The organism is Terriglobia bacterium (genome assembly GCA_020073085.1).
Lineage (GTDB): Bacteria > Acidobacteriota > Terriglobia > JAIQFV01 > JAIQFV01 > JAIQFV01.
Genome location: JAIQFV010000011.1, coordinates 1 through 115,343, shown reverse-complemented (window position 1 = coordinate 115,343; position 115,343 = coordinate 1). Strand labels below are relative to the sequence as shown.

100 protein-coding genes (1 of these 100 running past the window's edge) are annotated in these 115,343 nt (G+C 56.0%); 82 read left to right on the top strand and 18 right to left on the bottom strand.

The window, feature by feature from the left end:
• The 3 genes from LAO21_13320 to LAO21_13310 form a co-directional block, all read left to right on the top strand.
• A protein-coding gene (locus tag LAO21_13320; GenBank protein ID MBZ5553698.1) for a GMC family oxidoreductase crosses the window boundary here: on the top strand, positions 1-482 show its end. The gene continues 1,090 nt to the left of window position 1, outside the view; only the last 482 of its 1,572 coding nucleotides appear in the window; the start codon falls outside the window, past its left edge; the stop codon is at positions 480-482.
• 30 nt (positions 483-512) lie between these two features.
• Complete coding sequence (locus LAO21_13315; GenBank protein MBZ5553697.1) at positions 513-1,655, top strand: VOC family protein; 1,143 nt, start codon at positions 513-515, stop codon at positions 1,653-1,655.
• 182 nt (positions 1,656-1,837) lie between these two features.
• The gene (locus LAO21_13310) at positions 1,838-4,477 is read left to right on the top strand and encodes a glucosidase (GenBank protein MBZ5553696.1); all 2,640 of its coding nucleotides are present in this window, start codon (positions 1,838-1,840) and stop codon (positions 4,475-4,477) included.
• A 79-nt stretch (positions 4,478-4,556) separates the two neighbouring features.
• Here LAO21_13310 and LAO21_13305 read toward each other — a convergent pair whose 3' ends face one another.
• Positions 4,557-4,922: a four helix bundle protein gene (locus LAO21_13305; protein ID MBZ5553695.1), complete on the bottom strand. Its 366-nt coding sequence runs from the start codon at positions 4,920-4,922 to the stop codon at positions 4,557-4,559.
• Between the two features lie 239 nt (positions 4,923-5,161).
• Between LAO21_13305 and LAO21_13300 the strand changes: the two genes are divergently transcribed.
• From LAO21_13300 to LAO21_13260, 9 genes are all read left to right on the top strand, one after another.
• A complete protein-coding gene (locus LAO21_13300) occupies positions 5,162-6,265 on the top strand; it encodes a glucose 1-dehydrogenase (protein MBZ5553694.1) in 1,104 nt (367 codons plus the stop codon).
• Between the two features lie 104 nt (positions 6,266-6,369).
• Positions 6,370-7,710: an NAD(P)/FAD-dependent oxidoreductase gene (locus LAO21_13295; GenBank protein MBZ5553693.1), complete on the top strand. Its 1,341-nt coding sequence runs from the start codon at positions 6,370-6,372 to the stop codon at positions 7,708-7,710.
• Positions 7,711-7,966: 256 nt separating this feature from the next.
• Positions 7,967-9,337 (top strand): mercuric reductase, encoded by a 1,371-nt coding sequence (locus LAO21_13290; GenBank protein ID MBZ5553692.1) that lies wholly within the window; start codon positions 7,967-7,969, stop codon positions 9,335-9,337.
• Between the two features lie 17 nt (positions 9,338-9,354).
• Entirely contained in the window at positions 9,355-9,876 is a 522-nt protein-coding gene (locus LAO21_13285) for a VOC family protein (GenBank protein MBZ5553691.1), read from the top strand.
• A gap of 850 nt (positions 9,877-10,726) precedes the next feature.
• Positions 10,727-13,366, top strand: a complete 2,640-nt coding sequence (locus LAO21_13280; GenBank protein ID MBZ5553690.1) for a glucosidase — start codon at positions 10,727-10,729, stop codon at positions 13,364-13,366.
• 519 nt (positions 13,367-13,885) lie between these two features.
• Positions 13,886-14,485: a redoxin domain-containing protein gene (locus tag LAO21_13275; GenBank protein MBZ5553689.1), complete on the top strand. Its 600-nt coding sequence runs from the start codon at positions 13,886-13,888 to the stop codon at positions 14,483-14,485.
• A 59-nt stretch (positions 14,486-14,544) separates the two neighbouring features.
• On the top strand, positions 14,545-15,216 hold the full coding sequence (locus LAO21_13270) for a cytochrome b/b6 domain-containing protein (protein ID MBZ5553688.1): 672 nt from the start codon (positions 14,545-14,547) through the stop codon (positions 15,214-15,216).
• A complete protein-coding gene (locus LAO21_13265) occupies positions 15,209-16,228 on the top strand; it encodes a molybdopterin-dependent oxidoreductase (protein ID MBZ5553687.1) in 1,020 nt (339 codons plus the stop codon). Before LAO21_13270 ends, LAO21_13265 begins: the two co-directional genes overlap by 8 nt.
• 195 nt (positions 16,229-16,423) lie before the next feature.
• Complete coding sequence (locus tag LAO21_13260; GenBank protein ID MBZ5553686.1) at positions 16,424-17,287, top strand: zf-HC2 domain-containing protein; 864 nt, start codon at positions 16,424-16,426, stop codon at positions 17,285-17,287.
• 13 nt (positions 17,288-17,300) lie between these two features.
• Here LAO21_13260 and LAO21_13255 read toward each other — a convergent pair whose 3' ends face one another.
• Positions 17,301-18,569, bottom strand: a complete 1,269-nt coding sequence (locus LAO21_13255) for an Nramp family divalent metal transporter (protein ID MBZ5553685.1) — start codon at positions 18,567-18,569, stop codon at positions 17,301-17,303.
• Positions 18,570-18,590: 21 nt separating this feature from the next.
• A complete protein-coding gene (locus LAO21_13250) occupies positions 18,591-19,832 on the bottom strand; it encodes a CBS domain-containing protein (protein ID MBZ5553684.1) in 1,242 nt (413 codons plus the stop codon).
• A gap of 462 nt (positions 19,833-20,294) precedes the next feature.
• On the opposite strand from LAO21_13250, the gene LAO21_13245 reads away from it, so the two are divergent.
• The 12 genes from LAO21_13245 (at position 20,295) to LAO21_13190 (ending at position 30,552) form a co-directional block, all read left to right on the top strand.
• The gene (locus tag LAO21_13245; GenBank protein ID MBZ5553683.1) at positions 20,295-20,504 is read left to right on the top strand and encodes a dodecin family protein; all 210 of its coding nucleotides are present in this window, start codon (positions 20,295-20,297) and stop codon (positions 20,502-20,504) included.
• Positions 20,505-21,310: 806 nt separating this feature from the next.
• Positions 21,311-22,597 (top strand): hypothetical protein, encoded by a 1,287-nt coding sequence (locus LAO21_13240; GenBank protein MBZ5553682.1) that lies wholly within the window; start codon positions 21,311-21,313, stop codon positions 22,595-22,597.
• Positions 22,598-22,613: 16 nt separating this feature from the next.
• Positions 22,614-23,954, top strand: a complete 1,341-nt coding sequence (locus LAO21_13235) for a sigma-54 dependent transcriptional regulator (protein MBZ5553681.1) — start codon at positions 22,614-22,616, stop codon at positions 23,952-23,954.
• A gap of 378 nt (positions 23,955-24,332) precedes the next feature.
• Complete coding sequence (locus LAO21_13230; GenBank protein ID MBZ5553680.1) at positions 24,333-24,713, top strand: hypothetical protein; 381 nt, start codon at positions 24,333-24,335, stop codon at positions 24,711-24,713.
• 106 nt (positions 24,714-24,819) lie between these two features.
• Positions 24,820-25,587, top strand: coding sequence for a hypothetical protein (locus LAO21_13225; GenBank protein MBZ5553679.1), 768 nt, complete (start codon positions 24,820-24,822; stop codon positions 25,585-25,587).
• Positions 25,588-25,668: 81 nt separating this feature from the next.
• A complete protein-coding gene (locus tag LAO21_13220) occupies positions 25,669-26,118 on the top strand; it encodes a hypothetical protein (protein MBZ5553678.1) in 450 nt (149 codons plus the stop codon).
• A 274-nt stretch (positions 26,119-26,392) separates the two neighbouring features.
• Entirely contained in the window at positions 26,393-26,947 is a 555-nt protein-coding gene (locus LAO21_13215; protein ID MBZ5553677.1) for a sigma-70 family RNA polymerase sigma factor, read from the top strand.
• Complete coding sequence (locus tag LAO21_13210) at positions 26,940-27,962, top strand: FecR domain-containing protein (GenBank protein ID MBZ5553676.1); 1,023 nt, start codon at positions 26,940-26,942, stop codon at positions 27,960-27,962. Before LAO21_13215 ends, LAO21_13210 begins: the two co-directional genes overlap by 8 nt.
• A 379-nt stretch (positions 27,963-28,341) precedes the next feature.
• Positions 28,342-29,025 carry a hypothetical protein gene (locus LAO21_13205; GenBank protein ID MBZ5553675.1) on the top strand — a complete coding sequence of 228 codons (684 nt, stop codon included), beginning with the start codon at positions 28,342-28,344 and terminating at the stop codon, positions 29,023-29,025.
• A gap of 145 nt (positions 29,026-29,170) precedes the next feature.
• Complete coding sequence (locus tag LAO21_13200) at positions 29,171-29,398, top strand: hypothetical protein (GenBank protein MBZ5553674.1); 228 nt, start codon at positions 29,171-29,173, stop codon at positions 29,396-29,398.
• Positions 29,399-29,670: 272 nt separating this feature from the next.
• On the top strand, positions 29,671-30,180 hold the full coding sequence (locus LAO21_13195; protein ID MBZ5553673.1) for a heme-binding domain-containing protein: 510 nt from the start codon (positions 29,671-29,673) through the stop codon (positions 30,178-30,180).
• A gap of 30 nt (positions 30,181-30,210) precedes the next feature.
• Positions 30,211-30,552, top strand: a complete 342-nt coding sequence (locus LAO21_13190; protein ID MBZ5553672.1) for a hypothetical protein — start codon at positions 30,211-30,213, stop codon at positions 30,550-30,552.
• Here LAO21_13190 and LAO21_13185 read toward each other — a convergent pair.
• Both LAO21_13185 and LAO21_13180 read right to left on the bottom strand, forming a co-directional pair.
• Positions 30,532-30,906, bottom strand: coding sequence for a hypothetical protein (locus tag LAO21_13185; protein MBZ5553671.1), 375 nt, complete (start codon positions 30,904-30,906; stop codon positions 30,532-30,534). The two genes, LAO21_13190 and LAO21_13185, sit on opposite strands and share 21 nt — an antisense overlap.
• A gap of 43 nt (positions 30,907-30,949) precedes the next feature.
• Positions 30,950-31,405, bottom strand: coding sequence for a nucleoside deaminase (locus LAO21_13180; GenBank protein MBZ5553670.1), 456 nt, complete (start codon positions 31,403-31,405; stop codon positions 30,950-30,952).
• A gap of 214 nt (positions 31,406-31,619) precedes the next feature.
• On the opposite strand from LAO21_13180, the gene LAO21_13175 reads away from it, so the two are divergent.
• Together LAO21_13175 and LAO21_13170 are read left to right on the top strand one after the other, a co-directional pair.
• Positions 31,620-36,719, top strand: a complete 5,100-nt coding sequence (locus LAO21_13175; protein MBZ5553669.1) for a hypothetical protein — start codon at positions 31,620-31,622, stop codon at positions 36,717-36,719.
• Positions 36,720-36,930: 211 nt separating this feature from the next.
• Positions 36,931-39,207 carry an NADP-dependent malic enzyme gene (locus LAO21_13170; protein ID MBZ5553668.1) on the top strand — a complete coding sequence of 759 codons (2,277 nt, stop codon included), beginning with the start codon at positions 36,931-36,933 and terminating at the stop codon, positions 39,205-39,207.
• 161 nt (positions 39,208-39,368) lie between these two features.
• On the opposite strand, the gene LAO21_13165 is transcribed toward LAO21_13170, so the two are convergent.
• The 3 genes from LAO21_13165 to LAO21_13155 form a co-directional block, all read right to left on the bottom strand.
• Positions 39,369-39,773, bottom strand: coding sequence for a type II toxin-antitoxin system VapC family toxin (locus tag LAO21_13165; GenBank protein ID MBZ5553667.1), 405 nt, complete (start codon positions 39,771-39,773; stop codon positions 39,369-39,371).
• A 1-nt stretch (position 39,774) separates the two neighbouring features.
• Entirely contained in the window at positions 39,775-39,999 is a 225-nt protein-coding gene (locus LAO21_13160; GenBank protein MBZ5553666.1) for an AbrB/MazE/SpoVT family DNA-binding domain-containing protein, read from the bottom strand.
• A 1,181-nt stretch (positions 40,000-41,180) separates the two neighbouring features.
• A complete protein-coding gene (locus tag LAO21_13155; GenBank protein MBZ5553665.1) occupies positions 41,181-41,393 on the bottom strand; it encodes a hypothetical protein in 213 nt (70 codons plus the stop codon).
• A 203-nt stretch (positions 41,394-41,596) separates the two neighbouring features.
• Here LAO21_13155 and LAO21_13150 point away from each other — a divergent pair, with 203 nt between their 5' ends.
• Positions 41,597-41,905: a hypothetical protein gene (locus tag LAO21_13150; protein MBZ5553664.1), complete on the top strand. Its 309-nt coding sequence runs from the start codon at positions 41,597-41,599 to the stop codon at positions 41,903-41,905.
• 147 nt (positions 41,906-42,052) lie between these two features.
• Here the strand turns inward: LAO21_13150 and LAO21_13145 are convergent, their stop codons facing one another.
• Positions 42,053-43,006: a carbohydrate kinase family protein gene (locus LAO21_13145; GenBank protein ID MBZ5553663.1), complete on the bottom strand. Its 954-nt coding sequence runs from the start codon at positions 43,004-43,006 to the stop codon at positions 42,053-42,055.
• A 51-nt stretch (positions 43,007-43,057) separates the two neighbouring features.
• Positions 43,058-43,255, bottom strand: coding sequence for a hypothetical protein (locus LAO21_13140; GenBank protein MBZ5553662.1), 198 nt, complete (start codon positions 43,253-43,255; stop codon positions 43,058-43,060).
• 33 nt (positions 43,256-43,288) lie between these two features.
• Between LAO21_13140 and LAO21_13135 the strand changes: the two genes are divergently transcribed.
• The 38 genes from LAO21_13135 (at position 43,289) to thiD (ending at position 85,093) form a co-directional block, all read left to right on the top strand.
• Complete coding sequence (locus LAO21_13135) at positions 43,289-44,458, top strand: 4Fe-4S dicluster domain-containing protein (protein ID MBZ5553661.1); 1,170 nt, start codon at positions 43,289-43,291, stop codon at positions 44,456-44,458.
• A complete protein-coding gene (locus tag LAO21_13130) occupies positions 44,458-44,922 on the top strand; it encodes a cyclic nucleotide-binding domain-containing protein (protein ID MBZ5553660.1) in 465 nt (154 codons plus the stop codon). Before LAO21_13135 ends, LAO21_13130 begins: the two co-directional genes overlap by 1 nt.
• Before the next feature lie 13 nt (positions 44,923-44,935).
• On the top strand, positions 44,936-45,775 hold the full coding sequence (locus LAO21_13125) for an FAD/NAD(P)-binding protein (protein MBZ5553659.1): 840 nt from the start codon (positions 44,936-44,938) through the stop codon (positions 45,773-45,775).
• Between the two features lies 1 nt (position 45,776).
• Positions 45,777-46,556, top strand: a complete 780-nt coding sequence (locus LAO21_13120; protein ID MBZ5553658.1) for an oxidoreductase — start codon at positions 45,777-45,779, stop codon at positions 46,554-46,556.
• A 136-nt stretch (positions 46,557-46,692) separates the two neighbouring features.
• A complete protein-coding gene (locus tag LAO21_13115; protein ID MBZ5553657.1) occupies positions 46,693-48,006 on the top strand; it encodes a Ni/Fe hydrogenase subunit alpha in 1,314 nt (437 codons plus the stop codon).
• Between the two features lie 450 nt (positions 48,007-48,456).
• The gene (locus LAO21_13110) at positions 48,457-48,966 is read left to right on the top strand and encodes a hydrogenase iron-sulfur subunit (protein ID MBZ5553656.1); all 510 of its coding nucleotides are present in this window, start codon (positions 48,457-48,459) and stop codon (positions 48,964-48,966) included.
• Positions 48,956-49,948 (top strand): oxidoreductase, encoded by a 993-nt coding sequence (locus LAO21_13105; protein MBZ5553655.1) that lies wholly within the window; start codon positions 48,956-48,958, stop codon positions 49,946-49,948. Before LAO21_13110 ends, LAO21_13105 begins: the two co-directional genes overlap by 11 nt.
• 2 nt (positions 49,949-49,950) lie before the next feature.
• Positions 49,951-51,477, top strand: coding sequence for a Ni/Fe hydrogenase subunit alpha (locus LAO21_13100; GenBank protein MBZ5553654.1), 1,527 nt, complete (start codon positions 49,951-49,953; stop codon positions 51,475-51,477).
• Positions 51,474-51,980, top strand: a complete 507-nt coding sequence (locus LAO21_13095) for a hydrogenase maturation protease (protein MBZ5553653.1) — start codon at positions 51,474-51,476, stop codon at positions 51,978-51,980. The genes LAO21_13100 and LAO21_13095 overlap by 4 nt, the downstream gene beginning before the upstream one ends.
• A 6-nt stretch (positions 51,981-51,986) precedes the next feature.
• The gene (locus LAO21_13090; GenBank protein MBZ5553652.1) at positions 51,987-52,769 is read left to right on the top strand and encodes an electron transfer flavoprotein subunit beta/FixA family protein; all 783 of its coding nucleotides are present in this window, start codon (positions 51,987-51,989) and stop codon (positions 52,767-52,769) included.
• Positions 52,770-52,782: 13 nt separating this feature from the next.
• Positions 52,783-53,760, top strand: a complete 978-nt coding sequence (locus LAO21_13085) for an electron transfer flavoprotein subunit alpha/FixB family protein (GenBank protein ID MBZ5553651.1) — start codon at positions 52,783-52,785, stop codon at positions 53,758-53,760.
• Between the two features lie 5 nt (positions 53,761-53,765).
• Positions 53,766-55,805 (top strand): (Fe-S)-binding protein, encoded by a 2,040-nt coding sequence (locus tag LAO21_13080; protein ID MBZ5553650.1) that lies wholly within the window; start codon positions 53,766-53,768, stop codon positions 55,803-55,805.
• 14 nt (positions 55,806-55,819) lie between these two features.
• Complete coding sequence (locus tag LAO21_13075) at positions 55,820-57,028, top strand: (Fe-S)-binding protein (protein ID MBZ5553649.1); 1,209 nt, start codon at positions 55,820-55,822, stop codon at positions 57,026-57,028.
• A 1-nt stretch (position 57,029) separates the two neighbouring features.
• A complete protein-coding gene (locus LAO21_13070; GenBank protein MBZ5553648.1) occupies positions 57,030-59,078 on the top strand; it encodes a CoB--CoM heterodisulfide reductase iron-sulfur subunit A family protein in 2,049 nt (682 codons plus the stop codon).
• Between the two features lie 393 nt (positions 59,079-59,471).
• Positions 59,472-59,951: a hydrogenase maturation protease gene (locus tag LAO21_13065; protein MBZ5553647.1), complete on the top strand. Its 480-nt coding sequence runs from the start codon at positions 59,472-59,474 to the stop codon at positions 59,949-59,951.
• A 93-nt stretch (positions 59,952-60,044) separates the two neighbouring features.
• The gene (locus LAO21_13060; GenBank protein ID MBZ5553646.1) at positions 60,045-60,518 is read left to right on the top strand and encodes a hydrogenase maturation protease; all 474 of its coding nucleotides are present in this window, start codon (positions 60,045-60,047) and stop codon (positions 60,516-60,518) included.
• A 131-nt stretch (positions 60,519-60,649) separates the two neighbouring features.
• Entirely contained in the window at positions 60,650-61,552 is a 903-nt protein-coding gene (locus LAO21_13055) for a radical SAM protein (GenBank protein ID MBZ5553645.1), read from the top strand.
• A gap of 53 nt (positions 61,553-61,605) precedes the next feature.
• A complete protein-coding gene (locus tag LAO21_13050) occupies positions 61,606-62,619 on the top strand; it encodes a sigma-54 dependent transcriptional regulator (protein ID MBZ5553644.1) in 1,014 nt (337 codons plus the stop codon).
• Positions 62,620-63,242: 623 nt separating this feature from the next.
• Positions 63,243-63,683, top strand: a complete 441-nt coding sequence (locus LAO21_13045; GenBank protein ID MBZ5553643.1) for a hypothetical protein — start codon at positions 63,243-63,245, stop codon at positions 63,681-63,683.
• A gap of 131 nt (positions 63,684-63,814) precedes the next feature.
• Positions 63,815-64,423 (top strand): NAD(P)H-binding protein, encoded by a 609-nt coding sequence (locus LAO21_13040; GenBank protein ID MBZ5553642.1) that lies wholly within the window; start codon positions 63,815-63,817, stop codon positions 64,421-64,423.
• Between the two features lie 299 nt (positions 64,424-64,722).
• Positions 64,723-64,956, top strand: coding sequence for a hypothetical protein (locus LAO21_13035; GenBank protein ID MBZ5553641.1), 234 nt, complete (start codon positions 64,723-64,725; stop codon positions 64,954-64,956).
• 66 nt (positions 64,957-65,022) lie between these two features.
• Positions 65,023-66,144: a hydrogenase small subunit gene (locus tag LAO21_13030; GenBank protein MBZ5553640.1), complete on the top strand. Its 1,122-nt coding sequence runs from the start codon at positions 65,023-65,025 to the stop codon at positions 66,142-66,144.
• The gene (locus LAO21_13025; protein MBZ5553639.1) at positions 66,144-67,862 is read left to right on the top strand and encodes a nickel-dependent hydrogenase large subunit; all 1,719 of its coding nucleotides are present in this window, start codon (positions 66,144-66,146) and stop codon (positions 67,860-67,862) included. The genes LAO21_13030 and LAO21_13025 overlap by 1 nt, the downstream gene beginning before the upstream one ends.
• Positions 67,863-67,871: 9 nt before the next feature.
• Positions 67,872-68,558 (top strand): Ni/Fe-hydrogenase, b-type cytochrome subunit, encoded by a 687-nt coding sequence (cybH, locus tag LAO21_13020; GenBank protein ID MBZ5553638.1) that lies wholly within the window; start codon positions 67,872-67,874, stop codon positions 68,556-68,558.
• 431 nt (positions 68,559-68,989) lie between these two features.
• Complete coding sequence (locus LAO21_13015) at positions 68,990-69,460, top strand: HyaD/HybD family hydrogenase maturation endopeptidase (protein ID MBZ5553637.1); 471 nt, start codon at positions 68,990-68,992, stop codon at positions 69,458-69,460.
• A 247-nt stretch (positions 69,461-69,707) separates the two neighbouring features.
• A complete protein-coding gene (locus LAO21_13010) occupies positions 69,708-71,126 on the top strand; it encodes a DUF3459 domain-containing protein (protein MBZ5553636.1) in 1,419 nt (472 codons plus the stop codon).
• Between the two features lie 385 nt (positions 71,127-71,511).
• Positions 71,512-71,874 (top strand): hydrogenase maturation nickel metallochaperone HypA, encoded by a 363-nt coding sequence (locus LAO21_13005; protein MBZ5553635.1) that lies wholly within the window; start codon positions 71,512-71,514, stop codon positions 71,872-71,874.
• The gene (hypB, locus tag LAO21_13000; protein ID MBZ5553634.1) at positions 71,871-72,527 is read left to right on the top strand and encodes a hydrogenase nickel incorporation protein HypB; all 657 of its coding nucleotides are present in this window, start codon (positions 71,871-71,873) and stop codon (positions 72,525-72,527) included. Before LAO21_13005 ends, hypB begins: the two co-directional genes overlap by 4 nt.
• Positions 72,524-74,872 carry a carbamoyltransferase HypF gene (gene hypF / locus LAO21_12995; protein MBZ5553633.1) on the top strand — a complete coding sequence of 783 codons (2,349 nt, stop codon included), beginning with the start codon at positions 72,524-72,526 and terminating at the stop codon, positions 74,870-74,872. The genes hypB and hypF overlap by 4 nt, the downstream gene beginning before the upstream one ends.
• Before the next feature lie 2 nt (positions 74,873-74,874).
• A complete protein-coding gene (locus LAO21_12990; protein ID MBZ5553632.1) occupies positions 74,875-75,123 on the top strand; it encodes a HypC/HybG/HupF family hydrogenase formation chaperone in 249 nt (82 codons plus the stop codon).
• Positions 75,124-75,165: 42 nt separating this feature from the next.
• Positions 75,166-78,780, top strand: a complete 3,615-nt coding sequence (gene nifJ / locus LAO21_12985) for a pyruvate:ferredoxin (flavodoxin) oxidoreductase (protein MBZ5553631.1) — start codon at positions 75,166-75,168, stop codon at positions 78,778-78,780.
• A gap of 117 nt (positions 78,781-78,897) precedes the next feature.
• On the top strand, positions 78,898-79,287 hold the full coding sequence (locus LAO21_12980) for a four helix bundle protein (protein MBZ5553630.1): 390 nt from the start codon (positions 78,898-78,900) through the stop codon (positions 79,285-79,287).
• 85 nt (positions 79,288-79,372) lie between these two features.
• Positions 79,373-80,368, top strand: coding sequence for a dihydroorotate dehydrogenase-like protein (locus tag LAO21_12975; protein ID MBZ5553629.1), 996 nt, complete (start codon positions 79,373-79,375; stop codon positions 80,366-80,368).
• 262 nt (positions 80,369-80,630) lie between these two features.
• Complete coding sequence (gene hypD / locus LAO21_12970; protein ID MBZ5553628.1) at positions 80,631-81,749, top strand: hydrogenase formation protein HypD; 1,119 nt, start codon at positions 80,631-80,633, stop codon at positions 81,747-81,749.
• A 250-nt stretch (positions 81,750-81,999) separates the two neighbouring features.
• Positions 82,000-82,326, top strand: a complete 327-nt coding sequence (locus LAO21_12965) for a four helix bundle protein (protein MBZ5553627.1) — start codon at positions 82,000-82,002, stop codon at positions 82,324-82,326.
• A 119-nt stretch (positions 82,327-82,445) separates the two neighbouring features.
• On the top strand, positions 82,446-83,534 hold the full coding sequence (gene hypE / locus LAO21_12960) for a hydrogenase expression/formation protein HypE (protein ID MBZ5553626.1): 1,089 nt from the start codon (positions 82,446-82,448) through the stop codon (positions 83,532-83,534).
• 77 nt (positions 83,535-83,611) lie between these two features.
• Positions 83,612-83,824, top strand: a complete 213-nt coding sequence (locus LAO21_12955) for a hypothetical protein (GenBank protein MBZ5553625.1) — start codon at positions 83,612-83,614, stop codon at positions 83,822-83,824.
• A gap of 504 nt (positions 83,825-84,328) precedes the next feature.
• Positions 84,329-85,093, top strand: coding sequence for a bifunctional hydroxymethylpyrimidine kinase/phosphomethylpyrimidine kinase (gene thiD, locus LAO21_12950; protein ID MBZ5553624.1), 765 nt, complete (start codon positions 84,329-84,331; stop codon positions 85,091-85,093).
• A 332-nt stretch (positions 85,094-85,425) separates the two neighbouring features.
• On the opposite strand, the gene LAO21_12945 is transcribed toward thiD, so the two are convergent.
• Positions 85,426-85,578, bottom strand: a complete 153-nt coding sequence (locus LAO21_12945) for a hypothetical protein (protein MBZ5553623.1) — start codon at positions 85,576-85,578, stop codon at positions 85,426-85,428.
• A 257-nt stretch (positions 85,579-85,835) separates the two neighbouring features.
• On the opposite strand from LAO21_12945, the gene LAO21_12940 reads away from it, so the two are divergent.
• From LAO21_12940 to LAO21_12895, 10 genes are all read left to right on the top strand, one after another.
• Positions 85,836-86,267 carry a hypothetical protein gene (locus LAO21_12940; protein ID MBZ5553622.1) on the top strand — a complete coding sequence of 144 codons (432 nt, stop codon included), beginning with the start codon at positions 85,836-85,838 and terminating at the stop codon, positions 86,265-86,267.
• 130 nt (positions 86,268-86,397) lie between these two features.
• Positions 86,398-87,819, top strand: coding sequence for a TolC family protein (locus tag LAO21_12935; GenBank protein ID MBZ5553621.1), 1,422 nt, complete (start codon positions 86,398-86,400; stop codon positions 87,817-87,819).
• A gap of 18 nt (positions 87,820-87,837) precedes the next feature.
• Positions 87,838-89,310, top strand: a complete 1,473-nt coding sequence (locus tag LAO21_12930; protein ID MBZ5553620.1) for an efflux RND transporter periplasmic adaptor subunit — start codon at positions 87,838-87,840, stop codon at positions 89,308-89,310.
• A gap of 53 nt (positions 89,311-89,363) precedes the next feature.
• Positions 89,364-89,756 (top strand): four helix bundle protein, encoded by a 393-nt coding sequence (locus tag LAO21_12925; protein MBZ5553619.1) that lies wholly within the window; start codon positions 89,364-89,366, stop codon positions 89,754-89,756.
• Between the two features lie 143 nt (positions 89,757-89,899).
• Positions 89,900-93,202 carry a CusA/CzcA family heavy metal efflux RND transporter gene (locus LAO21_12920; GenBank protein MBZ5553618.1) on the top strand — a complete coding sequence of 1,101 codons (3,303 nt, stop codon included), beginning with the start codon at positions 89,900-89,902 and terminating at the stop codon, positions 93,200-93,202.
• A 15-nt stretch (positions 93,203-93,217) separates the two neighbouring features.
• Positions 93,218-94,426, top strand: coding sequence for a cation:proton antiporter (locus LAO21_12915; protein MBZ5553617.1), 1,209 nt, complete (start codon positions 93,218-93,220; stop codon positions 94,424-94,426).
• A 441-nt stretch (positions 94,427-94,867) separates the two neighbouring features.
• Positions 94,868-97,279, top strand: coding sequence for a heavy metal translocating P-type ATPase (locus LAO21_12910; GenBank protein MBZ5553616.1), 2,412 nt, complete (start codon positions 94,868-94,870; stop codon positions 97,277-97,279).
• An 81-nt stretch (positions 97,280-97,360) separates the two neighbouring features.
• On the top strand, positions 97,361-97,840 hold the full coding sequence (locus LAO21_12905) for a nitrous oxide reductase accessory protein NosL (protein MBZ5553615.1): 480 nt from the start codon (positions 97,361-97,363) through the stop codon (positions 97,838-97,840).
• Between the two features lie 17 nt (positions 97,841-97,857).
• A complete protein-coding gene (locus LAO21_12900) occupies positions 97,858-98,622 on the top strand; it encodes a hypothetical protein (protein ID MBZ5553614.1) in 765 nt (254 codons plus the stop codon).
• A gap of 227 nt (positions 98,623-98,849) precedes the next feature.
• Positions 98,850-99,842 carry a lytic transglycosylase domain-containing protein gene (locus LAO21_12895; protein MBZ5553613.1) on the top strand — a complete coding sequence of 331 codons (993 nt, stop codon included), beginning with the start codon at positions 98,850-98,852 and terminating at the stop codon, positions 99,840-99,842.
• 713 nt (positions 99,843-100,555) lie between these two features.
• Here LAO21_12895 and LAO21_12890 read toward each other — a convergent pair.
• Positions 100,556-101,449, bottom strand: a complete 894-nt coding sequence (locus LAO21_12890; GenBank protein ID MBZ5553612.1) for a nucleotidyl transferase AbiEii/AbiGii toxin family protein — start codon at positions 101,447-101,449, stop codon at positions 100,556-100,558.
• A gap of 2 nt (positions 101,450-101,451) precedes the next feature.
• Positions 101,452-102,315 carry a transcriptional regulator gene (locus LAO21_12885; protein MBZ5553611.1) on the bottom strand — a complete coding sequence of 288 codons (864 nt, stop codon included), beginning with the start codon at positions 102,313-102,315 and terminating at the stop codon, positions 101,452-101,454.
• A 614-nt stretch (positions 102,316-102,929) separates the two neighbouring features.
• Here LAO21_12885 and LAO21_12880 point away from each other — a divergent pair.
• Both LAO21_12880 and LAO21_12875 read left to right on the top strand, forming a co-directional pair.
• Positions 102,930-103,850 (top strand): AraC family transcriptional regulator, encoded by a 921-nt coding sequence (locus LAO21_12880; protein MBZ5553610.1) that lies wholly within the window; start codon positions 102,930-102,932, stop codon positions 103,848-103,850.
• Between the two features lies 1 nt (position 103,851).
• Complete coding sequence (locus LAO21_12875) at positions 103,852-104,310, top strand: hypothetical protein (GenBank protein MBZ5553609.1); 459 nt, start codon at positions 103,852-103,854, stop codon at positions 104,308-104,310.
• A 305-nt stretch (positions 104,311-104,615) separates the two neighbouring features.
• Here the strand turns inward: LAO21_12875 and LAO21_12870 are convergent, their stop codons facing one another.
• From LAO21_12870 to LAO21_12860, 3 genes are all read right to left on the bottom strand, one after another.
• Positions 104,616-106,457 (bottom strand): M61 family peptidase, encoded by a 1,842-nt coding sequence (locus LAO21_12870; protein ID MBZ5553608.1) that lies wholly within the window; start codon positions 106,455-106,457, stop codon positions 104,616-104,618.
• Positions 106,458-107,117: 660 nt separating this feature from the next.
• Complete coding sequence (locus LAO21_12865; protein ID MBZ5553607.1) at positions 107,118-107,420, bottom strand: HigA family addiction module antidote protein; 303 nt, start codon at positions 107,418-107,420, stop codon at positions 107,118-107,120.
• 12 nt (positions 107,421-107,432) lie between these two features.
• A complete protein-coding gene (locus LAO21_12860; protein MBZ5553606.1) occupies positions 107,433-107,711 on the bottom strand; it encodes a type II toxin-antitoxin system RelE/ParE family toxin in 279 nt (92 codons plus the stop codon).
• A 755-nt stretch (positions 107,712-108,466) separates the two neighbouring features.
• Between LAO21_12860 and LAO21_12855 the strand changes: the two genes are divergently transcribed.
• The 3 genes from LAO21_12855 to LAO21_12845 all read left to right on the top strand — a co-directional run bounded on the left by LAO21_12855 (position 108,467) and on the right by LAO21_12845 (position 111,122).
• Entirely contained in the window at positions 108,467-109,057 is a 591-nt protein-coding gene (locus LAO21_12855) for a hypothetical protein (protein ID MBZ5553605.1), read from the top strand.
• Positions 109,047-109,997 carry a nucleotidyl transferase AbiEii/AbiGii toxin family protein gene (locus tag LAO21_12850; protein ID MBZ5553604.1) on the top strand — a complete coding sequence of 317 codons (951 nt, stop codon included), beginning with the start codon at positions 109,047-109,049 and terminating at the stop codon, positions 109,995-109,997. Before LAO21_12855 ends, LAO21_12850 begins: the two co-directional genes overlap by 11 nt.
• A 573-nt stretch (positions 109,998-110,570) precedes the next feature.
• Positions 110,571-111,122 carry an ORF6N domain-containing protein gene (locus tag LAO21_12845; GenBank protein MBZ5553603.1) on the top strand — a complete coding sequence of 184 codons (552 nt, stop codon included), beginning with the start codon at positions 110,571-110,573 and terminating at the stop codon, positions 111,120-111,122.
• 932 nt (positions 111,123-112,054) lie between these two features.
• Here the strand turns inward: LAO21_12845 and LAO21_12840 are convergent.
• The gene (locus LAO21_12840) at positions 112,055-113,197 is read right to left on the bottom strand and encodes an alpha/beta hydrolase (protein MBZ5553602.1); all 1,143 of its coding nucleotides are present in this window, start codon (positions 113,195-113,197) and stop codon (positions 112,055-112,057) included.
• 537 nt (positions 113,198-113,734) lie between these two features.
• On the opposite strand from LAO21_12840, the gene LAO21_12835 reads away from it, so the two are divergent.
• On the top strand, positions 113,735-114,145 hold the full coding sequence (locus LAO21_12835) for a hypothetical protein (GenBank protein MBZ5553601.1): 411 nt from the start codon (positions 113,735-113,737) through the stop codon (positions 114,143-114,145).
• The gene (locus tag LAO21_12830) at positions 114,145-114,414 is read left to right on the top strand and encodes a type II toxin-antitoxin system RelE/ParE family toxin (GenBank protein MBZ5553600.1); all 270 of its coding nucleotides are present in this window, start codon (positions 114,145-114,147) and stop codon (positions 114,412-114,414) included. The genes LAO21_12835 and LAO21_12830 overlap by 1 nt, the downstream gene beginning before the upstream one ends.
• 392 nt (positions 114,415-114,806) lie before the next feature.
• On the opposite strand, the gene LAO21_12825 is transcribed toward LAO21_12830, so the two are convergent.
• Positions 114,807-115,130, bottom strand: a complete 324-nt coding sequence (locus LAO21_12825; protein ID MBZ5553599.1) for a helix-turn-helix domain-containing protein — start codon at positions 115,128-115,130, stop codon at positions 114,807-114,809.
• Positions 115,131-115,343: the final 213 nt, after the last annotated feature.

Sequence of the window (115,343 nt, the reverse complement as noted above, 5' to 3'; positions counted from 1 at the left end):
CGCCGGGTTTTACCCTTGAGATTATGGCCAACCACTCGCTCGATTTCTGGCTCACGTCCGAGGATTTGCCGGACCCGGAGAACCGCGTGACCGTGGATCGCGACGGGAAAATCGTTCTTTCCTACAAAGTGAACAATGAAGAAGGACACAAGCGGCTCATCGCCAAGCTTCAGGGCGTCATGAAGCAGCAGACCAAGTGCTCTGTCCATGGCCATGAGTGCTATCAGGGACTGTTCTCCCACAACCTCTATGTGGGTCAGCGCATTCCTCTGGCCGGTGTCGCCCACCAGAACGGGACGATCCGGTTTGGTCGGGATCCGCGGACCTCCGCGCTGGACGCCAATTGCAAGGCGCACGAACTCGACAACCTGTATGTCGTGGACGCGAGCTTCTTTCCATCGAGCGGGGCGGTCAACCCCGGGTTGACCATCATGGCCAATGCTCTGCGCGTTGGTGACCATCTGATCGGGAGATTAGGTTAAAGGACACTAGCGATGACACCGGAGAATCAAATGACCCAGCCTGACAAACTCGCGCTTGGAAGAACGTCGTGGGGTCGTTCTGCGGGCTTGGTCCTTTTTCCTGTTTGGATCCTTCTCGGACTCTTGTGGCCATTTTCATACAGGGCCTCTCAGTCTCACCTTAAGGCGGGGAGCGACGGACGCCAAGGAGGAGGAATTGCGGCTCCCGCGAGCCCGTCTCCCCGCCCCCTCCCCCTCTCGATCATCGGCGTCGATGCCGTGGGAATGACCGTCGCCGACATGGACCGCTCGGTCGAGTTTTACTCCAAGGTTCTCCGGTTCGAAAAGGTTTCCGACGTGGAGGTCGCCGGAAGCGACTACGAACATCTCGTAGGACTGTTCGGAGTGAGGATGCGAGTCGTCCGGATGAAGTTGGGTGAAGAGTTCATCGAGTTGACTGAATATCTCGCGCCCCGGGGGCGAGCCATTCCCGAGGATTCCCGCAGCAACGACCGATGGTTCCAGCATATCGCGATCATCACGAATGACATGGACCGCGCCTATCAATGGCTGCGACAGAACAAAGTTGAACATGCCTCCTCCGGGCCCCAGCGCCTGCCTGATTGGAACAAGGAGGCCGGCGGAATTCGCGCTTTCTACTTCAAGGATCCCGACCGGCACGTGCTCGAGATTCTCCAATTCCCTCCCGACAAAGGCGATTCAAAGTGGCATCGGGCCAGTGAGGCTTTATTCCTGGGCATTGACCACACCGCCATCGTCGTTATCGACACCGAAGCAAGCCTGAAGTTCTACCAGGGATTCCTCGGGTTTCGGGTCGCCGGCGAAAGTGAGAATTATGGAGATGAGCAGGAACACCTGAACAATGTATTCGGGGCGCATCTGAGGATCACCAGCCTCCGCGCCCCCTCGGGACCGGGAATTGAGTTTCTGGAATACCTTGCACCGCGAGGCGGAAGAGCGAAACCCGCCGACGAGCGATCCAACGACCTGATTCATTGGCAGACCAAGCTGATCACCCCCGATACGGAGTCAGCCTTCCGCAGTTTGGTTCCCGGGAAATTCAAGCTAGTCTCTTCCGGGTTGATCGCCCTGCCGGACACGAAACTGGGATTCCGCCGAGGTTTCCTGGTGAGGGATCCGGACGGGCACGTGATGGAGTTGGTGGAGAAGTGAGGGAGCTAATTGACCGGCTGATCTGATGTTTAGAGGGCAGCTTCGTAGTCTTGGAGCGGAAGCCAGAAGCAGGATGCCTGAAGCCAGAAAAATCCACGGTAACTGAGTTGATCGGGCTTCCGGCTTCTGGCCTCTGGCTTCGATTCAAGAGAACCAGGTCATTCAATCAATGAGGAGTGAATGTGACCCAAGAAGACATCCGACTTCAAGAATCCCACGACCGCAAGGCTCACTGGAAGCGATGGGGGCCCTACCTCAGTGAGCGCCAATGGGGTACGGTGCGCGAAGACTATAGCCCTGGTGGCACGGCATGGGACTACCTTCCGCATGACCAGGCGCGATCTCGTACTTATCGCTGGGGCGAAGATGGCATCGGTGGAATCTCGGACCGTCACCAGGTAATCTGTTTTGCGCTGGCCCTGTGGAACGGACGCGATCCGATCCTTAAAGAACGAATCTTCGGTCTGACCGGCAGCGAGGGCAACCATGGAGAGGACGTCAAGGAGTACTATTTCTATCTCGATTCGACACCCACTCACTCCTACATGAATTTTCTCTACAAGTACCCGCAGGCGGAATTTCCATACGCCCGACTGGTCGAGGAAAACCGTCGCCGGGGGAGAGACGCCTTGGAGTTCGAGTTGATTGATACTGGCATCTTTAATGAGAACCGCTACTTTGATGTGTTCGTCGAATACGCCAAGGCCACACCCGAAGATATTTGCATCCGCATCATGGCCCATAACCGGGGCCCTGATCCCGCCGAACTACACCTCCTGCCGACTCTTTGGTTTCGCAATACCTGGTCTTGGAATGGCGCCAGTCGGAGGCCGAGCTTGACCCGGGCTGATGGTGTCCAGAGGGCCTCGGTCATCGCGGTGGACCATCATGAATACGGCAAGCGCTGGCTCGTTTGCGACGGCTCTCCGGAGCTGCTCTTCACCGAGAACGAATCCAATGCCAGGCGGCTGTGGGGTGGTGAAAATAGCACCCCCTATGTCAAAGATGGAATCCACGAATACATCGTGCATGGCAACCGGGCCGCCGTGAACCCGGCCCAAACAGGCACCAAGGCCTCGGCCCATTTCAGCCTTCGAATCCCGCCGGGTGAGAGTTCCACCCTGCGTCTTCGGTTCGTCGACTGCCCTCCCCATGCCACAGTTCTGGGAAAGGAATTTGATGCGGTCTTCTCAAAAAGAAAGGTTGAAGCGGACGAGTTCTACAAAGAGCGTGCCGGCAAATGCACCTCTGAAGATGCGTGCCGGGTACAACGCCAGGCCTTTGCGGGGATGCTCTGGTCGAAACAGTTTTATCACTATGATCTTCGGACCTGGCTCAAGGGGGACCCCGACAACCCGCCGCCTGAGGGTCATCAACGAGGTCGGAACCGGGAATGGGGACACCTGTACAACGCCGACGTGATTTCCATGCCCGACAAGTGGGAGTATCCCTGGTACGCGGCCTGGGACCTCGCCTTCCATTGCATTCCTCTGGCGCTGGTCGATCCCGACTTTGCCAAGGAGCAACTCGTCCTGTTGACGCGGGAGTGGTATATGCACCCGAACGGCCAGTTGCCTGCCTACGAATGGGCCTTCGGTGACGTGAATCCCCCCGTACACGCATGGGCCGCCTGGCGTGTGTATAAGATTGAAAAAAGAATCCGCGGCAAAGGTGACCTCCACTTCCTCGAGTCCGTATTTCACAAACTGATGTTGAATTTCACGTGGTGGGTGAACCGGAAAGATGCCGAGGGGATGAACGTCTTCCAGGGAGGTTTCCTGGGCCTGGACAATATCGGCGTTTTTGACCGTTCGGCTCCATTGCCTACAGGGGGCTATATCGAGCAGTCCGACGGGACCAGTTGGATGGGCATGTACTGTCTCAACCTCCTGGCCATCGCGCTGGAGCTGGCCCGTGAGAATCCGGCTTACGAAAATGTGGCCAGCAAGTTCTGGGAGCATTTTCTCCACATCGCTCATGCCATGAACCATCTCGGGAGCAAGAACCTCGGATTGTGGGATGAAGAGGATGGTTTTTATTACGATGCGTTGCACCTGCCCGGAGGGGAATCTTTTCCTATGAAGGTCCGCTCTATGGTGGGTTTGATTCCTCTGTTCGCGGTGGAGACCCTGGAGCCTGACATGCTTGACCGGCTTCCGGGGTTTAAGCGGCGTCTCGAGTGGTTTATCGACAATCGGCCCGACTTGGTTGGCAATGTCGCTTGTATGAGGACAGCGGGTCAGCGCGAACGCCGCCTGCTTTCCATTGTGGATCGTGACAAGTTGCGCCGGGTGCTGGCTCTGATGCTGAACGAGCAGGAATTCTTGTCACCCTATGGAATCCGAGCCCTCTCCCGGTACCACCAGGACCGCCCGTACATGCTCGGGGCGAACGGGAACAGCTATCGCGTTGCTTATGAACCTGCAGAGTCCAGCACCGGTTTGTTTGGAGGCAATTCGAATTGGCGAGGTCCCATCTGGTTTCCAGTGAATTATCTCCTCATTGAATCCCTGCAAAAGTTTCATCACTACCTGGGGGACGATTTCAAGGTGGAATTCCCTACTGGTTCCGGAAAAATGCTCACCCTCTGGGAGGTCGCGGGCGAGCTTTCGCGACGCCTGACCCGCATCTTTCTCCGGGGACAGGACGGGCGACGGCCCTTCTTTGGCGGAATTCAAAAGTTTCAGACTGATCCCCACTGGAAGGATCTCATCCTGTTTAACGAGTACTTTCATGGCGACAACGGGGCCGGGATCGGGGCCAATCATCAGACCGGCTGGACCGGGCTGGTTGCCAAACTAATCGAGCAGAGTGGGGAATGAGAAGAAGTTATCAGTTCTCAGTTGTCAGAATAGTTCTCAGTTGTCAGTTCTCAGTTCTCAGTTTTTAGATCGATGAAACTCACTGGCATCGATTCCTTATTGCATTGATCAGGCCGTTTAGAATCCTTGCCAGTTCAGAGGTCTTGGTCTGAAGCTGCCCGAGTTGGCTGGGTTGAAGGAATTGCAACTCTCCGGCAATTTGAGTTAGGGTTTCCACCTCCACGATAGATCCCCGTGCGTAGCCAAGGAACTGTTGAAACTCCCCTCTGGTAAGGCGACCTTGACCTTCAGCAATGTTGCATGGAATAGAAACGGCCGCACGTCTGAGTTGCCCGGTTAAACCATAGAGTTCGCTCTGGGGAAAGGCTGATGTCATCTTGTAAACCTCGGTGACAAGATCCATGGCCTTCCTCCAGGCGACAAGATCTCTATACGAGTGTTTCATCTGTGCTCTCCGTGGGGGTGGGTGAGGATTCCAGTATACAAGGAGATGTCTCGTTCGCCCACTGACAACTGAGAACTGAGAACTGATAACTTTACCGGCAACTGGCAACTGAGAACTGACAACTATTAAGAAGCCGGGAATAGTTTCCCTCCCCGCGGGCATTACTAGGCAGCAACCATTGAGCGAGGGACACGGCAGCTCCGCGTGGCAAGGTCTCAACAAAAAAAGGAGAATCCGCAATGAAAGCGATTGCAGTTTTACCGGGAAAACCCAACACGGTCCACCTGAGAGATGTCCCAAAGCCCATCTTGAACGGAAAGGATCATGGACGCAGCGTCCTCGTGAAGGTACTTCGCGTCGGCGTTGACGGCACCGACAAGGAAATTAATGCTGCGGAATACGGGGAAGCGCCAGCAGGGGACAAATTTCTTATCATCGGCCACGAAAGTTTTGGCCGCGTGGAAGCCGTGGGCCCCAACGTCACTGAGTTAAAACCCGGTGATTACGTCGTCGCCACCGTTCGACGTCCGGGATCAAGTATTTACGATCAGATCGGCACGAATGATATGACGACCGACGATACCTACTTCGAGCGCGGGATCAACTTGCGGCACGGATTTCTTGCGGAATATTATGTGGACGACGCCGAGTTTATCGTCAAGGTTCCGCAGGGCCTCAAACATGTTGGAGTTCTGTTGGAACCCACCACCGTTGTCGAAAAAGGTATCGCCCAGGCCTATGAGATCCAAAGGCGTTTGCGTGTCTGGCGCCCGCGCCGTGCAGCCGTGATGGGGGCGGGAACCATCGGGCTGCTTGCCACCCTTGTCCTTCGGTTGCGTGGATTGGAAGTCACCACCTTTGGCCTCACGCCAAAACCCTACCTCAATTCCGATTTGGTCGAAGCCATTGGCGCCCGTTATCAGTCGACCCGCGAGTTGCCAATTCTTGAGGCCGCCAAAAAGTATGGCCCTTTCGATCTGATTTTTGAGGCCACGGGCGCTTCGTCCGTTGTTTTCGACAGCATGCAGGCACTCGCGAAGAACGGGGTGCTGGTGCTCTCAAGCGTGACGGGCGGCGATCGGAAGATCGAGGTGCCTGCCGATATGATCAACCTGCAGTTTGTGCTGGGCAACAAGGTCATGGTGGGAACCGTGAACGCCAACCGTGAATATTTTGAAATGGGCGTTCGTGACATGGCGCAAGCTGAGGCTGAATATCCGGGATGGCTCAACCGGTTGCTCACCCACCCGGTGAAGGGCCTCGAGAACTACTCTGAGTTGCTGGATAAACTGACGACGGCCAAAGGGGCCATTAAAGTCTTCTGCGAAGTGGCAGATTTGTAAGCGCCGTCTTGGAATTAGGGACAGACACCTTGTCTCAAAAGACTTTCCAGGTATGGTGTCCAATTAGGTGTCTGTCCCTCTCTGTCATCTGCGAGGAAACAATCATGAGCGCTGCTGAACCAACCCGCATTCTAATTCTCGGAGGCGGCTTCGCGGGGATGTATGCCGCCATGGAATTTGAAAAAACTTTGGCGCGGGACCCGGACGTTGAAGTGACGATGGTGAACCGGGAGAATTTCTTTCTCTTCACGCCGATGCTTCATGAGGTGGCGGCGAGCGATCTCGACCTGACGACGATCGTTAACCCGGCCCGCAAAATGCTTAAGCGAGTCAATTTCTTCGCCGGTGAAGTCGAAGGAATTGACCTTCCCTCCAAACAGGTGCGTGTGTCCCACGGGTTCGATGGCCACGAGCACACTCTCCGCTACGACCACCTTGTGGTAGGCCTCGGATCCATTACGAATTTCTACAATCTCCCGGGTCTCGAGGAACGGGCCCTCACCATGAAATCACTTGGTGATGCAATTACGCTGCGAAACCACCTCATCGCCCAGTTGGAGGAGGCCGACAGCGAATGTTGCCGGTTCAAGCATCCCCTTTTGACGTTCGTCGTCGCCGGTGGCGGATTCGCGGGCGTAGAAACGGTCGCCGGGGTCAACGACTTCGTTCGCGAAAGCTTGCATGCTTATCCGCACTTGAGAGAAAGCATGTTAAGGGTCGTTCTGGTGCACCCGGGACCGGTCATCCTGCCCGAACTGGGCGAGAAACTCGGCACCTATGCGCAGAGGAAATTGACCGAACGGAAAGTGGAAATCCTGGTGAATACGAAGGTCGAAGGAGTTTCAGACGACGGCATCGAACTCAGCGATGGCACGACCATTGAGGCAAACACACTCGTCTGGACCGCGGGAACCTCCCCGAATCCCCTCCTGCAATCGATCGCCTGTGAGAAGGAGCGAGGTCGCCTGAAGGTCAACCGTTACATGGAGGTGCCCGATTGGCCGGGGGTGTGGGCGCTTGGGGATTGCGCTGTGGTCCCCGATCCCAAAACGGGAAAGCCCTGTCCGCCCACGGCCCAACACGCCCTGCGCCAAGGCAAGGTCCTCGCCGAGAACATCCAGGCGGAGATCCGTGGAGCCCGCAAACGCCCTTTTCAATTCTCAACCCTGGGACAATTGGCCGCCATCGGGAAGCGAACCGGGGTCGCCAATATTCTTGGGGTGAATTTCTCCGGCTTTTTCGCCTGGTGGTTATGGAGAACCATTTATTTGAGCAAACTTCCACGATTCGAAAAAAAGGTGCGGGTCGCCCTCGATTGGACTTTGGACATCCTCTTCTCCAAGGATCTCGTTCAGTTTTTGACCGTCCGCGCCCCCAGCGTCTCTCGCTTGGAAGAGGAAGCTCCGGCGCGCGTCGTCTCCGAGGTTGTCGCTCGACGGGGTTAATTCTCCTCTCAGATCACCCCACCGATGAATCCTGCATCTGGACAGAAGGCGAAAGAGAGATTACATTGGGCGTTCAATTCAGACCAATCAGCACGCGGGCCTTGGGGTGAGGTTGTTCGTTCTCGTTCGATTGTGAGATCCCGTTGGCTGGGCCTTCCGCGATAACGTGCGGCAGAGTAGCTGACCGTCGCCGGGGTCTTTGCCAACATCACTACATTTGATCAATGAAACGTCCTGGTAACCGGGAGGTCGCTTCGTGAAATACGACGCCATCGTGATTGGATCCGGGCAGGGAGGAAATCCTCTTTCACAAAACCTGGCCGATCGAGGGCTCAAGGTTGCCCTCATCGAGAAGTCACACCTCGGCGGGACCTGCATCAATACCGGGTGCACACCGACTAAAACCATGGTTCATAGCGCCCAGGTGGCGCATTACGCCCGGAACGCCGACCGCTGGGGGGTTCGAGCTGCGGATGTCAGGGTTGATATGGCCGCCGTTGTGGCGCGAAAAAACAAGATCGTCCAATCCTTCCGCGACGGCCAACAACGTCGCGTGGATGCCCGCAAAACGCTGCGACTGTACCGGGGGGAGGCGCGCTTTACGGCTCCGCATCAGCTTCAAGTAAAAGACGAAACACTCGAAGCCGAAAAAATCTTCATCAACACAGGGACTCGGACCAGCCTCCCTGTGTTGCCAGGCCTGGATACCATCGATTACCTGACCAATGCGAGCATCATGGAATTGAAGGAATTGCCCGAACATCTGCTGGTACTCGGGGGCGGGTACATCGGTCTGGAGTTTGGACAGATGTTTCGCCGATTCGGCTGCCGCGTGACCGTTATCCATCGCGGAGGCCAGATCCTCCCCCGCGAGGATGCCGACGTCACCGTAGAACTGCAAAAAGCTCTCGAGGCCGAGGGCAGCGCGTTTCTGCTGAACGCCAACTCGACTCGGGTGGAGAAAAAGGGAACGACAATTCATTTAACCGTTGAATCCGGAAACTCCACGAACGTGTTGACGGGATCGCATCTTCTCGTCGCCGTGGGCCGAAGGCCCAACAGCGACCGGCTCAGCCTCGAGAAGGCGGGTATCGAGACCGACAAGGATGGGTTCATCAAGGTCAACCAACGCCTCGAGACGAACGTCCCCGGCGTCTGGGCTTTGGGCGATGTCAAGGGCGGTCCCGCATTCACGCACGTCTCATACAACGATTTTCAGATCATCTATGGAAATCTGGTGGAAGGGAAAAACCTGACCATCGCCGACCGCCTGGTGCCGTATTCCGTCTTTACCGACCCGCAGCTCGGAGGGGTCGGGATGACTGAGAAAGAGGCAAGGAAGAAAGGATACCGGCTGAAGATCGGAAAGATTCCCATGAGTTACGTGGCCCGTGCCATTGAACGTGACGAAACCGCCGGCCTTATGAAACTTGTCGTGGACGCTTCGAACGACCGTATCCTGGGGGCGTCCATGCTGGCGGTGGAAGGAGGGGAACTCATCCAGATCATCGGCACCGTCATGCGCGCTGGTCTGCCTTTCACGTTCCTGAAAGGAGCCGTCTATATTCATCCGACCCTTGCCGAGGGCTTCTTTGCCTTGATGGAGGATGTGAAGCCGGTGGACTGATACGAACACCATTGAAAATGTTACAAAATCGTGCATGTTTCAGCGTAGGGGCGCCCGCCACGGCGGGCGCCCCTACAGCGAACAATCCACCATTGCCCGATATAACTCTGTTTCCAGCGTTTGTATTTGCTTTGGAGCCCATGGACAGGAGAGGGCAGTTCCGATTTTCCTTCTTTACGCGAGATTACGAGGCCACGGTCGCATTCTACCGCGACGGGCTGGAGCTTCCTGTGCTCGAGTCATGGGACCGCAGTCCCGATGACCGCGGAATTCTCTTCGGGGCCGCCTCAGGGATCATCGAAATACTCACTTTCCCTCGGAGCGGTCACGCCTCCCACCTCTTCGATGATCGGCCTCCCCAAGGCGCGTTCATGGTCATCGAAGTTGACGACCTCGAGGACCGATACCGGCGGGCTCTCGAGAGGGACCTGCCCATCAAACAGAAGCTGACCGACCAGGAGTGGGGACATAAGAGCTTCTGCCTTTCCGATCCCAATGGCCTCACCCTCTACTTTTTCAGGGTGATTCGGAAGGACTAGCCAGCGACATTCGACCCTGATGTACTCTCTTGTTCAGTCGAACTACGCTGTTCTGGATATTGAGGCCGGAAGCCAGAGGCTGGAATCCGGAAGCCAGAAGCCAGAGGCCAGAGGCCAGAGGCCAGAAGCCAGAGGCCAGAGGCCAGAGGCCAGAAGCCGGAAGCCAGAAGCCAGAGGCCAGAGGCCGGAGGCCGGAGGCCAGAGGCCGGAGGCCAGAGGCCGGAAGCCAGAGGCCAGAAGCCAGAGGCCAGAAGCCAGAGGCCAGAAGCCGGAAGCCAGAGGCCAGAGGCCAGAGGCCGGAGGCCAGAGGCCGGAAGCCAGAAGCCGGAGATCAGAAGTGGGAAGTCAGATGTCGGAAGTCGGACATCTGAACTCGGATAGAAACCCCCAATTTCAAATGTCAATTCCTAATTGCCTGTCGCCATTCTGACTCCAGACCTCAGCCGCATCGGCGGACAATCCTGCCGCGAGGACTACACCTTCGCCCCATGTAACTCCAATTCCATTGTTCGTATTAATTGCTCTCCGAGGTCAGTCTTATATAGAATGTAGTCTCTTGTCATAGACGCATTGCAAGGGCTTCGAAATCAGAGGTCAGGAATCAGACGCCAAAGGGGCGATTAAACCCGTGCTCCTTATTTCATCTTGATTCATCCTGCTTCCGGCTTCCGGCTTCTGGCTTCCTGCTTCTGGCTTCTGGCTTCCGGCTTCCGGCTTCTGGCTTCTGGCTTCTGGCTTCTGGCTTCCGGCTTCTGGCTTCCGGCTTCTGGCTTCTGGCTTCTGGCTTCCGGCCTCTGGCTTCCGGCTTCGTTCGAAATCAGGCTATGCACTTTATCGAGAGGTTCAGCTAATGACTCAAGAAGACCTCCGGCTCGAAGCATCCCGCGAGCACAAGGCCCATTGGAAACGCTGGGGACCCTATCTGAGCGAACGGGCGTGGGGAACCGTGCGCGAAGACTACAGTTCTCATGGAACAGCCTGGGAGAATTTTCCTCATGACCACGCCCGAATCCGCGCTTATCGCTGGAACGAAGATGGGCTTGCGGGAATCTGCGATCGACATCAATACATTTGCTTTGCCTTGGCGCTGTGGAACGGCCGGGACCCCATCCTCAAGGAACGTCTCTTTGGATTGACGGGCAACGAGGGCAACCATGGCGAAGATGTAAAGGAGTATTACTTTTATCTCGACTCGACACCCACGCATTCCTACATGCACTACCTCTATAAGTACCCGCAGGCCGAATTTCCATATGCCCGTTTGCTTGAGGAGAACCGGCGGCGAGGGCGGAACGATTTGGAGTTTGAATTGATTGATACGGGGGTCTTCGACGAGGACCGTTACTTCGACGTCTTTGTCGAATATGCCAAGGCCACAGCCGAGGACATCCTGATCCGGATTGAGGTGATCAATCGCGGCCCTGAACCCGCTTCTTTGTATCTGCTGCCCACGCTATGGTTTCGAAACACCTGGTCGTGGGGATTTGGCGAAAGGCGCCCTCGAATGCAGCAGGGAGAGAGAATGGAAGGTTCTCCCGTGATTGAGATGGACCATTCCTACTATGGGCACCGTAAACTGATCTGTGAAGGGACGCCGCAACTTCTATTCACTGAAAACGAGACCAACTTTCACCGTCTCTGTAATTTGGAAAACAGCTCTCCATTCGTGAAGGATGGTTTCAACGACTTCGTCGTGGAGGGTGTCAAATCAGCGGTTAACCCCGAGGGGATCGGATCAAAGGCGGCCGCCTGTTATCCCTTGCGGATCGATCCCGGTGCGACTGCCACCGTTCGTCTTCGCTTTACTCCGGATCCGGCTCACTCGCCATCCTTTGGCGCGGAGTTTGAAGGCATGATGGATCAGAGAAAAAAAGAGGCCGATGAGTTTTTCGCTCAATTGGCCCCGCGCGCCCTTTCGGAAGATGCCCGGCGGGTGCAGAGGCAAGCGTTTGCGGGGATGTTGTGGGGCAAGCAATTCTATCATTATGAAGTGAGCCGATGGCTGAAGGGTGACCCCGCAGGTCCGGAGCCTCCACCTGAGCGGTTGTATGGGAGAAACCATGATTGGACGCATCTGTACAACGGCGATGTGATTTCCATGCCCGACAAATGGGAATACCCCTGGTATGCCGCCTGGGACCTGGCGTTTCACTGCATTCCTCTCGCCCTCATGGACTGCGACTTCGCGAAAGAACAATTGGTCCTCCTGCTTCGTGAGTGGTACATGCATCCCAACGGACAGATTCCTGCTTATGAGTGGGCCTTGGGAGATGTCAACCCACCCGTGCACGCATGGGCCGCCTGGCGCGTCTACAAGATTGAGAAGAAACGGCGCGGCACCGCGGACTTCCGCTTCCTGGAGCGCGTTTTTCATAAGCTGCTGCTCAACTTCACCTGGTGGGTCAACCGCAAGGATGCTCAAGGGAGAAACGTTTTCCAGGGAGGGTTCCTTGGTCTCGACAACATCGGGGTCTTCGACCGGAGTGCCCCGCTCCCTACCGGAGGACACATCGAGCAATCCGACGCCACCAGTTGGATGGGGATGTATTGCCTGAACATGCTGGCCATTGCACTGGAGCTGGCGCGAAGGGATTCTGCCTACGAGGACGTCGCCAGCAAGTTTTTTGAGCACTTTGTTTATATCTGCAATGCGATGAACAACCTGGGAGGCAAGGACATTGAACTCTGGGACGAACAGGACGGCTTTTACTATGATGTCCTGCACCTCGACAACGGCAAGCATTTCCCGATCCGGCTTCGTTCCATGGTCGGATTGATTCCCCTGTTCGCCGTCGAGACCCTGGATTCTGAGATCGTCGATAAACTGCCCGGCTTCAAGCGGCGCATGCAGTGGTTCATTGAAAATCGGGCCGATCTCAGCGATAACATTGAAACCCAGTCCTCCCCGCACGGCTTTCGGCGGTTTCTCTCGCTCGTCAACCGTCATCGCCTGCGGCGTGTTCTAAAGTACATGCTCGATGAGGAGGAGTTCCTCTCCCCCCACGGGATTCGAGCCCTGTCTCGCTATCACCAAAATCATCCGTATTCACTACACATTAACCATACAGAATATCGCGTGGACTATGAGCCCGCTGAATCATCGACAGGCCTCTTTGGGGGTAATTCAAACTGGCGTGGACCCATCTGGTTCCCTCTGAATTTCCTCCTGATTGAGTCGCTGCAAAAATTCCATCATTTTTTGGGAGACGAGTATAAAGTCGAATTCCCCACCGGCTCGGGCCGGATGATGAATCTGTGGCAGGTCGCCACCCAGATTTCTCGCCGCCTCACTCACATTTTTCTACGCGGTCGCAGCGGCCGTAGACCTACCTTTGGCGGCACGGAGAAATTTCAAACGGATCCGCATTGGAGAGATTTAATTCCCTTCAATGAATATTTTCACGGAGATAACGGCGCCGGAATCGGCGCCAGCCATCAAACCGGATGGACCGGGCTGGTGGCCAAATTGATCCAGCAAAGCGGGGAATGAGAAGAAGTTGCCAGTGGTCGGTGATCAGTGGTCAGTGGTCAGTTGCCAGTGGTCAGTGATCAGTTGCCAGCAATCAGCCGTCAGCTATTAGCCATCAGCAGTCAGCAAGATCGAGAGGATCGAAGTCTTGAAGCCCATCGATGTCCGACGATATATGATTTTCCTCTAATCAAGAGTGAGTTCGATTGTCTGATCAAATAGATCGGAATGAACCCTACTGGCGATCGAGAGCTGCTCACTGGCAACTGACCACTGACCACTGATCACCGACCACTGATCACTGACCACTGACCACTGATCACTGACCCCTGCCCACTGACCACTGCCCACTGACAACCGATCACTGGCAACTTCTTCCCCCCAACCCAAAAAAAATTTGTTCTTTGGGAATAAATTACCCGACTGGAGAGATTAACAGAGTGTGGCGATAGTCCCCGCAAGCTATGGAACTGATTTATCTCGTGTAAGTGCCACAAATCAAAAAACGCGAGAGCCAGATGGGGCCGGACGAATTCGAAAATGAAAAAACCAAGAATATTCTCGACTCTTTCCTTTGCTTTAGCATTAAGTTCAACCACGGTCCTGATCCTGTTAAGCCTGGGCCTTCTGGTTAGAGCCGCTTTTTCCAAGACGGAGGAACAGCCTGTTGCTCTGGATATGGCAGCACCTGAACTAGTGGGCGGTACCTGGTTGAATACACCCGGTGGAGTCCCCATCCCCCTTTCATCGCGACTTGGGAAGGTGACTGTCATCGAGTTCTGGACGTTCGCCTGCATCAACTGCCGCCATAATCTGCCGGCCTATGATCGGCTTTACAAGAAGTTTGCGCCCAAAGAGGTCACCGTCATCGGGATTCATACCCCCGAGACGGAAATTGAGCGCAATCCCAACAATGTGGCTCGCCGCGTCAAGGAGTTGGGCATTGAATATCCCATTCTCCTGGACCCGCAAGCCGCCAATTGGACCCGGTGGCAACAGCAGTTTTGGCCCACGATTCACCTGATCGACAAACGCGGTCGTATCCGGTTTCGCTGGGAGGGAGAACTGAATTACCGAAACGCTGCCGGCGAGGAGAAGCTTGCCCGGAAAATTGAAGAGCTGTTGCAGGATTCGAATTAAAGTTCATTTGGAGCGCGGGTGTCCGCAGCCCATTTGTTTGATTATTGAGTCATCCAGCTATGAAAAAGATTGAAGAGAAACATCCGTTGGCCATCCGCTGGTTTCACTGGATCAATTTCCCAGTGTTGACCCTGATGATATGGAGTGGTTTGCTCATCTATTGGGCGAACGACGTCTACCGCATCGGATTCGGATCCTGGACGTTGTTCCGCTTTTTCCCGGATTCCTTCTATACCGCCCTCAATCTGAATCATCGCCTGGCTGAGGGGATGGCATGGCACTTTTTCCTAATGTGGTTCTTTGCCATCAATGGTTTTCTCTACGTCATTTACACGGTCTTTTCTGGTGAATGGCGGTACCTGGTTCCCAACCGCCACTCTTTCCGGGAAGCAATTCAAGTAGTGCTTCACGATCTCCATTTAAGTAAATTTCATCCTCCCCAAAGGAAATTCAACGGGGCTCAACAGATCGCCTACACGACCATAATTCTGATGGGAGGGGGTTCGCTGATCACCGGACTGGCCATTTATAAACCGATCCAGTTCGCGTGGCTCACGTCCCTGCTCGGCGGATATCCCGCAGCACGGATGGAACATTTCCTATTGACCCTGGGCTACCTCGCATTCTTCCTTGTTCACATCGCCCAAGTCATGAAAGCCGGATGGAACAATTTCCGCGCCATGATTGCAGGGTTTGAATTGATCACCCTGGAGGATTCCCCCGATGAATGACAAAGTCGAGCATCCGAACGACAACGTTCGGAGCGAGGTGACCGGAGCGGGCGCGAACTTGGAAGGCAAGGGAGGGGCGGCCGTACCGGCCGGGCTAGTGGCATCGGCTCAGGCGGGGCAGTCTACAGGACCGGTGGAAGGAGACGCCACGCCAGTCCCCGCACCACTCCATCAACCCAGCAACAGAACGGATCAAGAAGTCCTTCGTCAAGCAAGAATCCGATCCCGGCGCAGTTTCCTCGTAGCGGGCGCCTCTGCCCTGGCAGGATATGCCGGATGGCGCTGGCTCAATTCGCGTCGCTTGGACGACGACATTCTCTGGCCTCTGCGTAGTACCCTGCAAGTCAACGAACAGTTGGCACGGGATTACTTCAGGGGGACGCGGCTTGCCCCAACGTTCTCCCTTTCCTTTGCACAGGAGCCTCGAATTAACGGAACTGAGGGAATGGACGTCGAGTTTGATCCCTCCTCATGGAGATTGCGTGTCCTGGGACTCTCTGAATATGGGGGAAGCGGAACTCAGAACATGTTCGAGGATACCACCACGGGCGAAAGAGGAATCACGTTGGGTTTGGAAGAGGTCAAGCAGTTACCCCGCGTGGAAATGGTTACAGAACTGAAATGTATCGAGGGGTGGAGTCAGGTCGTTCAATGGGCAGGAGCGCGGCTGGCGGATTTTGCCGCCAGGTACGGACCAGCCACCATGAGCGGCGCGCCGCCCGACGTCCAGAAAGCACCCGAGGATCTGGTGCGGTACGTCAGTCTTGAGACTCCCGACAATGGATATTATGTCGGCCTGGACATGCCCAGCGCCCTGCATCCCCAGACACTGCTCTGCTATGAAATGAATGGACGTCCCCTCTCGCCCGCTCATGGAGCCCCGTTGCGGCTGGTGATCCCGGTAAAGTACGGAATCAAGAACCTCAAACGAATCGGGACCATTCGATTTACCGATCAGCGTCCGGCCGACTATTGGGCCGAGCGGGGTTATGACTGGTATGCCGGGCATTAGAGTCAAAGTAGTGCAGGCGTCCTCGCCTGCACACGAAATTAGGGGGACTCGTCCCCATGGAATCGGCGGCTCAGTTCCAGTTGGAGAATCACTCTCAAACAGCTTCCAGTCTGGTCAAGTATCGAATCGTTGCGGAGGACGATATTCAAATTGCCTCCCTGGCATACCCGTTCGAGGGAAGGAAAACCCAAGCTCATGAACGCATCTGACTTCTCACAAGAGACATGCGAAAGGACACGACGTCGTCTGGATGCTTATTTGAATGAAGAATTGCCCGCCGATCTCCGTCTGGAGGCCTCAAAACATCTTGAAGGTTGCAAGGACTGCTCCACCGCCCTCGAGAGTCGAACCCAGGTGAGAACCGCACTGCGAAATGCTGTCCAACAAGAGGTCGTGCCGGCGGGACTCCGGGCGAAGATTCAAAATCGTTTGCGTGAAAGCGAAGGGCAAAAAGACACGGTCCCTTTTTGGAGCCGTTTAATCCTGGTGGCCGCCTCGGCTGCGGCACTCTCAATCGCGGGCGTGGGCGCCTATCGGGTGTGGTCCCTCCGCCACCCTGCCGGCCTATCGCAGTTGACCGCCACGATTCTCAAGATCGGAGTGGGAGATCATATTCATTGCGCCATCGATTCCCAATTTGCGAAGCAGCACGCTACGCTTGAGGAGATGTCGCAGAGACTGGGCCCCGAGTATGTTGGCCTGGTTTCTCTGGCAAAAGAAAGAATCCCCGCGGAGTTTGAAATCGTTGTCGCCCATCGATGCTCTTTTAACGGACGCAAGTTTGTCCATCTCATTCTAAAAAACCAGGAGACCGTTCTTTCGCTGGCCATTACCCGGAAACAAGGGGAGGTATTCCCTCGGCGCGGACTGAGGGCCGCCCTGAATGTCTCTGGCCTCCCGCTTTACACATCCAGGATCCGGAATATGGAAGTGGCCGGTTTCGAAACCCGAACTTATCTGGCCTTTGTCGTTTCCGACCTGCAGGAGAAAGAGAACAGCCAGATCGCCTCCAGCCTGGCCCCCGCCGTTCGAGACTTTCTTGTGAAGCTGGAAGGATAGATGTCCACGGGAACTACTTCGGGATGTACTTCGGGAAGAAAGCGCTGATGGCCAATAACGCCGTCAATGCGATCATCACCACGCAAGTGACCCAGGCAATAATATTGAAGCCGCGCGTGTTGCGGTAGTCCCCCATCAAGTCTTTGCGGTTGCTCAACCGCAACATGAAGATCAAAACAAACGGCAGGATGATTCCGTTGGCGACCTGCGAGAGCAGGATGATCGGGACTTGCTTTTGTTCGCTCAACACCAGGACGGCCAGGCCGCCCAAGACGATCAACCCTGTGAACAGGGAGTAAAAGGTCGGGGCTTCGTGAAGGCGCTTGTTGATTCCGGATTCAAATCCCAATCCTTCGCACACATAATAGGCAGTCGCCAGGGGGAGAATGCAGGCCGAAAACAGTGAGGCATTACACAGGCCGAACGCGAACAGCGCGGCCGCAGCCCGGCCCGCCAGGGGGCGCAATGCCAGGGCCGCGTCCCCCGCATTCGAAATCTCGCCATGCCCGTTGACATAGATTGTGGCGGCGCACGCCACAATGATGAAGAAAGCCACAACGTCAGTAATAATGCAACCAATGATGACATCCCATCGCGATTGCATGTAGTTCTTGAGTTTAGTTCCCTTCTCCACCACCGCAGACTGCAGATAGAACTGCATCCAGGGTGCAATGGTCGTTCCCACCAAGCCGATGACCATGTAAAGTGAACCGGAATCAAAATGCAGGGAGGGCTTGACGGTACTGATCATGGCGACCTTCCAGTTGGGATGCGCCAGGAAGCCTGAGATGACGTAGGCCACATAAAACACGCAGGCGGCCAGGAAGACCTTTTCAACGATCCGGTACGTCCCCTTCACAACCAGCACCCACACCAGCAGGGCTCCCAACGGAACGGCGATGTAGCGACTCACATGAAAGATGGACATCCCCGAAGCCAAACCGGCAAACTCAGAAATCGTATTGCCCAAATCGGCCACCAACAACAACGCCATCAGGAAGAAGGTGGTGCGGAACCCGTATTCTTCCCGGATGAGGTCGGCCAATCCCTTGCCCGTGACGATTCCCATCCGGGCCACCATTTCCTGAATCACCACCAAAGCCACCGTGATGGGGATGAGCGTCCACAACAGCGTATAGCCAAAGTGAGCTCCGGCCACGGAATAGGTGTAGATTCCCCCGGCGTCGTTATCGACATTGGCCGTAATGATCCCGGGGCCCAGCACGGCCAGGAAGATCAAAATAGAGCGTCGATAGCGTCGAAAACTCCGCGTGATCATCATCCTACACCGGCCAGTCCATGATTAATGGTTGGTGATGAGAATCTCCAGCACATCGTCGGCTGTGACCACTCCCAGCATGCGGCCGTTGTCATCGACCACGGGAAGGGTCAGAAGATTGTACTTATTGAACAAGGTCACGACCGCTTTGTCATCCGCGTGAAACGGGACCGAGATGACCGGATCCATCGAAAGCCCCCGCAGAGGGGTGCTGGCCTCCGCCAGTAAGATTCGCGCCAAAGGCACGACTCCAGTCAAGGTGGCGTTGGGGTCGATCAGGTAGATGGCATGCACCGACTCCATCGAGCCATCAAATGCCTTCAATGCTGCGACGGCGGCTTCCACGGTGGCCAGGTCCCCGACCACGATGAATTCGGTCGTCATCAATCCACCCGCGGTGTTTTCCTCGAACCCCAAAAGATTCCGGACTTCCTTGGCTTCCTCCTTCTCCATATTGGCCAGGACTTGGGCCGAAGTCTCCGGCGGAAGCTCCTGGAGGACGTCGGCCGCTTCATCGGGCGGCATCTCCTCCACGATGTCAGCCGCGCGGCTGGCGGGGATGCTTTCCAGCAGGGCCACCTGCATCCTCGTCGGAATTTCTGAGACGGCTTGGGCAGCGGTTTCGTCATCCAACGATTCGATTACTGACTTCTGCTCGTCACGGCTCAACTCCTCAAGAATGTCAGCCAGGTCCGCCGGATGGAGGTCCGCCAGCCGGCTGTAAGAAATACGAAGCCGAACCCGACGCGATGGGTCCGGCTCAATCAGGTTTACAAACTCCCAGGGAATCGTCTTCTGAGAGAACAGTCCTGCAATCCGGCGGATGGTGTGCTTCGCAAAAACCCCTTGAAGCAACCGGCGCACCGCCGCTTCCCACCCCACGTTGACGGCGACGATATGAAGGTCGGTATATCCGTCGCTGGGCCGAATATCAAAATCCACATCATTGACACGTACAACTTTCTGGTCGTTGACATCGATGATTTGCTGGTCCAGGACATCCTTCTTGATGCGGATCAGGTCCTCCTCCGGGGTATAAGAACCGAGGTCCTCCGCCGGGACCCGGGTCTGAGCCGCGCGCACCGAGATGGAAGGCAGCTGTGCCTGGGTGATGCTCAGCAATTCCTTCTTTGGACTCCTGACATAATACGTCGCCACCTGAAGGGGGTTTTGACTCGGGTTAATGCCGAGATCCACCAGCCGTCCGAGGTATTCGCCCCGGGCGTCGAAGATCGGCAGGTTCTCCAGCTCGGTAAAGTAAATCATCGAGCACCTCTCCATTTCGTGGTCATAGTCAGCACGAAGGCACGACGGTAACTCACGCGTCCACACCCATTGCGATGACCATGGAAAAACAATCGGCGCCCCAGGAAGTCCTGCGGTAGGCTCCCGGACTGAATACACTTCATCCATGTCTTAATAGGGATGTCCCCATCCTTTGTCAAGAGGAAACCTCACTCCATGACCGGAAAAATGGGAAACGGGATTGATTGAAAAAGCAGACCGAGCCTTGCGGCGATTCCTGCGTTCATATATGCTCTGATGCCGTTTTGAGTGAATTCGAATAAATGAGCGAATCGGGATCCTGTTGCCCTCTTTCGTTCCCTGGATCGCAGGACAAGGGGGACAATCCGAGAGCTCACCGCTTCACCTCGGGTATGACCCATGCTCCATGGCCGGGGATGCATCCGGACCCTGCTTTCATTCAAATCTTTTGGAGGAGTTGAGATGGCTGATTTCGTGTACAAACAGGTTGAACTAACCGGCACTTCAAAGACGAGCGTTGAGGATGCAGTCCAAAACGCAATCGCCAAAGCCTCTAAAACTGTTCATCACATCCAGTGGTTCCAAGTCCTGGAAATTCGCGGCAGCGTCGAGGCGAATAAGGTCGGCTATTGGCAGGTCATTCTAAAGGTCGGGTTCAAGCTCGAAGATTAGCAGCCGCTGGTTGACTGCTTCTGATGAACCGGAGGGCGGCATCTTTGGAGAATCCGGGTCGTTTCCAGATTGACTCTCCTCCCTGAGACCTCGCAAGCAGATCCGGATTGGACTTGCTTTTCTTCCCTGTCAGCCAGGCAGGGGTGTCGAAGGGGATCCCTCTCATGGCGCTGTGTCTCCCGAACCGAAGTTCCTCTATCCTGAGTGCGCCGGCGCCCTTCGCAATCAGGATGCCCGCTGTTCATTCAGCAAGGTCGATGAACCCCCGATAAAGAATGGCCGGCCGCTTCCGTGGCGGATCACACAGCCCTGATACCGGGACTGTCGTTTGTTGGCTCCACATGGCCTCCGTGGAAGGGCAAAATAACCGGAGTCAAAAAACATTGAATTCCGGGGGAAGCGGCCCTCCGCTCCATTCCCGACATGGTCTCACTCCTCAACCTCCTCGGGTCGACAGTTCTTTGTAAAGGTGAGCTACCTGTTTCGTTCTTGATGCCAATTCAGATAAGAGGTAAATCTCCAAACCGCTCCTGCGGCTGGGGATGACACGCGGCCCCAAACGTACATTCATCCGGTCCGTCTCGCTGCAATTCAGGAACATTATTCCATTACCACGCAATATACATCTTCACAGTCGAACCCGGCGGCATTACAATGGCTCCGACCGGTCGTTTGCAATGCCGCTGGAGGCGGGCTGATTTGCTAATTTACAACGATCAGGATGAGTAGGCTGCCCCGTTGGTCGCGGTGATGGAGAAGTTCAATCCAACATCAGACAAAACCACTCTCTCAGACCCCGTTGCCCTATGGATACGAGAAGCCTCAATAGAACCGGGTTGTTTTCGACCCGAATCTTTGTTGCCGCCGTCTTCGCGATTTGTGTAGGCCTCGGGTCGAGTGCCCTGTACGGATTTCTTACCCTCGTCAGGCTGCGCGATCAATATCTGGAGAAGATCGGACACGATATTGCAGCCTCGGTCGATGCCCAGACCCGAGGTCCGGGCCGACGAAATAACCTCTCCGTATGGGAGTCCGCCCTGGAAGAGGCCGCCCTGGCCAATCCGGAGAAAGTGACCTCCCTGGCACTCCTCGATCATACCGGGCGGACGCTGGTGAGTTTCGAAAACAAGCCCGACAGGCAATCGGCTCCAACGTCCGGGCAAGAGAAAGACGTGAAATCATCCATCTACTGGTTCGAGGATTCCTTTTCGGCTTCTCCGCGATCCGCGCAGGGTCGGGGCGCAGAGGTCACCGGGTGGCGGATTCGCATGGGACTCCAGAAGTCGCAGGCGGCTTTTATCACGAGACAGGCTTACTCTCACTTGATCACATCGGCCTTGGCCATTGTTGCCCTGCTCACATTGTCGTTTTATTTTCTGAGAACCCTGGATCAGTTTTTGAAACTGAGGACCCGGGAGAATCTCGACAAGCATCTGGCCACGCTGGGGCAGATGGCGGCCACTTTAGCGCACGAGATCCGCAACCCGCTGGGGGCGATGAAAGGGCTGGCCCAAGTGACCCAGGAGAGTCTTCCGCCGGATCATGAGGCCCAAGCCCTGATGATAACCGTGGTGAATGAAGCCAAGCGCCTTGAGCAGCTGGTCAATGATCTCCTGAGTTTTGCACGGCCTGGGAAACCGGAACTCAGTCAATTTGATCTCAAAAGGCTGTCGGCGGAAGTGATCGCAATGCTCGAAGCCAAACCGGGCTTGAATGGAGGCGGGATTCGTCTGAGCTGTCCGGATGAAACCCTTTTCGTTCACTCCGACCCGAACGGGATCCGCCAGGTCCTTCTCAACATCTTCCTGAACGCCATCCAGGTCACGCCTGCGGGACAGGCGATCTCTGTCGCTCTGCGCAAAGATGAAACGACCCGGGAGGCGGTCATTGAAGTAGATGACTGCGGACCGGGACTGGGTGATCAATCTCCAGAGGATCTCTTCGAGCCGTTTACGACCGGTAGAATTAAAGGCACCGGGCTCGGACTGGCCGTGTCTAAACAGATCATCGAACGATTGGGCGGAAGTATCACCCTGGCCAACCGGGCCGAGGGTGGCGCCCGCTGCTCCCTTCGGGTGCCGATCGGTTTCTAAAGGACCTGTACCTCCCGTGAAGAACTCAGTTCTCATAGTTGACGACGAACCGGCCCAACGACAATTGTTAGGCGCGATTCTGGGTGACAAGTATGGGGTGGAGACAGCAGCCGATGGTTTCGAGGCAACCCGGCTGCTGGAGCAACGCAGCTTTGATGTGGTCATCACAGACGAGCGGATGCCCGGGATGGGCGGCATCGAGTTGATCAAGTGGATTCGGGAGAGGTCTCCGGAGATCCCTATCATCGTCCTCACCGCTTACGGCTCGATCCAAACCGCAGTGGAAGCTATCAAATTGGGTGCCCAGGAGTACCTCATCAAGCCGCTGGACAACCCCGATGAATTGAGGCTCGCCGTCCAGAAAGTCCTGGGACAACGGTTGCTGAAGGATCAGAGCCTGATTCACCAAGCGGAAACCGAAGCGCAGTTTCCGGCCGACATCATCGCACAAAGCCAGGCCATGTCCCAGGCACTCACCCTGGCGTCCCAGGTCGCCCCTCAACTGGCCACAGTCCTGCTGACCGGGGAATCGGGAACCGGGAAGGAGGTCCTGGCCCGTTTCATTCACCGCCGCAGTCCTCGCGCCGACAGCCCGTTTGTTGCCGTCAATTGCGCCGCCTTGGCCGAGTCGCTGCTTGAATCGGAACTCTTCGGTCATGAAAAGGGAGCTTTTACCGGCGCCACTCAAGCCAAGCGGGGCCGATTTGAATGGGCACATGGCGGCACTTTGTTCCTGGACGAAATCGCGGAAATGAGCGGAAACCTTCAGGCCAAGTTGCTGCGGGTCCTCCAGGAACAACAGTTCGAACGCGTCGGTGGAACCCGCACCATCTCGGTTGATGTCCGGGTTATCGCGGCCACTAACCGGGATCTGGCTGAGGCTATCCGGCAGAGGATCTTTCGTGAGGACCTGTATTACCGCCTCAATGTTTTCCCCATCCACCTGGCCCCACTTAGAGATCGTCGCGAAGACATCCTCCCTCTCGCGAAATACTTCCTGAAGAAGATCGCTGCCCAGATGGGACAGCCAATAAAATCACTGCGCTCGGACACCCAGGAGCAGTTTCTGAAATATACCTGGCCCGGCAATGTGCGCGAGCTTCAAAACACCGTGGAACGCGCCCTGATCATCTGTACCTCAGATGTCATCCGCCCCGGAGACATCCCGTTCGCATCCGTCGGCGGCGACTCAAAGACAAGCCAACCCTTGACTATGGCTGAGATAGAGAGACGGGCGATTACACATGCCCTGGAGGAAAACAACGGGGATCGCCGAAAAGCAGCCGCACAACTCGGAATCAGCCTCCGAACTCTACAGTACCGCCTTAGGGATTACGGCGTCATCGAAAAAGACTGACTTCCCCCCTCCGCAGTTGTTCCACCGTCATGAGTCCTTCGACTATCAAGGGTGACTGCAAATCCTGCAGAGAACCGCCCAATTATGTGCAAAGATTGCATCTGATCCCTGCGCCACAGCCCCGGGAGTCGACAAGCCCTCAAAACCACCTTCCGTTGTAAGTCCCAGATAGCGAACATCGGATCCGGCATTCGCCGGTTTCTTAAAGTGATTGGCCGTCTTTGGAATCAGCCTTGCAACATCAAGGGTGTCGGTTGTTATGAAGATTATCAGAGTGGGAGTGAAAACTTATGAGATCAATATCCAAATCGTCTGCAGTTCTTGTGGTCATCGGACTCTTGGTTTCAAGCTCGGTCCTGGTGGCCCGAGCACAGGACAATGCAACTGTTCAAACACAAAACCGAGCCCGGCAATCGAGCGACCCTCAACTTCACGCCATCCATGACCAAGATGGCGACGGCATTTGCGACATTTGCGGCCGGGCGGTCGGAAGCGGCCGGCAGGATGCTCAAGGGCAAAACGCCAAGGCTGGCCATCATTGGGGACCGGGAGATGGAACGGGAAATCTGGGAATTGGCCCAAGGGACGGCACTGGGTATGGCGCGTCATCCGGCCGGCGTCTCGGCCCGCAAGATGGTGCAGGCAAGGCAAACTCCCCGGCAACGGGCCGGGGACGCGGAAGATGCCGACGATGACCGGAGTGATATGAGGTGGGAGGTGAGACCTCCCCCTCGATTGACCTTCCGGAATTGTACCTGATTGTGGGAGTTCGAATGCCTTGAGGCATTCTTTCCTCAATCGAACTTCTATGGGCAAGCACGCTTCAACCTTACTTCACCCTATTTTATCCAAGGAGTGATTCATCATGATCCGAAGATTTTATTCTCTCAGCATTCTCTTGCTCTTGCTGGCAACCTTGAACTTTGAGTCTCTGGGTCAAACCCGGGGCATGGACCGGCCCGCCGCCGCTACCCTGACGACGTTGGAAGGGGTGGTCCAGAGCGTGAGTCTCGGGATCGGCCAGGGATTCCCCTCCTTCGTATTGGGCCAGAACACGGGAGGCAATGTCGTCATCACCACTGGGCCATACTACCTACTGATGAACAGTAACTTCGAAATCAGGATTGGCGACCAGATGAACGTCCGGGCATTTCCGTCCGTGCGCCACGAGAATACCTATACTGCCGTTGAATTGAAGAACCTCACCACGGCAACTGTGCTGGTGTTGCGGGACGACAGTGGAATGCCTCTCTGGAGGGCGTCCGGGCAACCCGGCATAAGCCCAGGCCGGCGCGGCGAGGGTGCGCGCAATCGCTCTTCCGTGCAGAAGGAGATTCTCTCTTTCGCGGGAGTGGTGGAGACCATCCATCTGGGGATCGCTCAGGGCTTCCCGACATTTGCTTTAAAGAAAGACGACGGGGCGGTTGCCACCATCCTGACCGGGCCCTACTCCCTCCTGCTTGAGAACAACTTTCCAATCAATGTGGGAGACCGAATGGAAGTAAGGGCATTCTTGTCGATACTTTACGATACCGATTATGTGGCGGTAGAGCTTCTGAACCGGACCACAGGCGACATCCTGGTTCTGCGAGATGACGAGGGTTGGCCGCTATGGACCTCCGGGCGGCGATAGGCCTGAAGAACCAAAACCATTGAAGGGTTCCTTTGGAAGGATAGGAATTGCAATCTCAACCACCGGGAGAGGAGATCAGTCATGAAGCGAGCGATTACTTGCGGGGCCATGATCCTGATTTTTCTGGCGACTAGCGTATCGGCTTCCCTGTTGTCGGCACAAGGCCGGAATGGATGCCGTTCGAGGGGACGAGCAGAAGGTCAGCGCATGTACAACCCCTCCACCGAAGCGGTCGTGAGGGGGACAGTCCAGGAAGTCCAAGTATTGAATGGCCGGCGGGGATGGGGTGGAACTCACGTGGTATTGAAAACCGATCAAGAAAATTTGACGGTGCACCTCGGCCCATCCGGCTTTCTGGCGAACAACAACTTTGCGATTGCCAAGGGAGAGGTCATCGAAATCACGGGATCGCGAATCAGTGACAATGGGGTTGAGACCTTAATCGCACGGGAGGTAAGGAAGGGGGACCGCATGTTGACCCTGCGGAATGCCCAGGGTATCCCGTTGTGGTCCAGGGGCAATTGGCGGTAATTCATGAAGGTCTGGGCCAGCCGGGGGTGTTGCATATTAAGGACACCCCCGGTTTCCTCAAATGTTTCCTCCACCGGAGCCTGTTCAGTGAAGCTTTTCCCCGCATTGGAAGAGAGGGGGTGACGAGGGATTTCCCGCCTCTCCGCTTTATCCTTCCAACAATGTCCTCCCGTCCTGACCTGTTAACACATGACGGCCCAGTTTCGTCTTAGTAGAGTGGAAACTGTCAGTTTATAGGCGTGCTGTGGAAACAATTCTTGAACTTCGAAACGGGATCAGGCAACATCGGCTCGTGTCCACCCCATCCGTGATTGAGATTTCCGACGATGCGACCTTGGCCAACGCTGCTCGCGAAGGGAATCGTGTCGCGTTCGGCCGCCTCTATGAACGGTATTCGCGGATGGTCCACGGGATACTTCTGGCGAGGATCCCGCGTCCGGAGGTGGATGATCTTGTACATGACGTGTTTTTGATCGCGTTGAGGCAGATCCACACCTTGCGGGATTCGGCGGCTTTCGGCGGCTGGCTCGCCATGATTGCGCGCCATCGGGCCACTGATTATCACCGCAGCAGTCAAGAGTTGACAGAGCTCACCGAAGATTTCCCCGGAGAGGATCCACCGGAGGCGGAGGCCATCCTGATCCTCGAAAAAATCCGGTCCTTGCCGGAAGCCTATCGTGAAACGCTAATCCTTCGCCTGGTCGAAGGGATGACCGGCCCGGAAATCGCGGAACGAACGGGTCTGACCGCGGCCTCGGTGCGGGTCAATCTGCACCGCGGCATGAAGCAGCTTCGCGAGAAGCTTGAAAGGAGGAACGTTCATGAGTGACGATTATCTTTGGGATCGTACAGGCGAACCGGATCCCGAGGTGCAGCGCCTGGAACGCCTCCTGAGCCAGTTCCGGTCCGACCAGCCGATGCCGGAGATGCCAACGAATCCTTCGGCCTCCCATCGGACCCGATTCTGGTCACTGTGGCGGCCGTTGGTCGCGATTGCCGCCATGGTGGTGCTTGTGGCGGGTCTCTGGGGATTATTTCAACATTTCAAGCCGGGCTGGGACGTGGCGAGCCTGCAAGGGTCACCGAAAATTGGATCGAGTCGCATGGGGGAAGAGGGCCGTCTTGCTGTCGGCCAGTGGCTGGAAACAGATGGCGCCTCCCGGGCCATCTTGAGCATCGGCAAGATCGGTCAGGTGGAGATTGAGCCCAATACCCGCGTGCGCCTGGTGAAGGCACGGGCGAGTGAACACCGTATCGCCCTGGCCCGCGGCACGATGCACGCGACGATTTGGGCGCCGCCGCGCCTTTTCTTTGTCGACACGCCATCGGCAACCGCCGTGGATTTGGGCTGCGCTTATACGCTGACGGTTGATGATTCAGGTTCCGGACTCTTGTATGTGACGCATGGTTGGGTCGCATTTGATTTCCATGGCCACGAGTCCTTTGCACCCGAAGGCGCGCTTTGCGCGACGCGGCCCGGCGTGGGCCCCGGGACCCCCTATTTTGAAGACAGCTCCCCTGCCTTCCAACACGCTCTGACCCGATTCGACTTTGGCGCCTTGGGTTCCCCTGACCGTGTGTCAGCTCTGGCCACTGTTCTCACCGAGGCCCGGCCCCGCGATGGCCTGACGCTTTGGCATTTGATCTCCCGTGTCGATGCGAGGGAGCGTGGTTCTGTTTACGACCGGATGGCGGAACTCCTGCCTCCGCCGCCCGGGGTGACTCGTGACGGAATCCTGCGGCTCGACCAACACATGCTCGATCTATGGTGGGATCGGCTCGGATTCGGCGATACCCAGTGGTGGCGCCTGTGGGAAGGCAAGTGGCCGGGAGAGGGCAAATAGGTGCGGACGCGCAGGATCGGGGTTCGCCCCTTCCTCGTGAAATATGGAAAGCATAGACAAGCACAGAGATCCAGCACGGTGGGATGAGTTCCTGCGTTGAGAATAGCTGCTTATAAAGCATGAGGGCCGTTCGGCTCTTCATAGCACGAGATCCGCATTTCTCGGCTCCTTCCTTGACAAAAGATTGACCCGCTGCGCTAACACCCATCCCCACCTCACCGTCTTTCCTACAGACAGACAATCTCGGAAAACAAAGAAGAAGCGACGGACACCGCCTTCAAAAAACTGTCGACATTCATGAGAGTGAAGTGTCTGTCCCTGATTTCAGTTTTCATCGAGTTCAAAAACTCAAACCAAATGGGAGGTCACCACCATGACCATGAATAGGTTTCGTTCTTTATTGCTTGGTTTCATCCTTGTCACCACTTTGATCGCATGGGCACAAATCGCCTGGGCTGGTCCGCCCCTGGTCTGCTGGCCATTTGACATCGGAACCGCAAAATCCCTTCCCTGGGGAGGGAGTGGATGGCGCGCCACCAATCCCGACTATGATATCCATCGGCTCGTTGATGATACCTTGGCACTCCTCTCGGCGGATGCCCCTGTCCTCGTTCGAATGGAGACTCTGCGCCGGGCCACGGTCTACGCGATGAATAACCCCGAGATTGGCAACCAACTTTACACCCGTCTCTCAGCCCGCGCGAAGGAGGCGCATTCGAAAGGAGCGTCGGAGGCTCTCGCGCTCTTTGATCTCGGCTATTTGGTCGAAACTTACAAGCAGACCGCTCCCGTGACCCCGAACCTGAACTTCGCCCAGAGTATTGACGGCTACTCCATGGTCTTGAAATCCATCACCCTGCGAGGAAATGATCCCGATTTGGAATTTGCCGCAGCCCTCATCAGTTCTATGCCCCGGCGCAGTGATCACCCGGAGCACCTCCAGAAAGCTGTGGCCGGGGCCCCGGAAAATTCCCTCCTGGCCCGTAATCTGGTCGGGCATTTTGGAAGCCAGGGAAAGACCTTTGCTGACCTGCGCTCGAATGTTCTTTCAGCGAAGAAATAGTCCGACCCGGTCCTGTCTATTGATAATCAAAGGGCTTTTACCGCCGAGACGCCGAGAAAATCAAGACAGCAATTTTGAAACCGGACGCCGTTATAGTAAAGTGGTGGCAGAGTGCGGGACAGAATTCTGCCTTCAGGAATGAGCGATGGACTTTATTAAAAGCGGCGAGATTAAGACAGGCGATGGCCGGAACCCCAGCCAGATCGTGTTACGCGAAGTGAAGAAAGGGACCTACGCAACCCACATCCATGTTCTGCCCCCGGATGGAGAACCGTTCTTCATCCTGGGGCGGTACTTCTTCAAAATGGAAGAGGCCGTGGCTGACTTTGTGCAGCGTGATTTGGAGTTGAATGGGCCGAGTGAAGCCCGGTGAATGCTCACCCCTGCCGCGCAGAATTACATCCTGGCCGCCGCCCGGCGGGCTGATTCCCTTGGCCTCGTGCACCACCGCCATACAAGACCCCTGCGATTGAATCTGACTGTGGGCTTATTGGGTCCTGCGACCCTTTCTTCGCCCCACCCATCGCCTCTCTGCCTTTTCTTCTGCGAGCCGCCCTCCACATAACGCAAGCATCCTGATAACAGTTGACGTCGAGTCTGCGTCTACTCCTGCGACCAGAGTTCTCACCAAAGGAGTGAGCGGTCATGAGGAAATTATTAAAGTGGGCGGGCATCGCACTCATGGGGTTACTTGCGGGTTCGCAGTTCATCCGGCCTGCAAGAACCAACCCCCCCACCCACTCGGAAGAAAGCATGGAAGCCTATGTTCAAGTCCCCGGGGACGTTGCCTCAGTTCTTGATCGGGCCTGCCGCGATTGCCATTCGCACGAGACCCAGTGGCCCTGGTACAGTAATACCGCCCCGGTTTCTTGGTTCGTCATCGATCATGTCAACCACGGCCGAAAGCATCTGAATTTTTCAGATTGGAACCACACCGACCGCCATGGACCGCCTCTCGGGACAGATCAGCAACTCGAAAAGATTTGCAGAGAGGTTTCCAGCGGGGAGATGCCCCTGGGTTCCTACCTGCTGCTCCACCCCGAGGCAAAGATCTCCACCAAAGATGCGCAAGTGATTTGTGAGTGGTCCCGGGCGGAGCAGGCACGCATTGCGACTTCTCAGAAAGAGGGCCGGGCGCTCTCCGCGAAGCCGTGAGCGGGATGTGACCCAGTCCATCGATGAGAATTGGATATTGAAACAGGCGGCATTTCTCTCCATCACGCCAAATATTCGGTTGATGACCAGTGGAAATTCAAGGGGGCCGCCGACCACATACCGGACGATGTTCAGAACAATAACCAGTGCGATGAATCGGATGAAAATCTTCATGTCACAATCCTCGACACCGACATGGGTGTCCCCCAGGTTGCGCAACCAGGAACCTGCGTACGGCGAACCTGCTCACTGACCGGGATTCCCGCCAACGCTCGGTATGCCTGGTACCAGGTGATCCTGCTCCCTTCTCGAGAACAGGCCGCCCCCACCCCGCCCTGGGTTCGAGAAGGGTCATTTGGAGGAGCGCGTTGATTCCACTCCGATCCGGATGTCGTTCGCCAGGATTCTCTCAATTAACTTGTTTGTAGTTTCCTCAAATTCTTCGAAGTCTTCCGGCAAGTAGAGCCATTTCCTCAGGACGGAATGGACCCGCAGGCCGCTGAATTCCTGAAGCAGGGAGCGGTGATGAACCTTGGCGGTGGGAACCAGGATGCCGCACCAGGGCTTATCCGCTCCCGAGGTCAGGGCCAGCACCAGGCGGCCGTGAAGGTAACACGCTTCGCTGCCAAACATCCGCTTCTGGAAGAAGGAGGGTTGCTCACTTAAGGCATCAATGACCCACTGATAGCGGTGTCTCTTGCGTACTTGTGGCCATCCGGGTTTCATCAGTTATGGGCCTCATCAAACGAATCAGGACATCGGTTCGAACCTACTCTTCACCAATGTCCTCGTTCCAGATTTCGGGATGACCGGCGATGTAGTCCGCCAGCAACCGGATGCACTCCTTGGAATGGAGATCAATCACCTCAACGCCGTTTTGTCGCAGCCAGCCGGCCCCTCCGGAGAAATTCACTGACTCACCCACCACTACGGCGCCGATCTTGAACTGGTACACCAAACCGCTGCAATACCAGCACGGCGCAAGGGTCGTCACCATGATTTTGTCACGGTAACTGCGCTGCCGTCCGGATTTGCGGAAGGCATCCGTCTCTGCATGGACGGAGGGATCGCCGTCCTGCACGCGCCGATTGTGGCCCCGACCGAGAAGATTTCCACCACGGTCAAATAAAGCGGCGCCAATGGGGATGCCCCCTTCACTCAATCCTTGCCGCGCTTCTTCAATGGCATGCCTCAGCATTGAAAAGTAATCAAGACTCTCACTCATGAATAGTCCTTTCAACCGACCACATTCATTCAACAAATTCTCTGTTGTCAGAGCCTACGCCATTCCAAGGCTTGAAATAGTATCGCTTGCTTGAGTCGATCCCGCAAGGAAGGTGTTAATTCAACGCATGATTCCGTAGACTTTCGCCACGAAAAGCTCTATTCTGGAGCCGCTTGCCGCAGGATATTCCCTGCTTCTCCCTTTGGGGCGCTTTATGGACACAGTCAAAGGCCCCGCCCAGGAACTTTCTCAATCCACCGCGACCGCCCACAAGTCACCGCCGCGCAATGAGGGTGAATTGATCTGTGCTCTCATTGATTCGCTCGCTTCCCAGTTTGAGTTCGCTATGGATCGGGTAGAGCAGGTGGAAACCGACTGCCGGCAACTCCGGCAGGCGCTGGGCGCTTGTCCCCTCATATCCGGAAATCAGTATCTTGAACGGCTCCTCCCCCTGTTACGCAAGAAGACCGGTGCAATGCCCTCTGCTGTGTTTTCTCTCCTTGAAGAATCAACGGCCAGCTGTGCCGACTCCTGGCCTCTGCTCGAGGGGATGCTTCTGGCTCGGGACAGAATTCTCGTTCTTCGGGCCCTGAACCTTGCGGCGCAACACGCCCGGACCGGACTGCTTGCAGTCGATCGGCGGATGATGAAATTCCTGGCAGAGCAGATCGAATGCGATGATTCTCCCCTGGCGGATTCCCAAGCGCTCCGACAGATCGCAACCATGCTGCGGGATTGTCTCCCTCCGGCGCCTGAAGGTCTCGATCCGGTGTTGGCTTTGTATGAGACCGAGGAGAACCCCGGTGTTCGCCTTCTGGCCGCTCGGCTGTTAGACCTGGAGGGCCGTCCGGCCAGCCCGCAGCTGGCCCAACGACTTCTCGGTCCGGAACCTTATGCTTTCCTCGGCTCCTATCTGGACTACACCCGAGCCAGTCACCAGGATCTCCTCCACCTAGTGTTGCCACGTGGCGCCCCGCTTAAAGTGTTGGCATCCCTTCGCCGGGCAGAACAAATTTGCGGCGAGCCGTTGCTTCGAAAAATAATCGCGGAATTGGGATGGCCTCATCTCAATCTCGGAATCGAAGTGACGCAGTGTATCGGGATAACCGTTGGCGGCAGTTTCCCTCTGGTGGTCTCTCCTTTGGAAGCGCCCCTCTTCGAGACGAGCGAAGAGGCTCGCCGGATGTTCGAGCGTTTCCTGATCGTCGCCCACGGCGGGTTGCCGGCGGAAGACCGCAAGTCCAGCGGAGATGATCTTGTAGCGCGTTTCCGATCCTATAACCTCCTCCACGCTGAGGCGCTTGTCGACATCCTCGATGTTGCGCCTCTTACGCGAGAGAAGATCCGCCGCGTAGTTGGCCGGATGGATCAGATCGTGGAGGATTTCATCGTGTTGTTCAGATCGTACACATCGGAGATCACGATCCTTCCCGGAATCTACCAGGAGCTCAAGGACCGAGTTGTGTCAGAATTGGAGAAAGAAACCTCTAAGCTCCAGATTTCGGCCGAGCTCACCCGTCTGGTGCAGATGTTTCAGGATCCACGGTCCCTGGGTGCAGTCAAGACGCTCCACGGCTTGAAGCGATACCTGCATCAGAGGGGGCTGCAACTGGGGATCCGATTAGTTGAGACCGGAGGTGCGACGAACCGAACGGTGGATTTGGCGGTCACTTCCCGCCGGCGCGTCCTGCGAACGATGATAAAAATCCGCTACGTGGACTTTGAGTCAGAAACCGGCGGAACAGTTGAAGCCAGCCGCATTCCGTATGCGGTGGGGTTGCTCGCCCATGCCTACGCCCGGCAACTTCTCCACGGCCAGAACAAGTTTCCAGGCGCCCGAATCTTTTGTTATGCCAACGAGGTTCACTACTACCTGTCCTTTGCCAATCACCCGGCCTTCTTGCGCATCGACTACTCTCCTCCCTTGCAGGGGGGAATGATTGACCTCGAGTACTACGGGGTGAGCAAGTACGAATTGTCCGCCCATCCCAATCCCAACCTGGATGCAATTCGCGTCTTCTTTCGAAACCTGGAATTTGACTTCCAAGTCGAGAATACCCGCATTCACGCTCGCTACGATAAGGAGCGTGCCCTGGACTTGGGAACTCTGTGCGAAAAAGCCGAAGCCCTGCTCGCTTTGACCCCGTACTTGATGGAATTGGACTGGGTAATTGGCAACCTGAACCTCAGCGTTGAGGCGCGCCAGAAGGTGGCCGAGGCCTGGGCCGCGAAGTTTGCATCATGGGGGGTGCTCCCCTTGACCCAACTCCTCACCGCGGACCGGCTGGGTATCCTGATGGCTGAAGAAACCGGCCCTACCGGAGAGCACGAGAGCTCATGGTCCGGGCTAGGCCCTTACCGCGACCGGTTCACCGTCCCAGCTCCAACGGAGTTCTTCGCCCGGCTCCGCACACGCCTGGACGAACTCAACCTTGACCTCATTCGCTTCGATGCCGAAGTAAGACACCGGTCCTTTGACCAGGTGGACATCGAACAGGGCCTCCTTCGCCCCGTGCGTGAGGCATTGACCCGGGGAGAAATCGTCGCGACGCCCGAAGGTCTACGGCGTCGCCCACCTGAACTCTTCCGCAAGGAACACGAGGCAGAGAAATTTGCTGAACTCCTCGACTCGGGAAACGAGCTCATCCACAACTCCTCGGTTCTTGCAGCCATGGTGGCCCCGCTCGAACGGTCCCTGCGCCTGGAAACTACAGGATCGATCAATGGCTATGAGGTCCAGCGGGGGCGACTTGCGCTTCGAGGGGACGACTTGACCCTCTATTTTCTCCGCGATGGAATTGGGAGCGCACACCTGGCCCTGTTCGTCCACGGCGAGGCGTTATTCAGCTCCCGGGAGTCGCCTCGAGATCCCTGGCGCTCCAATGCCAGCACCAGCGCCGCGGAGCTGGCAACCCTGCTCCGTCGCAACAACTATGTGACGCCCGGTACAGTGGATTCATTTGCGTTCCCCCGCCCCGGCCCCGAGAAGATCCGTGAGTCCTTTCAGAAGGGGAACGGAACAAGGCGGCCGCCACCACAACCCGGAGAACAGATTGCCATCGGGCTTAAGGCGTCACCCGGACGCACTGTTGGAACCACGCTTTTTGGGACTGCTGCCCGCTCCCCGAAGGATTTCATTGGCGCCGTGATGGTTGCGCCCTTTGTGCGGCCGGAGGACAGCACCTTCCTCTATCATTCGGCGGGGATCGTCTCCACAGGCGGCGGAGTCCTGAGCCATGCCGGCCTGATCGCTACCCAGTTCCACAAACCGGCCCTCATCATTTCCGGACATTGGCAACTCGAGGCCAACGGAACCACAACTTTGGTTTTCCCGGTCCTGGAATACCGTGAGGAAATCCGGGAGACGCAGGGGTGGCAGGTGGCGGTGCGACGCGACATGAAGGAGCGCGAGCATTGCCTCCGCGAGGGGGATCTTGTCGTTCTGGATGCGGATGAAGGAACCCTGCGGGTGCTGGGGCAGAGCCGTGAAGCCCTGGCCCTCCACGAGGGATTTCACTTGTTTGCCGAGGCCAGCCATCGTCTGAACCACACCACCCACCCGAAGGAAATTCTGATTCTGCGCGGGTGGCGACTGCGTGCGATCCATCAGATCGAGAAGCTGCTCGTCCGGCTCAGCGACCCGGTTCTCGCACAGCACGCCGTCCACGAATTGCTCCTTGGCAGGACGTTTGGAGGCGATCCATCGGGCCACGGCGCAAAGACACAGCTTCTGTCATTGCTCCTCAACAATCGCGACCTGGGGCAGATTGTCCGTGAACATCTCCTTCATCTCGCACAGGAACTCGAGCGCCGCCATCGGATCTTGTGGGAACGGGCGAAGCGGCGTATCCCCACCTCAACCTCCACTTACGAGTTGCTGGCGATGCGACTCGAATTGCTCCACCTGCGCGAATCCCTTGAAGATGTGGCCGGATCAATGCAGACGTGCCGACTGGAGACACTCGAGTGGAGCCCTTACGAAGTCCCGAAAATTGATGAGGCCGTGGGTCGACGCCTCGAGGAGCGGCGCTGGGAGTTTGCCAATGCCATTCGGCACCGCCGTCAGATCCCAGCCGAAGATCCTCGAATACGACACCTCCTCCGACAGCTCGAGCGGATCGACATGGTCCTCGGTCCCCCATCAAAGGAGGAGCAGGTAGCGCGCGGCAGCGACCGGATATGGATTGAACAACAGGATGCGAAGGTCCTGCGTCGATTCGAACACCGCCACATTCTTGAATCCGAAGAGGGCGGCTTGGGCTTATTTCCTTTGATTGGGTGGAAGGCTGCCAATCTAGCGGAGGCCCAGCGGTTGGGCGGCCACGGCCTCGTTCCCCCCTGGTTTGTGATTACCCATCATGCGTTTGAAGAGATGCTCGAACTTCCATTGGCCAGTCCCCTGACAGGGCTCGACGGTGTCCCGGCAGGGGCGTCGACTCTTCGCGAGGCGATTCACGCGATCGTCGCCCGCACGGACATGGAGCCCGGACAGAAGTCCGCTTGCATTCGCGGCCTCTGGAAGAGAGTGGCAATTCCACAGAAAATGGCGGAGGAGGTTGCCGGCGCTTATCAAAAACTTGATAGAGAAACCGCCGGCGACGCGGGCTCGGAACAAGAGTCGTCCCCTCCCTTTGTGGCCATCCGCTCTTCCGCCCGTGAGGAGGATGCCGAGATTGCAGCGCGGGCAGGGGAATTTGAGACTTTTCTTTTTGTCCGCGGGGAGAACTCACTGCTTGAACATCTCAAACAAGCCTGGAGCGGGCTGTGGACCGAGCGCGCGATCCATAACCGTGCCGTGCTGGGCACAGGGGCCGAACAAATAGGGGGAGGCGTGATCGTCCAGTGCATGGTCAGGTCGCGGGTATCAGGGGTCCTGCAGACGATCAACGTTGCGGAAGGAGAGCTCCGTGAAATCGTGGTCAATGCAGGGCTCGGCCTGGGTGAAGGAGTGGTTTCGGGTGTGGTCGCTGCGGACCAAATTGTGATTGATAAAGAAAGTGACCTAGAGAAAGGGCCACTGAGGTTCCGCTATATCACTGCGGACAAGCGGGAACAGGTGGTTTTCAGCAAACGAGCCGGCCAGGGCACAACGCGCACCGAAAGCCTCTACCACCAGAGGCTCCGGCCCGCGTTAGAGTATGTGGAACTCTCAGAATTGGTTCGCACCGCTGCTGTGCTGGAATCTGCCTACGGGTATCCCCTGGACATCGAGTTCGGGATTGAAGGGACCCGCCTGTGGATTCTCCAGGTCCGCCCCGTCGCCACCTTCCTGTCCGCCCTGCAGGAGACGGTGGAACACTACCCGCTGGTCTGAACGAAGAGTAGTGATAAGAACATCTAATTAGGAAACCAGGAAGCCAAAGAAGGCTAGAAACGAATTCTAAGATTCCAGGTCAAAGATCACGGGCGTTGACTCTTTGAATGATTGGCTCTGGGTCTTTAGTTTTGAGTCAAGGGTCATCGGTTTTAGCCCTGATTTCTCCTGTCTTCCTGGTTTCCTAATAAAGCTCTCAGGAGGCTTCGTCATGATTCGGCGAGAGGATTCCCTTGAATATCACGCATCCGGGCGGCCAGGCAAAATCGAGGTGCGAGCCACCACGCCCTGTTTAACGCCGCGCGAAATGCGGCTCGCTTACCTGCCCGGCGCTTCCTTTCCGTCCCAGGAGATCGCTCTGGAACCATCGGAGGTGTTCCGCTACACCTCACGCGGAAACCTGGTGGGTGTGATCACCAACGGGACGGCGGTACCCGGCTTGGGCGACATCGGACCCTCAGCCGCCAAGCCGATGCAGGAAGGCATGGCTGTCCTGTTCAAGCGCCTTGCGGACATCGATGTATTCGACCTGGAATTGAACACCACCGAACCAGACCGACTGGTCGAGACCGTCAAGCTGCTGGAGCCGACCTTTGGCGGAATTAATCTCAAGGACATCCGTGCACCCGAAGGCCTTTACATTTACGATCGATTGATCGAAAGCCTCAGTATCCCTGTGTTCCACGAAAACCTTTATAGCAATGCGGTTGTTGCCGCTGCCGCCCTGCTTAATGGCCTGGACCTGGTTGAAAAACGAATCGATCAGATCCGCGTAGTTATCTGCGGGGCCCGCACCGTCGGGACCGGATGCGCACGGCTATTCCTTTGCCTTGGCGTCCGCCCTGAAAATCTTCTGATGTACGACTCCGCAGGACTGCTTCATCCTGACCGCAAGGATCTGCATGAGTACCAGCGCGTCTTCGCACGGGATCATCAGGCCCGGGATTTAGCCAGCGGAGTGCGTGGCGCCGACGTCCTGCTCGGCGCCTCCACAGCGAGAGTATTCACCCAGGAGATGATCCGTTCCATGAACCGGTTCCCTCTCGTGTTCTGTCTCGCGACGCCGGAACCTGAGATCAGCTACGAAGCGGCGCGGGGGAGTCGGCAGGATGTGATTGTCGCCACGAGTCTCGACCAGTCTCCAAATGCGCTGGTCGACCTCTTGAGTTTTCCTTACATCTTTCGCGGGGCCTTGGATGTTCAGGCAACACGGATTACGGAAGGGATGATGCTGGCGGCGGCACGTGCTCTGGCCGAGCTTGCCCGGGAAGACGTTGTCGAGGAGGTGGAGCGCGCTTACGGCGGTGAACTCTTCAGCTTTGGCCCGGAGTACCTGCTGCCCAAACCCATCGACCCTCGCATCCTGGTACGCGAATCCGCGGCGGTGGCTCAAAAGGCGATCGAGGAAGGGGTCGCGCGCCGTCCGGTTTCGACCGAAAGCTATCAGGAAAGCCTCACCGTGCGGCTGGGCACCGGCCGTGAAATCATGCGGGGGATGATCCTGACAGCGCGCCAGGAGAATTTCCGGGTCGTTTTCTCCGAGGGGACCAACGAAGCGATCCTGCGGGCCTGCAATATCCTGGTGGATGAAGGAATCGCCCGACCCATTCTAGTGGGCCGGGAGAGTGAAGTGCGGGAGGCCATCGAACGGCTTCGCTTCGACCTCGGCGGCGTGCCGGTGGTGGATCCGGCCCGCAGCCCGCGGGTCGAGGCCTATGCCGACGCGTACTTTCAAATGAGGCGCCGACGCGGAGTGATGCGCGGCGCGGCAGCCCAGCGCCTGCGCCAGCAGGATTACTTTGCCGCCATGATGGTTCACAGCGGGGATGCCGACATGATGATCGCCGGTGTCTCCCACCACTACGTGGAATCGCTCCGGATCATCCTGGAGCTGATTGGCCCTGCGATTGGCGTCGGCCGGGTCTCGAGTCACTACCTCGTGCTGCGTCCGCAGGGAGCGGTCTTGCTGGCCGATTGCGCGGTCAACATTGATCCCAACGCCCAGGAGCTGGCCGAGATCGCCCTGCTCGCCGCCCGCATGGCCCATTCCCTCGGCATCGAGCCGCGGGTAGCCATGCTCTCGTTCTCCAACTTCGGAAGTGTCGACCATCCGCTCGCTCGCAAGGTCCGTGAGGCCACCGCCATTGCCAAGCAGCACGCCCCCGACCTGGTCATCGACGGTGAAATGCAGCTCGCCGCAGCCCTCAACAGCTCTATTCGATTGCAGCACTTCCCTTTTTCGGACCTTGAGAAGGACGCGAACGTTCTCATCTTTCCCGGTCTGCACTCGGGAAATCTGGCGGTGCAGTTGCTCGAAAACGTTGGAGGCGCCGTTCCCATCGGACCCATCCTCATGGGCACGCGCTTGCCCGTTCACCTGCTTCAGTATGGAGCGACCGCGGAAGAGGTGGTCAACCTCACGACCATCGGCATTGTCGAGGCGGCCGCATTACGGGGGGGCGGGACAGCGAGTAAGTCAGTCGGTTAGAAGAAATGGTTCACCAGAATCAGGATTCTACCATCGGCAACTTCGATCCTGAGATCCCGTCGCCAAGTCTGCGGACTTAGCATATTGACGATTCTCAGCGCGCCGACGCGAGTTCTTTCCCGGGGGAGGAATGTCAACCCCTGCTTCCTGACAATCTCATGTCACCGCACCCATTGGATCCTGACATCCCCAGCAATTGATTCAAATTCCTTGTCCCCTGTCACCAGATCGCATCGATGCAGCTTTGCCAGGGCGGCGGCATAGCAATCGGCGTAGGCCATGGCATGCTTGGCCTTGAATTTCGCGGCAAGCAGGGTGAGTTCGCGGCCGGCATCGACGATCTCAATCGCCATTTTGCCGATGTCGTCCATGAACCGGTCCGCCACCTGCTCTCCCTGGCGACGCGCGATGTTGTACCAGACCTCACCCCAGTTCACGACGCACAGGAGCAGCGGTTTCCCGCTTTCCTCCGCCTTCAGGAGCAGGTCCTCCACTTTTTCAGCGCCGGCCTCATCTTCGAAAAAGGCCACCAGCGCTCGACTGTCCAGCACCTTGGTGGCCGCCATGTCATCGCTCCTTTTCGCGGGCCCGGTCCTCTGCCAGGGCCTTCAATACCCCTTTGCCTTTCAGAGAACCTCGGAGCTTGTCATAAAAGGTTCTTGTGATCGGCTTCAGGATGATCTCATCCTCCCCTTCAGTCACATGAATTCTGGTTCCCGCCTTGATGTTGAATTTCTTTCTGAGCCTTGCCGGAATGACCACCTGGCCCTTGATGGTGGCATAGGTTTCCATAAACCCTCCTTGGGATACAATGACAATACATGATATCAATTCTTATTAAGTATATTAAAACATTAATGTAATAAGTATGAACTGAAGTAACACATTATGGTAGTGAATGGGGGATGTAACTATTGGCGCCTAACGCCAAAACCATTCGATCATTCGCAACTAATCTCGATCAGGAGGCCCCTGCAAGCGGCAATTTCCAGCCCAGGATTTGGCCGCCAAAGCATCGCATCTGGCTAAAGGCCTAAATATGGAGCGTCGCATCTCGCATTTTACTTTTCTAAGAGAGGAGTCTTCTGGAGCGCCATTAACCCGAATTCCGAAGTTGAAGGCTATGATTAATGTCGAAGGAAGTTTCGATTCCCATTAGTGGATGCTTTTCGAGCAAGGCCTTTGTCCCTTTAGGCCCGGAGGGCCGCCAGATAGTACCCCCGCCTGTCGAAGATCCGCCGTGGCGAGAAGCTCCATCCCGCGTTCTTTGCGGGGCGGAGCGAGGGTGGGGTAACGGTCTCCCCAATGACATCCGAGGCCCGCTGGCGGGGCGAAAGAATCTGCCGAATGGATCTTCGGACATCCCTACAATAATTCCCTGGCATGTTCCTCTCCGCAATGCTTTGTCTCCGTCCCCCGTTACCCTTCTCGTTTCACGAATTAGGAGAGCCCAACCGCACCGGTTGAATTCACGAAGCCACACCAGGACACTGGAAGTTTTCCTGGCAGCGGGAGCGCCCTCGGAAGATCTCTTTTACGCAAGAGGGGGCGAACTCTTTCCGAGTGCGTGGCATCGAAGAGGATGTTCTGCATACTTGGATCTGGCACCTCGTTTCGCCCCGCCAGCGGGGCTCTCGCATCCTCTCCCTTTGCTACCCCGCCCTCGCCCCGCAAAAAGAAAAAGCGCGGGACTCAGACGGGGCTACAATCTGAGCGCCCTCCGGGCCTAAAGCGACAGCCCCGCCTCGCTCGAAAAGCATGAATCGACAGAACAGAGTCAGATCTCTCCCGCTTTCTTCGGTCCCTCCAAAGACCGAACACTGCCATTCTTTCTTCATTCCATCCCAATCGATTTGAATCGAAGAACCTAACGCTTAGTTGACGCCCTTAACTTCGGAACTCAGGAGTATGGTTCAAAATGGAGGAGGAAAATTAGCGGGTTGAGATGGGTGGATTGCGAATTGGCCGTTCAATCACGTCCGTTGGTCATCTCGATGAAGGTGGATTTCTTTGATCTCAGTTCCACTCAATCCCTCCGGCAATTCCAATTCTTCAGCATTGAGAACCAAGACATTGGTGCGCACCCGATTGTCCTTCAGTCGGATGTCCACTTTTTGATAGCCCAACCCCGTCTCCGGTTGACGGGAAAGATACTGAACCCATTTCTTATCAAGTTTTATCGTCATCGGTCAATCTCTCCGAATCACACCAGGCCCGGTCACTGTCTGACGAGTAGTTCCGTCCGGGAATAGCACCTCAATCCCACCCCCCCCGGCTGACCAAAATCTGGTTGGACGATCCCCCTTTGGATCCGAGTGTCTTCAATCGGTTTGACATCGAAATAACCCACAGATTGACACCACTAAATCATACGAGTAGCATGAAGCCCATGGATGAGAAGAGAGCGGCCAGTTTTGTGGTTCCATGCCCCTGTTGCGGGGCCCGGCTTGATGTCGATCCGCAACTCGGCAAGGTCATCGGTCACGTGACGCCCCCCAAAAAGGCTGCAACCGTCGACCTGGACCGGGCGGCAGAGTTGCTGAAAGCGGAGGAGGCACGCCGCGACGCCCTCTTCAACCAGAGCGCCGAAGAGATGAAAACCCACGCTCAACTGCTCGAACGCAAGTTTGCAGCGGCCCTTGAGAAAACCAAGGATGAACCCAACGTAAAACCTATTCGCGACATCGATCTCGATTGATTTCGCTTCCTAAAGGACTGGGGCTCACCGCAGAGTCGCCGATTTCGCGGGAAAACCTTTTCGAAGACTCAATACCGGGTGCCGCAGGCATCGCGTTCTTCTTGATGCCTGCGCCTGCCTGCAGAGCTCACGAAAGGAAAAGAAGATTCATTGGTGTTGATTGGCGATGATGAGTTCCTCTACCTCCTGCCGGTTGGACATCGATCGAGCCCCAACCTGGGTGCAGCACAGGGCGGCACACGCATTGGCAAAGGCGGCGACGCGATCGAGCGGCCAGTCTTGAAGCAGTGCATAAGAAAGCCCCCCCATGAAGGCGTCCCCGGCACCCGTGGTGTCGACGACCTTAACTTCAAATGAGGAACGATGCACCCTGGATCCCTTCGTGGCCAGCAGGCAACCGTCACCGCCCATGGTAATCGCCACCATCTCCGGACCCAGTGCAAGCAGACTTTCGGCCATTCGTTCATAGTCGTTCTGCCGGGTAAGTTCCCGGGCCGCCGTCTTGCAGGGTTTTAAAACGTCGGTCAACCGCAACGCCTCTTCGAGTTCGCCTTCTGATCCCAAGCCTGACTCGACAAAGTAAGTCGGATCCACATCGAGGTCAAACAGGACTTTGACCCCCGAGGATTTCGCTATACGGATGGCCTCCAGCACGGGGGCCAAAGGGAGTTGTGAAGCCTCAGTATGAAGATGTTTGGCCTGGCGGATGTAGGGGCCAAACCGGGTGCGGATTTGTTCGGGGGTCACTTTGGCCGTGACATTGGGAAACATGTAGATACACCGCTCGCCGCGGGTATCCACCGGGATCCAGGTCATCGAGGAGAGTTCTCCCTGAACAATTTCGACCGCGCTTGTGTCCATGTGGTCGGAGGCAAAGGCGTCCATGATGACCCGGCCATTGGCGTCGTCGCCGATCAACCCGAACCACCCGGCGCGCGCACCTAGGCGAGCGACCTGGGTCAGATTGTTCGCCGTAACACCACCGGCGTGGACCTCCAACCGATCGACATTGATTTTTTCCTCCGCCCCAATCAACCGTGGAACCAAGGCAAAAAAATCAACCGTACAGCTTCCCAATCCCACCACGTCCACCGGGTTCATGTGTCCTCCCAGGAATGTGATCCGCTCCGATCAGACTTAAGTCGGACGATATTATAACTCCGATAGTCGGGCCACCACTTCCATACCAACTTGACGAGCCACAATCAAATGAAAGAAGGTCTGCATTCTCCCGGCATTCTCGCCATTTTCGATCTTGATTTCCCCGGCGGCCGCCCAAATTAAACGATACGAAGGATTTATTTCGAGGAATTGTTCAATCAAGAAAAACACTTGTGAAAGTTTTCTCAAGTTAATATAATTCCCCCATGGAGGCTTTGTGATATGAGCGTACCTCCGCATCAAACTCACGATCGAGTCCGGATCCAGGGCCAGCAGCTTCAGACGCTGATTGAGGCCTTGCGCCTCCACGGCTACCAGGTGATGGGGCCCAAGGTGGCTGAAGGCGCCATCATTTATGACGAACTGACTTCTGCTGCCGAACTTCCGGTGGGATGGACCGATGAACAGAAGGGCGGCTCCTATCGGCTGGTGAAGCGCAACGACGGAGCCGCCTTTGGTTATGCCCTCGGACCGCACTCGTGGAAGAAATTTCTTCATCCGGCGGTCCTCCGCATGTGGAAGGCAAATCGTGAAGGAAACGGGTTTGAGATCCCTCCAGAGACCCAGGAAGTCCCCAAACTCGCTTTCCTGGGGGTACGGGCGTGTGAACTCCAGGCGATCGCCATCCAGGACAAGGTATTAACCCAGGGGGCCTTTCGAGATCCCACTTATTCTTCCCGCCGCGAAAACGTCTTCATCGTTGCCGTGAATTGCACACAGCCCGGCGGGACCTGCTTCTGCGAGTCCATGGGCACGGGCCCTGAAGTCACTTTTGGGTTTGACCTGGCCTTGACCGAGATCAGTGTCGATGGTCGGCATGATTTCCTTGTGGAAGCGGGAACGGCCCGGGGTACCGAACTCCTCCGGGAGGTTCCCCATGAGGAGGCATCAGCAAAAGAGATAAAGACAGCTTCAGATATCGTTTCCCAGGCCGCACAGCACATGGGACGCCAGCTGAATACCCACGAGATCAAGGAATTGCTATATCGCAATCTTGAGCACCCTCGATGGGATGAGGTGGCGGAACGGTGCTTGAACTGTGCGAACTGCACCATGGTGTGTCCCACGTGTTTCTGCACCACCGTAGAAGACGTCACCGACCTGGCCGGCACCGAGGCCGAACGCTGGCGGAAGTGGGATTCCTGTTTCACGACTGATTTTTCATACATCCATGGGGGAAGTGTCCGGGCTTCCCGCAAGTCCCGTTATCGGCAATGGCTCACCCACAAACTGGCCACCTGGATCGATCAATTTGGCAGTTCGGGATGCGTGGGTTGTGGGCGATGTATCACCTGGTGTCCCGTGGCCATCGATCTGACAGAAGAAGTTCTCGCCATCCGGCAGGCTGGATCCACTGACAGTGCAGCCCTCTCATCGAAGGAGGAGCAATAATGTTAGACACACTTCAACCGATCCTGGCAGAGCATCCGTTTCTAAGCGATCTTTCCCCGCGACATCTGGACCTGGTGGTCGGATGCGCCTCGAACGTTCGTTTCGAAGCCGGCAGATACCTCTTTCGCGAGGAAGAGGAAGCCAATCAGTTCTACATCATTCGTGAAGGCAAGGTGGCGGTGGAAATCCGGACCCCCAACCGGGGATCGCTCACCGTTCAAACCGTGAGCGCCGGCGAGATTCTGGGATGGTCCTGGCTGCTTCCCCCCTACCAATGGCATTTCGACGCGCGCGCCGTGGAGCCGACACGCGCCATCGCTCTGGATGGCAAGTGCCTGCGCGTCAAATGTGAAAGTGACCATGATTTGGGATACGAACTGTTGAAGCGTTTTGCCCACATCATGGAACAGCGGTTGGAGGCCACGAGACTGCAACTCCTGGACATTTATGGCAACCCTTCTTGAAAGGCACGAATTAATGAGCCTCAGCACTTCTGACCCGATGGTGCCCTCTCCCTTTCGCGTCCAGAGGGTCCGGCAGGAAACGCACGACACCTTTACCCTGGAGCTCGAGCCCGCCCGGGGCGGAGATGGATTCTCGTTCCAGGCCGGACAATTCAACATGCTCTATGTGTTCGGCGTCGGCGAGGTCCCCATTTCCATCAGTGGCGATCCCACCAAGACAAAGATGCTGGTGCACACGACGCGCGCGGTAGGGACGGTGACCAAAGCCATGCGACGCCTCAAACGAGGCGATATCCTCGGGGTGCGGGGACCGTTCGGCAGCCATTGGCCGGTGGATGTCGCCGCGGGGAGCGATATCGTCATCGTGGCCGGGGGAATAGGCCTGGCCCCGCTGCGTCCCGCCATGTACCAGTTGCTCTCGCAACGCGACCACTACGACAAGGTGGTGCTGCTCTATGGAGCCCGCACGCCGGAAGAGATTCTCTTTCCCCGGGAGCTGGAGCGCTGGCGCGCGCATTTTGACCTGGAGGTCCACGTGACGGTGGACCGGGCGATGGGAGGCTGGCGAGGCAATGTGGGGGTGGTCACGACGTTGATCCAAAAGGCCCCATTCAATGCCCGCAACACGACCGCCATGGTGTGTGGACCCGAAGTCATGATGCGATTTACAGTCATGGAGCTTTTGAAACGCGGGGTCAAGACCGACAACATCCATATTTCCATGGAGCGCAACATGAAATGCGCCATCGGTTTTTGTGGTCACTGTCAGTTCGGTCCGGTCTTTGTTTGTAAAGACGGGCCGGTTTTCGTCTACGGCCGCATCAAGGATTTGTTAACGAAATGGGAGATATGACATGGCCCAAAAGCGCAAGCCGAAACTCGCAGTCTGGAAGTTCGCATCCTGCGATGGGTGTCAATTAAGCCTGCTGGACTGTGAAGACGAATTGCTCGCCGTGGTCGGGGCCATTGAGATCGCCAACTTCCCTGAAGCCTCCCGTGCGGTGATCAATGGGCCGTACGATATCTCCCTGGTTGAAGGGTCCATTACGACCCCTCACGACGCCGAGCGCATCCATAAAGTACGCCGTGCCTCAAAATTCCTGGTCACCATCGGTGCGTGCGCCACAGCCGGGGGAATCCAGGCGCTCCGGAACTTCACTGACGTCCAGCGCTATGTTCCCATCGTCTACGCCTCGCCCCAATATATCAAAACACTCAACAAGTCGACCCCCATTGCAGATCACGTTTTTGTCGATTTCCAACTTCGCGGCTGCCCGATCAACAAACATCAATTGGTCGAGGTCCTCAGTGCTTTCCTGAATGGCCGGAAGCCAAACACCCCGACCTACGGCGTGTGCATGGAGTGCAAGCGGCGAGGCACGGTCTGTATCATGGCCGCGCAGGGAACGATTTGTCTCGGACCGGTCACCCAGGCGGGATGCGGCGCGATTTGCCCTTCTTTCTCCCGCGGCTGTTACGGCTGCTTTGGTCCGAAGGAGACTCCTAACTCGGATGCCTTGAGCCGATGGTGGAGGGACCACGGGGTGAAGGACCGGGAGATTATGCGGACGTACCGGGGATTCAATGCCTATGCGGAGGCGTTTCGCCGGGAGAGCGAGGCCCATGAGAAGTGACACTTGAATGTCAGCTTTCCTGTAGGGGCGTCCGCCGGGGCGGACGCCCCTACGCTGAACCGTCTAGGGGCTTTGACAACTTCAATGACGTCCGTTTTTGCGGACAAGTCCGTCAACAACCAATGAGGCATACTTTATGAAAGTTGCAAAGGCCCGGGGCAAGAAACTTGAAGTGGATTTCCTGGCCCGAGTGGAGGGCGAAGGCGGATTATTCATCAAGCTGCAAGGCGGCGCGGTGGCCGAGGTGCGGTTCAATATTTTCGAGCCGCCCCGCTTCTTCGAGGCCTTTCTTCGAGGACGACACCACACTGAGGTTCCCGACATTGTGGCTCGAATCTGCGGGATCTGCCCGATCGCCTACCAGATGAGCTCCGTGCACGCCATTGAGGCGGCCTTTGACGTCAAGGTGGGCGGTCAACTCCGGGCCTTGCGCCGGCTGTTCTATTGCGGGGAGTGGATTGAAAGCCATGCCCTGCACATCTACATGTTGCATGCGCCGGATTTCCTCGGTTACCAGGATGTCATCCAGATGGCAAAAGACCACGCCGCGGTGGTCGAGCGCGCCTTGAAGCTGAAAAAGATCGGGAATGACCTGGTGATCCTCCTGGGAGGACGCGAGATCCATCCCGTCAGCGTCCGGGTGGGAGGATTTTATAAGGTCCCCACCAAGCGGGAACTGGCACCCCTCGCTGAAAAACTCAAATGGGCCCGGGACGCGGCGCTTGACACGGTACAGTGGACGGCCGACCTTCCGTTCCCCGAGTTTGAACAGGACTACGAGTTCGTCGCTCTGCACCACCCTGAGGAGTATCCATTCAATGAGGGAAGATTGATCTCCAATAAGGGCCTGAACATCTCCATCCGTGAGTACGATCATCACTTTGTCGAAGAACACGTCGAGCACTCCAATGCCCTGCATTCCCAGCTCAAGGTGCGGGGAGCGTACTTTGTGGGGCCCCTGGCAAGGTACAATCTGAACTTTGAACAGCTCTCACCCCTGGCTCAGGATGCTGCCCGGGCCGCGGGGCTTCCCGCGGTGTGCCGCAACCCTTTTCAAAGCATTGTGGTTCGGGCCATCGAGACGCTTTATGCCTGCGACGAGGCCTTGAGGATTATCGACGAGTATGAGGCGCCCGAGCGCCCGTTCGTCGAATACGAACCGCACGCCGCCACGGGATTCGGATGCACCGAGGCCCCGCGCGGAATTCTGTATCATCGCTACGACATCGACGACGCGGGCCTCATCTCGGACGCCAAAATCGTTCCGCCCACCTCCCAAAACCAGAAGACCATTGAGGCGGATTTGCGGCAGTTTGTGACAAAGAATATTCATCTACCTAAGGACAAGCTGACTTGGCAGTGTGAGCAAGTGGTACGCAACTATGACCCGTGCATCTCTTGCGCCACACATTCTCTTAAGCTGACTATCGTGCAGGAGATGCTTAAATAGACTGTGGACAGATCATACGGAATCATATTCTTACTCCCCGGATCTGCGTAACCTGAGTCCTGGCATCTGTGGAGAGAAGATCGCGGATGCCGGGATGCCAAGGGAGAACCGTGTCAGGTTTATTGACAAAGGACATCCGAATCATCCTCGGGGCGTTTTGCTCGAGAATGCGGAGACGACTCGAAGCCGATCTGAGGTCGACCAACCCCTTTCCGAATCCCCTTCCAACTTCTGCAACAAACCTCTCTCTCTGACCGAAAGGCGAAGAGCCTCTCTCAACGCATCCCTGTGTCAAGGCCGTCTCCCCTGCCTTCCGGGCAGCTTCTCCGGCCGGATACCGCAGATCGAGGCCGAAGTCATTCAGCCGGGCACTGGAATGTGTGACCTCCTCCTTGGTCGGGACCGGGAACCTTCACTGTTTTGGAGGTGAACATGTCTCACGAGCCGAACATGAACGAAACGACGGATTCACCGGGCCGGTGGGAGCCGCGCATTGTTGCCTTTTTCTGCAACTGGTGCACGTATACGGCGGCGGATCTTGCCGGTGTTTCGAGATTGAAACATGCCCCCAACGCCAGGATCATTCGCGTGATGTGCTCCGGACGCGTTGACCCCCAGTTCATCCTCGATGCTTTTGCGCGAGGGGCCGACGGCGTTCTGGTGGGCGGGTGCCATCCGGGGGATTGTCATTACCAGGAAGGCAACTACAAAGCCCTGCGCCGATTTCAGCTTTTCAAGCGAATCCTCCGTGAGATGGGAATCGAGGAGGACCGCTTTCGCCTGGAATGGATTTCCGCGTCCGAAGGAGAAAAGGTCAAACTCGTGGTGAATGACATGGTAGAGAGGGTGAGGGCCCTCGGACCTCTTGAGCTCCCCTCCCGATTCCGAGAATGGGACTCGGAACTCAAAATGTCCGCCGAAAAAATGGAAGAAGAGGAGGTGGCCGCCCATGCCGGATAAGCCCAAGATTGCTTTTTATTGGTGTGCGTCTTGCGGTGGCTGCGAAGAGTCAGTCGTTGATCTGGCCGAAGACATTCTCATGGTGCTGGATGCCGTGGACATCGTCTTTTGGCCGGTGGCCCTCGATTTCAAAAAGAAAGATGTCGAGGCCATGCCCGATGGTTCCATCCTGGTGAGCCTGGTCAATGGCGCCCTGCGAACCTCAGAACAGGAGGAAATGGTCCAGTTGATGCGCCGCAAGAGCCGGCTCCTGGTGGCCTACGGCTCGTGCGCACATCTGGGAGGAATTCCCAGTCTGGCCAACCAGTTCGACCGCGAGCAGATCCTGAAGTATGTTTACGAGGAGGCGCCGACGGTTCAAAACCCGCAAGGAACAAGACCCCTACTGGAAGTTAAGGAAGACGGCCGGACAGCCACCCTTCCGGAATTCAGGAAGATGGTCCGCTCGTTGAACCAGGTGGTGGAAGTGGATTACTACCTTCCCGGGTGCCCGCCTACTCCCAAAATCCTGAAAGAGGCCATTTTGACGCTTCTCTCGGGAAAGCTGCCGGCGAAAGGGTCCGTTCTTGCCCCGGACGTTGCACTCTGTGAAGACTGCCCGCGGAAGGATTCCAAGCCGACGGACCTGAAAATCACCGAATTCAAGCGCCCTCTTTGGACTGACATCGATCCCGAAAGGTGCTTGCTCGCACAAGGGATTGTTTGCATGGGGCCGGCGACCCGGGGGGGATGCGAAGCCCTCTGCGTGCAGGGCAACATGCCGTGCACCGGCTGTTTTGGACCGACCTCACGCGTCAAGGACCAGGGCGCCAAGATTCTTTCTTCCCTATGCTCCTCGGTCGATGCCAATACCGAGCCAGAGATCGATCGGATACTTTCGGGGATCCCGGATCCCGTTGGGACTTTCTATCGGTACGGCCTCGCCGCTTCCCTGCTACGCAGAAAGTTAGCAGTCCGCGATGACGCCGTGGAGGTGAAATGACTATGGACGAGCCCATCCAGAAGGTTTGGAACCTAGCACAAACCCAGGCGAACGCCACCTATGCGGAAGACAGACGGCGGATCACGATCGACCCCGTCACTCGTCTGGAAGGCCACGGCAAGATCGACATTTTTTTGGACGACCGCGGCGAGGTTGACCGCGCTTATTTCCAGGTTCCGGAATTGAGAGGATTTGAAGTTTTCTGCAAGGGACGTCCCGCCGAAGACATGCCCCAGATTACCAGCCGCATTTGCGGAGTCTGTCCTACAGCCCACCACATGGCGGCGACCAAGGCACTCGATGATCTGTACAAGGTCGAACCGCCGCCGGCCGCCAGGAAAATCCGCGAACTCATCTACAACACCTTCATGCTCGAAGATCACGCCCTTCATGTGTACATCCTCGGCGGCCCGGATTTCATCGTCGGTCCCGATGCCCCCAAAGAGCTCAGGAATGTGGTCGGGGTGATTCAGAAGGTCGGGGTCGAGGTAGGAAAGAAAGTCATCTCGATGCGTCGTCGCCTCCGCGAGCTGATCACCTACGTGGGCGGAAAAGTGATTCATCCGGTTTTTGGATTGCCGGGCGGAGTCGCGAAAGGCATCGCGGCAGAAGAACTTCCCAAGTTCAAAGAGCTGGCCGGGGACGGATTGGAGTTCGCTCTCTTCACTCTGCAGGTCTTCAAAGACCTCATCCTCAAGAATGAAGGCTATGTCAAGCTGATCACCTCGGACACCTTTACCCACAAGACCTATTACATGGGAATGGTGGATGCGGAGAACCGCGTTAATTTCTATGACGGGAAGATTCGGGTTGTCGATCCCACCGGCAAGGAGTTTGTGAAGTTTCCGCCCGGGGAATATCTGGACCAGATCGCCGAGCATGTGGAACCTTGGAGCTACGTGAAGTTCTCCTATCTCAAGCGCAAAGGATGGAATGGCTTTGTCGATGGTCCGGAGAGCGGCGTCTATTGTGTGGCGCCTCTGGCGCGCTTGAACGCTTCCGAAGGCATGGCAACGCCCCAGGCCCAGAAGGCACGCGAAGAGCTATTTGCCGTGCTGGGAGACAAGCCGGTCCACCACACCCTGGCCAACCACTGGGCGCGGGTTGTGGAGATGGTCTATGCCGCGGAGCGGATGATCGAACTCATCCATGATCCTGATATCACCAGCAGGGATCTTCGGGTCATTCCGAAATCGACGCCGGCGGTGGGGATCGGAGTGGTGGAAGCACCCCGCGGGACCCTCGTGCACCATTACGAGACCGATGAGAACGGCATCATTCGGAACGTCAACCTCATCGTCGCCACTCAAAACAACGCGGCTCGCATGGCGATGAGTGTCGAAAAAAGCGCCAAAGGTTTGATTCATGCGGGACAGGTTTCCGAAGGCTTGCTGAACCAGATAGAAATGGCGTTCCGAGCCTATGATCCGTGTCATGGTTGTGCAACCCATTCCTTTCCCGGTCAAATGCCCTTGATCGCACGAATCCGCGACCGCGATGGCCGCGTTTTGAAGGAGGTAGCAAGATGAGCGCGACACAGTCTTCGAACCTTGTGGTCGCCCTCGGCAATGAACTCCTGGGCGACGATGCCATCGGTCTCCTTGCCGCGCGAGAGCTTCGGAAAGGAGCCTACGGTGATTTGGAGATCGTTGAATCGGCCGGGTCCGGAGTGGACTTGCTGGAGTTCCTGGAGAATCGAGCCCATGTTCTATTTCTGGATGCCGCATTCACCGGCCGTTATGCCCCGGGTACGATCCTGGAGTTTACCGGCCAAGACTTCGAGAAGGCTGTGGCACCGTCTCCTCACTACTCCGGCTTGGCTGATGCGGTCAGGGTCGCCCGATGCCTGGGCATCCCCATTGCTTCAGAGATTCGAGTGCTGGCCCTTGAAGTCGAAAATCCTTACCGCCTGGGAGAGGGACTGACCCTGGCCGCAACCGAGGCCCTCCCCCTCTTTGTTGAGCGGGCGAAACAGGTTCTGGAGAGTTGGACGCAGGAGGAGTACAGCCTGATAAAAAAGAACGGGAGGTAAACATCAATGAACATTATTACCTGTCTGAAGATGGTTCCTGATGTTGTGGAGGAATTGGAAGTAGGGTCAGACGGAAAGTCTCTGGACACCGGATGGCTGCGGCTGAAACTGAGCGAGCCCGATGAGCACGCGTTGGAACAGAGTCTGCTCTTGAAGGAAAGACACGGGGGCAAAGTCACCGCGGTGGCCTTCGAAGCCCCCGAGCTGGAGGAAGCGCTGTTCACGGCCCTGGCTAAAGGGGCTGATCGCGCCATCAAAATCATCGGCGATTTTTCAGGTCTCAGCGGCCCCGTCGCGGCTCAGATTCTTTCCACCTTCCTGCGGAGCGATCCGCAACTGCTGACCTCCGACACCTTGATTTTGACCGGCTCCCAGGCGATTGATGATCTCGAAGGTGAACTCAGCCCGTGCCTGGCTGAAGGACTGGGCTTCCCCTATATCGGAGTGGTCACGGGGATCGAACTCGAGCCTGAGGGAAAGAAAGCTCTCGTCATGAAGGAATTTGCAGGCGGGTTGCGGGGTGAATTCGAAGTGCCTATTCCCGCTGTGCTGGGGATTCAGGCGGCGGAAAAACCTCCCCGCTACGTTCCTGTTGCTAAAGTCCGCTCTGTCATGAAAACCATGAAGATCGAACCTCGAGAAGTCCCCTGCCCCGACTCCCTTGGCCGATTGCCGGTGGAACAGCTCTACAAGCCCGAGGTGGCAGGCATGGCGGAGATGATCGAAGGCTCACCCAATGAAATCGCCGAGAGACTCGTTGAAATTTTGTCCAAGCGAGCGCTCGCTTAGGAGGTAATCAAAAATGAAAAATGGAATATTTGTCATCGCCGAGCAATTGAGAGGTGAACTCACCGACACCACGTTCGAAATGTTGGGGCTTGGCAGAGAAATCGCCGCGACTCTGGAGATCCCGCTTCATGCAGTCTTGCTGGGAAAGGGCTCCGCTTCCCTCTCTTCGAAGTTGGGCACGGCCGACTCTGTGATTGTTCTCGACGGCGCCTTCCTCGAAATGCCGACCCCGGATGTGGTTGCCGCTGCGATATCGAACCTGATGAGTAAAAAGCCGGCGGCGCTTGTGCTTATCCCCGGGACCAATATTTTCATTGGAGTCGGACCTGTTCTTTCCGCCCGGACGGAAATCCCTTTTGTCAATTTCTGCAAAGATTTGCAGATCAAAGATCAAGCCGTCATTCTGACCTGTCAACTCTTCGGGGGAAAGATCTTCGCGGACATCCGCCTGCCGGAGAACCGCGGCATCGTCAGCATTTATCCGGGCTCTTTCACGCCCGAGGCCGGCAGGAGTGACCGCGTCCCTCCGGTAGAGATCATCGAGGTCGGAAGAGAGGAGACGAAGGTCACCTTTAAGCGATTTATCGAGCCGGATGCCGGGGATGTGGACATCACACAGCAGGACGTTCTGGTGGCGGTGGGACGCGGCATTCAAAGCCAGGACAACCTCCAGTTGGCTGAGGAACTGGCAGCGGCCCTGGGAGGGGCCGTGTGCGCCTCTCGGCCGGTGATTGACCAGGGATGGTTACCGCTGAGCCGGCAGGTCGGCAAGTCGGGAATGATCGTGAAACCCAAGCTCTATCTTGCACTGGGAATCAGCGGGGCTCCGGAGCACACCGAGGGGATGAAGGGCGCCCAGCTCATCATCTCGATTAATACGGATCCCAAAGCGCCTATCTTTAACGTTTCCCATTACGGGGTCTGCCAGGATGTTCTCGAACTCCTGCCGCTGCTGACGGAGGAACTGAAAACTCAAAAAGTAAGGGGGTGATCATCATGGATCCCGCGACGATGAAGGTTCTTGGCATACCCGCCTACATTCTCTTCTGGGTCGCGGCGGTGGTTTGCTTTGGGATCTTTGGCCGGCGGGTGATCGGCCTGGTTCGACTCCTGCGTCGAGCTCGTCCGGACTACCGATTTGATCATGTTCCAACCCGCATTCGAAATGTAATTGTCCACGTGCTGGGACAGAAGCGTCTCCTCGAAGAGCCTCTGATCGGACTCGCTCACCTTGTCATTTTCTGGACCTTTCTCCTCTACGCCGGCGCATTTGCGTGGAGCCTGGCTCGAGGTTTGCTTCCCTTCCTGCCGATTCCATATCCTGATGAAGTGACGGTTGTCAGAATGCTGATGGAGACGCTTGGCATTCTGACGCTGGTGGCTATCACTGTCGCAGCCGTCCGCCGCTTCTTTTTCGCTCCCCCTCACCTTCAAAGAACAGGGGACGCCAATCTGATCCTGAGCCTGATCACAATTTTGATGGGCACCCTCCTTCTCGGGGCGGAGATCCGGACCGCGATTGGTGGATACGACTCGGCCTCCTTGACTTTCATCGACCGGTGGCTCGGGACCAATGGCGCCCGGTTGACAACTTCCCCCGCATTGGGTTGGCCACTCTTTTTTGCGATGTTTTGGGTACACCAGGCTGTTGTCCTTTTCTTCGTTGCCTACCTGCCTTACTCGAAACACCTCCATCTACTGGCTTCGCCTTTCAATGTGTTCTTCAGCGCGCTGAATCCGAAGGGTGATTTGAGTTCGAGGGAATCGAGTGAAAAGACGATGGAAGGAGCTTCCCGATGGGACGAGTTCACCTGGAAACAGCTGCTCAACGGCATGGCGTGCGCTGAGTGTGGCCGATGCGATCGGGCCTGCCCTGCTGTGGCCTCGGGCTCAACCCTCTCCCCCAGGATGCTCGTGCATCACCTGAAGGAGCACGTCCTGGAAGCAGGGCTGGGAGTGCGAACCAACGGCGCGTCTCCCGGCACTGCAGGTCGGGCCCTCGTGGGAGACCTCATTTCCGAAGAGGAGCTGTGGGCGTGCACCAGTTGCCATTCCTGCATGGAGCGATGTCCGGTCATGAACGAGCATTTTCCATTGATCCTCGAAATGCGCCGGCATCTTGTCACTCAGGGCTCAGTGGGCCGGTCCTTGCAGGAGGCGTTGACCAGTCTCAGCCGCTATGGAAACTCATTTGGAAAGTCGGACCGAATGCGAGCCAAATGGACTCAAGGCCTCGATTTCAAGATCAAAGACGCCCGCAAGGAGCCGGTCGATTACCTTTGGTTCGTGGGAGACTACGCTTCCTTCGATCCCCGGGTACAGGAGATCACTCGAACGACCGCTCGGATCTTTCATGAGTCCGGCCTCGACTTCGGGATTCTCTATGAAGGCGAGCGCAATGCAGGAAACGATGTGCGCCGCATCGGGGAGGAGGGCCTGTTTGATTCCCTCAAGGATAAGAACCTGCAGGCACTCTCCAAGGCCAAGTTTCGAAGAATGGTGACCACCGATCCCCACACTTACAACACCCTGAAGAACGAGTACTTCGGCAATGGCGCGTCGGGGAAGCACAAGGGCAATCACTCGAACGGCGTGCCTGAAGTACGTCATTACACGGAGGTCATTGCAGAGTTGATTCAAACGGGTCAACTTCCCCTCAAGAGACGACTGCATTATGGTGTCACCTACCAGGATCCCTGTTATCTGGGGAGATACAACGACATCTATGACGCGCCCCGCAGCGTCATTCGCTCCCTGGGCAACCGGCTGGTCGAGATGCCCCGCAATGGCTCCCACAGTTTTTGCTGTGGCGCCGGAGGTGGGCGGATTTGGATGGAGGACACCCCGGGCATTCAGGAAAGGCCGGCCGAGAACCGCATCCGGGAAGCTGCTGCTCTTCCCGGGGTTCAAGCCCTGGTCATCACCTGCCCCAAGGACATCGCCATGTTTCGTGATGCCGCCAAGACCACCGGGACGGAGGCGGAAATCGAGGTGAGAGACCTGTCGGAACTCGTGTGGCAAGCCGCACAACCGTAGGAATGGAGGAACCGATGCTTACAACCCAAGAGGCAGCGAAGGCTCTGTCTGATCTCACCTTGGATTCCCTCTACGAGATCCCTGAAGGACGGCAGGTTCTGTCCTGTATTCAATGCGGAATGTGCGCCGGGACTTGCCCTTATGGGGAATTCATGGAGTATCCCCCCCGGCGGATTATCGCCATGCTCCGTGACGGCCTGATTGAGGAGGTCTTTCATTCTGAAAGTCTTCTGAACTGTGTCGCCTGTTATGCCTGTATGTCAAAATGCCCGAGGGGGATCCATTTGACTGAGGTCCTTCTTCCTCTGATCAAACAGGAGATGTTCGCCAACCTCCCCGAGGTTCCCACGGAGCTGCAGGCTGCCTTGCAGAATACTCTGCGCTACGGAAATCCGCAGGGCCTCTCACCGCGAAAAAGAGCGGACTGGGTCAAGACCCTTGATTTCCCTATCCGCATTCTCACGGATGATCCTCGACCCACCGATGTTCTGTGGTTCGTGGAGTGCTATACCTCCTATCATCCCCGGGGTCAGGACAACAGCCGCGCCGTGGCGAAGCTGCTGCACGCCCTGGGGGTGGAGTTCGCCATCCTCGGGAATGAGGAGCGATGCGCGGGAGAGTGTGCCCGGCTTGTGGGGGAAGCCGGCTTGTTTGACACCCTCCGGGAGCGGAACGTAGGGGTGTTTCGGAAGTACCAGTTCAAGACGTTCTTGACGGGCGGGGCCCACGCCTATGACGCCTTTAAGTATCTCTATCCTGCTTACGGCTTCAATTACCCGCTCGAACACACCGCCACTTTTTTTGCCGGCCGCCTCGAAGCATTGAAACCACGATTGACCCGAAAGATGAATCACCTTGTCGCCTTCCACGATCCCTGCTGCCTGGGACGGCACAACGGCTTTTACGAGGAACCCCGGAACCTCTTAAGAGCCATCCCCGGAATCAAGCTCGTGGAAATGGACCACCATCATATTAACTCCCTCTGCTGCGGGGGCGGCGGGGGCGGGATGTGGCTGGATACTTACTTCAAGAGCAAAGGCATGGAGCGATTGTCGGAGCGGAGGGTCAAAGAAGCGATCAAGACGGGAGCCGATGTCCTCGCGGTGGCTTGTCCCCTTGAGGTTTCTCGGTTTGAGGACGCGGTCAAGGTCATGGGCTATGAGAATAAGATGGTTGTAAGAGATGTGGTCGAGCTGCTAGCCGAAGCGTTGGGAGGTGACTGATATGCAGGGCGGCAACGGACACAAAGAGGATCAAATCCGAATCGGGTTTTACATCTGTCATTGCGGACACAATATCGCCAGTGTCGTCGATGTGAAGGCGGTTGCCATTTTCGCCACTTCGCTGCCGGGCGTTGTCGTGTCTCGAGACTATAAGTACATGTGCTCGGACCCGGGGCAGGCGCTGATTCAACAGGATATCCGTGACCATCGTTTGAACCGCATCGTGGTGGCCTCCTGCTCTCCCCTCCTGCACGAACACACCTTCAGGACCGCCACCGCCAAGGGAGGCCTCAATCCCTTCTTTTTCCAAATGGTAAATATCCGGGAGGATGTCTCTTGGGTTCACGAGGACCGGGTCGCTGCGACGCAGAAGTCCATGGACCTTGTCCGCGCGGCGGTTCGGAGGGTAGCGCTGCATAAGGCCCTGGAACCGAAAAAGGTCGCCATCCGCCCCGAGGTGCTGGTGGTCGGGGGCGGCATCGCCGGAATTCATGCTGCCCTGACCTTGGCGGATTCGGGCAAGAGGGTTTACCTGATCGAGCGAGAACCCACCATCGGCGGGCACATGGCCATGTTCGACAAAACCTTTCCGACGCTGGATTGTGCCGCCTGCATCCTCACCCCGAAGATGTCGGCAGTGAAAAACCATCCGAATATCACCTTGTGGACTTATTCCGAGGTCACCCGCGTCAGCGGATTTGTGGGCAACTACACGGTGCAGGTCAAGCGCAAACCCCGCTACGTGAGAGAAGACCTCTGCGTGGGATGCCTGGAATGTATTGAGGCCTGTGTGTACAAGGACGGGCGCTTTGCGGACGAGTTCAATCAGGGGCTGAGCAAACGTAAGCCAGTGTATTTGCCCTTTCCCCAAGCGACGCCGCAGGTGGTCCTTATTGATCCGGAGACTTGTATCCAGTTTAAATCGGGCAAATGCAAGAAGACGTGCATCGAGAGTTGTGACCGCAACGCGATCGATCTGGAGCAGAAGGAGGAGATTCGGGAGATTGAAGTCGGGACCATTGTGTTGGCCACCGGGTTCCAGCCGTTTGATGCACGCCGGGTGCCCTACTATGGCTATGGCACTTATCCGAATGTTTACACCGCCCTCGAGATTGAGCGCCTGGTAAATGCCGCAGGGCCTACCGGGGGGGAGTTGATCCTCAAGGACGGCCGCAAGCCCAAATCGGTGGGAATCATTCACTGCGTCGGTTCGCGGGACGCCGCCACCAACCGGTGGTGCTCGCGGGTGTGCTGCATGTACTCCCTCAAGTTGGCTCACCTGATCAAGGAGCGGACGCAGGCGGAAATCTATGAGTTCTATATCGACATTCGATCCGCGGGAAAGAGCATGGAGGAATTTTATAACCGCGTGGCCGAAGAAGGCGTGCATCTGATTCGCGGAAAGGTCGGCGACGTATATCCGGACCCCACCGAAGAAGGCAAGGGACGGTTGGTCCTTCAGGCCGAAGACACGCTTCTCTCGAGGGTCCTGAAGATTCCGGTGGACCTTTTGGTCCTGTCGATCGGACTCGAGCCGCGGTCCGATGCCGCGGAGGTCCGCCGTCTTTTCAACATCAGTTGTTCGACCGAAGGGTTTTTCATGGAGCGCCATCCGAAATTGGCCCCGGTGGATACCTTCACGGAGGGGATTTTTATTGCCGGCGCCTGCCAGGGACCCAAAGACATCCCCGATACGGTGGCCCAGGCTGGTGCGGCGGCCGCTCAGGCCATGCGCCTGGTGGATGCCCAGTCCTACGAGCTGGAGCCGAACACGGCTTACATCGTGGAGGAACTCTGTTCCGGATGCAAGTCGTGCATCCCGCTCTGCCCTTACAGCGCCCTTTCTTTTGTCGAGGAGACGAAGAAGGCCTTCCTCAACGAAGCCTTGTGCAAGGGATGTGGTACCTGTGTTGCGGCGTGCCCGTCCGGCTCGATCCGGCAAAACCTCTTTGAGGATGAGCAAATCTACAGCGAGATTGATGGATTGCTCGGGACAGAATTCGGGACAATCCTGGACGAGTCGCCCACCCATGCGTCCGTTGGAAAGTGATAGCGCTTCATGGATGTGGGCAAGACCAAGCAGGCGGCACAGGGGGCCCTTACGAATCCAAGGAGCTGCGATTTCCCGCTCTCCTGCGCCAGCCCCCGCGGCGTATTTTCCAGATGTTTTTTCCCATTTGATCGACTTTGTGAAATTTTTCGCTTTCTACCTGGAAATGTTGTATACTGAGTAAGTATTCCCAGGATTGCTTCTGGAAACAGTGAATGGCTGATCCCCGAAACGGGTGACGGAGCAATCCATCGCAAAATCCAACGCCGCTTTGACCTTCCGCAGGTCCACGATGAGACTCCCCCGAGATATTTTTCCCTATTTCAAGCCGATTTCGACCTTATCCGCGAGGGCGTGGATCTGTCGTTGCAGGAGACCAGGGAGACGGATGCTATGACGTCAAAAGATGCACCGGCCAGTGGTGATATCGTAATCATCGGCTACGGCGATGCCATGCGCGGGGACGACGCGGTCGGGCATAAGATCGCCCAAAAGGTATCTCAGTGGAATCTGCCGGAAGTCCGGGTCATTGCAACCCCTCGTTTGACCCCTGAACTTTCTGAGGCGTTGAGTCGGGCGCATCTCGCCGTATTCATTCATGCGGCCCCCCCTTCCCGGGGGGAGGATGTCCAGTTGCGCGAACTGGAACCCTGTGCTTCCAGGGTCACCGTAGCCCATATCGAAGACCCCTGCGCGCTTCTCTCCATCACCCAGGCCACCTACGGGCGCTATCCTTATGCTTGGTGGATGACCATTCCTGCGGTAAACTTTGATTTCGGCCAGAATCTCTCACCCGAGGCCGAACACGGGATCGGGGTTGCGCTCGAACGCCTCAATCATCTGATCGAAGAGAGCTGCTATCTTCCCGTGTAATCCGGGACCTCCCATAATATTTATTCTAAAGAAATGGGGGCGGGATTGAATCGCACCCTCGAATCCTGTCATTCATCAGAACCGACAGAATCGATGCTCATCATCGGTGTCGGCAACGACGACCGTGGCGACGATGCGGTGGGCCTGCTCGTCGCGCGCGAGGTCGCACAACTGGGCCTGGCCGGAGTCGAAGTCGTGGAGAGTCAGGGGGACGTCTCACAACTCCTTGAACTCTTCCAGCGCTATCGCACGGTTTTCGTGATCGACGCCATCTGCTCCGGCAATCCCGCAGGCACGATCCTTTGTTTCGAGGGAAAGGCCACTCCGCTCCCCCAGAACCTTTCTTCCGGCTCAACGCATGCCCTGGGACTGGCCGTCGCGGTCGATCTCGCACGAACCCTGAACCGGCTTCCTCCGCGACTCGGGGTACTTGGAATTGTCGGACAGAACTTCGCCGCCGGCTCTGCACCCTCGGCAGCCGTCGAAAAAGCCATTCCTGAAGTCGTGGGCCGGATTTCAAAGGAAATTCGGGCTATCGGAAAGACACGAGGAGGTGGAGCGAAATGAAATTCAAGTGAACAGGAGTGATCACCCCGACGATAAGAGGAGAGAATATCGATTGAGGATCGTAATTTTAAAGACAGGAATCAGAAATAACCGGACAATCCGAAATCTAAAATCCGAAATCCGAAATCGCCATGTCTCCCGCATACCTTGAACGGCTTTCACTCCCTGATCTAAGGCAGCGCGCTGTTGAACTCCGCGAGATGCTCCGGGAATGCACGGTTTGTCCTCGGGAATGCGGGGCAGCGCGCACGGAAGGAGGAGTGGGGGTCTGCCGGTCCACCGATGAGGTCTTCGTTTCTCAGATCGGCGCCCATTACGGAGAGGAGCCTCCGCTGGTGGGCTGGGGGGGTTCCGGAACCATCTTCTTCACGCGTTGCAACCTGTGGTGTCTCTTCTGCCAGAATTATGACATCAGCCACTTGGACATCGGACGACCCATTTCCGCGCCGGACCTGGCGGACGCCATGCTTTCCCTGGAGCGCCGCGGCTGCCACAATATCAATCTTGTCACGCCCACTCATTTCAGCCCTCAAATCATCGAATCCCTTGTGATTGCGGTCGAGCGCGGGCTTCAGGTTCCCCTGGTGTATAACTGCAGCGGGTACGAATCGGTTACGACCCTGCGCCTGCTGGACGGAATCGTCGACATCTACATGCCCGATCTCAAGTATTCAAGCAACGAGCATGCCCGCAGATATTCCGGGATCAAGGATTATTGGGACATGGCCCAGCCCGCGATCCGGGAAATGCACCGACAGGTCGGGGACTTGATCCTGGACCGCCGCGGCGTGGCGCAGCGCGGCCTTTTAGTTCGGCATCTCGTTCTGCCGAATGGCCTCGCCGGCTCGCGAGCCATTCTCGATTTTGTCGCCCGCGAAATCTCTTCCGATACTTATATCAACATCATGGATCAGTACCATCCGGAGTTTAAGGCCGCGAAACATCGCGAGTTGGATCGTGGGATCAGCACGAGAGAATTCAACGAAGTCGTGGAATATGCCCGTCAAATAGGGTTGCATCGGGGATTCTTGTAAGGCCTCGTCTGCTGGTTTGACTCCCACAGGCTGAAAAGGTATATTGCCGATTCATGACGCACGCCGAACCCTTGCGCGCCGACGCAAGCCTCATGGTGCACTCACTTTCATTGATCACCCGCAACGAGACCCTGCGCTCGATTCTCGCGCGCGTCGACACCATTGCCGCCTCCGACAGTTCGGTCCTGCTGATCGGGGAAACCGGGGTGGGAAAAGAACTTTTCGCGGAATACATTCACCGCACCAGCAGTCGCGCCGAGCGCCCCCTGGTCAAGGTCGGGCTGGCAGCACTTCCACACGAGCTGCTCGAGACCGAACTATTCGGGCACGAAAAAGGGGCCTTCACCAGTGCGCTCAATGAAAAGAAGGGGCTGTTTGAACTCTCGGACCGCGGAACCATCTTCCTCGACGACATTGACGACTTCCCGCTGGCACTGCAGTCCAAGCTGTTACGCGTGCTCGAGTCCCACGAAGTCATGCGCGTCGGAGGCACTACTCCCATCCCCGTCGACATCCGGCTGATCACGGCAACCAAAGTGGATTTGAAGGAACTGGTCAACCGGGGGATCTTCCGCGCCGATCTTTACTACCGCATCAATGTGGTGCCCATCTCCATTCCCCCGCTGCGGGAACGCCGTGATGACATTCCCTTGCTGATCGAACATTTCCTCCGGCGGTTCGCCCCCGACAAACAGCTGGTGCCCGCGGAGGATGCGTTACGGGCGATGGTGAGTTACTCCTGGCCGGGGAACGTCCGCGAGTTGAGGAACGTGGTCCAACGAATGGCACTCTTCGCCTCGGATGCAATCCAGCTGAAAGATCTCCCGCCGGAGATTCGAACCGATGACCCCCTCCAACTCCTGGTCAAGAGCTGTCGCCAATGCCTCGTGGATGACCACATGTCGTACGATCAGGTAATTGCCTGCCTGGAAACGAATCTTCTCCGTCAAGCGCTCGAAAACGCCGGTGGGAACCGCGCCCAGGCCGCCAAGACGCTGGGGATGAGCCTGTCAACATTTCGAGATAAATTAAAGAAATATCATTTAGACGACACGGAGAAAACTTAGGCGGCTCTAATTCTCTCCTGGGTTTTCCGCCAGCGGCCGCTCTCAATTTCCGAGTAATGGAGCGCCGCGACAGGATCGCAGCCCGCCTCGGCGGGCTTGGATGCGTACAGCCCGCCGGTTTACCGGCGGGGGAAACGATACCCCCCCATCGGGTTTCACCCCGATTCATCGGGGTTGACCGTCGACCCGGGTCGGCCGTTAACGACCGACATGTCCCCCACCAACCCCGATGAATCGGGGTAAGGCTTTTCGCTCACCTGCTCCCGCCGCTAAAGCGGCGGGTTGTATAAGGACAAGTCCCCTCAAAGGGGACTCGGCTACACCGGCGGCGACTCTCAATTCCTGTACAAGAGCAAGCCGAAGCCAAAAAGGGTCAAACCACTCAAACCCGGACATGACGAGGTGTTGCACACAACCTTGACAATCCCTCCCACAGGCAAGAGAATGCCCGCAGTTATCGACAGATTCAGAAGTGAAATAGGCTGGTTAGCTTACTCAAGAGTTAGCCGGTCAGATTCAAGTGTAGGTGCGCTAAAAGAACGTGGGAGCCGCTTCCCAACAGCCGGCTGTAGCGGACGCCGCTCCGCACCGCGGCTGAACCGGATCGCTAGGCTGCAGCACAAATGACCGACGTCCGTAAAGCTGATCCCGCTCTCCGACGGCGAGTTGTACTCATCCTCGTCGTCGGTGTGTGTGTCGAGGCTCTCTTGATCGTGGGATTGCGGCAGTATCACGACCCATTACGCGACTGGATACTGTCCGAGCCTGCAACATCGGCCGAGCGGGTCAAGTTGGTTTTTTTGCTTCTCGCCTCGTTCATCATAGCGCCCCTGCTGGCGCTCGCGGTTTATCTTTGGTTGCTCGGTGGAAGGATTCTCCGGGCACGAGAGTTTCCAGCCCCGGGAGTTCGGCTTATTCGCGACACCCCGGTCATCACGGGCGAGCGAGCAGTATTTCGAGGGCGTTTGCTCAAAGGACTCGCGCTCGCCTGCGGCGTTGCGTCGGTGGTGTTGGGGGTTCTCGTCTGGCGTCTGGCGTCGTATCTCAGCCGCTATGCAACCTAATTCCGCGCTGAACCGGACTTCCCGACAGACTCGCCGTTGGGTCCCTTAGCGCCTCGGCGGTGCAGCCTTACAGGCTGAATCGCACAAGACGGGCCACGCAGGAACGCCATTCCGTTAGGAGTCTGAAGATCGTGGACGTGGTGACTGGCGCGTTCGGGTACATCGGGAGATACATCGCGAGAGCCCTTCTGGAACGCGGAAGAGAAGTCCGCACCATCACCACGCATCCCAACAAGCCCAATCCATTCGGCCAGTCCGTTCAAGCGTTCTCTTACAGTTTCGATGACCCGCACCGATTGACTCAGACGCTCGAAGGGGCGGACACCTTATATAACACCTATTGGATTCGTTTCCCCTTCGACGGCCAGACTTACGAATCAGCCCTGGCAAACACCCGAACCCTCTTTCAATGCGCGAAAAAAGCGAGTGTAAAGCGAATCGTCCACATCGGCGTTACTCAGGCTTCGATTGACTCCCCTCTGCCCTACTACCGTGGCAAGGCGCTCCAGGAATTAGGAATCCCCTCTTCCCGCGGAGGAATCCAGGTGGTCTTTGACTTGCTTGTGAAAGCACCCCGATTCATCGGGGTGGTCAAGCGATCCTCAAGAATGGACTGGAACCGTTTCAACGGTTTCCGTAGGAAAAAAATCCAACTAATTTGGCGAAGCGTTGCTTCTCTGGAGATGAAACCGTTGAAACGGTTTCCATCGATTTTAGATGATGCCCTGCCACCCGGATAAATCCGGGTGTTGCTCAAATCTAAATTGAATTTAGTGGTCCCCTCTTCACCCCGATGAATCGGGGTGCTCCCGGAAAGCGAAAACAATTGCCCATTAAAGGAGGCCGTCACCCAGAATCGCTGTCCCTCACCCACTCCTAGCGGAATTCCGCCAGTGATCAAGCGGAAATCCGCTTCCCCCTCTCTCCATAAAGCGATCCTTCCATTCATTTTCTTGCGCTTAGACCCCCGTCTCATTTGGCACCCGTCTTGCTACCCTAATCGCTGAGTCATTCCATGGGTGTATCAGGATTCTCCATCATGATGGAAATCTCAAAACCGCAGGACCTCAAATTGAAAGGGGAAATCGCCGAGATATTTGACAAGAACGGACAGCGCTTTGTGAAGGTCTCATTGAATCCCTGCTTGATCGAGTTGACTTTGGAAGGTTCCCCCGAGATGCAGCTGGGGGACACCGTGGTCCTCAGCGCCAACATGGTGATTGAAGGCATGGAAATTACATTCAGTAATCCTTCGCCATCTTTCAAGTCATAAGCTTTCCACTCATTTCGCATCTGCTTTCTTTCACCATTTGAGGTTCAACTCGTTAAGGAGGATGTGATGACCGACAAGCGTCTCACCATTTGGGAACAGGCCCGGCTACAGGGCTATTCCCGGCGGGATTTCATCCAATTTTGCGGCTGGATCGCCGCGGCCGCCGGGATTGAAGCCACGGGAGTGCCGCGCGTGATCGAGGCACTCGACACCAAGCCGCGGCTCCCCGTTGTTTGGTTCCATTTCCAGGAATGCACCTGCTGCAGTGAATCCTTCATTCGTTCCTCCCACCCCATCGTCTCAGACATCGTCTTAGACAAACTCTCGCTGGATTACACCGAAACCCTTCAAGCAGCCGCGGGCAAGCAAGCCGAAGAAGCGCTTCACCAGACCATGACCAAGTACAAAGGTGAATACCTGATGCTGGTGGAAGGCTCGGTGCCCACCGAGGAGGACGGGGTTTATTGCTGTATCGGCGGGCGCACGGCGCTCGACATCGTGAAAGAGGCCGCGGCCAATGCCAAGGCGATCGTCTGCTGGGGCAGCTGCGCTTCGAACGGTTGCATCCAGGCCGCCAAGCCAAACCCCACCGGCGCCACGCCCATTCACAAACTCATTTCGGGCAAACCGATCATCAACGTGCCCGGATGCCCGCCCATCGCCGAAGTCATGGCCGGAACGATTGTGCATCTGCTCGCCTTCGACCGTATCCCGCAGCTCGATGGCCTGGGGCGTCCCAAGGCCTTCTACTCCCGGCGCATTCATGACACCTGCTATCGTCGCCCCAACTACGATGCCGGCTTGTTTGTCGAAACCTTTGACGACGAGAATGCCCGCCGCGGGTACTGCCTCTACAAGGTCGGGTGCCGCGGCCCGGTCACCTACAACTCCTGCGGCGTGATGCGTTGGAACAATGGCGTCAGCTACCCCATTCAGTCCGGACACGGATGCATCGGATGCACCGAGGCCAATTTCTGGGACAACGGCCCGTTCTACCAGCACCTCGCTTCGTTCCCGGGCTTTGGGATTGAATCCACCGCCGACACCGTCGGGGTGACAGTGGGGGCGATCACCGCCGTCGGCATCGCTGCCCATGCCATCACGACAAACATCAAAAAGCGTCGCCAGCTCAGCCAGGAAATTAAGAAAAGCGATTCCTCTGCTGAAGAAAAGAAAGGCGGTGAATAATGGCCAGCCGAATCGTTATCGATCCCATCACCCGCATTGAAGGCCACCTCCGGGTGGAAGTGGAAGTCCAGAATGGTAAGGTGGTGGATGCTTACAGCTCCGGCACGATGGTCCGCGGTTTCGAAATCATCTTGAAAGGCCGCGACCCCCGTGACGCCTGGGCCTTTACCGAACGCGCCTGCGGCGTGTGCACAACGGTTCACGCCCTGGCATCAGTTCGCACCGTCGAAGATGCCCTGGGGATTACGGTCCCGCCGAATGCGGAGCTGGTGCGCAATCTCATGTTCTGCACCCAGTATATGCAGGACCACGTCGTCCATTTTTACCATCTCCATGCGCTCGATTGGGTGGACATCGTAAGCGCGCTCAAGGCCGATCCCAAGAAGACTTCTGAACTCGCTCAGAGCATCTCGAACTGGCCCAAGAGCTCTCCGGCCTATTTTTCGGACCTCCAGAAGCGCCTGACCGCCTTCGTGAACAGCGGACAGCTGGGCATTTTCGCGAACGGCTACTGGGGACATGGCGCCTACAAGCTTCCACCGGAAGTGAATCTCATCGGGACGGCGCATTATCTGGAAGCTCTTGAATGGCAGAAGGAAATTGTCAAGATTCATACCATTTTTGGGGGAAAAAATCCGCATCCGAATTATCTGGTGGGTGGCGCGCCCTGTGCTGTCAACCTGGATGACTCCAACGCCTTGAATGCAGAACGGCTCGCTTATGTGGGAACGCTTCTCAATCAGGCGAAAGACTTCATCGAGCAGGTTTACATTCCCGATTTGTTGGCGGTCGCTTCTTTCTATAAGGACTGGGGGGCCATTGGAGGCGGGTTGCCGAATTACCTGGTGTACGGCGACCTTCCCACCAACGGCTACGCGGATCTTTCCAAGTTCAAGTTCCCACGCGGGGCCATTCTCAACCGCAATCTGAATGAAGTCCATGAGGTGGACGGGAAGAATGCGGAACAGGTTCAGGAATCCATCGCTCATTCCTGGTACGAATATTCCGATGGGGACAACGCGGCCAAGCACCCCTGGGTAGGTGAAACCAAGCTGAAGTACACCGGACCAAAACCGCCTTACGAGTACCTCGATGTGAAACAGAAATACAGCTGGTTGAAGACTCCTCGATGGAAAGGAAACGCGATGGAGGTGGGCCCGCTGGCGCGGTTGCTGGTGGCTTACGCTTCCGGCCGCGAAGAGGTCAAAGAGATCGTCAATACGACTCTCAAGAAGCTGGATGTACCCGTGACAGCCCTGTTCTCGACCCTGGGACGCACCGCGGCCCGAGGCCTCGAAACGATGTTGATTGCAGGCTGGGCGAAGGAGTTCTACCAGCAGTTGCTCACTAACATTAAGAACGGCGATTCGCGCATGTTCAACAATGAGAAATGGGATCCCGACACCTGGCCCAGCGAAGCCAAGGGGGTCGGGCTCAGCGAGGCGCCTCGCGGGGCGCTGGCACACTGGATTGTTATCAAGAACAAGAAGATCGAAAACTACCAGTTGGTCGTGCCCAGCACCTGGAACGCCTCACCGCGCGACAGCAAGGGCCAGATGTCGGCCTACGAAGCAGCCTTGATCGGCACTCCGGTCTTGAACCCGGAGCAACCGTTGGAAGTGATCCGGACGATTCATTCCTTCGATCCCTGCATTGCCTGTGCCGTTCACCTGTACGATGAAAAAGGGACGTACGTTCACACCATTAACACTTACTAGGAGGCGCCCATGGAAAGAAACTCCATCCGACGAGTTTATGTGTGGCAGCTTCCGGTGAGGTTCTACCACTGGCTGAATGCCCTGACGGTCACCACCTCGGTCATCACGGGCTACCTGATTGGAAAACCGTTGGCCATTCAGCTGGGACGAGAAGCTTCCTTTGGCTATTGGTTCGGAACCGTGCGGTTCATTCATTTCCTGGCCGCGTTCGTGTTCTTCTTCAACTTCCTTTTCCGCATCTACTGGGGGTTTGCCGGCAACCGGTACGCGGGGTGGAAGAATTTCATTCCGACCCGAAGAAAACAGTGGAAGGAAGTGGGGCAGGTCCTGAAAGTCGATGTGCTGCAGGCTGAAGGAAAGCCCATTGAATCGATCGGGCACAACAGCCTGGCCGGCCTCACCTATTTCCTCACGTTCCTGGCCTTTCTATTCCAGTCCGTCACCGGGTTCGGGATGTACGCCGCGATGAGCAACGCCTGGTTGCCCCGCTTGTTCGCCTGGATCGTGCCCCTGATGGGCGGTGACTTTGCCGTCCGCCAATGGCACCATATGATGATGTGGTTTTTCATCATCTTCTCAATGGTGCATGTCTACCTGGTTTTTTATCACGACTACGTGGAAGGCCGGGGAATCCTGTCGTCCATGGCAGGGGGATGGAAATTCATCGAAAAGGAAGTGCAACCCAAGGCGGAGTAGCTCGAAGCATCGTTGCGTGATCTTCCGACTCGGCCGGTCGCCTTGCACCCAATGGCCGACAGAATCAAGGGACTGTTGGAGGTAGGAGCGGAGAAGCCCGGGACCCTTCGAAAACTGGAGAGTCCCGGGCTTTTCCCTTTCTCAATCCTAGAGATATCCCTTCCTCAGTTGACCCCCTCACTTTCGTACCTAATCCCAACGAGCGAAAACCAAAACCAGATCTTATGAGGAGGCCAGGAAACCGGAGGATCGGTCATCGATGTAAAGTCCACCGCCGCGGGATCATCATACGCTCTTCAGATTGATGTCTCTTGACCTCCTCTCTTCCTGGTCTCCTACGATTGATTTTTTACCTTTGTCAGGACAAGTTGTGTTGATAAGCTACTATTATTTTTCAATTGCTAAATCCGACTGGGGGGAACGAGCGCGTGATGAGTGATCCGGATCCCATTCTCATCCTGGGCATTGGCAACTATTTGATGGGTGACGAAGGCGTCGGCGTGCATGCCATCCGTCACCTTGAAAAACGGAGCTTCCCAGCACACGTCCACCTGTTGGACGGCGGCACGGGCGGGTTTCATTTGATCTCCCACCTTGAGAGCTATCCATTCATCATCATGATCGATGCGACGATGGATGGAAATCCTCCGGGCACCCTTCGGGTCATCAAACCGCGCTTTGCCAGCGACTTTCCAAGGTCCCTCACCGCGCATGACATCGGACTGCGCGACCTGGTGGAATCCATGGCCCTGCTCGGCCGATTCCCTCGAATCACTCTCATCACCGTGTCCATTGAAGAGATCCAATCGATGTCCACGGAACTTTCTTCGTCGCTCCAGAAATCTCTCCCCCAAATCACAGATACCGTTCTGGAAATTCTTAATGCAAGGCAAGGCCAGTAGTTCGACCTGAATTGCGGAATTATCTCTTGAGCGCCCTGTCGCGCCCCCAGGTTGGGCTCTGATGATTTGTGGGGATCGGCACCCTACCCTCAGCTCCCAACCACAGTGATGTCTTCTTCCGTTGGCCGTTGCCCTGCAAAGACAAGATCCCGGTTGATTACAATCTGTCAAAAGAATAAAGTTATTACATAAGCGCCACTGGCCTGCATGATTGAGTTGCTTCTCTGATCGAATGGAGGTTCACGCGGTGTCAAAGTTAAAATTCTTATGCGCCCGAATTGTCTTCCTGGCAGCTTGCTTATCCCTCCCCTTATGGACATTTAGCGCCGCGCAACAAACCGTACCCGGTGTTGCTTCAGAGATGGGGCGACCCGTTCCCGTATGGGTGCGTGATGGAGTCATCTACGAGGTCTTTCCGCGCGACTTCTCGCCGGAAGGCAACTTCAATGGCATCACAGCACGGTTGGATGACCTGAAGGATCTCGGAGTGACCATCGTCTGGCTGATGCCGGTCCATCAGGTCGGGCAAGAGGGCAAGAAAGGCACTCTGGGAAGCCCCTATGCAGTGAGGGATTACTACTCCATCAATCCTGATTACGGGACCAAAGAAGATCTTCTCCGGCTGATCGCTGAAGCCCACCGCCGCGGGCTCAAAGTCATCCTGGATATGGTTGCGAATCACACGGCCTGGGACAGCGTGCTGATGAAGAACCCGGACTTTTACCGGCATGATGCCGGCGGCAAAATCATTTCCCCCGTCCCGGACTGGTCCGACGTGGCCGCGTTGAACTACGACAATCCTCGCCTGCGAGAATACATGGTGAACATGCTGAAATACTGGCTGCGCGAGTTTGATCTGGACGGCTTCCGGTGCGATGTGGCCGGAATGATTCCGACGGACTTCTGGGAGCACGCAAGACAAGAACTCCAAACCATTAAGCCGGATCTCCTGATGCTTGCCGAGGCAGACAAGCCCGACCTGCTGGTAAAGGCCTTCGACCTGGACTATGCATGGCCTATGCATGCCGCGCTCACGAAGATCATTACCGGAGACGCCCCTGCCACCGCGCTGCGCCAGGAGTGGCAGCAGGAACGGGCTGCATTCCCCCGGGGCGCCATGCACATGCGCTTTTCAGACAATCACGACGAGCTTCGCGCCATCGTACGCTTCGGCGAACGCGGAGCCCTTGCCGCTTCTGCATTGATACTTACCATGGATGGGGTGCCGCTGATTTACAACGGCATGGAGGCGGGCGACACGGCGGAGTCTGCAGCCCCAGCACTCTTCGAGCGATTGCCGATTTTTTGGAAAATCGCTGAACGGAGGGCCGAGTTTCCCCGTTTTTATCATGAGATGATTGCCCTGCGTCGCGCGCATCCGGCCCTGCGGCAGGGTGAAACCGGGTGGGTGCGCAACTCCGATGAGGCGCGCGTTGTCACCTACTTCCGCAGGAACGGACCCGAAGCGTTTCTTGTTGCCATCAACCTCTCGAATCGCCCGTTCGAAGGCACCCTCGAAGTCAAGGGCGGCTCATCATTCCTCGATGTGACTCCTCAGGTTTACAGACCCTCCCATGGAGATGCCGGGTCGCCCCACGTCACTTTACCGGGGCTGAGGCTGGAGGCTTGGGGATTCCGTATTTTTCAAAACTCTTCCCGCCGCTGAACCTGCCCGAGGATAGGGGGAATAAAGGGACAGAAATCAGTGTTGAAAGGAAGGTCCCCTCATTTCGCGGACTCAGCAGCTTCCCTGTCCCAGCGGGAGGCTCAAACTCGATCCAACCCACAGTCAGAATAATCTCGGCCCAAAGAATGGGGTTCAGGAGTTGGAGAAACTGGACTATAATCTACCGCGCGTCATTAGGGAGGTTGCCAAGCTCAAAGGAGGCCCGTCAATCAAGAATCGCGCACTCTCTCAGTTCAAGAATTTGGCACTACGATGACTCCCTGGTTCTCTTCCGTAGATTGAAGAGCGGGGGCTTTCAGGGAATCATCGGCCGCTTCTGAAGGACGGCATTCTGACCACGCGACTCCAGACTCCGATCATTACTATGCATGAGCTTTCAATCGCACAGAACGTCATCGAAATCGTTCAACAAAATCTGCCTCCTGCTCCCCACCCTCCGGTGAGAGCGGTCAAGATGAGGGTGGGCGAAATGGCGGGGGTCGTGATCGACTCATTGGAGTTCTGTTTCAGTGCCATCATATCGGATACTCCCCTCGAAGGGGCGCGCCTCGAAGTAGAGCGCGTCCCGGTCGTGGCGCATTGCCGAAGGTGCGAGCTTCACTTCGAAGTGGAACAATATGCGTTTATCTGCCCTTCGTGTGAAAATATCGAAATTGAAGTCATTTCGGGACGAGAGCTGCAGGTGGTCGAAGTCGAGCTTCTGGATGAGAAGGTGGAAGCGATATGAGTGTCATTACCATTGAACGAAAGGTCCTGGAAAAAAACGACGAGATTGCCCGCTTGAATCGGGCCCTTTTTGTCCAACACGGCATCTTCGCCTTGAATCTTGTCAGTTCGCCGGGCTCCGGCAAGACCAGTATCCTGGAGCGTACCCTGGAGCACCTGGGCGGGCGCGTCCGGATCGCGGTGATCGAGGGCGATGTGCAAACGGATTTGGATGCCCAGCGCGTGGCCAAGTACAATGTCCCGGTCGTTCAGATTGTCACGCATGGCGGGTGCCATTTGGAAGCCAAACTGGTTTACGATGCCTTGACCCGGATCAGCCTCGAGAACATCGATCTATTCGTGATTGAGAATGTAGGAAACCTCGTTTGCCCCGCCAACTACGATCTCGGCGAGGCGATGAAGGTCGTGGTCATGAGCACTACTGAAGGTGAAGACAAGCCGTTGAAGTATCCCGGAATGTTCCGGAACTCGACCGTCCTGCTGATCAACAAGATTGATCTGCTGCCCTATGTGAACTGCAACCTGGGGAAGCTTCGACAAAACGCCTTCCAAATCAACCCATCCCTGATCATCTTTGAAACCTCGTGCACCACCCGGGCGGGAATCCCCGAATGGTGTGATTGGCTGGTTAAGAAAGTGCCTGCAGCCGAGTGATCCAGCGTATCCAGATTGTCATCCGCGGCGCGGTTCAAGGCGTCGGGTTCCGGCCTTTCGTTTACCGGCTATCGAGGGCCCTGCGCCTGTCCGGCTGGGTATCGAACTCACCCCAGGGTGTGTTTATTGAAGTGGAAGGTGAAAAGCAAGTCCTGGATGAATTTCTGCTGCGGCTTGAGAGAGAACGGCCCTTGCGCGCATCCATTCAAAGCCTCGAATATTCTCTCCTTGATCCCGTGGGTTTTGAGGATTTCGAGATCCGGGAAAGCGGACTGGCCGGCAAGCTGAGCGCGCTGGTCCTCCCCGACATCGCCACTTGCCCCGAGTGCCTCCAGGATATCTTTGATCCGGCAAACCGCCGATACCTCTACCCGTTCACCAACTGCACGAACTGCGGCCCTCGCTTCACCATCATCGAATCCCTCCCCTATGACCGGGCCAACACCGCCATGAAGCAATTCGTCATGTGTGGTGCCTGCCGGCGGGAGTACGAAGATCCGATGGATCGCCGGTTCCATGCTCAGCCCAATGCCTGTCCTCAATGCGGCCCCCACCTGGAGCTTTGGGACGAAACAGGCGCTCCCATATCCCGGAACCACGAAGCGCTCTCCCGTGCCGTCGAAGCCCTGCACAGTGGGGGGATTGTGGCCATCAAAGGTCTTGGCGGTTTTCATCTGATGGTCGATGCACGAGATGAAGCGGCGGTCTTGCGTCTCCGGGATAGAAAGCATCGCGATGAGAAGCCGTTGGCGCTCATGTTTCCGTCGCTGGAATCGGCCAAATCAGTGTGCGAGGTTTCTGCTCTGGAAGAAAGACTTCTGCTCTCCCCGGAGTCACCCATTGTCCTGCTTCGCCGCAAAGTCCTCCCTCCGCACTCCGAACTCCGCACTCCGAACTCCGCGGTTGCCCCCTCGGTAGCGCCCCATAACCCTTTTCTCGGGATCATGCTGCCGTATACCCCGCTGCACCACCTCCTGATGCGGGGGATTCAATTCCCGGCGGTCGCGACGAGCGGCAACCTTTCGGATGAACCCATCTGCACGGACGAGGTGGAGGCAGCCCGGCGTCTGGCGGGCATTGCAGACCTGTTTCTGGTTCATAATCGTCCCATCGTCCGGCATGTTGATGACTCCGTCGTTCGCCTCATTCTGGGACGCGAACTGGTGGTGCGGCGCGCCCGCGGATATGCCCCGCTTCCGGTCTCGGTCGGAGGTCCGGCCGGAGAGCCACTGCTGGCTGTGGGGGCCCATTTGAAAAACACGGTGGCAATAACGGCCGGGGATGGAAACGTTTTCGTGAGTCAACACATTGGCGATCTGGAAACGAACGAATCCTTTGAGGCTTTTCGGAAGGTGATTGACGATTTTCGGGGAATCTACAAGATCAGTCCCAAGCATCTCGTCTGTGACTTGCATCCAGATTATCTTTCCACGAAATACGCGCAGGCCGGCGCCATCCCCACCCTCTCCGTTCAACATCATTACGCCCATGTGGCCGCCTGCATGGCGGAAAACGAACTCGAGGGCTCCCTTCTCGGTGTGTCGTGGGATGGAACGGGGTTCGGTTCCGATGGGACCATTTGGGGAGGCGAGTTCCTTCTGACGGACGCCTCTTCGTTTCGACGCTTCGCCTCCTTCCGCCAGTTCCGCCTCCCGGGGAGCGCGGTCGCCATCAGGGAGCCCCGCCGTGCGGCCATCGGCTTGTTGCACGAGGTGTATGGCCCGGAGGTTTTCCAGCAGACCGAGTTACATCCTGTAAAATCGTTCACCGAGTCGGAACGATCTTTGCTTCGCCAGATGCTCCTGCAAGGTGTAAACTCCCCTTTGACTTCCAGCGCCGGCCGGCTGTTCGATGCGGTTGCGTCCATTGTTGGAATTCGTCAAAAGGTGCGATTCGAAGGTCAGGCGGCGATGGAGTTGGAATTTACGATCGGAGATGAGAGCACCGAGGAGCGTTACCCGTTTCACATCCTCGAATCTGATCAAGGCGGACCTCCTCCTGACCCGACTGCACAGCAGACCCAACCGCAGTTTGTGATTGACTGGTCCCCCCTGGTCGAAGGCGTCCTCGGGGACTTGGCGCATGTTGGAGCCGCCACGATCGCCCTAAAGTTCCACAATAGTCTGGCTGAAATGATTGTGGAAATTGCCAGGCGGAGTGGAGAGGGCCGCATTCTCCTGACGGGGGGCTGTTTCCAAAACAAGTATCTCACGGAGCGGACGGTTCGCAGGCTTGAGGCCAGCGGGCTGCGCCCTTACTGGCACCAGCGGATTCCCCCCAATGATGGGGGCATCTCGCTGGGACAGATCGTCGCGGCAACACGACTCCTTCGAAAGGAGATTTGAAGATGTGCCTGGCCATTCCCGGGAAGATCGAGTCCATCGAGGGGATTGATCCGGTTCTGCGCAGTGGCAAGGTGAATTTCGGAGGCATTCTCAAGACGGTCAACCTCGCTTATGTCCCCGAAGCTAAGATCGGCGATTACGTCATCGTCCACGTCGGATTTGCTATCAGCATCGTGGACGAAGAGGAAGCGCGGCAGGTATTCGCGTATTTGAAGGAGATGGATGAGCTGGAAGATTTGAAGGACCGATAATACTGTCTTCATACGAAAGACAAGAGAGCAGAGGAAGAATCAATGAATTCCATTCTAAGCACCGAGGTCGAACCCGCCGAAGGGGCCGTCAAAAATAAAAGAGCGTTCATTACGATGGATGGGAACGAGGCCGTCGCCTATGTGGCCTTCCGTCTAAATGAGGTGATTGCCATTTATCCGATTACGCCGTCTTCCCCCATGGGCGAGTGGTCCGACGAGTGGGCCTCCGGGGGAAATCCGAATATCTGGGGGACCATCCCCCAGGTCGTTGAAATGCAAAGTGAAGGAGGCGCGGCAGGGGCCATACACGGGGCGCTGCAAGCCGGTTCGCTGGCCACGACTTTTACTTCCTCGCAAGGCTTGTTGTTGATGATCCCCAACATGTACAAGATCGCGGGTGAGTTGACCCCCACGGTCTTCCACGTCGCGGCGCGATCGCTGGCCGCCCAGGGACTCTCCATCTTCGGAGACCACAGTGATGTTATGGCCACCCGAGGCACCGGTTTTGCCCTGTTATGTTCAGCCTCCGTCCAGGAGGCCATGGACTTTGCGGTCATCGCACAAGCCGCTTCCCTCAAGGCGCGGGTTCCGTTTCTGCACTTTTTCGATGGCTTCCGGACCTCGCACGAAGTTTCGAAGATTGAATTGCTCACGGAAGAGGACCTGCGGGCCATGATCAACGAGGACCGGGTGTTGGAACACCGGGCCCGCGCGCTCTCACCGGACCATCCGGTCATGCGGGGCACCGCTCAAAATCCGGACGTCTATTTTCAAGCCCGCGAGACCGTCAATCCCTATTACACCGCGTGTCCCGAAATCGTCCAACAGGCCATGGACCATTTTGCGGAGATCGTGGGACGCGCCTATCGTCTCTACGAGTATCACGGGTCAGCGAACGCAGACCGGGTCATTGTGTTGATGGGTTCCGGCGCCGAGGCGGTGCATGAGACCGTGGACTATCTCAATTCTCACGGAGAGAATGTCGGTGTCCTCAAGGTCCGGCTGTACCGGCCCTTTGATCTGAAGCGCTTCATCGAATCATTGCCCGCCACCACCGCGCGCCTCGCCGTGCTCGACCGGACGAAGGAGCCGGGCAGCATCGGCGAACCCCTCTACCTGGATGGCGTCAATGCCCTCCATGAGGGGATCTCCGAGGGGTTCGGTCGCCTGAAGACGTTCCCGAAAATTGTGGGCGGCCGCTACGGCTTGTCTTCCAAGGAATTCACACCTGCGATGGTCAAAGCGGTGTTCGATAATCTGGCGCAGGCCCAACCCAAGAACCACTTCACCATCGGCATTCAGGACGATCTTTCGCATACGAGCCTTCCTTTTGATCCCGACTTCTCCATCGAGCCGGACGAGGTGGTCCGCGCCCTCTTCTATGGTCTTGGATCTGACGGCACGGTAGGAGCTAATAAAAACTCCATCAAGATCATCGGCGAAAATACGGAGAATTACGCCCAGGGTTATTTTGTGTATGACTCCAAGAAGGCCGGAGCCGTGACGGTGTCCCACCTCCGCTTCGGCCCCAAACCGATCCGCTCGACCTACCTCGTGACCCGGGCCAACTTTGTCGGTTGTCATCAACCGGTTTTCCTCGAACGCTACGACATGCTCAAGCACCTCGTCGAGGGCGGAACCTTCCTATTAAACACCCCTTATGGGCCCGAAGACGTTTGGAGGGAGCTTCCCCGCGCTGCGCAGGAACAGATCATCCGGAAGAACTTGAAGTTCTACGTGATTGATGCCGTCAAGGTGGCCCATGAAAGCGGAATGGGCGGCCGGATCAATACCGTCATGCAGGTGTGTTTCTTCGCCATTTCAAAGGTCCTTCCCCGGGACGAAGCCATCACCGCCATCATGGAAGCCATCCAGAAAACTTACGGCAAGAAAGGCGAAGAGATTGTCCAGATGAACCTCAGGGCCGTCGACCGCACCCTGGCTCACTTGTTCGAGGTCAAGGTTCCCCTCCAGACCGAGGGCGCGATCGAGCTGCCGCCTCCCGTGTCCCATGAAGCGCCGGAATTTGTCCAACAAGTCCTGGGAGAGATGATTGCCGGTCATGGAGATGATCTGCCCGTCAGCGCTCTTCCCGCCGATGGGACGTACCCCACGGGAACTTCAAAATGGGAGAAGCGGAACATCGCGCTCGAAATCCCCGTTTGGGATCCCGCCGTGTGCATTCAATGCGGCAAGTGCGCGATGGTCTGTCCGCACAGTGTCATTCGCATCAAAGTCTACGATCCGAAGATCCTTGAAACCGCCCCGCCGACCTTCAAGTCTTTCAACGCCGGGGACCGCGAATGGAAAGAACTGAAATACACCATCCAGGTCGCTCCGGAAGATTGCACCGGATGCGCCATCTGCGTGGATGTATGCCCGGCCAAGAACAAATCGGAGACTCGGCTCAAGGCCATCAACATGGCTCCCCAGCCCCCTCTGCGGCTACCCGAACGGGAGAACTGGGAATTTTTCTTGACCATTCCGGAAGTCGACCGGCGCCAGATCAAGGTATCGAGCATCCGGCAGCAGCAGGTCCAGGAGCCCCTGTTTGAGTTCTCGAGCGCCTGTGCCGGTTGCGGGGAGACGCCTTACCTTAAATTGTTGACGCAGCTGTTTGGAGACCGCGCCCTGGTGGCCAACGCCACGGGGTGTTCCTCCATCTATGGCGGAAACCTCCCCACGACTCCCTGGACCAAGAATGCGGAGGGCCGCGGTCCTGCCTGGTCGAATTCCCTGTTTGAAGACAATGCTGAGTTCGGCCTTGGTTTCCGGGTCTCCCTCGACAAGCAGAAAGAATTCGCCTCCGAGTTGCTGAAGAGACTGGCGAGTGAAGTTGGCGAAGACCTCGCGACCTCCATCCTGACGGCTACTCAAAAAGATGAAGCGGATATCTACGAACAGCGGGGTCGGGTGGCGCTTCTGAAGCAAAAACTCGAGCGTCTCGAGTCGGACGAGGCCCGGCGGTTGTTGTCGCTGGCCGACCTGCTCGTCCGGAAGAGCGTGTGGATTGTGGGAGGCGATGGATGGGCGTATGACATCGGATTTGGCGGGCTGGACCATGTCTTCGCCAGCGGTCGAAACGTCAACATTCTCGTGCTCGACACCGAGGTGTATTCCAATACCGGCGGACAAATGTCCAAATCCACTCCGCGGGCGGCCGTGGCCAAGTTTGCCGCCGGCGGAAAGCCGGTCGCCAAGAAGGACCTCGGGCTGATTGCGATGACCTATGGGAGCGTTTATGTCGCCAGTGTAGCCATGGGCGCCAAGGATGAACACACGCTGCGTGCGTTTCTGGAGGCTGAGGCATACGACGGCCCCTCGTTGATTATCGCCTACAGCCACTGCATCGCCCACGGCATCAACATGACGACGGCCATGCATGACCAGAAGGCCGCGGTCGATTCCGGACAGTGGTTGTTGTATCGCTATCACCCCGATCGTGCCAAACAAGGCGAAAACCCGATGACCCTGGACTCCCGGCCTCCCAAGATTCCCTTGCAGGATTATCTTTACATGGAAAACCGGTTCAAGATGTTGACCAAGATAAAACCGGAGGAAGCCAACCGCCTGCTCAAGCGGGCCCAGGAAGACGTCCAAACCCGCTGGCGCTTGTATGAGTACATGGCGGCGAGGAAGGGAGAGAATAAAGTCTAGAGTCCCAAGTCCAAAGTCCCAAGTCCAAAGTCCCAAGTCCAAGGTCCCAAGTCCAAAACCGAGGTCCGAAGGTTAAACTTTGGCGCGTGTGTCGTAACTTTCATAGGGGCAGGGTGAATGGCAAGAATAGAACGGTTTGAGGATATCGAAGCATGGAGGGTGGCCCGGGAATTGGCAAAGGATACATACAGGATAACTTCCAATGCGAAGTTTGGTCGGGATTTTTGCCTTCGCGATCAAATGCGACGCGCCTCTGTCTCAATCCTGTCAAATATTGCAGAGGGTTTTGAGCGATCGGGCGACAAAGAGTTTCAACAGTTTCTCGCCCTCGCAAAAGGATCCTGTGGAGAGCTGAGATCCCAACTGTACATTGCGCTAGATCAACAGTACGTCAGTGAGGAGCAATTCGCAGAAACACGATTGAAGTCAGAGGAAGTAAGCAAAATGCTCGCTGGCCTGATAAGGTACCTTCGAGGAGCCGCCATGCGCGGAAGCAAGTACAAATAAATTTCTCGTTATCAAATGGTCTTGGTTTTTTGACTTTGGACCTTGGACTTGGGACTTTGGACATCTGATCCAGAGAGGAAAGAATATGGACATATCCACCACTTATCTCGGCCTAAAACTCCGCACCCCGCTCGTCCCTTCCGCCTCACCGCTCTCCCAGGAAATTGACAATATCAAACGCATGGAAGACGCGGGGGCTTCGGCAGTAGTGCTCCATTCGCTCTTTGAGGAACAGTTGAGACTGGAGCGCTATGAACTGCATCATCATCTCACGCAGGGGACGGAGAGCTTTGCGGAGTCCTTGACTTACTTTCCCGAGCCGGCGGAATTCCATCTCGGCCCCGATGCCTATCTGGAGCATATCCGGAAGGCGAAGGAAGCCACGCGGATTCCTATCATTGCCAGCCTGAACGGAACCTCGGTCAGCGGATGGACCGACTATGCGCGAAGCATTGAGGAGGCAGGCGCCGATGCCCTGGAATTGAACGTCTATTATATCCCGACCGATATGGACGTGAGCTCTGCCCAGGTCGAACAGACCTACATTGATATCCTGAGGGCCGTCAAACAGGTGGTGAAGATTCCGGTGGCCTTTAAGCTGGGTCCCTTCTTCAGTAACATGGCCAACATGGCCCGCCGCCTGGAGCAAGCCGGCGCGAACGGTCTGGTTTTGTTCAACCGATTTTATCAGCCCGACATTGATCTTGAAGAGCTCGAGGTCCGACCGAATGTCCTCTTGAGCACGCCCCAGGCCCTGCGACTGCCCATGCGATGGATTGCCATTTTGTCCGGAAGGATTCAATTGAGCTTAGCCGCGACCAGCGGCATTCACGGGGCCCCGGATGTCCTGAAAATGCTCATGGTCGGCGCTCACGTCACCATGCTTTGCTCCGTCCTATTCCGTTGCGGAATCGACCAGATCCGCACCCTGGAACGAGACATGGTCCAATGGATGGAAGACCATCAATATGAATCGGTGCGACAGATGCAAGGAAGCATGAGCCAGAAGAATTGTGCCGACCCGGCTGCCTTTGAGCGTGCCCAGTACATGCGCGCTATCAAGAGTTATGTGCCGGCGTGAGGGGCCGTCCTCGGACGCCTAATACGAACATCATTGAAAATGTTACAAAATCGTGGGTGATTCAACATAGGGGCGCATAGCTATGCGCCCCTACTGCGAAGATTCCACAATTACCCATTTAATTCTAATTCCAAGCTTTGTATTACATCATGTGGGTCTCTCCTGAATAGCGGACCTTCGGACGAAGTGGTTCGGCCGAGTCGAGACGGGAAGAGCCTTCATATCCCCGGCCAACAGGAGAAGGCTGCTTTGAGGCAAAGGAATGAAATTTATTGATGAGTATCGAGATCGCAAGGCAGCGGAGCAATTCTCCAGGGCCATTGCCGGCACCGCGACAAAACCATGGACATTGATGGAGGTCTGCGGGGGGCAGACCCATTCCATCGTGAAATTCGGCGTGGATGAATTGCTCCCGAAAGAAATCACGCTCGTGCATGGACCCGGATGCCCGGTCTGTGTCACCCCGATCGAGCTCATCGAAAAAGCAATCGAGATCGCCTCCCGGCCGGAAGTGATCTTTTGCTCTTTCGGAGACATGTTGCGAGTTCCGGCCCATGTGGGGGAGGGCCACGAAACTCCCATGGATCTTCTCTCCGTCAAAGCCCACGGAGGCGATGTCCGAATCGTCTACTCGCCGCTGGATGCTGTCCAGATTGCCCGCAGGAATCCCACAAGGCAGGTCGTATTCTTTGCGGTAGGGTTCGAAACCACAGCCCCTGCGAATGCCATGGCCGTCTTCCAGGCGTCCCAGCAGGGCCTCTCGAACTTCTCACTCCTTGTTTCACACGTCCTGGTTCCACCGGCGATGGAGGCCATCCTGTCTTCTCCGGAAAATCGCGTGCAGGGGTTTCTGGCGGCCGGACATGTCTGTACGGTGATGGGGTATACCGAATACGAACCCATTGCCGAGAAGTACCATGTCCCGATCGTGGTGACGGGCTTTGAGCCTGTGGATATTCTGCAGGGGATTTATCTCTGCGTGAAGCAGCTGGAGGAGGGGCGGGCCTCAGTGGAAAACCAGTATGCGCGGTCGGTTCGCCGCGCGGGCAATCAGGCGGCGCAACAAATTATTCACGAGGTGTTTCGGGTCATCCCTCGCAAGTGGCGCGGCGTCGGTGAAATCCCCCAGAGCGGCCTGGGCCTCCAGGAAAAATACGCCGAGTATGACGCCGAGCTTCGCTTTGGGGTCGCCCAGCACACGACGGAAGAATCTTCTGAATGTATTGCCGGTCTCGTTTTGCAGGGCATCAGAAAACCTCACGAATGCCTGGCCTTTGGGGCCCATTGCACGCCGGAACGCCCCCTGGGAGCCCCCATGGTCTCTTCAGAGGGCGCCTGCGCGGCGTATTATCGATATCGCCGGCTGTCGTGCAGGGACTGAGAACGAAGCCGGAAGCCGGAAGCCGGAAGCCAGAGGCCGGAGACCAGAAACCAGAAGCCGGAAACCAGAAGCCGGAAGCCGGAGACCAGAAGCCAGAAACCGGAAGCCAGAAGATAGAAGTCAGAAGCCGGAAACCAGAAGCCAGAAATCACAAACCAAGTTAGAATTCTCACCAGGGTGGGAAAGAGTGGAAGGGGTGATAAGGTCATATAAAGATCTCAAAGTCTATGAGCTTTCCTATGCGATCGCAATGCGCGTTTTCAAGGCAACTAAACAATTTCCAAAGGAAGAACTCTACTCGCTGACCGATCAGGTTCGCAGGTCTTCACGTTCCGTAACCGCGAACATTGTGGAAGGTTGGGCAAAGAGACATTATGAAAGCGTTTTTAAGCGTCATCTTCTCGATGCGATCGGATCCTGTGACGAGACCAAGCTCTGGATTGATTTTGCTTATGAATGCAGGTACATCAGCCAGGAAGACCATACGTCAATGAAGGATCAGCTCGAAGACTTAAGCAAAAAACTGAATCGACTTTATGAGCACTGGAAGTCTTTTGAGGAAGGGCCACATGAATAAGAACTCATTTCAGATTGGTTCTCCTTTTTTGGCCTCTGGCTTCCATCTTCCGGCCTCCGGCCTCTGGCTTCCGGCCTCTGGCTTCTGGCCTCCGGCCTCTGGCTTCTGGATCACAAGATATGAACTCTGACGATCATTCCTTCGCACTCTCCTGTCCCATCCCCCTTTCCGACTACCCCACGGTGCTTCTGGCGCATGGGGGCGGCGGAAAATTGATGCACCAACTGATCGAAAAAATGTTTGTCGCCGCCTTCGCGAATCCCCTTCTGGAAACGCGCCATGATGGGGCTGTCATCAACTTGTTGGGCAAGAACGAACAGAGACCTTTGCGCCTGGCCTTTACGACCGATTCTTACGTCGTGCATCCCCTTTTCTTTCCCGGCGGCGACATTGCGACGCTCGCCGTCAATGGCACCGTCAATGATCTTGCCATGTGTGGCGCCCGTCCGTTGTATCTCAGTGCGGGGTTCATCCTTGAAGAGGGGCTCCCCATGGAGACACTCTGGCGGGTCGTCCAGTCAATGCGCCAAGCAGCCGATGCCGCCGGGGTTCAAGTGGTAACGGGGGACACGAAGGTGGTCGATCGAGGCAAAGGCGATGGCATTTTTATCAACACAGCCGGGATCGGAATAGTTGAACACGAACTGGGGATCAACCCGGCCAGTGTTCAGCCCGGAGATGTGCTTCTCCTCAGCGGGGACATCGGTCGACATGGGATTGCGATCATGGCGGTCCGGGAAGGACTCGAATTTGAGTCGACGATCGAAAGCGATTGTGCTCCGCTCGCCAGCCTGATTCTAGCGCTTCTTGAGGCCGGAATCGAGGTGCGCTGCCTGCGGGATTTGACGCGCGGCGGTCTTGCCACCGCCCTGGTAGAAATCTCAGAGGCCGCCCGTCTCGACATCCAGATCGAAGAGAATGCCATCCCCGTCCGCGAAGACGTGCAGGGGGCCTGCGAGATCCTCGGCTTCGATCCCCTCTATGTCGCCAATGAAGGAAGATTCGTTGCCTTCATTGCGCCCGCGGATGCCGACCGAGCGCTGGCCCTTCTTCGCGCCCATCCTCTCGGCACCGGAGCCTGCGCCATCGGCAAGGTGGCTGGGGTGAGCGAGCGTTCCCATCCGGGCCTGGTCACCATGCAAAGCAAGATTGGCGCGATTCGCATTATTGACATGTTGAGCGGAGAGCAGCTGCCGAGGATTTGTTGACTTCCAACGCGAAGGATGAAGGCAGTACGCAGCCCGAACCATGAGACCCCGGAACAGCCTTCGAACTGGCCGTTTGAATGAATGACCGCTCTGAACTCGATGATCGAGATCCCAACGGCTATACCGGCATTGCCTGGGCAATCGGAGGAAAACATGACCGCGCCGGGGGACCCGAGCGACCTGTCTATGGAAAGATCCTGTACATGTCCTATGAAAGGTCTTCACGAAAATTCGACAGCCGAAGGTACATTGCAGACGTTATGAAACTGGAGCGAGGACAGGTCGCGTGAGAGTATCGATGGGAATGGTGAAAACGAAAATGCAGATCCGCCCACCCTACTGTTCAATATTGCTCATAAAAATTGGCGAGGGAACACGGGCTTCCGTTGGCTCAAAAACAAAAAGGATACCCAACTCGGTTGCCCTATACGCTGAGTATCCAAAGGAGGCTTTATGTTATGTATTGATGTTATTATACCAAAAGAAATCCAAATGCAAGTACGAAAAGTTACATTCAACGTAAATTTTTGTATCCCTCCCTTTTGGGCCCTAAATAGTCCAGAAGAGTCATTGGCCTGAACAACTTCCAGCGAACCGTCGGCCGCATTGATGGTCTGCACGGTCCATGGTGCGGGTCTGAAGCGACGATCCTCACACCTCCAGGGCCAGTAAACCCTCTCTCCCCCTTGACGTGGCTTGCGGGCCGAGTATGATGGCCATGGTCGTTCCCAGGATTACATCACGTCTTAAAGCCACGGAGAATGTCTCAATCTATTGAAACAAAAAGACCTGTAGTGCTTACGGTCGCAGGGTTTGACCCGAGCTGCGGTGCGGGAATCACAGCCGATTTGAAGGCCATCGCTGCATGTGGCTGCTATGGTATTGCCTCTATTACGGCGATTACGATTCAAAACACTGTAGGAGTCAACCGGGTCATCCCCGTTGAGCCCCTGATCTTGATTCAGCAGATTGAATGCCTGATGGAGGACATTCGACCTGCCGCCATCAAGATCGGAATGTTGGCAACAAAGGGAAACGTAGAAGCATTAGAAAGGTATTTTCATTCGACCCGGCTTCCCCACTTTGTGATCGATCCTGTCATGTGTTCCTCCTCAGGCGCTGCGCTTCTTGCAGACGGAGCCATTGATGCATTCAGGTCTGCAATATTGCCGTTAGCTGATTGTCTCACCCCGAACATCGACGAGGCCGAGATTCTCACAGGTCTGAAGGTGCGAAATGTTGAAGAGATGAAGAAGGCGGCAGAACAGATCGTCGCCCTAGGAAGTAAGGCGGTCGTCATCACCGGCGGCCATTTGATCCAGCCGACCGACGTTCTATTTGACGGCGAGGCGTTTGAGATCTTTACTGCTGATCGGGTCGGTCCTCCGCATTCCCACGGAACCGGATGTACCTTCTCCTCTGCCCTGGCTTCATTCCTTGCCCGGGGATGCTCATTAAAAATTGCTACCTCCAATGCAAAGAATTATGTCACCCGGGCTCTCCAGCGGTCTTATCCGATTGGTCGAGGGAGGTCTCCTTTGAACCATTTCCCCGATTGATCCGGAACATCTCCCCTGCCTCCTTGCGGCCTTCTTCCGTCGAAAGACCGCGCTGGAGAATCTCATTCAACCCCCTCCCGTTGCCTTAACATAGCCTGCACATCTCGAACCTTCTGCGGATGAGGGGCCGATGATTTTGCAAGAATTGACTTGCGCTCAACCGGTCGAAGTGATATAGCTTGGCCCGCTTTTGAACGCGTGGGTGCGTTAGTGATGAATAGATTGTCCGTCCGAATCCTGATTTCAGCCTTCACATTGATACTGGGGACGCAGGTTTTGTTTGGCCAGGTCCTTTGCGACCTGCAGACCTCCATGCCTTGCTGCCCGTCCAGTCAGGATCCTTCAATGCCGACGGCGCCGGCGACGGGCACGGACTGTTGCATGATTTCCGCCCCTGAGCCCGCAAGCCAGTTCACCGTGGCTCCCAATGTGGGTTCGGACTTGTCAGATCTCAGGACCGTTCCCAATCGAACCGAGAATCTCAAACCCTCTCCGGTCATTCCACACCCTGCTGAGATCGTTTCTTGGCATTCCTCGCAATGTCTCTACGATAGCCCCGAAAAACTCTCCATTTTCCGCATCTGATTTAGCCCCCGTCTAATTTTTCCTTAAAGCCGTCGTGTGTTTCGCGATCTGAATCACCCCTCAGGCTTTGAGTATTCTCTATTCGCTCCTTCCCCTCCGGTGTCAAAGGAATTCTTTGGGAAGGAACGACGATCAAACCAAACGACGAGGAGCTCCAATGCGATTAGATTCTATTTCAAAGAAACCTGCCCTGCTCATCCTGACGGCCATGGTTCTGAGCTTGTTTATGAACACACCGGCCGCGGCCCACGATCCGAAACTGCACGCTGAGACCAAAAAGACCGCCGGGGAGATGACGATCACCGGTGAAGTCATCGAACCGGGTTGCTTCCTGATCCACGGGGCACGGGGCGCGGAGCACAAGGCCTGTGCCGAAATGTGCGCCAAGGGTGGCACCACCCTGACCGTCCTCGACGAGAAAACGAACATTCTCTATATTCCGATCTCGCCTGAACATGGGAAAAACCCCAACGAGAAGCTTCTTCCCTTTGCCGGCGAGCGCGTCACCGTGAAGGGCGTTGCGATGAACAAATACGGCTATCACGCCATCGCTATCAAATCCGTGACCCGCGCCGAGGATGAAAAGTGAAATGTTCTTCTGCCGGGCGTTCAGGGAGGGGATTGGGAACGCCACAAGATAGAGCCCTGGGATGATTTATTCTTTCGCAGGTTTCTCGCTGAAAAAGAAATCCCGAGATTGCCGTATGGAGTTCAGAACAATGTCAAAACAAATCCATTGGATCATCCTCACTCTGACTCTTTTGACATCGAGTTTGAGTACTCGGACCCTGACCGCCCAACCGCCGGGCCATGGGGATCTACCCGTATCAAGGAACCTTCTGACGCCGCGTCTCCCGGATCTCACTCCATCGGTCCGGAAGAGCGCGAGTGTCACCTCTTCGAACGCATCCCCACGACAGGACGTCCCCCAAGGAGGCCTCCCGCCAACGCCGGAGCCCATCCTCCTTCTCGAGGATCTCATTGCAGAAGCTCTCACCAACAACCCGGAGATCCAGGCCGCGGAGCGAATGGTGGACGCGAAACGGGCAATCTCGCCCCAACAACGGACGCTGCCCGACCCTGTGATTTCGGGCGGATGGATGGGCAATATTGTGCCGCCTTTCTCTATTCAGACGGGCGACCCATCCAGCGCCCGGGTGCTGAGCCTTTCACAGGAAATTCCTTTCCCGGGAAAACTGGCGCTGCGGGGCCGGATCGCGGACACCGAGGCTGATGCCGAACGATGGAGCTATGAGCGGTCGAAACATGCGGTCATTTCCAATCTCAAGCAGACCTATTACGAGCTGGCGTTCATCGAGAAATCCATCCAGACGGTAGAGAAAGACAAAGACCTTCTCGAAAAGCTCGCCAAGATCGCTGAGGCACGCTATTCCGTCGGCAAAGGGATGCAACAGGATGTCATCCGGGCCCAGGTGGAAATCTCCAGACTCCTGGAGCGATTGACGCTTCTGGAACAACGCAGGGGTGTGGCTCAATCGATGCTCTGCAGCCTTCTCAATCGCCCTCCTGACGGACCCCTGGGTATTCCTGCCGAGGTCACAAAAACTGAAGTCTCCTACTCCCTTAGCGAACTCGAAGGCATCGCGGAGGCCCATGCGCCCGATTTGAAATCTCAGGAACGGGAAATCGACAAGAGCCAGCTGGCTTTGAACCTCGCCAAGAAGGAGTACTACCCGGATTTCGGCGTTGGGTTCACCTATTTCAACCGGCCTCAATTGCCGGAAATGTATGGGGTCAATTTCACCGCAAAGGTTCCTCTTTATTTCTGGAAGAAACAACGGTATGGCGTGGAGGAAGCGGCCTCTGGAGTGATGAGCGAGAAGAAGAAAGCAGAAGCTGTTAGAGCGAACCTGTTTTTCAGGGTGAAAGATCAATACCTGGCCATGAAGGCCTCGGAACGGTTGATGGATTTGTACTCAAAAGCCATTGTGCCTCAATCCACCCTGGCGCTCGATTCATCGCTCTCCGGCTACCAGGTCGGGAATATCGACTTTCTCAGCATGCTGAGCAATTTTCTGACTGTGCTCGATTACGAACTGAATTACTACGATTCCCTGACCAATTATCAGAAAGCGGTCGCCCGGCTCGAGGAAGTCCTGGGCGCCAGCCTCTCAAAGTAGCATAGCAAGGAGACAGACATGTTCTTTAATAAATCAAAGGGTCTTTTCATTCTGATCGCTGTCGTCGTGCTGGCAGGCGGCTACTGGCTTTACTCCCGCGGCTTCTCCGTTGTTGGCGTAAGTAAAAGCTCGGCTCCACAGCAGCCGGTCTCCAAGGCGCCGGGTGAACGAAAAATTCTCTATTGGGTGGATTCGATGAATCCGGCATACAGATCCGACCGGCCCGGAAAGGCGCCCGACGGCATGGATCTCGTCCCGGTTTATGCTGAAGGATACAGTGCGACGGCTCCGGGGGAACGAAAGATTCTTTACTGGATGGATCCGATGCATCCTGCTTACAAGTCCGACAAGCCCGGCACCGCCCCCGATTGCGGTATGACTTTGGTTCCGGTGTATGCGGACGGCGGTGGAGAATCGGTCGGGGACAATCTGCCCCCGGGCGCCATTAAGATCTCAGCGACCAAACAACAGTTGATCGGCGTACAGTTCGGTGAGGTTCTATCGGGTCCCGTGGAGAAGACCCTTCGCGCGGTCGGACATCTGGCCTATGACGAGACAAAAATAATCCGTGTTCACACAAAAATCTCAGGCTGGATCGACAAGGTTTTCGTGGACTACACCGGACAACTGGTGAAGAAAGGCCAGCCGTTGTTCACCGTGTACTCCCCCGATCTCCTCTCCACCCAGGAAGAGTTCCTGATCGGTCTCAAAGCGAAACAATATCTGGGCGACAGCCAGTTCAAGGATGTTTCGACGGGAGCGCAAAGCCTGTACAACGCCTCTCGCCGGCGCCTACAACTCTGGGACATCAGTGAGGCACAAATTGAAGAACTCGAAAGAACCCAAAAACCAACGCGGGATCTGACCCTCTACGCACCTGATGACGGCTTCGTGACCAAGCGGAATGCCTTCCCTCAACAACAAGTCAACCCCGACACGGAGGTTTATGAGATCGCGGATCTTTCCACCATTTGGGTGCTCGCAGACGTTTATGAATACGAGCTTCCTGAAGTCAAACTCGGACAGACGGCCAGAGTCAATCTCACTTACTTCCCGGGAAAGACCTTCGCCGGCAAAGTCTCCTACATTTATCCAGAAGTCGACAACACCACCCGCACCGCGAAGGTGCGGATTGATCTGCCCAACGGGGATTTCAAGCTGAAACCCGACATGTACGCCAGCGTCGAGCTGCAAATAAACTATGGCAGGCAGCTTTCCGTGCCTCAAGAAGCAGTCCTGGATTCAGGCGCTGAGCAGACCGTTTTTGTCGCCCTGGGAAACGGTTATTTTGAGCCCCGCAAGGTCCAATTGGGCGCCAAGGTCGACGATCGGTACATTGTTCTCGGGGGACTGAGGCCGCAGGAAAAGGTCGTCACGTCCGGCAATTTTCTGATTGATTCCGAAAGCCAGCTGAAATCGGCAGTGGCAGCCATGGCGGGGATGCCGGGGAATCAGACGCAAGACACAAGTCACAAGACGCAAGACCCATGAATCGTGACCAAAGACCTTAGGCACAGGACCTAAAGGTCGGATAGGGGCGGACGATGTCGAGAGATTTTAGAAAAATAAAGGCCTGGCAATTAGCCGATGAACTCACGGTAATGACCTATTCAATGACCACACAATTTCCTCATGACGAAATGTACGGTCTGATTTCACAACTCCGCGGAGCCACCAGTTCCGTGGCGGCAAATATTGCAGAAGGCGCAAATCGATCCACTCAGAAAGAATATCTTCATTTCCTCAGCATGGCACGTGGCTCCCTTGCTGGGGCCGAATACTTTTTTCACCTATCAAAGAGGTTGAGCTACCTGTCGGTGTCCGACTACAACAAGATCGATGAGGGGCGCAAGGAGGCTGCATCAGTACTCAATGAATTAATGCGGGCCGTCCACAGTGAGTCGACGACAGCCATAAAGAGTCCGGATTACCTGTGAAGCGATTGGTGCTCTGAGCTGAGGGGCGTGCTTATGTTTGTATACTGTTATTCAATTGAATTGTCCCAATCTTCGCGTTTTGGGTCTTGCGTTTTGGGTCTTGCGTCTTGGGTCTGGGGTCTTAATTCCCGAGGTTTGAAGTCATGATAAACAAGGTCATTGAAGCCTGCGCCCACAACAAATTCATCGTGTTCCTCCTGATCGGCATGGCCGTCCTGGCAGGCCTTTATTCGATGAAGAACATCACGCTGGATGCCATCCCGGATCTTTCGGATACACAAGTCATTATTTACTCACGCTGGGACCGAAGCCCCGACATCATGGAAGATCAAGTCACCTACCCGATCATATCGGCGTTGCTGGGGGTTCCCAGGGTCAAAGATATTCGTGGTTTTTCGGACTTCGGCTATTCCTACGTCTACATCATCTTCGAAGACGGCACCGACATTTACTGGGCGCGATCGCGCACCCTCGAATACTTGAGCAACATCCTGCCTCGCCTGCCCCAGGGGGTGACCGTGGAATTGGCGCGCGATGAGACGGCGGTCGGCTGGGTGTTCGAATACGCGCTGGTGGACAAGACCGGAAAGAACAACCTGGCGCAATTGCGAAGCTTCCAGGATTGGTATCTGCGCTACGCACTGCAGGCGGTTCCCGGTGTTGCGGAAGTCGCTCCGATCGGCGGATTTGTCAAGCAATACCAGGTCAACATCGACCCCAACGCCCTGCTGGCTTATGACATTCCCATCGACCGCGTGGTGCAGGCGGTGCGCCAAGGAAACAACGATGTCGGTGGCCGACTGGTCGAGTTCTCCGGTCGTGAATACATGGTGCGGGGACGGGGGTACATCAAGCAGCTCTCGGATGTCGGAAACATTGTGGTCGGGACGAGCAAGCAAGGCGGAACTCCCATCCTGATCAAAAATCTGGGGACCGTGACACTTGGTCCTGACATCCGGCGCGGCATCGCTGAACTGGATGGCGAGGGAGAGACCGTCGGCGGTGTAGTCATCATGCGCTACGGCGAAAATGCCTTGAAGGTCATCGAGAAGGTGCGAGCCAAGCTCGAAGAGATGAAGCCTTCACTGCCGCCGGGCGTCGAGATCGTGACCACCTATGATCGGGCGGAGCTGATTCAACGCGCTATCGAAACCCTCAGAGGAACGCTGTTTGAAGAACTGACGATCGTCAGCATCGTCATTATGATCTTTCTCTGGCACATCCCCTCCGCCTTGGTCCCCATCGTCACGATTCCGATCACCATCATCATTTCGTTTGTACCGATGTATGGAATGGGACTGACCGCAAACATTATGAGTCTTGGGGGCATCGCGATCGCGATTGGCGCCATGGTCGATGCGGCCATTGTGGTCGTCGAGCAGACCCACAAGAAACTGGAACACTGGGATGCGGAAGGCCGCCATGGCAGCTACAAAGACGTCGTCATCGGCGCCGTCAAAGAAGTCGGCGGACCGAGTTTCTTTGCCCTGTTGGTTATCGCGGTCGCCTTCATTCCCGTCTTCACGCTTCAAGGACAGGAAGGTCGGCTGTTCAAACCACTGGCCTACACCAAGAACTTCTCCATGGCCATCGCGGCTTTTCTTGCCATCACGCTCGACCCGGCGATTCGATTACTGTTCACCCACATGGATCCTTACAAGTTTAGGCCCCGGTTCCTGGCCCGCATCGTCAATGCGGTGCTGGTCGGCAAGATCCACAGTGAAGAGACGCATCCCATCAGCCGGCCGTTAATGAAACTCTACCATCCGGTCTGTGAATTTGTGCTGAGGTTCAAGTGGTTTGTGGTGGTGGCAGCCGTGCTCACGGTCGTTTTGACGATACCGGTGTTCGAGAAACTCGGCTCAGAGTTCATGCCCCCGTTGAACGAAGGGGTGCTCCTCTACATGCCCACGACCTTGCCCGGCATGTCGGTCACTCAAAGCGCGCAAGTGCTCCAGGTTCAGGACAAGGTGCTCAAGAGCTTTCCCGAAGTGGAGCGTGTGTTTGGTAAATCGGGACGGGCTGAGACCGCTACGGATCCGGCTCCCTTTTCAATGATGGAGACCGTCGTTGTGCTCAAGCCGGAATCAGAGTGGCCGAAGGTGCCGCAGTGGTATTCGTCCTGGGCGCCGACCTGGCTGCAAAAGATACTTCGGAAAGCCTGGCCCGACCATAAGCGGGTGGAAGATCTCATCTATGGACCCATGGGGTTGAATGAAGCCATGCAATTTCCGGGCGTCGTCAACGCGTGGACGATGCCCATCAAGGCCCGCGTGGACATGCTCACGACCGGTGTGCGTACGCCCATCGGCATAAAGATTATGGGCTCCGATTTGGCAAAGGTGCAGGAGATCGGCGAGCACATTGAGATGGTTCTGCAAAAGGTGGGAGGTACGAAAAGCGTCTTCGCAGAGCGTACCGCAGGAGGTTACTTCCTGGATTTCGATCTCAAGCGGGATCAACTGGCCCGTTACGGGATGACCATTGATCAGGCCAACGATGTCGTGATGTCGGCCATCGGGGGGGAAAATGTAACGACCACGGTTGAAGGCCGCGAGCGTTATCCCGTCAACGTCCGATATATGCGGGATTATCGCAGTGACTTAAATCTCCTGGGACGTACCCTGGTCGTGGCGCCGAACGGGACTCAGATTCCTATCGCCCAGATCGCAGACATCAAAATGGTGACCGGTCCGGGAATGATTCGCGATGAAAACGGACGGTTGTCCGGCTATGTTTACGTCGATCTCGACACCACGAAGCGGGACATCGGGGGTTACGTCGCTGATGCCAAGAAGGTGATCCGTGCCGAAGTGCCTCTTCCGCCCGGTTATCAATTGATCTGGAGCGGACAGTTCGAATACATGGAGCTCGCCAAACAGCGCCTTTATGTCGTGGTGCCCATCACCATCCTCCTGATCTTCCTACTGCTCTACTTTAACACCCGGTCGGTGACAAAAACCCTGATCATTTTTGTGGCGGTTCCCTTCTCCGCCGTCGGCGCGATCTGGTTCCTGTATTTCCTGGGATACAACATGAGTATCGCGGTGTGGGTCGGACTCATTGCGCTGATGGGCGTGGACGCAGAGACAGGCATGTTCATGCTCCTGTACCTGGAGATCGCCTACCACGAAGCGCAAGCGAAAGGGCTGATGAGGAACAAGGAAGACCTGAAGGAGGCCATCCTGCATGGCGCGGTGAAACGCCTCCGGCCCAAGGTCATGACGGTCGGCGTGATGTTCATGGGGCTCGTCCCCATCATGTGGTCAACCGGCAGTGGCGCCGACGTCATGAAGCGTATTGCCGCTCCGATGATTGGAGGAATCTTCACCTCGTTCATCCTGGAATTGGCGGTTTATCCCGCGATATACGAAATTTGGAAGTGGTACTCCGAGGTCAGAAAGAATTCCATCGCCGGCGCAGAACCCCCGGTGGTCGCAAGTTAAGGGAGGATCACGATTTTGCCATTCGTCCCCATAGCAGCCATCGCAGTTGGTACCATCGCCTTGCTGGTGAGCGGGCGCCCGGCTCTGAAGATAGGCATGAGTCAGGCGGCCGGGCTGAGCTTCGGCTTGTGTGCGATCGCACTGGCCGTGGCGCTGATTCCGCACGAATGGCGTATCTGGCTGGGGGGCCACGGAGCCGGCGATCCCCTCCTGACATTCTTCCGCGGAGTGGGATTAACCGGATTAATTTTCCTTGCGGGAACGCGATTCCATCCGGAAGACCTTCCCCGGGTATGGCGAATCTCCTTCTTGGCGGTGGCCCTCAATGCGTTGGGGGGAGTGGTGATGGTTCTGTTGTTGACGCGACTGGCAAGTGCAGAAGCCGGGCCGGCCGTGTTGACGGCCGCGGCAACCCTCGGCCCGAGCGGGTGGATCGTCGGCGAGCTGTCATTCCATCTTTCGAAGTCAGCCGCCAAGCCCATCGCGTCCGCCAGAATCGCGTCCGCTTCGATGATTTTTTTCTGGGTCCTGGTTGTTTGTTTCTTCTCGATCTTCCAAGAACTCGCTGCCAGACAAGCGTCCCGATCCGCATACATCGTGGTTGGAAGCTATGAGCTGTTGAAGTGGGTGCTCTTCTTTTCTGCGGCGTATTGGATAGGCAGCCAGTTGCTCGGTCGCACAGCAGTTCGGGCAAAGGAATGGCCGATTTCCATCCGTTTCCTGCTTTTTGCGTTTTTGGCCTTTGGTTTTGCTTTGATTGCGCTTGGCCAGCTCGGAGCGTTTGTGTGGGCTTACCTGGCAGGTGCTCTCTTTAACCGAACCAAGACAGGAACAGAACTCAGCGACAGGCGGCGTCCTTTAAGCAATGCGCTCCTCGTGTGCTTTGTCTTCCTGCCGATGTTCCTGCAATCTCATGGGAGGAGAATTTCCGGTGTAGGGATAATTCTGGTCGTCGTGGGCATTGCACTTCTGATCAAATTCGGCCTCATGAGATCAGCCGCGCTGTGGGGAGGCGCTTCTCCAAGCGACGCAAATTTCATCGCTTCTGCGACGGTGGCCTCCGGAGAGACCGCAATCATGTTTTTGGGGTTTGGCATCGCAAAATGGCTCATCGACGGCCCCACGTACTTTGCCGTACTCGCTTTCGCATTGCTCTCGACCCTGCTCGGCCCCGTTCTTCTCCACTTCATAGATCGGGAGAAGCCTATGCTGACGAGCTCATGAACCGTGTGGAAACAGCGAAACAACTTGAGAGCAAACAATGAAGAAAGACGAACTCTTAACTATTTCAAATTGCATGAAGTCGGATTGGCACCCCGCCCTGAGGAATGTGGAGCGATGGGAGAGCAACAGCTCGTCTTGTACCGGAGTTGTTGCATTCGCGCCCGATGCCGCGCTTTTGGTGAGAGGAGAGTTGTCTGGTCCTTGGCTTCAGGGCCGGCCAGGATTGGATTTCGCCCGGCATCGGCGCTTTTAGAAGAGAAAAGAAATTGAAGATGAGCGATAATTCAGCTGAGTTCGGCGATCCTATCAGCGCAGTTCAATATGCATGGCTTTACAGCCTCCTGTTGGACAAGAGGATGAATTGTGAACCAAAGAGAAAATCTGTTTAATGTCGTGAACAATGCACCCACCGGCCGTACCGTGAAGGACCCCGTTTGTGGAATGGACGTAGATCCCGAAAATTCGGCCGGGACATACGAGTACGAGGGGCAAACGTACTTCTTCTGCAACCCGCGGTGTCTCGAACGATTCCGGACCGACCCTTTGAAGTTTTTGAAGGCCCATGTTGAAAACCGTTCCATGAGTGTCCCTCCCCGCGTCGTGTTGGCACAACCCCTGGATGCTGAAAGTGAGTACACGTGCCCCATGGATCCGGAGGTAGGACAGAAAGGCCCTGGCGCCTGTCCCAAGTGCGGCATGGCGTTGGAGCCCCGGATGATTTCCGCGCCGAAGGTCAAAACGGAATATGTGTGTCCCATGCATCCGGAAATTGTTCGGACAGGACCGGGTGCATGCCCGATTTGTGGAATGGCCCTGGAACCTCGAACGGTATCTGCGGGCGAGGAGATCAATCCGGAGCTTGTGGCGATGAGGCGCAGGTTCTGGATCAGCCTCGCGCTCACCGTTCCCACGCTCCTTCTGGCGATGTCGGACATGATCCCGGGACAACCTTTGAAACATGCCTTCGGGTCGCGCGCGACGATTTGGATCCAACTGGTGCTGGCCACGCCCGTCGTTGTGTGGGGCGGGTGGCCATTCTTCCAGCGCGGCTGGGCTTCTGTTGTGAATCGCAGCCTGAACATGTTCACTTTGATCTCCGTGGGTACCGGCACCGCTTATGTTTACAGTGTTGTGGCGACCCTGGCGCCCGGAATCTTTCCTGCTTCCTTTCGAGGTCACGCAGGCGAGGTGGCGGTTTACTTTGAAGCGGCGGCGGCTATCACCACGCTGGTCTTGCTGGGACAGGTGCTAGAACTGAAGGCCCGCAGTAAGACCAGCAGTGCCATCAAGGCGCTCCTGGGCCTCGCACCGAAAACCGCGCGCTTTCTTGCTGAAGATGGTTCTGAGCGCGATCTCCCCTTAGATCAGGTCAAGCCGGGTGACCGGCTGAGGATCCGGCCGGGGGAAAGGGTGCCGGTGGATGGCATTATTCTCGAAGGCTCGAGCTCCCTCGACGAATCCATGGTGACAGGGGAGTCCATTCCTGTGGAAAAAATCCTGGGAAGTCGTGTCACGGGCGGAACGGTCAACGGGACAGGGACCCTGATCATGCGAGCGGAACGCGTGGGCAGTGAAACGCTGCTGGCGCAAATCGTGCGCATGGTGAGTGAAGCCCAGCGAAGCCGCGCCCCCATTCAGCGTCTGGCCGATGTCGTATCCTCGTATTTTGTCCCCGCCGTTGTCTTGATCGCGGTGGCCACATTCATTATCTGGAGCAGATTGGGACCGGAACCCCGCATGGCTTACGCGCTGGTCAACGCCGTGGCCGTGTTGATTATCGCTTGTCCCTGTGCGCTGGGACTGGCTACCCCCATGTCCATTATGGTGGGGACGGGACGCGGCGCCATGGCTGGGGTCCTGATCAGAAACGCAGAAGCCCTCGAAGTGCTTGAGAAGGTCGACACCCTGGTGGTCGATAAGACTGGCACCCTCACTGAAGGAAGGCCCCGGCTCCTCTCTCTCCTGGCCCTGCCGCCCTGGGGGGAAACCGAGTTGCTCCGGCTGGCGGCAAGCCTCGAACGGGGAAGCGAGCATCCGCTGGCTGCAGCCATCGTGGCCTCTGCCCAGGAGAAACAGCTGGATCTCTCCGATGTGAGTGACTTTACCTCGGTGACCGGAAAAGGCGTGAAGGGGCGGGTGATGGCGCATGAAGTGGTGCTTGGCACTCTTAAACTCTTCGAGGAATCGAATATTCCATCCAGCTCTTTGGCGGAACAGGCCGAAGCGCTGCGGCGGGAGGGACAGACAGTCCTGTTTGTCGCGATCGATGGCCACCCTGCCGGGATGCTGGGCGTGGCCGATCCCATCAAGAAGTCCACACCGGAAGCGATTCAAATGCTGCATGAAGAAGGGGTCCGGATCGTCATGCTGACTGGCGACAGCCGCACGACCGCCGAGGCCGTCGCTCGACAACTGGGGATTGACCGCATGGAGGCCGAAGTCCTCCCCGAACAGAAGGGCGAAGTGGTGAAGCGCCTTCAAAGGGAAGGAAGAATTGTTGCGATGGCGGGCGATGGAATCAATGACGCCCCCGCGCTGGCCCAGGCTCAAGTCGGAATCGCCATGGGAACAGGCACCGACGTGGCGATGGAGAGCGCAGGAATTACCCTCGTGAAAGGGGACCTGCGCGGCATCGCCAGGGCGCGGCGGTTGAGCCGTGCCACCATGCGCAATATCCGACAGAACCTTTTTTTCGCATTCATTTATAACTCGATTGGCGTCCCTGTGGCGGCAGGGATTCTTTACCCGGTGTTCGGCCTCCTGCTCAGCCCCATGCTGGCCAGCGCCGCCATGACCTTCAGCTCGGTTTCGGTCATCAGTAACGCGCTGCGGCTGCGCCGGTTGACTTTGTAACAACGATTCGTCGGCGGAATAAACCGCCAGAGGGTGTAGGGAGTGGTTATGACGACGAGAAAAATTATTCCAATTGCGGTAATGATTCTAATCATTGCCGTGGCTTCGTCCGTTTTCTTCCTCGAAAAACGGAAGACCTCCGCCTCCGTTTGCCCTGCGTGTGATAGAGAAATGCATGAAGGGTGGACATTCACCCTGACGTTTAAGAATGGAAAGAAGGTCAGCCTGTGCTGCGCCAAGTGCGGACTCCTGGAGGCGGCGCAGCACAAGTCCGAGCTGATCTCCGCGACCGCGACGGAATTCTATACCCGCAAGGCCATCGCTTCCCAGAAGGCGGTGTACGTCTGGGATTCCAGCGTGGACCATTGCATGATGCCCGAAAAAAGGGACTGGACCGACCGCCGACCCATGCAACTGGTGTGGGACCGTTGTATCCCCAGCCTGATTCCCTTTGAAACCCGGGAGGAAGCCGTTCAGTTCCAGCATGAGAATGGCGGAACCGTCGTGGATTATGCGGAAGCGATCCGGCTGGCTCAGCCCTCTACCGGTTCCCATCATTGATCGCGGGAGAATGAATTATGCGTTCTGGATATTTTGAGGTCTTAGGAGTGAACAGGATGCTGAGGCTCCTCGTTTCGACCGTCCCCTCGATGGCTCTTTGTCTTGTCACCTTCAACTCGATTTCATTGGCGGAAACACATGTCCTCAAAGTGAAACATTCCCACCTTAGAGGGGGCTGTACGGGAGAACTCACCATTGATGACCATGGGATCCGCTATCAGACCCTTCATGCTCGCGACCAGCGCCAGTGGACCTTCACTGACATTCAGGAAGTCCAGTTCATCAGCGAACACAAACTGAATATCATCACTTATGAGGACTCTCGCCAACGCCTGGGAGGGGACAAGATATTTAAATTCGAACTGCCTGGAGACACGATCCCTGCAGGCGTGGTTCAACTCGTCGAATCGAAGTTCGAAAGACCGGTCACCAATCGTTTCCCCGTCGAGAACCTCACGGGGAGATTCGAAGTCGCGGTCAAACACCTGCATCGTGTCAGTGGATGCCAGGGAAGACTCATTTTCACGGAGAGCGGGATCTCCTTCCGCAGCGACACGCCGGGTGAATCGCGAACCTGGCGCTACAGTGATCTTCAAAGCATCGCTTCGTCAGGGCGCTTTGATCTGCGATTGGGCAGCTTTGAACACGGGCCGCTGCAGTACGGCGATACCAAAGAATTCCGGTTTCGCTTGAAGTCCCCTCTCGAGGAGGCCGCATACCGGTTTGCCTGGGGAAAAATCAATCAGCTTCCCCAGTGGAGACCGGGGGTGAGTGGGAAGTGAGGGCGAGCAGTTTTCAGTTGCCAGTTCTCAGTTGTCAGTTGCCGGTTCTCAGTTCTCAGTTCTCAGTTCTCAGTTGTCAGTTGTCAGTTGCCGGTTCTTAGTTGCCAGTTTTATGGCTGGGTAGTGTAACAGTACAAAAGTAGGCGAGGTGCCAAATATTGAGTGAACGAAAAGCGTGCTCCTTGATGGATACCGCGAACGAGGTAGGGAGAAAGTTGATCTGTAGGGTGCCAGAAGTCGTCGTGTGCCTGGTGATTTTTTCGACCCTCATGCTGGCTCAGGCTGGGGGTACAACATCGAAGCGCATGCCGATGGGTGAAGCCCTCTCAGACGTTCAGAACCATATCAATCGAGCGGCCTCTGCGGCGGGGGCCCTCCAGAAGGCGGCACCGCTGCTGGAGCGGGCACAATCGGAAATCTCCCGAGGGGAGCGCAGGGAGGCCATGGCCTCGTATCAAGAGGCGCGGTTGTTGCTCGAGAGTACTCCCCCCTCAGCCATGACCGCCCCCTTGCTTCGATCGGTCTCAACGGATCTCGACCGAATCATCTCCTCTCTCTCCCCCGGGCGGCCTGCAGCAGGTGGCCTGATGTCCGACTCTATTCTCCAGGACGATTCCCAACGTGCCATAAGGCAATACCTTGCTTACTACCAGGGCAAGGGACGTTCCACCCTGGAGCTGGGCTGGAAGCGAATGGGTGCTTACCAGCCGGCCCTCGAGTCGATCCTGCGGGAAAGAAATCTCCCTTCTGAACTGGTTTATCTCGGGATCACTGAGAGTGGGTTCAATCGATGGGCACTTTCCCCCAGGCAGGCCCGCGGGATCTGGCAATTTATTCCTACAACGGCCGCTCGGTACGGTTTGGTCCAGACTCCAGGCACCGATGAACGGATCGATCCCATCAAATCAACGATGGCGGCAGCGGAATATCTGAAGGACCTCTACGGATCATTTGGCGACTGGTATCTCGCCTTGGCAGCTTACAATGCCGGAGAAAACCGTATCCGGTCTGCAATGGCCCGCACGGGGATCAGGGATTTTTGGACATTAAGGAGGTTGGGATTGCTGCCCCGGGAAACGGCCAATTACGTACCGGCCGTTTTGGCCACCATCAGCATCTCCCGCAATCCCCGAGAATTCGGCTTCTTGAACCCCTCGCCGCGAGGCGCCCCGGATTCAAAGCTGAAAGCCCACGGCGAGAACCGTGGGTACAAGGAATAAAAGATGAAAAAAGCCCCGCCAGGGGCCGTAGAGTATTTTCGATTGTCCAAAGCACCAGAATTGGAAATTGAGCCTCCGGCCCATTTTGCCCCGTTCCACGGGGCCTGGCTTTGTACAGCCCGCTGGTTTACCGGCGGGGCAGCCGCTCTACCCCCCCCGAATAAAACAAAAGTCTTAGCCCGGTTCACTGGGCTTGATTCCTCGGTCTGATAGAGAATGATCTCGCCCATCGGCGGGGCAGGGGGTACAAAAACCCGGACCCGACCCCAGAAACCTAACCGCTGCCAAGGCGATGGTGATTTGATGTATCGTGATGCAATACCTCAGAGACCCTCACTTAGGATGCCTTATTATCTCATGCAGCCGGAGGTGTCGCCTTCGAAACACAGTTTCGGGTCACATCTTGACAAGCGGACAATTGCGATGTTGCTTGAATTTTGAGGTCACATTGTCGCCTTGAGCCATCCATCTCTTGATCCGTTCTGCACCAACAATTCCAAGAGAGCATTGAATGATGAATTTCCCTCCTACCTCGAAACACTCGAGAGCCTATCCTGCGCCCCTGATTGAAGATTGCAGAGTTGTTACGGGCAAGGTTTATTCGATCTGAAGCGTGCTCTCTTCAATTGTCCGGTTGTCCGGACCCCAGATACCTGTTGCACCAACCGCTTGATGGTTCTTTCCGAGATTTTCATCTTTCCGCTGATATCCTCTCACAAACCCCCGCGCAGTCTTTCCGCCAAGGCCTGCTCACGGTGATGAGGGTCATTGGCCAGCGTCCGTTCTTCCGGTGTCAGCTCTGCGAGAAATCCAAAACCTCTAACGCAAGCACCGCAGATTTTCTCACGGTCAATCTCTTCGGTGCGACGCACAAGGTCGCGCAGGTCATCCCAGTCGAAGTCCCTGCCCTCCTCGAATTTCCTCATCAGGCGCGCGGGATCAAATGTGTCGCCCGCCTGCCAGAGCTTTAGCACGACAAGGTGACGGATGAGCGCCTGATCAAGCGGCCGTCTCGCGTATATCCCGAGATCGTAAATGTCACGTGCCTTGTTCCGCTGATAGCAGGCGCGAATTTTTTCGGCGAGAATTTCGGGCAGTGCAAGGCATGTGATTTCAGCAGGAGCGAACGGCAACAGCCCGAAATAACTCTGGTCGCATTGAGGTTTGCGCTCCGGCGGCAGCGTCGGTGTCTCGCGGCGGCTGATTTGCAGTTTTATTTCGCTGTCACCGGCACCGTTCCATCCATGCGAATAGGTCGGATTCACGCCCCACGACAGACCGTCCTGTGTTTCGTAGTAGCTGTTTTCGGGAATCTGGAACATGATCCCGTGAAATTCCTGTTCGAACGCCTCCATCATCGCAAGGATGACATCCTCGTGATCGTCCTCCTCAAGAGCCGTGAAATCCAGATCGGTCGAAAACCGCCCCTGGCTTCCGATAAACATTTTCCGCAGGCAGGTTCCGCCCTTGAAGGCCAGCCGGTCCAGAATTCCTCGCTCCGAGAGAAGCTGGAGCAGAAAGGTCAGCACGACTTCCTTCTCGGCAATCATCATGTCGCGAAGGCCGGATTGCGTGGAGTAGCGCCGCACCTGGGGCAGTGTGAGCATCCCTACCCGTCCTTCTTCAACGCTTTTAGCAGGCCGAGCCCGGCGCTCTCGTTCAGGTCTTCGCGCGGTACGTTGACGAACAGACGCCACGTCTTGTCATGGCCGATGGCCCCTCGCACCTTGCTCTTGGGGTTGGGCCCCATCCATGTCCGGGGACCGCGTGCGGCAAGCCCGAGCAGCCGTCCGCGGACATCGGCGGGCATCTCCGCCTTGACGTGATCCATCACCCAGCCGAACCTCCGGACCAGCGCGGTCGAATCGATCCGTTCGAGATACTCCGCCGCCTTCGGCCACTCCAAACGGCGGCTCGCCGCCGCCAGAATCAAGGCGGCTTCCGCTACGCCGCCAGCAAGCGCCGGGCGGTCGATGCAGTCGATGGCCGTCTTTTCCCGGTCGGACATCATGATTTTGAAACCGAATACATCGACAGTAACGAACCCGAAAAACTTGCCGGGCCTGGGATTGACGACCCGCACCCGTCCCTCCCCCACCTGCCGCTCCCGCACCCGCACCGGCGTGACCACGAAGATCACCCGGCGGTGCTGTGTCGTTAGCCCGTAGTGCGCGGCCGCGCTGCCGTACCCGATATAGTAGGGATCGGTGATACGGCTCGCGAGCGCGAGCAGATTGGTTTCGCCCAGCGCATCGGGTCCCTCGTCGGGGGGGATGACGAGGTATTCTCCCCAGCTCGCCCGTTCGAGCCAGCCTTTCCGGCGCAGGGATTCAATCACGTTGTCCGCCGCCTTGGCGCTGACGCCCAGCAGTTTGATAATCTCCGGGCGGCCCACCTCCCGCCGTTTCTGTTCGGCGAGCGCAAGCACGACCCGGCTCTCCTGCGGTGACAAGGTCCGGACGCTGTAATCCATGATATTTTACCTCACAACCCCCCCCCCGATTAGGGGGTTTTGTTACAGAGAATATCAGTCTAGCCGTTTCATGTCAATATTTAGATGCACAAAACCCCCTCAGATAGGGGGTTTCGTTACACACAATATATAGACCTGCTCCTCCAATGGCACGAGGGACACCCGCCGTCCCCCCTGCCATAGAGCCCTGCCGCCATTCCCTCGCGGCACTCGTGTTATAATCAGGCAAATCACATCACCTTTTGCCGGGCAGTCCTGGGACCAGGGCTTGAGTGACACCATTCATGAATACACTGATCTACAAACGAACCCACCGAGCCGATCCAAATTCTCAAGGAGTTTTTGGCTGCCATAATTGCGTGGGGCGGGTGAGCAGATCTAAATTTTCAATTTTGATACCCGTGCAGGAGGACAATTGAAAATTTAGACCCGAAAATTGTATGGTTAGAAACGCCAGGGCGCTTGACGGGCGTCGGTCTTGCCGGTCGTGTCGAGCCGATTTAAAATTTGCCGTTTTCTGGAGGCCCTTGACCCGTCAAGAAATCGACCAGAGCGCGGTAGGTAATCCGCTCCCTTGATGGGGGTATCTCTACGACACAATGTCAATAAAATCCGTGCCAAGCGCAAAGACCCAGGCCAACAGCGAATATGCCCGAAGAATTAATCGGGTCATCGACTATCTTCGCGGGAATCTGGATCGCCAGGTGAAACTGGAGGAACTGGCTAAAGTGGCCTGCTTCTCGGAATTTCATTTCCATCGGATCTTTGGTGCGGTTTCGGGCGAAACCCTGAATAATTTTACGAACCGGCTTCGTCTTGAAAAGGCTGCTCGTCTTCTTCGTTATTCCGACCAAAGTTTTACCGATATCGCCTTAGAGTGCGGTTTTTCATCATCGGCCACGTTTTCACGTGCCTTCCGAGCCGGCTACGACACTTCGCCCAGTCAGTTTCGAAAAAGCGGCGAGATCAAAAAAAGCAAGATTTGCAAAGAACTCTTCTCGGGACAGGAATATTATCTCCCCATGAGTGCGGAAGAAAAGAAAGCTGCCTTTCCAGTGAAATTGATCGACCTTCCCGAAAGGCAAGTCGCCTATATTCGGGTGACGAATGCCTTCGAAATGGACAGGGTCATTGCCGCCTTCAAGACGATGATCGAGTGGGCCAAATCCCAGGATATTTTTACGCAAGGAACTCTTTTCGGAATGTCGGTGGACGATCCCCACGTGACCCCAAAGCATCTTTATCGATATGAGGTCTGTTTTGCGTCGTCATTTCCCTTCGAGTGCATGGAAGGAATGTCGAAATTGAAAATGCCCGCCATGCGATACGCCACCACCAGGGTTTCCGGCGATATCCGTAGGGTCGCTACGGCGACGGACTACCTGTTCCGGGGTTGGCTGATCCATAGTGACTACGAGCCCGAGCATGCGCCCGGACTTGAGATTTGCTTAGACAAAGAAAACGCGACGGATTGGTCGCATTTTGAATTGGAACTCTGCATACCGGTTCGGAAACTGGCAGAGATGAGGAGTTAACATGAAATGTATGATGATTTCAGCGACGGCTCTTCGAAAAGTCTATCTGGTGATCCTGCTTATTTTTCTCTCGGTGTCGGCGTTTGCCGAATCGCCTCCGGCGAAAATACTGTATGTCGGCGCGATCGCGATCAATCCATGCCAGGATGCGAAAGTTCTTGCCGACTGGTATTCGCGGTTTGGAATCGAGACCAAGGAAATCCACGGGGGATATTACGCCCAACTCAACACCGCCGCTGGCCCGTTTTTCTTTGCCATCCATCCTAAAAAAGCTGATGCTCCGAAGAAATGTTCAGCGAGTGTCTCAGTCGTATTTCGCGTTGAAAATTTCGAACGGAGCTTGTTGGCCCTGAAAAGTAAAGGACTCTTGCCCGATTCGACCGAAAAGGATCCGACGGAAGGCCAGTTTGCGCACTTTCATGATCCAGACGGCAACGAAGTTACTATCTGGGGAAAATAATATGAACCTAATTGATGGCATCGGCGGAGTGTTTAGAAATCCCTAACTGTGAAGCCCCAAGGGCCGTCCTCCAGGCCCCTGCCCTCCCGCTGAGTGGAACCGCCTACAAAATTGCGAAAATTGTTCCCCAACACCTAAACCCTCCGCGTCCCTGCGTCCCTGCGGTGAACATCATCTGATGCCACCGAAAATCGTACTCAGAGGGATAACTCCGCCAATATCAATTCATTCCGCTGAAATGCAGGATTGCAAAGATGCGACCCCAATGGCTTTCCGACCCCAATGGCTTTCGGTTCGAAGCATGATTACGGGGTTTGCGCGAGCGAGCTCCTGGACTTGAGAATATCTCCCATAAGGTCCTGCTCTGTGTTTCGCTCCAATTGTGGATACCTCGCTCCTCGGTGATCGTCCACATCCCCTTGGAATCTCTGCGATCCGTTTTGCACAGAGAGATTTACGGGTGCCGTCGAGGTGCCATTCGCGGCGATGGCATCTCGCAATACTTGCGGAGACCAGGGACGCCGGTTTACACTCAGCACTTTCATGTCTGGCCCCAGTCCGGCATTCCACGCTGCGGAGTCGCGGACAACATCAATAATCGTGCCATCCTCTTGCAAGAGGAATCCCAGGGAAAACCGCTCTTCGACGGTGTGATGAATCTTGTCTCTCGCCGCCTGAACGGAGCCAGGGGTGTTCCGATATGCCAGGCTCCATCCGCTTGCACGCAGTCCGTCGAGCGGGGCGCGGTCCACACCGGTGGCGTTCAACCGTCTCTCAAAAAATGCTTTCCAATCGTAGGGAGCGACGCCATTCATGGCCTGAACAAGTTCCTCGAACGTATAGGGCCTGATGTCAGGAGGATTCTTCGACGAGCCAAAAAAAACACGGCAAAACTCGTCCAGCGAACGCTTTCCCTGCGTCGCGCGCCGGATGATCGTGTCCGCTTCCAGCCAGATGAAGAGCGACTCGTCGTAGTAATCCGCTCCGCGGCGCAAGGACTGCCACTGGTCGGCGGACTCGATCATCATGTTCGTCGAGACGGCGGTGTCCTGCAGAGATCGCCATTCACGCCCCGAGCGGTGAGCCGTTTGGGCAGCGAGCAAGGCGACATAATCGCGTGCTTCCTGCGGACTCAGGATCCTCGATCGAGCCGCCAAGACCCAATTCAAATATCGCGTGAGCCCTTCATAAACCCACAACATTTCGGTGGTTTGTGGTTCCTCGAAGTTGCGCCTGACGATGCCAGCCGGAATCCTGTACTTGCCGTTCCAGGAATGGACATACTCGTGGGGCAACAAATAGCCGTACGCGAGACGGTTTGCCTCGTTTGAAAAAGAAAGAAGGCTCATGCGAAGGTCGCTGGATTCGCGGTGTTCGAGCCCGTCGTTGCCCACGTCATCGCTGAGTGCGAGCAGAAAGTGGTACTGCTGATAAGGATATCCGCCGAACAGCGCACCCGTCTCCGCTATCATCCGGCGAAGCCTGTCTTGCCACTCCCAGGGAAGGTCCGCGGCCTCGGGTGTTTCTGCGGCAATGTCAACGAAAACCGGCGGCGCGGAAGGCAATCGCAGCTCTACCGTTTTGAAATTTCTTCCGGAGAGAACCGGCGAATCCACTAATACGGTGAGTGAGGTTTGCGGGAATTCAATGACACCATCCACGGTTCGGACTGGCGCGATTGCACAAGCATGTTTCCATCCGGCAGGAAGTCTAAGCCGCGCTGCGATGGCTGTTCCATCCGTCGCTGCTCCCTGGGGGTAAAGAACGAGTGTGTACCAGTCCAGTACCAACAGTTGCGCGGTCGCCGCATTGAGGTCGGAGCGATTGGCCGGGGCGATGACATCCATGGTGACATTCAGAATCTTCACGTGGTCTGGAACCACGACATGAAAGGAAAACTTGTCCACGAGGTCGCGTTTCCACTCAAGCGGCTGGCCGTTACCGTTCATCTTCAGACGAACGATATTGTTGAGCAGTGCGGCGGGGAACTCGTACGTCGGAATGCCCCATCGTGGATAGACCAAAGTAAGGGGACCGGGATGGACTGGGATGGCGAGTTCGGAATGAAATAGCTTGCGCACGCTGTCGCTGGCGTCCACATAGAGCGAAATTGGCTGTCGCTGTGAAGCGGTTAGGTATGAAGGCAAGCCAAGAGCAATGACCAGTAGGACAAGGACTGGAAAGCCCGGAGGCTTTGCCTTTCGATGCCTTCTCTCAGGGGCCTGCGGCGGATTGGGACTGGAATCGAAAGTACTTTGGGATTCTTTCGCCATAACCATTTCTACGAAAGATGATGCAGCACGCGCAATACTTTGCGAGGTACGAACAGGGTACGCGTAGTCACCCCGGGGTTGACTCCAATTCCCACGAGATGCCGCCTCGGCAGCGGGGGCTCCCGGAAACAGTTCTGGGCGAATCGTCGGCCAACTCGGAAGTTGAGTCCATGGAGAAACCTGGGGACATCCATGATAAGTAAAAGTCAGGAGGAAACCTGGGTCTATTTTATTTTCATTGGCAGATTTTATCCGCTTCGTGGTCGTATGGATAATGCGAAACGTCAGACCGCGAGACTGCCAATTGAAAAATAAATAGACCCTCGCATGTATTTCCTTACCCTCTTTATTGCCCTCTTTTGAAGGTATTCCCTTCTTTCCTCCACCAAGCTGCTCCGGGACCATGTCCCAGGCACTCGACTCGTCCCGCTTTCTGAAGATCTCGCAAAACTCGTCGTATCATATCGCGACTGACACCCGGGCATCTACGTTCCAGTTCGGACAAGGTAAACGTCTCGGCACAACTGGCAATTGCTAAACATGAGCAGGCTCGAAACGATGAATGCGCGACAACACATCAGACAGGGCGTCTTTGGCTTGTGCTGTATCGTAATCGGTTTGCAAACCGACCCAGAAACTGTCGCTGGTGCCGAAAAAGCGAGACAGGCGTAAGCCGGTATCGGCCGTCACAGCCCGCTTTCCCGCGACGATTTCTCCAATGCGCCGTTGCGACACTCCAATTTCCTTGGCGAGCCGGTATTGCGTAATCCCCATCGGTTTCAAAAATTCCTCCAGCAAGATTTCGCCGGGAGTAGGGTAAGGGATCTCACGCCGCATGGTCACTCTCCTTCAATGGTAGTCGACGATCTCAACGTCACAGGCATGGCCGCCCTCGAAGCGGAAACAGAGGCGCCATTGATCGTTGATGCGGATGCTCCATTGCCTACGCCGATTGCTCTTCAATCGCTCCAGCTTGTTGTTGGGCGGAATACGCAGATCGGCCAGCGTTTCCGCCCGGTTGAGCATCGCCAGCTTGCGCAAGGCCACAACCTGGATATTCACAAAACGGGCCATCCGCTTCCCGTTGAACAGGGCTTCTGTGTCGGAGCACTTGAACGTCACGATCACGAATGATTACTAACGAACTGCGTTAGTATTGTCAAGCGTTATTCACGCTTGCCTCACACAGAAGAAAACAGCTTCGGGTCTGGACAACCGGACAAATTGCGATGTTGCTCAAATTTTGAAGTCACAGTTCGCGTTGAGCCATCCATCTCTTGATCCGTTCTGCATCAACAATTCCAAGATCGCATTGAATGATGAATTCCCTCCTACCTCGTAACACTCGAGAGCCTATCCTGCGTCCCTGATTGAAGATTGCAGAGTTGTTCTGGGCAAGGTTCATTCGATCTGAAGCGTGCTCTCTTCAATTGTCCGGTTGTCCGGACCCTCTTCATTCGGTTCCCATCCTTCTTGTTGGACTTTGAGTTGGTTTTATTCTGCGTCATCCGCGAAATCTGTGGATCAAACCAATGTCGAATGTGTGCATGACCCGAATTTCGTCTTGATATCTGTGCAGGAGAACCATTGAAAATTGACCTGGCCCCACGCGCTTTAGCTTCCGGCGCATTTTGCCCCGTTCCACGGGGCTTGTCTTTGTACAGCCCGCCGGTTTACCAGTGGGACAGGCGCTCGACCGCCCCCGAATATTGGCAAGAGAAAATCCCCAATTGTCAAAAAATAAGGATAATACAACAATAGGTATCACCTAATGTAAGATATTTACATTTATTGTGTTACATAATAGTTTGCATGAAATATTAATAATATTATTGACACAATGCCCGTACTTGGCGTAGCGTAGGGAACGTGGAGGATCAGGGATGACGCAGACTAGAACGGTCGACCAATTGAAACGACATCTTCGCCCTGGACGGGTGTATCGCAGGGAGAACCTTCTGCCTTGGTCCCAGAGCGTCGATCGACACCTCAAAGCACTCACTGTTGACGGGACCCTCCGCAAGCTCCGTACTGGTTTGTACTACTGTCCGCGAAAATTTGAGTTTGGAGAAGCTCCCGCTGATGAGAACGAGCTCGTGAGGGCGTTCTTGAAAACAGACCGTTTTGTCGTCACCTCACTGAATGCCTACAATCAGTTGGGACTCGGGACAACGCAGCTCTACAACAAAAGAGTTGTTTACAATCAGAAACGGCATGGAACGTTTTCCCTGGGCCATCGGAGGGTCACTTTTGAGCGTCGATTTAACATTCCAAGGCAGATCTCTCCCGAGTTTCTGCTGGTCGATCTCGTCAATGAACTAGACCAGCTCGCTGAGGATCAGGACGCCGTCCTTTCTCGCGTTCGCGAAAAAGCCAAAGAAATGGACTCGAGAAAACTTTCACGGGCAGTTTCTCTCTACGGCAAGTACTCCACGCAGAAGAAGTTCCAGAAGATGCTGCAACATGCCGACTGAGTCTTTTCTTCATGAGAGGAACGATTTCAAAGCGCTTGTTGAGACCGTTGCCGACAGCGAGAGAATCAATGATCCCGCTCTCGTGGAAAAGGACTACTGGATCATGCATGCCCTCTTTGGGCTTAAACAGGTGGGTCTGACGTTTGAGCTCAAAGGCGGCACTTCACTGTCCAAGGGCTTTGGGGTCATTCATCGCTTTTCCGAAGACATCGATATTCGCATCGAACCTTTTGATGGACTCCCAGTCGATACAAATCCAAATCACGAAAAGCCCCAGCACGTTGAATCGAGACGACAGTTTTTTGCCAAGCTGCGCGATAAGATCAAGATCCCGGGAATCACGGCGGTCGAGAGGGACACGACCTATGACGACGAGACGCTGAGAAATGCCGGCCTCAGGCTAAGTTACGAGACCCGCTTCGGCTCGATTCCTGGTCTTAAGGATGGAATTCTCCTGGAAGTCGGTTTTGATCAGACGGCTCCGAACCGCGCCGTTCCAATCACTTCTTGGGTCGTCCAATTCGCCGATTCCAAAAAACTTCAATATGCGGACAACCGAGCTCTCGACATCCCCTGCTATAACCCCGAATACACGTTTGTCGAAAAAGTCCAGGCGGTCGTCAGAAAATACGGCCAGTTCAAAGGCACGGGGAAAGTCCCACCGAATTTCCTGAGACATTACTACGACATCCATCAGCTTCTCGACGTCGAAAGGGTTCAGAAATTCATTGGAACCTCGGAATACTTGGAGCACAAAAAGAAGCGTTTCAAGTCTTTGGATCACGACGTCGCAAAGAGCGGAGCCTTCACCATTGAGGACGAGAGCATCCGCAGGCAATTCGAGGCCGAATATTCGAAGACGGCTCCACTTTATTATCGAGGCCAAATTCCACTGGAGAAAATCCTCGTCCGAATCCGGCAAGATCTTGCACGTCTGTAGCAAATTAAAAGGCTCTGACCCGAGGTGTCTTCCTCCTGGCCGCCATGGCGTCTTGAACTTTGAACTTGTTTTCCCCATTCCCCAACACCTAAACCCTCCGCGTCCCTACGGTGAACATCATCTGATGCCGCCGAAAATCGTACTCAGAGGGATAACTCCGCCAATATCAATTCTTCCCGGTGAAATGCAGATTGCAAAGATACGACCCCAATGGCTTTTCAAGTCCGGATCTGACCCCGGGGACCTGCTCTCCGCGTCCCTGCGCCTTTGCGGTGGATCATTTTGGGTTCCAGAGTATCTTTGGGAATCGGCCTGTGGAATTCTGTCCTCTGACCAATTCCGCGAATCTAAGAAACCGATTTTGAGCAACGGCTCGTCGGCATCCGACCCGAAAATGATGCTTGAAATTCAGTTTTTCTTGAGGCATTGAAAAGCGTATACTTCTCCCGAAAGCGTTGTATTTGAGCGACAAACTTATCCCCCCGCAAACGCCCATTTAAGGAAACACCGAGCTGACAACCCAGTATTCGAGCTTGTGTCAACCGGTAGGATTTCCTTCCATGGAGGACTTGAATGAAAAAAATTGTTCGGCGAGTCTTGATTGAAAGCAAGATCCTCATTATTCGGGGACAGAAGGTCGTACTGGGCATGCACTTGGCAGGCTTGTACCGAGTTGAAACGAGAGCGTTGAATCAAGCGGTCAAAAGGAATATCCGTCGATTCCCAGAGGACTTTATGTTCCAACTGACGGCTGCCGAGGCGGAACACCTGGTATCACAAAGTGTGATACCACACCGGAAGTATTTCGGAGGATCCTTGCCTTACGCGTTTACTGAGCAGGGAGTGGCCATGCTTTCGAGCGTTCTCACCAGTGAACGTGCTGTCCAAGTCAACATTGCCATCATGCGGGCCTTCGTGAACCTGCGGGAATTCCTTTCGACGCACAAGGAGCTCGCCCTGCAATTGGCCCAGCAAGAAAGAAGGATCGACGAACACGACGAAGAAATCAGTGTCATCTTTGATGCAATCCGAAAACTGATGACACCGCCAGCACCACCAAGGCGGAAAATTGGATTCGCCGCAAAAGAGCGGAATGCAACCTATAAAAGGTCCCGAAGATGCTAAGAATGAACCAGGGTCAGATCCGACATTCTCATTTTTTTTATGACGTCGGCTTCCGGCCTGACGTTGCGCGCTGTTTGTGCCCTCAAGAAGCCTATAAGATGTGCAATTGAAAATAAAATAGACCTGGCCCCAAGCGCTCTCTTGTGGAAGCCTGACCCCAAAGACGCTGCAAAGCCGGATCACCGCGATCTCAGCCGCGAACGCGGCGCCGGACCTTTAGCCCACGGCGAGAGCCGTGGGTACAAAGAATAAAAAATGAACCAGGCCCCGCCAGGGGCGGCAGAGCATTCTCGATTGTCCAAAGCACCAGGATTGGAAATTGAGCCCCCAGCGCATTTTGCCCCGTTCCATGGGGCTTGGCTTTGTACAGCCCGCTGGTTTACCGGCGGGGCAGGCGCTCTACCCCCCCGAATAAAACAAAAGTCTTAGCCCGGTTCACTGGGCTTGATTCCTCGGTCTGATAGAGAATGATCTCGCCCATCGGCGGGACAGGGGGTACAAAAATCCGGACCTGACCCCAGAAACCTAACCGCTGCCAAGGCGATGATGATTTGATGTATCGTGATGCAATACCTCAGAGACCCTCACTTAGGATCCCTTCTTATCTCATGCAGCCGGTAGGTGTCGCCTTCGAAACACAGTTTCGGGTCACCTCCGGACAACCGGACAATTGCGACGTTGCTTGAATTTTGAGGTCAAATTGTCGCGTTTCGCCATCCATCTCTTGATCCGTTCTGCACCAACAATTCCAAGAGAGTTTTGAATGATGAATTTCCCCCCTACCTCGAAACACTCGAGAGCCTATCCTGCCTCCCTGATTGAAGATTGCAGAGTTGTTCTGGGCACGGTTCATTCGATCTGAAGCGGGCTCTCTTCAATTGTCCGATTGTCCGGATCTGACCCTCCTCATTCTACTCGCGCAACCCTCAAATTCAGGGCCCTACAGGCAGCGGGCGCACCCGCTTGACGAGCTCCCGCAGAAATTGATCGGAGTGCATGAACACTGCAAAATGTCCGCCACCGCTGATCGGCACAAACTCTTTGCGGGGCGCTTTGATGGATTCGAGGTACTGCCGAGCGAGCGCAGTTGGACTCGTGAAATCCTCCTCACCCTGAAAAACAAATATCGGAATGGAGAATTCCAGGCCAAGCTCTGCCGGTCCGATGGACCGGGTCTGCGGGACGAGGCGATCGGCGCTCAACACCTGGCCCTCTTCGTTGTCATAGATATCTTGCACAGAATTGCCGGGAGCCACGAGCGCGAGACCGAGGGTCCCATACAGGAACTCCCATGCGCCCTCAAATTCATTCGCCCACTTGTGCAGCACGCGGGGGCCATCGCCAGACTTGTAAGGTGGTGGACCTGCGTGGGTCAATTCCTCGATGGCGCGGTGATCACCTACGGCTTTTGCCTTCTTCAATAGCGCATCATAGACGGCAGAAGAGTAAGAGCTTCTGCTGCTGCCGTAGGCGACCTGGCCGGTGCCCACGTACGCGTAGAAGAGATCGGGTCTCGCCTTCGCCATTCGGAGACCGAGGACTGAACCCCAGGAATGGCCTACAATGATGATCTTTTCCTTGCCCAGATGTTTCCTCAGATATTCTGTCAGCTCGATACCGTCTTGCGCCATGCGATCGACGGTGATGGTCGGCGCAATGGATGGGCCGCTTTTTCTCAACGTCCTGCCGGCGCCTCTCTGGTCCCATTGCACCACCGTGAAGTACTTCTGCCATGGAGCGAATAATGCAAATGTCCAGAGATTGGTCACATCACCAGGCCCACCGTGAAGGAAGAGCAACACGGGATTGTCACGATCCTGGCCGCGGATTGTGATCCATTGCTCGATGCCGCCTACCGGGACGTAGTTTGCCTCGTCGATGCCCTTTGGAGACGAAATCGCATATTGTAGTGCGTTGCGCTTCCGCAGGAAGGAAAGCAGGTCATCAAACTTGCGATATTCCGAGTCAATGGCTGAGAGTGCGGCAAGCGGCTGCTCTCCTTTGGCAACCTGCCCAAACGTCCCATGGGACAGACACAAGATCGAAAGGTAACAAGCAAATATGTATCGGATCATACGTAGTGGCTCCTCCGGGACGACCGAGAATCTTCTGATACAACACGAAGTATGATACGCGATAACGCAGTTTTGGGCCAGATCCGGACAACCGGACAATTGCGATGTTGCTCGAATTTTGGAGCCCCATTTTCGCGTTGCGCCATCCATCTCTTGATCCGTTCTGCATCAACAATTCCAAGATCGCATTGAATGATGAATTTCGCTCCCACCTCGAAACACTCGAGAGCCTATGCTGCGTCCCTGATTAAAGAATGCAGAGTTGTTCTGGGCAAGGTTTATTCGACCTGAAGCGTGCTCTTTTCAATTGTCCGGTTGTCCGGATCTGACCCTCTTCATTCTTTTGCCCCGTTCCACGGGGCTTGGCTTTGTACAGCCCGCTGGTTTACCGGCGGGAAAAAAGGGGACAGACACCTGTTCTCATAGAAATTTGAATATTGCTTGAAAAGAGGTGTCTGTCCCCTTTTTTCCAGGAACCTCAAAGATGCGACCCCAATGGCATTTGTTAAAACCAACCAGGTGGTGGGTACTTTTTAGATGATCACGGTGTGTGCCTTTTCGAATGTCGAAAACACCCAATTGTCCACAAGTCCGGATCTGACCCCAGAGACCCGCAAATCCTCAATACCTTTTGAGGCACCATCCGGTGGTCGAAATATTCTATGTTCTTTTTCTGGTGCAACAAAATTAACTCATGTAAACTTTAGTCTGGATAAAATGGAAGGGAGCTCAAATACGATGACCAGCCACCAAGCCCCTGCGGAGGTCTTTTGGACCGCGTTCCGCGCGCTTAAAAAAGAAGACCGCCTGGCTATTGCACACAAATTACTTCTGGACCGGGAGCTGGGCGAAGACCTTCGATACGCTGTTCTCATCGAGAACAGAAAACGGGAGCCTCGTATTTCCCTCAAAGACTATTTGGCCCAATCCTCGAAACGACCAAAGTAATGGCGTATTCAGTTTTCCTCAAATCCTCCGCACGCCGAGAACTTGAACGCCTCTCCTCCAAAACACACGATGCAGTAGTTCAGCGTCTTCAATCACTTCAAGAGACAGCCCGCCCCATTGGATGCCAAAAGTTACAAGGGCGCTCTGAATATAAACTTCGGGTTGGCAACCTCCGCATCATTTACGGAATCGACGACAACAAGAAAGAAATCCTCGTTTACATCATTGACGATCGTAAACAAGTTTATCGGCGACTGAGGGAGAAATAACCACATAACCCTTCAGCCCGGAGGCTGGCCACTTCAGGACTCGCACTCGTCGCCGGCGTCGCAGAGGGCACCTACTGACACTCCGCGCCAGCCCCCTCGATCCGATGGCAACCCTGCGATATGAATAGAGCGGGGATTAGGAACCGGGTGCCAGGATTTTCGGGTCAATGGGAACTCCAAGCGTGGGGGTGTCTGAGATCAATGGGTCTGTGGGGGGGAAACAGGAGGTATTGTACATCACTTTCTGGATCGGAGAACGCTTTTGTCGGGAATGCACGGAGGGAAAATGGCAACAGCAAAACGCCAAATAGGATCAAGTCTAAGTTTTCAGTTTTGATACCTGCGGAGGAGAACAATTGAAAATTTAGACCTGACCCGAAAATTCTTTTTATTTAAACTCTCGCCTCGCGTGCACACGTCTCAGCCCTCCGCACCCGAACTTTCATCTCGATGCGTGACCCCAGGCGGTTGATGATCGACATGAGGCGATCAATGGTGAACCGCCCCAGGTCCGCATGGCGGATGCGCGAGAAATCGGCCGCGGCAATCCCCGTGCGATCGTGCGCCTCCCGCACGCTCAAGCCGTCTCGACCGAGCGCCTTGATGATTTCAGCAGCCAGGATGGCCTTGAGTTGCTCCGCGTCCGCGTTCTGGTGACCCACATCGCGGAATATATTCCCGCTCCCCCGCGTCACTTCCAGCCTTTCGTCTTTCATCGCAACATCTCCTTCAATCTCTTCAAACGATCCCTAATCAGATCAATCTCGCGTTTCGGCGTCTTGACGGCCTGTGATCGACGTCAACTACATTGATTGTGGACGACAACTACATTGACCGTTAGTCGGGTTTAAAGAACATTATCCTCTCGTCTCTGGTTTGGGCGTTTGCTGGTTACTTTTTTGCGCCAGCACGCCAGGGCTGGACTGTTT

What these genes read in the sequence shown, in the direction of transcription:
- LAO21_13135 (MBZ5553661.1), top strand. Translation starts at nt 43,289, where the DNA reads ATGAGCGTACCTCCGCATCAAACTCACGATCGAGTCCGGATCCAGGGC.
- LAO21_12835 (MBZ5553601.1), top strand. Translation starts at nt 113,735, where the DNA reads ATGATCACGGTGTGTGCCTTTTCGAATGTCGAAAACACCCAATTGTCC.
- LAO21_13220 (MBZ5553678.1), top strand. Translation starts at nt 25,669, where the DNA reads ATGAAGCGAGCGATTACTTGCGGGGCCATGATCCTGATTTTTCTGGCG.
- hypE (MBZ5553626.1), top strand. Translation starts at nt 82,446, where the DNA reads ATGAACTCTGACGATCATTCCTTCGCACTCTCCTGTCCCATCCCCCTT.
- LAO21_13085 (MBZ5553651.1), top strand. Translation starts at nt 52,783, where the DNA reads ATGAAAAATGGAATATTTGTCATCGCCGAGCAATTGAGAGGTGAACTC.
- LAO21_13200 (MBZ5553674.1), top strand. Translation starts at nt 29,171, where the DNA reads ATGGACTTTATTAAAAGCGGCGAGATTAAGACAGGCGATGGCCGGAAC.
- cybH (MBZ5553638.1), top strand. Translation starts at nt 67,872, where the DNA reads ATGGAAAGAAACTCCATCCGACGAGTTTATGTGTGGCAGCTTCCGGTG.
- LAO21_12980 (MBZ5553630.1), top strand. Translation starts at nt 78,898, where the DNA reads ATGGCAAGAATAGAACGGTTTGAGGATATCGAAGCATGGAGGGTGGCC.
- LAO21_13090 (MBZ5553652.1), top strand. Translation starts at nt 51,987, where the DNA reads ATGAACATTATTACCTGTCTGAAGATGGTTCCTGATGTTGTGGAGGAA.
- LAO21_13295 (MBZ5553693.1), top strand. Translation starts at nt 6,370, where the DNA reads ATGAGCGCTGCTGAACCAACCCGCATTCTAATTCTCGGAGGCGGCTTC.
- LAO21_12825 (MBZ5553599.1), bottom strand. Translation starts at nt 115,130, where the DNA reads ATGAAAGACGAAAGGCTGGAAGTGACGCGGGGGAGCGGGAATATATTC.
- LAO21_13125 (MBZ5553659.1), top strand. Translation starts at nt 44,936, where the DNA reads ATGAGCCTCAGCACTTCTGACCCGATGGTGCCCTCTCCCTTTCGCGTC.
- LAO21_13285 (MBZ5553691.1), top strand. Translation starts at nt 9,355, where the DNA reads ATGTTACAAAATCGTGCATGTTTCAGCGTAGGGGCGCCCGCCACGGCG.
- LAO21_13030 (MBZ5553640.1), top strand. Translation starts at nt 65,023, where the DNA reads ATGACCGACAAGCGTCTCACCATTTGGGAACAGGCCCGGCTACAGGGC.
- LAO21_13265 (MBZ5553687.1), top strand. Translation starts at nt 15,209, where the DNA reads ATGAATGACAAAGTCGAGCATCCGAACGACAACGTTCGGAGCGAGGTG.
- LAO21_13035 (MBZ5553641.1), top strand. Translation starts at nt 64,723, where the DNA reads ATGATGGAAATCTCAAAACCGCAGGACCTCAAATTGAAAGGGGAAATC.
- LAO21_12955 (MBZ5553625.1), top strand. Translation starts at nt 83,612, where the DNA reads ATGAATGACCGCTCTGAACTCGATGATCGAGATCCCAACGGCTATACC.
- LAO21_12920 (MBZ5553618.1), top strand. Translation starts at nt 89,900, where the DNA reads ATGATAAACAAGGTCATTGAAGCCTGCGCCCACAACAAATTCATCGTG.
- LAO21_12840 (MBZ5553602.1), bottom strand. Translation starts at nt 113,197, where the DNA reads ATGATCCGATACATATTTGCTTGTTACCTTTCGATCTTGTGTCTGTCC.
- LAO21_12850 (MBZ5553604.1), top strand. Translation starts at nt 109,047, where the DNA reads ATGCCGACTGAGTCTTTTCTTCATGAGAGGAACGATTTCAAAGCGCTT.
- LAO21_13250 (MBZ5553684.1), bottom strand. Translation starts at nt 19,832, where the DNA reads ATGATTTACTTTACCGAGCTGGAGAACCTGCCGATCTTCGACGCCCGG.
- LAO21_12990 (MBZ5553632.1), top strand. Translation starts at nt 74,875, where the DNA reads ATGTGCCTGGCCATTCCCGGGAAGATCGAGTCCATCGAGGGGATTGAT.
- LAO21_13115 (MBZ5553657.1), top strand. Translation starts at nt 46,693, where the DNA reads ATGAAAGTTGCAAAGGCCCGGGGCAAGAAACTTGAAGTGGATTTCCTG.
- LAO21_13180 (MBZ5553670.1), bottom strand. Translation starts at nt 31,405, where the DNA reads ATGAGTGAGAGTCTTGATTACTTTTCAATGCTGAGGCATGCCATTGAA.
- LAO21_13095 (MBZ5553653.1), top strand. Translation starts at nt 51,474, where the DNA reads ATGAGCGCGACACAGTCTTCGAACCTTGTGGTCGCCCTCGGCAATGAA.
- LAO21_12855 (MBZ5553605.1), top strand. Translation starts at nt 108,467, where the DNA reads ATGACGCAGACTAGAACGGTCGACCAATTGAAACGACATCTTCGCCCT.
- LAO21_13315 (MBZ5553697.1), top strand. Translation starts at nt 513, where the DNA reads ATGACCCAGCCTGACAAACTCGCGCTTGGAAGAACGTCGTGGGGTCGT.
- LAO21_13105 (MBZ5553655.1), top strand. Translation starts at nt 48,956, where the DNA reads ATGCCGGATAAGCCCAAGATTGCTTTTTATTGGTGTGCGTCTTGCGGT.
- LAO21_13050 (MBZ5553644.1), top strand. Translation starts at nt 61,606, where the DNA reads ATGACGCACGCCGAACCCTTGCGCGCCGACGCAAGCCTCATGGTGCAC.
- LAO21_12890 (MBZ5553612.1), bottom strand. Translation starts at nt 101,449, where the DNA reads ATGCTCACACTGCCCCAGGTGCGGCGCTACTCCACGCAATCCGGCCTT.
- LAO21_13195 (MBZ5553673.1), top strand. Translation starts at nt 29,671, where the DNA reads ATGAGGAAATTATTAAAGTGGGCGGGCATCGCACTCATGGGGTTACTT.
- LAO21_13270 (MBZ5553688.1), top strand. Translation starts at nt 14,545, where the DNA reads ATGAAAAAGATTGAAGAGAAACATCCGTTGGCCATCCGCTGGTTTCAC.
- LAO21_12940 (MBZ5553622.1), top strand. Translation starts at nt 85,836, where the DNA reads ATGCGATTAGATTCTATTTCAAAGAAACCTGCCCTGCTCATCCTGACG.
- LAO21_12935 (MBZ5553621.1), top strand. Translation starts at nt 86,398, where the DNA reads ATGTCAAAACAAATCCATTGGATCATCCTCACTCTGACTCTTTTGACA.
- LAO21_13155 (MBZ5553665.1), bottom strand. Translation starts at nt 41,393, where the DNA reads ATGACGATAAAACTTGATAAGAAATGGGTTCAGTATCTTTCCCGTCAA.
- LAO21_13055 (MBZ5553645.1), top strand. Translation starts at nt 60,650, where the DNA reads ATGTCTCCCGCATACCTTGAACGGCTTTCACTCCCTGATCTAAGGCAG.
- LAO21_13305 (MBZ5553695.1), bottom strand. Translation starts at nt 4,922, where the DNA reads ATGAAACACTCGTATAGAGATCTTGTCGCCTGGAGGAAGGCCATGGAT.
- LAO21_13145 (MBZ5553663.1), bottom strand. Translation starts at nt 43,006, where the DNA reads ATGAACCCGGTGGACGTGGTGGGATTGGGAAGCTGTACGGTTGATTTT.
- LAO21_13275 (MBZ5553689.1), top strand. Translation starts at nt 13,886, where the DNA reads ATGAAAAAACCAAGAATATTCTCGACTCTTTCCTTTGCTTTAGCATTA.
- LAO21_13230 (MBZ5553680.1), top strand. Translation starts at nt 24,333, where the DNA reads ATGCAACTGTTCAAACACAAAACCGAGCCCGGCAATCGAGCGACCCTC.
- LAO21_13150 (MBZ5553664.1), top strand. Translation starts at nt 41,597, where the DNA reads ATGGATGAGAAGAGAGCGGCCAGTTTTGTGGTTCCATGCCCCTGTTGC.
- LAO21_12975 (MBZ5553629.1), top strand. Translation starts at nt 79,373, where the DNA reads ATGGACATATCCACCACTTATCTCGGCCTAAAACTCCGCACCCCGCTC.
- LAO21_12925 (MBZ5553619.1), top strand. Translation starts at nt 89,364, where the DNA reads ATGTCGAGAGATTTTAGAAAAATAAAGGCCTGGCAATTAGCCGATGAA.
- LAO21_13025 (MBZ5553639.1), top strand. Translation starts at nt 66,144, where the DNA reads ATGGCCAGCCGAATCGTTATCGATCCCATCACCCGCATTGAAGGCCAC.
- LAO21_13240 (MBZ5553682.1), top strand. Translation starts at nt 21,311, where the DNA reads ATGGATACGAGAAGCCTCAATAGAACCGGGTTGTTTTCGACCCGAATC.
- LAO21_13255 (MBZ5553685.1), bottom strand. Translation starts at nt 18,569, where the DNA reads ATGATGATCACGCGGAGTTTTCGACGCTATCGACGCTCTATTTTGATC.
- nifJ (MBZ5553631.1), top strand. Translation starts at nt 75,166, where the DNA reads ATGAATTCCATTCTAAGCACCGAGGTCGAACCCGCCGAAGGGGCCGTC.
- LAO21_13110 (MBZ5553656.1), top strand. Translation starts at nt 48,457, where the DNA reads ATGAACGAAACGACGGATTCACCGGGCCGGTGGGAGCCGCGCATTGTT.
- LAO21_13070 (MBZ5553648.1), top strand. Translation starts at nt 57,030, where the DNA reads ATGCAGGGCGGCAACGGACACAAAGAGGATCAAATCCGAATCGGGTTT.
- LAO21_13280 (MBZ5553690.1), top strand. Translation starts at nt 10,727, where the DNA reads ATGACTCAAGAAGACCTCCGGCTCGAAGCATCCCGCGAGCACAAGGCC.
- LAO21_13060 (MBZ5553646.1), top strand. Translation starts at nt 60,045, where the DNA reads ATGCTCATCATCGGTGTCGGCAACGACGACCGTGGCGACGATGCGGTG.
- LAO21_13210 (MBZ5553676.1), top strand. Translation starts at nt 26,940, where the DNA reads ATGAGTGACGATTATCTTTGGGATCGTACAGGCGAACCGGATCCCGAG.
- LAO21_13065 (MBZ5553647.1), top strand. Translation starts at nt 59,472, where the DNA reads ATGACGTCAAAAGATGCACCGGCCAGTGGTGATATCGTAATCATCGGC.
- LAO21_13170 (MBZ5553668.1), top strand. Translation starts at nt 36,931, where the DNA reads ATGATTCGGCGAGAGGATTCCCTTGAATATCACGCATCCGGGCGGCCA.
- LAO21_13075 (MBZ5553649.1), top strand. Translation starts at nt 55,820, where the DNA reads ATGCTTACAACCCAAGAGGCAGCGAAGGCTCTGTCTGATCTCACCTTG.
- LAO21_13185 (MBZ5553671.1), bottom strand. Translation starts at nt 30,906, where the DNA reads ATGAAACCCGGATGGCCACAAGTACGCAAGAGACACCGCTATCAGTGG.
- LAO21_12885 (MBZ5553611.1), bottom strand. Translation starts at nt 102,315, where the DNA reads ATGGATTACAGCGTCCGGACCTTGTCACCGCAGGAGAGCCGGGTCGTG.
- LAO21_13205 (MBZ5553675.1), top strand. Translation starts at nt 28,342, where the DNA reads ATGAATAGGTTTCGTTCTTTATTGCTTGGTTTCATCCTTGTCACCACT.
- LAO21_13245 (MBZ5553683.1), top strand. Translation starts at nt 20,295, where the DNA reads ATGGCTGATTTCGTGTACAAACAGGTTGAACTAACCGGCACTTCAAAG.
- LAO21_12900 (MBZ5553614.1), top strand. Translation starts at nt 97,858, where the DNA reads ATGCGTTCTGGATATTTTGAGGTCTTAGGAGTGAACAGGATGCTGAGG.
- LAO21_12905 (MBZ5553615.1), top strand. Translation starts at nt 97,361, where the DNA reads ATGATTCTAATCATTGCCGTGGCTTCGTCCGTTTTCTTCCTCGAAAAA.
- hypB (MBZ5553634.1), top strand. Translation starts at nt 71,871, where the DNA reads ATGAGTGTCATTACCATTGAACGAAAGGTCCTGGAAAAAAACGACGAG.
- LAO21_13175 (MBZ5553669.1), top strand. Translation starts at nt 31,620, where the DNA reads ATGGACACAGTCAAAGGCCCCGCCCAGGAACTTTCTCAATCCACCGCG.
- LAO21_13120 (MBZ5553658.1), top strand. Translation starts at nt 45,777, where the DNA reads ATGGCCCAAAAGCGCAAGCCGAAACTCGCAGTCTGGAAGTTCGCATCC.
- LAO21_13165 (MBZ5553667.1), bottom strand. Translation starts at nt 39,773, where the DNA reads ATGGCGGCCACCAAGGTGCTGGACAGTCGAGCGCTGGTGGCCTTTTTC.
- LAO21_13300 (MBZ5553694.1), top strand. Translation starts at nt 5,162, where the DNA reads ATGAAAGCGATTGCAGTTTTACCGGGAAAACCCAACACGGTCCACCTG.
- LAO21_13160 (MBZ5553666.1), bottom strand. Translation starts at nt 39,999, where the DNA reads ATGGAAACCTATGCCACCATCAAGGGCCAGGTGGTCATTCCGGCAAGG.
- LAO21_13015 (MBZ5553637.1), top strand. Translation starts at nt 68,990, where the DNA reads ATGAGTGATCCGGATCCCATTCTCATCCTGGGCATTGGCAACTATTTG.
- hypD (MBZ5553628.1), top strand. Translation starts at nt 80,631, where the DNA reads ATGAAATTTATTGATGAGTATCGAGATCGCAAGGCAGCGGAGCAATTC.
- LAO21_12845 (MBZ5553603.1), top strand. Translation starts at nt 110,571, where the DNA reads ATGAAAAAAATTGTTCGGCGAGTCTTGATTGAAAGCAAGATCCTCATT.
- LAO21_12865 (MBZ5553607.1), bottom strand. Translation starts at nt 107,420, where the DNA reads ATGCGGCGTGAGATCCCTTACCCTACTCCCGGCGAAATCTTGCTGGAG.
- LAO21_12875 (MBZ5553609.1), top strand. Translation starts at nt 103,852, where the DNA reads ATGAAATGTATGATGATTTCAGCGACGGCTCTTCGAAAAGTCTATCTG.
- LAO21_13045 (MBZ5553643.1), top strand. Translation starts at nt 63,243, where the DNA reads ATGACCGACGTCCGTAAAGCTGATCCCGCTCTCCGACGGCGAGTTGTA.
- LAO21_13260 (MBZ5553686.1), top strand. Translation starts at nt 16,424, where the DNA reads ATGAACGCATCTGACTTCTCACAAGAGACATGCGAAAGGACACGACGT.
- LAO21_13130 (MBZ5553660.1), top strand. Translation starts at nt 44,458, where the DNA reads ATGTTAGACACACTTCAACCGATCCTGGCAGAGCATCCGTTTCTAAGC.
- LAO21_12930 (MBZ5553620.1), top strand. Translation starts at nt 87,838, where the DNA reads ATGTTCTTTAATAAATCAAAGGGTCTTTTCATTCTGATCGCTGTCGTC.
- LAO21_13080 (MBZ5553650.1), top strand. Translation starts at nt 53,766, where the DNA reads ATGGATCCCGCGACGATGAAGGTTCTTGGCATACCCGCCTACATTCTC.
- LAO21_13005 (MBZ5553635.1), top strand. Translation starts at nt 71,512, where the DNA reads ATGCATGAGCTTTCAATCGCACAGAACGTCATCGAAATCGTTCAACAA.
- LAO21_12965 (MBZ5553627.1), top strand. Translation starts at nt 82,000, where the DNA reads ATGCGCGTTTTCAAGGCAACTAAACAATTTCCAAAGGAAGAACTCTAC.
- LAO21_12830 (MBZ5553600.1), top strand. Translation starts at nt 114,145, where the DNA reads ATGGCGTATTCAGTTTTCCTCAAATCCTCCGCACGCCGAGAACTTGAA.
- LAO21_13100 (MBZ5553654.1), top strand. Translation starts at nt 49,951, where the DNA reads ATGGACGAGCCCATCCAGAAGGTTTGGAACCTAGCACAAACCCAGGCG.
- LAO21_12910 (MBZ5553616.1), top strand. Translation starts at nt 94,868, where the DNA reads ATGGACGTAGATCCCGAAAATTCGGCCGGGACATACGAGTACGAGGGG.
- LAO21_13225 (MBZ5553679.1), top strand. Translation starts at nt 24,820, where the DNA reads ATGATCCGAAGATTTTATTCTCTCAGCATTCTCTTGCTCTTGCTGGCA.